This window comes from Paraburkholderia strydomiana (assembly GCF_046030495.1).
GTDB classification, from domain to species: Bacteria; Pseudomonadota; Gammaproteobacteria; order Burkholderiales; family Burkholderiaceae; genus Paraburkholderia; species Paraburkholderia strydomiana_A.
In genome coordinates this window covers 115344-230195 of record NZ_JAQQCJ010000011.1, presented here as the reverse complement: position 1 = coordinate 230195, position 114852 = coordinate 115344, and the positions used below count along the sequence as shown (strand labels likewise).

Here is a 114852-nt window from a genome sequence, read left to right as displayed (position 1 = left end):
CTTCGACCGCTTCGGCAATGCCGACGCCGCTCTTGGATGCCTCGCCGCTGACGTTGACCTGCAGGCACACGTTCAGCGGCGGCAGATGGTCAGGGCGCTGCTCGGACAGACGCTGCGCGATCTTCAGGCGATCGACCGAATGTACCCAGTCGAAATGTTCGGCGACCGGCCGCGTCTTGTTCGATTGCAAGGGGCCGATGAAATGCCATTCGAGCGACGCGCGCAGATCGGCGAGCGACTCGATCTTGGCGAGCGCCTCCTGCACGTAGTTCTCGCCGAACTCGCGCTGGCCGGCAGCATGAACCGCGCGCACGTCTTCGGCGGGGAAGGTCTTCGAGACCGCGAGCAGCGTCACCGAACGCGCATCGCGTCCGGCCGAGTGTGCGGCCGCGGCGATGCGCTGCCGCACCGCTTCGAGGTTGTGAATCAGATCGGGCATGGAACGTAACCGGTGGTTCAGCGAAAAGCGATGACCCGATTATACGGACAGCATGTGCTCGACCAATTCAATCCAATGCGCGACCGGCGTCGATGTGCCGCTTTGCAGATGCGCGATGCAGCCGACGTTCGCCGATACGATCACCTGCGGCTCCTGCGCCTGCAGCCGTTCGAGCTTCTGATCGCGCAGTGCGTACGACAGCTTCGGCTGCGTCAGCGAGTAGGTGCCGGCCGAGCCGCAGCAAAGATGACTATCGACGGGCAGGCGCACTTCGACGCCGAGCGCGGTGAGCAGATGCTCGACCTTGCCGCGCACCTGCTGGCCATGCTGCAGCGTGCAGGGCGGATGGAACGCCACCGTATGCACCGAGCGGCGGCGCGTGACGGCGGTGAGCGCTTCCTCGAACTCGGGCAGGATCTCCGAAATGTCGCGCGTCAATTCGACGATGCGGCGCGCCTTCTCCGCATAGGCCGGATCGTGGCGCAGCAGGTGCGCGTATTCCTTGACCGTCGCGCCGCAGCCGGACGCGTTCATCACGATCGCCTCCGCACCCTGTTCGACGTACGGCCACCATGCGTCGATATTGGCGCGCAGGTCGTCGAGCGCTTCGTCGTTGTAGCCCAGATGCAGACGGATCGCGCCGCAGCAGCCGGCGTCGGGCGCGATCACCGTTTCGACGCCGAGCGCATCGAGCACGCGCGCCGTGGCGATGTTCACGTTCGGCATCATCGACGGTTGCACGCAACCCGCGAGCATCAGCATCTTGCGCTCATGTTTCGCGGTGGGCCATTCGAGCGGTCGCTGGCGTGCGGGCACCTTGTCGCGCAGTTTCTTCGGCAGCACGCGGCGAAAGTGCTGGCCCAGGCGCATGGTCGGCGTGAAGACCGCGCTGTTCGGGACGACGCTCGCCAGCAGCCGCCGCACCAGGCGCTGACCGAGCGGGCGCGTGACTTTTTCTTCGGTGAGCTTGCGGCCGATTTCCACCAGCCGGCCGTATTGCACGCCGGACGGGCAGGTCGTTTCGCAATTGCGGCAGGTCAGGCACCGGTCGAGGTGAAGCTGGGTACTGCGCGTGACCGGCGCGCCTTCGACCATCTGCTTGATCAGGTAGATGCGCCCGCGCGGGCCATCGAGTTCGTCGCCGAGCAACTGGTAGGTCGGGCAGGTGGCCGTGCAGAAACCGCAATGCACGCAATTGCGCAGGATGGCGTCGGCTTCGTCGCCATCGGGCGTATTGCGAATGAAGTCCGCGAGGTTGGTTTGCATCGCGTCGCTCAGAAGTCGGGGTAGAGACGGCCGCGATTGAAGATGCGGGCCGGGTCGAAAGCGCTTTTCAGGCCGCGATGGATTTTCATCAGCGGCGCGGGCAGCGGTGTGAACACGCCGGCGCTGCGGTCGTAACCGTGGCCGGTGCGGAAGATCGTGGCATGACCGCCGGCCTGTTTCGCGCTGATGCGCACGGTTTGTGCGTCGGTGTCGGTGATCCACCAGCGCTGGCCGCCGCCCCATTCCATCAGTTGCGCGCCGGGCAGTTGCAAAGGTTCGGTGATCGACGGCAGCGCAAGACGCCAGAGCGCGGCCTTCGGCGGAATGGCCGCGAAGAACGAGTCGGTCTGCTCGCGCAGGCCGGCCCAGAAACGCTCCGCTTCGACCGCATCGACGACTTCGCCGCCGAGCGACGTGCGCGCCGACTTGACCGCCGCTTCGGCGCCCGCGAGGCGCACGGCGAGCGTGCCGTGACGCCACGCGCTCGCGGTGATCGGCAGCGGACGGCCGCCCCATTCGTTCAGCTTACGGACCGCGTCAGTGCCGTTCATGTCGAACTTGAGCGTGGCTTCGGCCTGCGGCAGCGGCAGCACCTTGATCGACAATTCGAGGATCAGGCCGAGCGTGCCGAGCGAGCCGGCCATCAGACGCGAGACGTCGTAACCGGCGACGTTCTTCACCACCTGGCCGCCGAAATGCAGTTTCTGGCCCTGACCGTTCATGATGACCGCGCCGAGCACGAAGTCACGCGCCGCGCCTGCGGCAGGGCGGCGCGGCCCGGCGATGCCGGCCGCGATGCAGCCGCCGAAGGTGGCCTGCGGGCCGAAGTGCGGCGGCTCGAAGGCAAGCATCTGATCGTGTTCGGCGAGCGCGGCTTCGATCTCCAGCAGGGGCGTGCCCGCGCGCGCGGTGATGACCAGCTCCGCCGGATCGTACGCGATGATGCCGCGATAAGCGCGCGTGTCGAGGATGTCACCTTCCAGCGTCTGACCATACCAGTCTTTGGTGCCGCCGCCACGGATGCGCAACGCGCGTCCCTCGGCGCTGGCCGAACGCACGCGTTCCGACCATACGGCGACGATGTCGTCCTCTTCCATGGTGTCCTGCTTCGTTGTGTTTCGTTTGATTGTACCGGGCGGGGGCTCGCTGGCAACCAGGAGCGGACCCGCATCGGGTAATCTGGGTCGGGGACCGGGAAGCGCCGCCGCAGCGGCGTGGCCATGCGCTTTGCTTACCGCTAGAAGCGCGGTAGCTCGGGGTGAGGCAGCAAGCCGCCGCGCACGTGCATCTTGCCGTATTCGGCGCAGCGCGCTCGCGTGGGAATGCCCTTGTCCGGATTGAGCAGGCCGGGCGCGTCGAAGGCGCGCTTGACCGCGTGGAACGTGTCGCGCTCTTCGGGCGAAAACTGCACGCACATCGAGTTGATCTTCTCGATGCCGACGCCATGCTCGCCCGTCACCGTGCCGCCCAGTTCGACGCACGCTTCGAGGATATCGGACCCGAACGCCTCGGCGCGGTGCCACTCGTCCTGGTCGTTGCCGTTAAAGAGGATCAGCGGATGCATGTTGCCGTCGCCCGCATGGAAGACGTTGATGCAGCGCAGGCGGTAGGTCTGCTCCATCGCTTCGATGCGCGCGAGCAGCGGTCCGATACTGCGGCGCGGCACGGTGCCGTCCATGCAGTAGTAGTCCGGGGAGATGCGGCCGGCGGCCGGAAACGCGTTCTTGCGGCCGGACCAGAAGCGCAGCCGCTCCGCCTCTGACCGCGAAATCTGGATGCGCGTCGCGCCCTGTTCGCGCAGGACCGCGGTCATGCGCACGATTTCGTCGGCGACCTCCTCGGGCGTGCCGTCCGACTCGCACAGCAGGATCGCCGCCGCGTCGAGATCGTAGCCCGCTTTGACGAATTCCTCGACGGCGCGCGTGGCCGGTTTGTCCATCATCTCGAGGCCCGCCGGAATGATGCCCGCCGCGATGATGCAGGCGACCGCTTCGCCGCCTTTCACGACGTCGTCGAAACTGGCCATGATGACCTGTGCCATTTGCGGCTTCGGGATCAGTTTGACGGTGACTTCGGTGACGATCGCAAACATGCCCTCGCTGCCGATCAGTACCGCGAGCAGATCGAGACCAGGCGCGTCCGGTGCGAGCGAGCCGAATTCGACGATCTCGCCTTCCATCGTCACCGCGCGCACGCGCAGCACGTTGTGCACGGTGAGGCCGTACTTGAGGCAATGCACGCCGCCGGAATTTTCCGAAACGTTGCCGCCGATCGTGCAGGCGATCTGCGACGACGGGTCCGGCGCGTAGTACAGGCCGTACGGCGCCGCGGCTTCGGAGATCGACAGATTGCGCACGCCCGGTTGCACGGTGGCGGTTCGCGCGTACGAATCGACTTCGACGATTTTTCTGAAGCGCGCAAGCGACACCACGACGCCGTGACGGATCGGCATTGCGCCGCCGGACAGGCCGGTGCCCGCGCCGCGCGGCACGATCGGCACGTCGAGCCGGTGGCAGATCTGCACGATGCGCTGCACCTGCGATTCCGTCTCCGGCAACGCGACCGCGAGCGGTAGACGCCGGTATGCGGCGAGGCCGTCGCATTCGTAGGCGACGGTGTCTTCCTCGCGATACAGCAGACAGTGGGTCGGCAACACGGCCATCAGCGCCTGCACGACTTCGCGCTGGCGCTGGGCGAGTACTTCAGCCGTCAGTTCAGCGGGTGCGTTCATGTGACTTGTCTCCTCGTGCCTTTCGCCAAACTTGCTCTTGCTTCGAGCTGCTTTGCTTCGACGCCGGCGCAGCGGCTCATGCAATGCGGCCGCGCCCGACAATGCCTAGGCCGTGCCTAGGCTGCCCAGGAGAAGATCTTGCCCGGGTTCATCAGGTTGTGCGGATCGAGTGCGTGCTTGATCGAGCGCATCGTATCGACGGCGACGTCGCCGTGTTCTTCGAGCAGAAAGCCCATCTTGTGCAGGCCGACGCCGTGCTCGCCGGTACAGGTGCCGTCCATGCGCAGCGCGCGTTGCACGATGCGATGGTTCAGACGCTCGGCTTCCGCAAGTTCTTCGGGCTTGTTCGGATCGATCAGGATCGCGACGTGGAAGTTGCCGTCGCCGACATGGCCGACGATCGGGCAGGGCAGCGGCGACGCTTTCAGGTCCTGCTCCGTTTCCATCACGCATTCGGCGAGACGCGAGATCGGCACGCAGACGTCGGTCGTGACGGCACGGCAGCCGGGCTTCAGTTGCAGCATCGCGAAATAGGCGTTGTGACGCGCGTTCCACAGGCGGCTGCGGTCTTCCGGGCGTGTCGCCCATTCGAAACCTTCACCGGCATTCTGCGCGGCGATCTCCTGGACCAGTTCGGCCTGCTCCTTCACGCTGGCCTCGGTGCCGTGAAATTCGAAGAACAGCGTGGGCGCTTCGCGCAGCGTCAGATTCGAATGGCGGTTGATCGAGCGGATCGCGAGCGCGTCGACGAATTCGACGCGCGCGATCGGCACGCCGATCTGGATCGTTTCGATGACCGCGCGCACTGCATCGCCCATCGACGCAAAGGCGCACACCGCGGCCGAGACCGCTTCCGGCTGTGGATACAGGCGCACGCTGATTTCGGTGATCACGCCGAGCGTGCCTTCCGAGCCGACGAACAGACGCGTCAGGTCGTAACCCGCCGACGACTTGCGCGCCCGCGTGCCGGTCTTGATCACGCGGCCATCGGCCAGTACGACGGTCAGGCCGAGCACGTTCTCGCGCATCGTGCCGTAGCGCACGGCGTTGGTGCCTGACGCGCGCGTGGCCGACATGCCGCCGATGCTCGCGTCCGCACCCGGGTCGATCGGAAAGAAGAGGCCGGTGTCGCGCAGCGCTTCGTTCAACTGCTTGCGCGAAATGCCGGGCTCGACGGTGACGGTGAGGTCTTCGGCGTTGATCGACAGCACGCGGTTCATTTCCGACAGATCGATCGACACGCCGCCTTGTACGGCGAGCAGATGTCCTTCGAGCGATGAACCGTTGCCGTATGGAATGATCGGCACGTTGTACTGGCCGCACAGTTTGACGGCGGCTTGCACGTCTTCGGTCGTGCGCGCGAAGACGACGGCGTCAGGCAGTTGGGGGTCGAACGGCGATTCGTCGCGGCCGTGGTGGGCACGCACGGCTTCGGCGACCGACACGCGCTCGCCGAAGGTCGCCTTGAGCGCATCGAGCAGCTCGGCGGGAAAAGGCCGGCGCAGCGGTGCCGGCGGTACGGGATGATTCACGCATGTCTCCTGTGTCGACCGGACTTAGCGCTTTAGCGCTTAGTCCGGTCCCATGCAATGCGGTCGACCGGACTTAGCGCTTTAGCGCTTAGTCCGGTCCCATGCAAAGCGGTCGACCGGACTTAGCGCTTTAGCGCTTAGTCCGGTCCCATGCAAAGCGGTCGACCGGAGCTAGCGCTTTAGCGCTTACCCCAGTCCCATGCAAAGCGGTCGACCGGCGTCGCGCAAAGCACCAACTCCGCTCCCATGAAAAACGACTGCCGATATTTCGGGCACAGCCTGTTTGCAGCAAGTACTTCATTTTACGCCGATCGTCCGCGGGGCGGCGTCAGGACCCCCACCGCTCCTATAATGGCGGCGACTTCACGATGCGCGCAATATGGATAAACGCGATGGCCAGCCGGCCGTTTTGCGTTGAGCCGTGCCATTTGCATGGACGCATCGCCACTGAAAGGATGGGAGACATCATGGGCAACCGCTTGAGCAAGATCGCGACCCGCACGGGCGATGACGGCACCACCGGACTGGGCGACGGCCGCCGCGTACGTAAGGACAGCGCGCGCATTGCCGCGATTGGCGACCTCGACGAACTCAATTCGAACCTCGGCGTGCTGTTGTGCGAAACGCTGCCTGACAGGGTGCGTGCGGCGCTGGTCGCGATCCAGCATGATCTGTTCGATCTCGGCGGCGAACTCTGCATTCCCGGTCACACGATAATCACCGACCGGCATCTCGCCCAACTCGACGACTGGCTCGCCGACTACAACGCGGCATTGCCGCCGCTGAAGGAGTTCATTCTGCCGGGCGGCTCGCGCTCGGCGGCGCTTGCGCATGTGTGCCGTACCGTTTGCCGCCGTGCCGAGCGGGCGATCGTGGCATTGGGAGAACACGAGCCGATCAACGCGGCGCCGCGTCAATACGTGAACCGGCTATCGGACCTGCTGTTCGTGCTCGCGCGCGTGCTCAATCGCGCTGACGGTGGCACGGACGTGCTGTGGCAGCACGATCGCAACGCGAGCTAGCGTGCGGACAGGTGCTTGCCTGGACGCCGCAACGGCTATGCCCGGCGGACAAGCGGCGCGCGTTAGCCGACGGCCAGCGTAACCGGCTTGCCGATACGGCTCATCATTTCGACTAGCGTGTCGATGGTGAACTTGGCGGTTTTCTTGTTGACCACGTCGGAGACGCGCGGACGCGACACCATGAGAATCTCGGCGGCCTCGGCCTGCTTCAGATGGTGTTGTTCGATCCAGCTGGAGAGCTCGGTCATCAATTGCTCTTTCAGCAACCGTGTGTCGTTGATCTGTTTTTGCGATGCGGCATGCAGGCGCTTCGCCTCGTCGGCGGAAAAGCCCAGTTCGAGGAACAGATTCGCACCGGGCCGGGTCACGTGACGAATTTTCGTGTCGATCGTCATTTGCTAAGTTTTCCTATTGTTGATGATGGCGCGGTAACGCGTTTCGGCAATCTTCCTGTCATGCGGCTCCAGCTTCTGCGTTTTCTTCTGGAAGCAGTGCAGCACATACAGCGCTTCGACGTACTTGGTCACATACATCACGCGAAAAATGTCGTCTGGATCCCTGATGCGGATTTCGCGAGTTCCGGCGCCGATCGAGTCGAACGGCTTCCAGTCGTCAGGGTCGAGCCCCGCCTGGATCTTGCCGAGCTGAAATCCCGCGCGACGACGTGGTTCTTCGGGAAAGGCGAGTAAATCGCGATAGCTGGACCCTAACCAGCGAATTTCTTTTTCCTGCTCCATAGTCGCCTTTCATGTACAAAATTTTATACTCAATGCTCCACCCGGTCAAGTCGTCCGCGACCCGGCGATGAGCTGTTACGGTACAGAGGCGGCATATGAAGCACCATTCGGCCGTTCGGCCAAAAAAAAGCCCGGCTCGACGAGCCGGGCTTTCTACGAATCTGCCTGAAGCAGCGTGGCAGCGCTTTAGTTGCCGCTGCCGCGCGCGACGCGCCGTTGCTTGACCGCCTCGGCGAGACCTTCGAGTACAGTGACGCTTTCGTCCCAGCCGATGCACGCATCGGTGATGCTCTGGCCGTACGTCAGCGCGCAGCCTTCCTGCAAATCCTGGCGGCCTGCCACCAGGTGCGACTCCACCATCACGCCGACAATCCGTTCGTCGCCCGAAGCAATCTGGCGGCCGATATCCGCGCACACCGGAATCTGGTTCTCGTGCTTCTTCGAGCTATTCGCGTGGCTCGCATCGATCATCAGGCGCGCCGCGAGACCGGCCTTGCCGATGTCCGCGCAAGCGGCGTTGACGCTGTCCGCGTCGTAATTCGGCGTCTTGCCGCCGCGCAGGATGATGTGGCAGTCCTCATTGCCGGCCGTCGACACGATCGCCGAGTGACCGCCCTTGGTGACCGACAGGAAATGGTGCGGCTGCGACGCGGCCTTGATCGCGTCGACCGCGATCTTGACGTTGCCGTCCGTGCCGTTCTTGAAGCCGACCGGGCACGACAGTCCCGACGCCAGTTCGCGATGCACCTGCGACTCGGTGGTGCGTGCGCCGATCGCCCCCCACGAAATCAGATCGGCGATGTATTGCGGGCTGATCATGTCGAGGTATTCGGTGCCGGCCGGCAGGCCCAGTTCGTTGATGCGCAACAGCAGTTCGCGCGCGGCGCGCAGGCCGTCGTTGATCTTGAAGCTGTTGTCCATGTGCGGGTCGTTGATGAGACCCTTCCAGCCGACCGTCGTGCGCGGCTTTTCGAAGTACACGCGCATCACGATTTCGAGTTCGCCGGCGAAGCGCTTGCGCTGCTCGATCAGGCGCCCGGCGTATTCCATCGCCGCCTTCGGATCGTGAATCGAACACGGCCCGATGATCACGATCAGCCGGTCTTCCATGCCATGCAGAATCCGGTGCATCGCGTTGCGCGAGTTGTAGATCACGTCGGACACCGTTTCGTCGCAGGCGAATTCGCGGATCAGGTGAGCGGGCGGCGTGAGTTCTTTCAATTCGCGAATGCGGACATCGTCGGTGTTGTGCGGGGGCATGTTGTTCTCCTGAATCGGTTCGTAGCGTGTTCGCGCGGGCAACGAAGGCTGTGATGAGGCAGCGTTGCCAGAGCGGACGACAATCAAAAAATGTTCAACGACAAAGTTCTAGATGCGGTTTGAACTGCGGTTGCAGATCTGTGAGGCGAAAAAAAACCGCCAGACTTAGCTGGCGGTTTTTCGGGAATTCTCGGTGTCCTGCGTGCACTAACACCCCTCTCGATCCGCCAGCGGTCTGAGATACCAAAAAAAGTAAAAGTAAAACTTGGCGGACATGGCGAAATGAGGTCGCTGGTCAAAAAGGGTGAGTGACTTTATAACCCGCTCAAGCTCGGATGACAAGCATAAGGGTATAAAAATGCGGAAAACCCGCATACTTCGCGCGTTGCATGCACGAAGTATGCGTTTGCTGGGGAGTCAGGCCGTGCCGCCCACCGTCATCCGGTCGATGCGCAGCGTCGGCTGGCCGACGCCCACCGGCACGCTCTGGCCTTCCTTGCCGCACACGCCGACGCCCGAATCGAGCTTCATGTCGTTGCCGATCATGCTCACGTACTTCAGCGATTCCGGACCGCTGCCGATCAGCGTCGCGCCCTTGACCGGGTACGTGATCTTGCCGTTTTCGATCATGTACGCCTCGGAGGCCGAGAACACGAACTTGCCGTTCGTGATGTCGACCTGCCCGCCGCCGAAGTTCACCGCATACAAGCCGTTCTTCACCGACGCGAGAATTTCCTGCGGGTCCTTGTCGCCGTTGAGCATGTACGTGTTGGTCATGCGCGGCATCGGCAGCGCCGCGTACGACTCGCGGCGCGCGTTGCCGGTGACCGGCATCTTCATCAGACGCGCGTTCAGCGTGTCCTGGATGTAGCCCTTCAGGATACCGTCCTCGATCAGCGTCGTGCACTGGGTCGGGTTGCCTTCGTCGTCGATATTGAGCGAGCCGCGGCGGTTCGGCAGCGTGCCGTCGTCGACCACGGTCACGCCCTTGGCGGCAACCTGTTCGCCGATACGTCCTGCAAATGCCGACGAACCCTTGCGGTTGAAGTCGCCTTCGAGGCCGTGGCCGATCGCTTCGTGCAGCAGCACGCCGGGCCAGCCCGGTCCGAGCACGACGGTCATCGCGCCAGCCGGCGCCGGACGCGCGTCGAGGTTGACCAGCGCCGCATGCACCGCGTCGTCGACATAGCGCGACAGCACTTCGTCGGTGAAATAGCCGTAATCGAAACGGCCGCCGCCGCCGCCGCTGCCGATTTCGCGGCGGCCGTTCTGCTCGGCGATCACCGTGACCGACACGCGCACGAGCGGGCGAATGTCAGCCGCGAAGCCGCCGTCGCTGCGCGCGACCAGCACCACGTCGTATTCGCCGGCGAGGCCCGCCATCACCTGCTGGATGCGCGGATCGCGGCCACGCGCCATCTGTTCGATGCGCTCGAGCAGCTTGACCTTGGCGGTCGCGTCGAGCGAATGGAGCGGGTCGGACGGCAGGTACAGATCGCGCCCGGCGATGCCGGTGAGCGACGTGGCTGCCTTGATCTTCTGCTTGCCGCCGCCCGCCTTGGCAATCGAACGGGTGGCGAGCGCCGCCTGACGAATCGCTTCGGGCGACAGATCGTCCGAATAGGCGAAAGCGGTGCGGTCGCCCGACACGGCGCGCACGCCGACGCCCTGGTCGATGCTGAAGCTGCCCGATTTCACGATGCCTTCTTCGAGACTCCACGCTTCGCTGCGCGTGTACTGGAAGTACAGGTCCGCGTAGTCGATCTTGTGCGTGAAGATTTCGGCGAGCGTGCGGGTGAGCAGGGATTCGTCGAGACCGTAGGGCGTCAGGAGGATGTCCTTGGCGGTGGCGAGATTACGGATACCGGGTTCGATGATGTTCATGCGAAGTATGTTCTGCTCGATAGGAGTCGGTTAGCGCCGGAGCCACTATATGCGTGACCGGCGCCGCAGTTTCAATGTCGTTTCAGCTGAGCACGCGATGACGCCAGGCGGGCAAACTCTGTCGCACTTCGTCGATGCGAGCACGCTCGAGATTGCCGGCGACCACGCCGGCCCCTTCGTCGCGCACTGCGACGATGTCGCCCCATGGGTCGATCAGCATGCTGTGGCCCCAGGTACGGCGGCCGTTCTCATGTTTACCGCCTTGCGCCGCGGCCAGCACGTAACACTGGTTTTCGACTGCCCGGGCGCGCAGCAGCGTTTCCCAATGCGCGCGGCCGGTGGTGTAGGTGAAGGCGGACGGCACCACGATCAGCGCGCAATCGCCCATGCGCCGGTACAGCTCCGGAAAGCGCAGATCGTAGCAGACCGACAGGCCCACGCGGCCGAACGGCGCCTCGAAGCTGCGGACCTCGCCGCCGGGGCAGATGGTGCGCGCCTCGTCGAACGATTCTTCGCCCTTCTCGAAGTTGAACAGATGAATCTTGTCGTAGCGCGCGGCTTCGTTGCCTTGCGGGTCGAACACCAGCGTGGTGTTCAGTACGCGCGATGCTTCCGGCGCGGTAATCGGCAGCGTACCGCCGATCAGCCAGATCTGGTGGCGGCAGGCGGCATCGGCGAGAAAACGCTGGATCGGGCCGTCCTTGTAGGGCTCGCGCACGGCCAGTTTGTCCGTGTCCTTGAAGCCCATGAAGCAGAAGTATTCGGGCAGCAGCACGAGTTGCGCGCCGTCGGCGGCGGCTTCGGCGATCAGGCGCTGCGCTTCGGCCAGATTGCGTTCGCGATCCGGCGTGCTCACCATCTGCAGCGCGGAGATCCGGAAGGTGCTTGGCGGGGAACCGCTGGACGCCGCGGTGGACGAGGGGGGAAAGACGTGTGTTTCGCTCATGAGCGTTTCGAAAAACTCCCGGCAAGGCGGCGGCGCGAACTGCTGCGCCGCTTACGTCGTTCAGGGCTGGCTGGGGCCGCCGCCGCGGCACTGGGCGCTCGGCCGGCCATAAAAGCAACCGGAGGCCGGATAAAACTCAGTGCGCTTCAACGGTCGAAGCCGGAACGTCCATATTACCGCGATCGCCCGTCACCCGCTCGACGTGCGGTTTCGACCACGAACCGGTGATCGCGTACTCGCGCGCGAACACGTGCGAGACCGAGTGGGTAAGCGCCAGATCGGCCACTAGCGCGCCCAGCCCGAAAAACGGATTAATGACCGCCGCGGCGATCACCCCGGCGCCCATGCTCACGGTCGGCGTGACGTGGAGATGCATGTCCTGGGACTTCTGCGCGAGATCGACTGTGCCCGTCATGTCGACGCGCGCCGGCGCGGTCACCATCCTGAAGTTGTCCGTTCGGCCGATGCCGTTGTGAATCTGCGCGGTAGCGGTGACGCTGGAAAACGGCAGCCCTTCGCCGATCACGTCGCGGAAATCCAGCGTCGCGATACGCGCGAGGCTTTGCAGGCTGAGCACGCCCAGCAGCGTGGCGACGCCAGGGTCGATCTTGAGGATCTGGCCGTGGTGCAGGTCCGCCGCCAGATTGCCGTTGAGCGTCGGAAAGTCGATCACGGCCGGGGCGCCGAGCCATGCCAGCTTGCCCGACAGCGAGCCCGTGCCGCCCTTGATGGTGCGCGGCAGGCCGAAGCGCTCGATCAGCGCACCGGCGTCCTTGATGTCGAGCTTGAAATCGAACACGGTGCGGCGCGGCGTGGTTTCGTCGGCGGCGGCGCCCAGTTCCGTCGAAGTGCGCCAATTCGCGGTGGCGGTCAGCGTGGCGGCGGGATTCGTGATGTCGAGCTTGTCGAGCTGCCAGACCGGCACGCCGTCTTCCTCGAAGTTGTGCGCGTCGACTTCGAGCCGGCCGACGTTGCGCTCGCGCACGATCAGCTCGTTGACCACCAGATCGATCGACGGCATGTTCTGCGCGGGCGCCGACATCGCCGGGCCGAGCAGGTCCTTGTCCTCGACCGACGGAATCACGACGCGCGCAAAGCGCGCCTGCAGGGCGCCCGGCGATCCGCGAGTGGCGCCCGGCAGCCACGACACGTGGCCGGAGACCTGGTTCGACGCGATGTTCGCCTGCCATTTGCCGTCCGCATGCGACGCGCCGACGATCACGTCGTCCCAGTGGCGCTTGAGCAGCGTCAGGGTATCGATGTGCAGCGCGAAGCGGTTCGGCAGGAATTGCGTGACGGCCGGATTCGGCGCAGCCGGCGGTGTGGCCGCCACAGGGGCGGGCGCAGTGGGCGCAATGGGCGGGTTCCCCGGCGGGGAGTTCGAAGCGGTGCCCTGGGTGCGCATCTGCGTGACGAGCGCGCGCCACGCGTCGGCGTCGAACGCCGGCAGGTCGACGGCGGCAACCACGCCTTCGGACGGCAGATCGGCGGGCTTGTTCACGCCGATCGCGCCGCGCACGACCGTCGGCATCGCTTTCGGTTGATAGCGCAGCAGATACGCGGCGGCGATCGGGCCGAAGGTCAGGTCGGCGCGTTCCAGACCGGCTTCGCCCGGCGCCGCGGACGGGTTGACGGCGAAGTGCAGCGGCATCGGCGCGCCGGCCGGCTTGTCGAACGGCGCCGGGAAGTCGAGCGCGAGCCCGGTCAGATCGGAGTTCGCGGTCACTTCCGGCAAGCTGCCCTTGGCGCCGCGCACGTTCAGCGCGTAGGGTGCCGTGCCGCTCAGGCGCGTCAGCACCTGCGCGGCCGGACCATGCAGATCGAGGCCGCGCGCCGCGTCGACGGCGATATGGCCGTCGAGCGCCAGCGCGTACGTGCCGTTCTGCCGCAGCCCGCCGTTGGCATGCACATCGCCGCCGAGGAACTGTGCGGAGAGCCGGTCGACCTGGGCCGTCCGCTCGGTGAAACGCACCCGGCCGTTCAGTTGCGACAACGGCGGTACGTGCGGCACGCTCAGCCGGTTGTTCAGGAAGCCGACCGCGCCTTCCACGCCGATATGCGGTTTCGGCGTGCGCGGCACCGTCAGCTTGAGTGCGAGCGACGCGGGCCCTTCGGCGCGAATCTTTTCGGTCTGGTGCCGCGCCATGATGCCGAGCGAGCTGCCGTTCACGTAGTCGAGCATGTCGGCGAGCGGCCCGCGCCCATTACCCTGGATGACGAGATTCGAGCCACGGTTGCCGAGGTCGTCGATCTTGCCGTTGACGCCGGTCAGCGCAACGCGCCTGTACCGCCCGCGGGCGATGTCGAAGCGCATCACGTTCTGCTTGAGTTCGAACACGCCGTCGATGCCGTCGAGCGGCGGCCACACGTTCGGCGTGCCGTTGCGCATATTGCGCGGCGGGTAGGGCGAAGGATCGAACTTGCCGCCCTTGAAAGGCGCGACGATATGGAAGATGCCGGCGTCGGGATCGCGCGAGTACGGGAACTTGGTCAGGTCGCCGTGCACTTCGATCGTCGCGCCCTGCGAGATGCCCGCCTGCAGCCCGTGGCCCAGATAGATGCGCAGCTTTTCGCTGATGCTGGTCGGCAGATAGCGGGTGATGCGCGTCACCTGGGCGCGCTGGAAGTCGGCCTTCAGATCGAGCGAGCCGCGGCCGTGACCGGGGTTGCTGTAGCTGGCGCTCGCGGTGGCCGCGACGTCTGCGTTCGAGACAGCGAAATCGGCCACCTTCACTGCGAATCCCGGGCGGTTCTCGCCGGGCGCCTTCGGCGTGATGGTCCAGTCGGCGCGGCCATGCAGACGGTCGAGCTTCAGGCGCGGATCGTCGAACACGCCCGGCAGCGTGATGGCCACGTTGGACGTGTCGAGACGCGCGGTGCCGTGGTTTTCGTCGGCGTCGACGCTGCCCCACAGATTTTCGATGCCGGGTATGCCCGCGCGCGGGTGATTGCGCGCGGTGAGTCCCGGCGGCGGTTCCTGGGCGGCCACGCTGATGCCCTGCAGATCGCCCTTGAAGCGATAACGCTCGATCGGCTCCGCACCGGTCGCGTGCCGATCGCCGCCCACTTCGCCCGTCTCCGGCTTGCCGCGCTCGACTTCGATCACGTAGTTGGCCATGAGGCCGCGCGGATTGAAGCGCACCAGGTTGTTCAGCAGACGCTGCGGCAGCGGCAGCGCGCGGCTGAATTCCGCGAGGATGCCCAGGTCGACGCGGTCGCCGGCGACGCTCACGAGTTGCCCGTGCTGCTGCGACGCCGTCCGGTAGCGGCCGTCGAGCGCCGCGAACTGGAGCGTGCGGGTGAGCGGCGTGCCGTCGTCGAGCGGCGGCTGACCGAGCTCGGCGCGCAGGTCGGTGAGTTGCAGCCGGTAGTCGCCCTGCTGGGCGACGTCGAGGCGCCACGAGAAATGAGCGACCGGCAGCAGCAGCTTGGGCTGCGTCGGACGCACCCGCAGCGCGACGTCGGCGCCGGTCAGCTTGCCGCTCGCCGTCTTCATGCGGCCCTCGGAGAAGTCGGCCCAGATCGCGTTGTCGATGCGGCCGGCGAACGTCTCGATCGGGAAATCGATGTAGCGCGCGAGCGTCGGCAGATCGACCGGGCCCGTCGACATGTACACCTGCCCGGTCCAGTTGATCGGCTTGCCCATCGCGCTGAGCGGCGCGTGCCTGAAATGCGTGCGGAAGTCGATCGGGCCGTGCAGCACCTGGCCGTCCGCGGGCGCCTGCAGCGCGAGCCGATGGTCGTAGCCGTCGTTCAGAATCGCGATGCGGATGTCGCGCAGCGCGAGTTCCGGCGCGGTGTGTTGCGCATCGCGCCAGCGCAGCACGCCGCCGCGCAGCACGATCGCCTGCTGGCGCAGCAGCCAGGTGGAGAGCGTGTCGTTGCCGCTATGACGGGTCGGCACCGGCACGCCCGCGACCGACAGCACGCCGTCGGCATTGCGCGAGACCAGCACGTCGGGTTGATCGACGATCAGGCTGGAGAGCGCCGGATGAAACTGCCAGAGCGATCGCCACGACAGCGTGGCGGTGGCGTGCGGAATCGTCAGCGCGGGTTTGCCTTCGTGATCGCGGATCACGAGACTGGTCACGTCGACGCCCGGCTGAAAACCGCTCCAATGCGGCGCCAGCTTGCCGATGGTGAACTGCGTGCGCAGCTTCTCGGAAACGACCGCTTCGATGCGCGGGCGGAACGAGTCGATACGCGGCAGCACGACGTAGCGCAAGCCGAGAAACAGGGCCGTGGCGATGAAGTAGAGGACCAGCGCGATGACGAGGACGACGCGCAAAGTCCGACGCAGCACGATGTGGTCGTGTCCGCTCACAGGTCCGACCTGCCCGGGTTCGTGCTGCTCGGCGGATTCGTTTCGCTCGGACATGCTGCGGCGGGTGGGCGATATGGTAGTTTTGCGAATTAACGACGAAATGTAACACACGGCAAAGGGTCAGCGGACTTCCGGCAAACCCTGTCTGCGCGCCGCCTCAAGGCCTGCATCGGCGCGCCGGGCCGAGGTGTTACAGCGGATTGAACCACGCTATCCAAGCAACGAGCGAGCCAGACCTTTGATGACTGACGCCACACTCCTGAGTTCCAGCTATTCACACTATGCCGCGCGTGCCGCGGCGGCCCGTCCGGCACTCGTCGCGCACGTGGCGGCGCTGGCGAGCGCGCGGCTGACCCGCGAGCGCATCGACGCGCGTCTCGACGCGTTGTGCGCCGAAGCGGCCGGCGCCGCTGGCGCGCCGCTGAACGAGGATGCACTCAAACGGGCCTTGCGCCAACTGCGTACCGAGGTGTTTTGCGCGGTGATGGAGCGCGATCTGACGGGTGAGGCGGACATCGCCGAAGTCACCGGGGCGATGACGGATCTGGCGGAAACGACGATCCAGCGCGCGCTTGCGGTGCTGTCCGCCGAGCTGGAAACGCTCTATGGCGAACCGCGCGGCCCGCAGGGCGAGCGGCTCGCGCTCGGCGTGGTGGGCATGGGCAAGCTGGGGGGACGCGAGTTGAACGTGTCGTCGGACATCGACCTGATCTTCGTCTATGAAGAGGACGGTGAGACGGCGGGCGGCCAGCGTTCGCCGATCGCGACGCAGGACTTCTTCACGCGCCTCGGCAAGCGTCTGATTGGCGCGCTCGCCGAAGTCACCGCCGACGGCTACGTGTTCCGGGTCGACATGCGCCTGCGGCCGAACGGCGACTCCGGGCCGCTCGTGTGCAGCATCGGCATGCTCGAAGAGTATTTCTACGTGCAGGGCCGCGAGTGGGAGCGCTATGCGTGGATCAAGGGCCGGCTCGTATCGGAAGGCGCGAGCGACGCGGCGCAGCGGCTGCAGAAGCAGCTCGACGCGATCGTCACGCCGTTCGTCTACCGCCGCTATCTCGACTTCGGCGTGATCAGCGCGATTCGCGCGCTGCATCTGCAGATTCGCCAGGAGGCGCAGCGCCGCGCGTCGATGCGGCCCGACAAGGCCGACGACATCAAGCTCGGGCGCGGCGGCATCCGCGAAATCGAATTCAGCGCGCAGGTGTTCCAGCTGATTCGCGGCGGCCAGGACGCGGGCTTTCGCGTGCGGCCGACGCTCGCCGTGTTGCGGCACGCGGCCGCGCATGGGCTGCTGGATACGTCGGTGTGCGAGAAGCTGTCAGTCGCTTACCGGTTCCTGCGCGAACTCGAGCACCGTCTGCAATACCGCAACGATGCGCAAACCCACGCGATGCCGGTCGACCCGGAAGAGCGCGCGGCGCTCGCGCGCACGATGGGTTGCGACGACTACGCGGCACTCATGGCGAAGCTCGATGCGCATCGCGAATTCGTCGAACAGCAGTTCGACCAGATTTTCGCCGACAAGGTGAGCGGCCGCGACGGCTGCGGCGCGCCTGAAGACGGCGCTGCCGCATGGGTGTGGAGCAGCGCGCTCGCCGACGACAGCGCCGACGAAGCATTGCGCGCGCGTCTCATCGAACTCGGTGTGGCCGAGCCGGGCGAGCTGCTCGCGCGCTTGCGCGCGGTGTGGCAGTCGTCGCGTTACGCGGGGCTCGCCGAGCGCAGCCGGCAACGTTTCGACATCGTCGCGCAGCGAGCGCTGGAAGCCGCGCGTACGCTCGAGCCACCCGAGCGGCGCGGCGACACGGTCGCGCGCCTGTTCGATCTGCTCGAAGCGGTGAGCCGGCGCGGCGCCTACCTCGCGCTGCTGACCGAGTATCCGCAGGCGCTGCACCAGGTGCTGTCGGTGCTGGGCGGCTCGCGCTGGGCAGCCGGTTATCTGATCCGCCATCCGCAACTGCTCGACGAACTGCTCGACGACGAAGCGATCAACAGTCCGTTCGACTGGCCCGAATTCAAGCGCACGCTGCGCTTGCGGCTGGCCGCCGCCGACGGCGTCGAGCAGCAGATGGATCTGCTGCGCCACGCGCACCAGGCCGAGGTATTCCGCATTCTGCTGATCGATCTCGCCGGCAAGCTGAGCGTCGAGCACGTGAGCGACCGGTTGTCCGAACTCGCCGACGCCGTGCTCGACGTCACGCTCGAAGCGGTCTGGAAACAGTTGTCGAAGCGCCACCGCGAGGTGCCGCGTTTCGCGGTGATTGCCTACGGCAAGCTGGGCGGCAAGGAGTTGGGCTACGCGTCCGACCTCGACGTGATCTTCCTGTACGACGATCCCGACGACGCCGCGGCCGACGTCTACGCCACCTACACCCGCCGCCTGATCACCTGGCTGACCACCGCGACCGGCGCCGGCACGTTGTTCGATGTCGACCTGCGCTTGCGGCCGAACGGCGAGTCGGGCCTGCTCGTCACGGACCTCGACGCGTTCCGCCGCTACCAGTTGCGCGAAGGCGACGCGGCCAACACCGCGTGGGTCTGGGAGCATCAAGCGCTGAGCCGGGCGCGTTACTGCGCGGGCGATGCCGGGATCGGCGCGAAGTTCGAGGCGATCCGCGAGCAGGTGTTGACCACGCCGCGCGACGCGGTGCCGCTCGCGAAGGAGATCGTCGAGATGCGCGAGCGCGTTGGGGCGGGGCATCCGAACCACACGCCGGCGCTGTTCGATCTGAAGCACGACCGTGGCGGGATGGTCGATATCGAATTCACCGTGCAGTACTGGGTGCTGCTGCACGCGGCCCGCGATCCCGAACTGATCCGCAATACCGGCAACATCGCGTTGCTGCGCGAAGTGTCGCGCTTCGGCCTGATGAGCGAGGAAGAGGCCGAGACGGTCGGCGCGGCGTATCGCACGTATCGCAAGTTGCAGCACAAGCTGCGGCTCGACGGGATGGAGAAGGCGCGCGTCGATCCGGCGCTGGTCGGCACCGAGCGCGCAGCGGTGCTGGCGTTGTGGAAGCGGGTGTTCGGGTGAGAGGGTGTGCTGCGTGACGTGAGAGTGGGGCGGCGGGCGTAATCGATGCCCGCCTTGCTCACGAGGCGTCGAAGTACTGGTCGGCGGCCGAGGTGAGCGCCTCCCGGCCGCGCGGTTTCAGGCGGCCAGCATTTCCTTCGCGTGCTTGCGCGTGGTCGCGGTGATTTCCAGCCCGCCGAGCATCCGCGCGACTTCCTCGACGCGGTTCGCCTTGTCGAGCGAGATGACGCTGCTCACCGTGCCGCCCTTGCCGTTGCCGGCTTTCGCCACCTGGAAATGGTGGTCGCCGCGCGCGGCGACTTGCGGCAAGTGGGTCACGCACAGCACCTGGCGTGCTTGCCCGAGCTGATGCAACAGCCGCCCCACCACTTCGGCGACGCCGCCGCCGATGCCGGTATCCACTTCGTCGAAGATCAGCGTGGGTGTCGGGCTGGCGGCGCTGGCGATGACCGCCAGCGCGAGGCTGATACGCGCCAGTTCGCCGCCCGAGGCGACCTTGGCGAGCGGTCGCAACGGCACGCCGGCGTGACCCGCGACGCGGAACTCGACCTGCTCCAAACCATGCGCGCCGCCCTCGGGCAGCGGCACTAGCGCGACTTCGAAGCTGCCGCCTTTCATCGACAGTTCCTGCATGCCGGTGGTGACCGCCGCGCCCAACGCGGTGCCGGCTTTCGCACGCGCCTTTGAGAGTTTCTTCGCCTCGGCCAGGTACGCTTCCCTGGCCTTCGCCTCTGCGGCGTGCAGGCTGTCGAGATCCGCGGCGGCGTCGAGCGCGTCCAGTTGCGCGCGCCGCGCCTGATGTTCGTCGGGGAGCGTCTGTGGCTGCAGGCGGAACTTGCGCGCGGCCGAGTGCAGCGCATCGAGGCGCTTTTCGACTTGCGCGAGGCGGTCCGGATCGAGTTCGAGCTTTTGCGCGTAATGACTCAGCGAGTACGCCGCTTCCTGCAACTGGATTTCGGCGGGTTCGAGCGCGGCGAGGACGTCGTTCAGCGCAGGATCGATCTCGGCCAGGTTGCGCACCTTCGACACGATCGACGCGAGGTGGGTGATCATCGCCTCGTCCGACTCGGACAGGGCGCCGAGCGCGCCTTGCACGCCGTCGATCAGATTGGCCGAATGGGACAAACGATGGTGCTCGGCGTTGACCTCTTCCCATTCGCCCGGTTGCGGCGCGAGCTTGTCCAGTTCGGTGAGCTGCCAGGCGAGCCGCTCGCGCTCCAGCTGCAACTCGCGGTCGCGGGTCTGTGCGTGTTCGATCGCCTGAACCTTCTCGCGCCACGTGCGCCACGCGCGTGTGACGGTGGCGGCGGTGTCGGACAGACCCGCGTGGGTATCGAACAGTTCGCGTTGCGCGTCGGGGCGCATCAGCAACTGGTGCGCGTGCTGGCCGTGAATGTCCACCAGCATCTCGCCCACCTCGCGCAACTGTGCGAGTGTGGCGGCCGTGCCGTTGATGAACGCGCGCGAGCGGCCGTTGGCGTCCACTACCCGCCGCAGCATCACGGTACCGCCATGCTCGTCGCTGTCGGCGGTGGCGCCGAGCGCCTGCTCGTCGAGCCATTGCTCGACCTGCGCATGGGTCTCGAACTCCGCGGTGATGTCGGCACGGCTCTCGCCGGTGCGTACGACGCTCGCGTCGGCGCGCGCGCCGAGCGCGAGTGCCAGCGCGTCGATCAGGATCGACTTGCCGGCGCCGGTTTCGCCCGAGAAAACAGTAAAGCCGCTGTCGAATTCGAGGTCGAGCGCGGCGACGATGACGAAGTCGCGTATCGAGAGGTGGCGAAGCATGGAGGTCGTCTGATGAGCTTGAAATTCAGGTTTCGGCAGCGGCGGTAGCTTGGGCCTTGGCGTTCCGGCGTGACTGCGCCGCTCAGGGCTTGGGATCTTCTTCGTGCGACGGGTATTCGTTCCAGTGCAGCTTCTTGCGCAGCGTGGCGTAGTGGCTGTAGCCGACCGGATGCAGCATCGGCACCGTATGACGCGAGCGGCGCACCTCGATCGTGTCGCTCAACTCCAGCGAGGTGAACGACTGCATGTCGAAATTGACGTTCACTTCGCGCCCGGAGACGATCTGGATGCTCACCTTCGAGTCGTCCGGCAGCACGATCGGCCGGTTCGACAGCGCGTGCGGCGCGATCGGCACGAGCACGATGCCCTGCAATTGCGGATGCAGAATGGGGCCCTGCGACGACAGCGCGTAAGCGGTCGAGCCGGTCGGCGTGGCGACGATCAGGCCGTCCGATCGCTGGTTGTACATGAAGCGCCCGTCGACCGAGACGTGCAGTTCCGCCATCCCCGAAAAGCCGCTGCGGTTGACCACCACGTCGTTGAAGGCCAGCGCGTGATAGATCGGATTGCCGTCGCGCATGATGCGCGCTTCGAGCAGCAGGCGTTCTTCGCGCTCGAAATTGCCGGACAGCATTTGCGGCACGATCTCGCGCATGTCGGAGATCGGGATGTCCGTGATGAAACCGAGCCGCCCATGATTGATGCCGATGAGCGGCGTGCGGTACGGCGCAAGCTGACGGCCGATGCCGAGCATCGTGCCGTCGCCGCCCAGCACCACGGCGACGTCGGCGCGCGCGCCGATCTCGGCGGGACGCAGCGCCGGATAGTCGGTGATGCCGATTTCCGCGGCGGTGTCGGCCTCGAACACGACTTCGAAGCCGCGTTTCGCGATGCACGAGGCGAGCGCGGTCAGCGGCTCGCCGATACCTGGCGTATTGTTGCGCCCGACGAGCGCGACGGTCTTGAACTGGCTGGTCACTTGCATGCCGGCATTACACCATAGGTGGGGCCTGAAAAGAACCGCAGACAGACCCGGTGGCGGGCCGGCATGGCGGGGCGCCGGCGCATGCCGCGATTATCGTTAGAATGGTGAAGCCTTGATGACATGCGCGCCGATTAAAGTGTGAGGGCGGGCTGCCGATCAACTTGCGCCGACGCTGGCCGCAAGGAGCTTGCGAATGTCGGCGCAAGAGGGGATCGGAGCGATGTGCAGCGTCGCGCCAGAGCGCCGGCCGGACGGCGCCCCGGCAAGCAGTGGCGTATTCGTCGCGGGCAGGCGCCGTTAGCGCTCGCGGTAGTCCCGGCATTAAGCTAAAATTTTTCCTCATGCTAGATCCTCGCGCACAAACCCTCCTCAAAACGCTGATCGAGCGCTACATCGCCGAAGGTCAGCCGGTCGGCTCGCGCACGCTGTCTCGTTACTCGGGCCTCGAACTGAGCCCGGCAACGATCCGCAACGTGATGTCCGATCTCGAGGACCTGGGGCTCGTGATCAGTCCGCATACTTCCGCGGGCCGCATCCCTACGCCGCGCGGCTACCGTCTGTTCGTCGATACGATGCTGACGGTGGAGTCCGCCGCGGACGAAGAGGCGGTGATGCGCACCGTCAAGACTACGCTGCAGGCGGGCGAGCCGCAAAAGATCGTCGCGGCGGCGGCCAGCGTGCTGTCCAACCTGTCGCAGTTCGCCGGGGTGGTACTCACGCCGCGGCGCAGCCACGTGTTCAAGCAGATCGAGTTCATGCGTTTGTCGGACAAACGCATCCTGCTGATCATCGTGACGCCCGAAGGCGACGTGCAGAACCGCATCATGGCGACCCAGCGCGACTTCTCGCCGTCGCAGCTGGTTGAAGCCTCCAATTACATCAACGCCCACTTCGCGGGCCTTTCGTTCGACGACGTGCGCCGCCGCCTGCGCGAAGAAATCGACGAGCTGCGTGGCGACATGACCACGCTGATGCATGCGGCCGTCACGGCGAGCACAGACGAATCCGACACCGGCGAGACGGTGCTTATTTCCGGCGAGCGCAATCTGCTCGAAGTTGCCGACCTCTCGTCGGACATGGCGCGTCTGCGCAGGCTGTTCGATGTTTTCGACCAAAAGACCAGTCTCCTTCAATTGCTCGACGTGTCGAGTCATGCGGCGGGGGTGCAGATTTTCATCGGCGGCGAGTCGAATCTGGTGCCGATCGAAGAGATGAGCGTCGTCACCGCGCCGTACGAGGTGAACGGCAAGATCGTCGGCACGCTCGGCGTGATCGGGCCGACCCGCATGGCTTACAACCGCGTGATTCCGATTGTCGACATCACCGCGCGTCTGCTTTCGCTCACTCTGAGCCAGCAGTAACGGCTTGCTATTCCCGCTGCGGCGAGCCGTGCTGAGAATGATGCGTGAGCGCAGGCGACTTGCCTATCGGCCGAATGGCCAGGGGCGTCCGGCGAACCAGGCCACGGACCGCGCCGCTATAATGAATCTCCATTGAATCGACTCTCCGCGTAAAGCGGTGACTTCCGCTGCCTATGCGCTTCGACCTCGAGCGGCCTTCACAGAACGCCACCTCACATCGTGTCGCCGTGCTGCTGATCAATCTCGGCACGCCCGACGCGCCGACGCCGCACGCGGTGCGCCGTTATCTCGCGCAATTCCTGTCCGATCCACGGGTGGTCGAAATTCCGGCGCTGCTGTGGCAGATCATTTTGCGTTTGCTGATTTTGCCGTTTCGCGGGCGCAGCTCCGCCAGGAAGTATGCGGCGGTATGGATGCCCGAAGGCTCGCCGTTGCGCGTCTACACGGAAAAGCAGGTGGAAGGTCTGCGCCATCTGCTGCAACTGAACGACTACACGGTGCTGGTCGACTACGCGATGCGCTACGGCACACCGGGCATTCCGGCCATGCTGAACCAGTTGAAGCTGGCCGGCGCCGAGCGGGTGCTGCTCGTGCCCATGTATCCGCAATACTCGTCGTCGACCACGGCCACGGCGTTCGACGACGCGTTTTCGGCCCTCAAGCGTATGCGCAATCAGCCGGAAATCCGCACGGTGCGCCAATATGCGGATCATCCCGCGTATATTGCCGCGCTGGCCGCCCAGGTGCATCACTATTGGCATCAGCACGGCCGGCCGGACTTCACGGCGGGCGACAAGCTGGTGCTGAGCTTTCACGGTGTGCCCAAGCGCACGCTGGACCTGGGCGATCCGTACCACGAGCAATGCCAGCAAACCGGCGCGCTGTTGACGCAGGCGCTCGGGCTGACGCCCGTGGAATGCCGCATTACCTTCCAGTCGCGCTTCGGCAAGGCCGAATGGCTGCAACCGTACACGGCGCCTACGCTGAAGGAACTGGGCGCGGCGGGTGTGCGGCGCGCCGACGTGTTCTGCCCGGGCTTTACGGCCGACTGCCTTGAAACGATTGAGGAAATCGGCATGGAAGTGCGTGACGAGTTCCTGCATGCGGGCGGCAAGGAGTTTCACCGGATCGCCTGCGTGAACGCGTCGCAACCGTGGATTGCGGCGCTAGGGGAGATCGTCGCGCAGAATCTCCAGGGCTGGCCGGTGCAGGCGGTGCCGGTGCCGCACGCCACAGAGGCAGGTTCATGAACTACAGGATTTCCACCGAAGCGGGCGCGAAGCTGCGTATCGACAAGTGGCTGTGGGCCGCACGCTTTTTCAAGACGCGTTCGCTCGCGGCCGGCGCGGTCGACAAAGGGCATGTGCGCATCGGCGGGGCCAGCGTCAAGCCGGCCAAGGACGTGCGGGTCGGCGACCTGGTCGAGATCGAGATCGAGCGGATCGTGTGGCAGGTGGAAGTGCTGGGCGTCTGCGACGTGCGTGGACCCGCGAGCGTCGCCCAGACGCTCTACGCCGAGACCGCGCAGAGCAAGGTGAAGCGGCAGGTCGAGCAGGAGCGGCGCAAGACGTACCGCGAACCCGCCGCCGAAATGCACGGCCGGCCGACCAAGCGCGATCGGCGCATTATCGACAAATTTTCAGGTGGGAATTGAACAGTTGGTGCACGCCGCCATATTCGGTCGTGTGGTCGTTGACCGCTCCGGACATGCAGATGGTCGTGGTGCCCGCAACCAGTACCAGTGCGACCACCCCGATTGCCAAGGTCAGTTTCACGGTACTCCCCAAGAACGATTCGGTTACTAGAACGGCGAATCAGGTTGAAATTGCAAATTCGGTAAGGCTACCGTCAGATTAGGGTTAACGTGTCTTTTCCGATCGTTTATTGGAGCATAGGCCACTTGTTGGCCGCACTCAATCTCAATCTGATTGCGTCGCATTAATGGTTGTTACGGTGCGTTTCCACCACTCGCCGGTGGTGCGAAAAGAACGCGCAAATCCGCTTGAAAGGGAGCCTTCCGGCCCCATCTGGCCTTTTGATATGCGGTGGTGAGACGAGCCGCCTGTCGCGATTTTGCAACGCACAAATCGCGATATTTTTACGCGCACGCGCTACCGTTGGTTTTTACTTTTTAACGACTTTCAGCGACATGGAAAACACGCAAGAGAACCCGACGAGCCAGAACCCCACGCCCGCCGACGAAACCGCGCGCCAGGCCGCCGAGGCCGCAGCGTCCCAGGATCCGGCTGTGAACGCCGCAGCGGATGCGCCGGCAAGCGCCGAGCAGGCTGCGCTGGCCGAAGCACAGGCGAAAATCACCGAGTTGCAGGAGAGTTTCCTGCGTGCGAAGGCCGAAACCGAGAACGTGCGCCGTCGTGCGCAGGAAGACGTCGCCAAGGCGCATAAGTTTGCGATCGAAAGTTTCGCGGAGCATCTGCTGCCGGTGGTCGACAGCCTCGAAGCGGCCGTCGCTCACTCGTCCGATGACCTGCAGAAGGTGCGCGAGGGCGTCGAACTGACGCTGCGCCAGTTGACCGGTGCGCTGGAGAAGGGCCGCGTCGTCGCCTTGAATCCGGTTGGCGAGAAGTTCGACCCGCATCGCCATCAGGCCATTTCGATGGTGCCGGCCGATCAGGAGCCGAACACCGTCGTCGCCGTGCTGCAAAAAGGCTTCGTAATCGCCGATCGCGTGCTGCGTCCCGCACTTGTGACGGTTGCGGCGCCGAAGTAAAGCGGCGCGAGGCATCGCAAGCCGTTCTATCTGGCATCGGCCGCGATGACCGGCATTCCCGTCGGCGCGACCGCCGAGGCCGGGGTGACTGGCCGTGGTGTTTTTCTGGAGTCTCGACGGTTTCAATTGCGAGATCGCCAGGAAAGCGATGCTGGCGCAGCCGGGCGCGATCCGCGCGCTCGGCCTCAAATGGTTTTGCAGCAAGGTCCACGAGCATCGCGAGCTGGGCAGGCGCTTCATGCTTCATGGCGTGTCCACGTGGTTCTTCTTTTACCGCGGTGAGCTGCCAGGCCGGGCAACCGGTCGGCACACGCCAGGCAATTCGAGGCAGCGGTCGCGGCGGCCCGGGAAACGATCCGGGCCGCCGTTCCCGCAGGCAGCGGGCAAGTTGATGGAACGAATTCGGGCAAAAGTTCGACCGATTGAAAAAAAATAAAGACCGCATCGTAGAAGAGGTCTTGAAAACGATGTGGACGCACTTATGTTGAGTGCAGGTATGAATTGAGAGCGGATCGCCCGACCGCCAGATGGGCAAACAGGGCGATTCCCGCAGCGATCAAAGTTAGGAGATTAGAAAAAATGGGCAAAATCATCGGCATCGACCTCGGCACGACCAACTCGTGCGTGGCGATCATGGAAGGCAATTCGGTCAAGGTGATCGAGAACTCGGAAGGTGCGCGCACCACGCCGTCGATCATCGCTTACATGGAAGACGGCGAGATTCTGGTCGGCGCGCCTGCGAAGCGTCAGTCGGTCACGAACCCGAAGAACACGCTGTACGCGGTCAAGCGCCTGATCGGCCGCCGCTTCGAAGAAAAAGAAGTGCAGAAAGACATCGGCCTGATGCCGTACAAGATCATGAAGGCCGACAACGGCGATGCGTGGGTCGAAGTGCGCGATCAGAAGCTGGCGCCGCCGCAAATCTCCGCGGAAGTGCTGCGCAAGATGAAGAAGACCGCTGAAGACTACCTCGGCGAGCCGGTCACCGAAGCCGTGATTACGGTTCCCGCGTACTTCAACGACAGCCAGCGTCAGGCAACCAAGGACGCAGGCCGCATCGCCGGTCTGGAAGTGAAGCGGATCATCAACGAACCGACCGCAGCCGCGCTGGCATTCGGTCTGGACAAGGCCGAAAAGGGCGACCGCAAGATCGCGGTGTATGACCTGGGCGGCGGTACGTTCGACGTGTCGATCATCGAAATCGCTGACGTCGACGGTGAAATGCAGTTCGAAGTGCTGTCCACGAATGGCGATACGTTCCTCGGCGGCGAAGACTTCGACCAGCGCATCATCGATTACATCATCGGCGAGTTCAAGAAAGAGCAAGGCGTCGATCTGTCGAAAGACGTGCTCGCGCTGCAACGCCTGAAGGAATCGGCTGAGAAGGCGAAGATCGAACTGTCGTCGAGCCAGCAGACCGAAATCAACCTGCCGTACATCACCGCCGACGCATCGGGTCCGAAGCACTTGAACCTGAAAATTACGCGTGCGAAGCTGGAAGCGCTGGTTGAAGAGCTGATCGAACGCACGATCGAACCGTGCCGCGTGGCCATCAAGGACGCAGGCGTGAAGGTCGGCGAAATCGACGACGTGATTCTGGTCGGCGGTATGACCCGTATGCCGAAGGTGCAGGAAAAGGTCAAGGAGTTCTTCGGCAAGGATCCGCGCCGTGACGTGAACCCGGACGAAGCCGTGGCCGTGGGCGCCGCGATTCAAGGCCAGGTTCTGTCGGGCGACCGCAAGGACGTTCTGCTGCTCGACGTGACCCCGCTGTCGCTCGGCATTGAAACGCTCGGCGGCGTGATGACGAAGATGATCAACAAGAACACCACGATTCCGACCAAGCACGCTCAGGTCTACTCGACGGCTGATGACAATCAGAGCGCCGTGACGATCAAGGTGTTCCAGGGCGAACGCGAAATGGCAGCGGGCAACAAGCTGCTCGGCGAGTTCAACCTCGAAGGCATTCCGCCGTCACCGCGCGGCACGCCGCAGATCGAAGTGAGCTTCGACATCGACGCGAACGGCATTCTGCACGTCGGCGCGAAGGACAAGGCGACCGGCAAGGAAAACCGCATCACGATCAAGGCGAACTCGGGTCTGTCCGAAGCCGAAATCGAGAAGATGGTGAAGGACGCCGAAGCGAACGCGGAAGAAGATCACAAGCTGCGTGAGCTGGCCGATGCCCGCAACCAGGGCGACGCGCTGGTCCACAGCACGAAGAAGGCGCTCACCGAATACGGCGACAAGCTGGAAGCGGGCGAGAAGGAAAAGATCGAAGCCGCACTGAAGGACCTCGAAGAAGCGCTCAAGAGCAGTTCGAGCGACAAGGCCGCGATCGAAGCCAAGATCGAAGTGGTGGCAACCGCCTCGCAGAAAATGGGCGAAAAGATGTACGCCGACATGCAGGCTGCGCAAGGTGCGGAAGCCGCGGCAGCAGGCGCGGCGGGTGCGGGTGCATCGGCTGGTGGCGCGAGCCAGCAGCAGGACGATGTGGTCGACGCCGAGTTCAAGGAAGTGAAGAAGGACTAAAGCCAGGTCGCATTTCGACCGTAAAGCCGCGCACAGCAATGTGCGCGGCCCGGCTGCACAAGGCTGCGTCCACCCGGACGACCGACGTGCAAGAGCGGTTATCACGCCTGGCGAGCCTTTTGGGGCTCTCCGGGCACATTTGTTTTATGGAGGGCGTTGTTTTGTGCCGTGTCGAAGCGGGTGAAAACAGCGGCCGGACGAGTCGTGAGACTCCAGCATTCAAGAGGAGCCACCGCGTTGCATTGCGCGAGTGGCGTTGAACCGATATGGCGAAACGGGATTACTACGAGGTTCTGGGCGTCGCAAAGAACGCGAGCGACGACGAAATCAAGAAGGCTTATCGCAAGCTCGCGATGAAGCATCACCCCGACCGCAATCCGGGCAACAAGGATGCGGAAGAGCATTTCAAAGAGGTGAAGGAAGCCTATGAAATGCTGTCGGACTCGCAAAAGCGTGCCGCATACGATCAGTACGGCCACGCGGGCGTCGATCCGAACATGGGCGCAGGCGGTGCGCAAGGCTTCGGCGGCTTCGCCGATGCGTTCGGCGATATTTTCGGCGACATCTTCGGTCAGGCGGCCGGTGGCGCCGCGCGTGGGGGCGGCCGGGCCGGCCCGCAGGTGTATCGCGGCGCCGATCTGCGCTACAGCATGGAAATCACGCTGGAGCAGGCTGCTCACGGCTACGACACGCAGATTCGCGTGCCGAGCTGGGTCTCGTGCGAAATCTGTCACGGCTCGGGCGCGAAGCCCGGCACCAAGCCGGAAACCTGCCCGACCTGTAGCGGTTCGGGTTCGGTGCGGATGTCGCAAGGCTTTTTCAGCATTCAGCAAACCTGCCCGAAGTGCCATGGCACCGGCACCTATATCCCCGACCCGTGCGGCCACTGCCACGGCGCGGGCAAGGTGAAGGAAACCAAGACGCTGGAAGTGAAGATCCCGGCGGGTATCGACGACGGCATGCGCATCCGCTCGGCCGGCAACGGCGAGCCGGGCATCAACGGCGGTCCGTCGGGCGATCTTTACGTCGAGATCCACATCAAGCAGCACTCGGTGTTCGAGCGCGATGGCGACGATCTTCATTGCCAGATGCCGATTCCGTTCACCACGGCGGCGCTCGGTGGCGAAATCGAAGTGCCGACACTCGCAGGCCGCGCCAGCTTCACCGTGCCGGAAGGCACGCAATCGGGCAAGACGTTCCGTCTGCGTGGCAAGGGCATCAAGGGGTTGCGTTCGAGCATTGCGGGCGATCTGTACGTACACGTGCAAGTCGAAACACCGGTCAAGCTCAACGAAACACAGCGCGATCTGCTGCAACAGTTCGAAAAGGCGCTGGTGGAAGGCGGCTCGCGACATAGCCCGCAAAGCAAGAGCTGGTTCGATCGGGTGAAGAGCTTCTTCGATTAATGGCAGTTTGAAGTTGGCGGTAAGCATGACGGCAGATGAACGCGGCGCAGTGTTCGCACTGCTCGATGATTGCGACGCGACGGCGGCGCGCCGTTCGAGTCGTCTGTACACGGGTTTCGTGCGTGAACGGGTTTGCTCGGACGTCGCGCAGCTCGAAGCCGTGTGCGAGAGCGTCGTTGCCGATACGCGGGATGGTTTGCATGCCGTCGTGCTCGCCGACTATGAGTTCGGCCGGACGCTTCTTCTTGGCGAAGAAGCGGACAGGTCTCTGAAAACGCAGCGTGGCGATGCGACGCTGCGTTTTTTATTGTTCGAACGCTGCAACAAGCGTTCGCGCGAAGAGGTCGACGCGTGGCTCATGGCTCGCGATGGCGGTGCGGCGCAGCCGTCGGTGGCGGGCACGGCCCATGTGCACGCGAGCGTCGATCCCGCGCAATTCGACGTGGCGATCGATGCGATCCACGCCGCCTTGCGCGCAGGTGATTCGTATCAGGTCAATTACACGTACCGGCTCGGCTTCGACGTGTTCGGATCGCCCACTGCGCTCTATCGGCGCTTGAGGGCCCGACAGCCGGTTCCGTTTGGCGCGTTCATCGCGTTGCCGGGCGGCAACTGGGTGTTGTCATGCTCGCCGGAACTCTTCATCGAGAAGCAGGGCGCCAGGTTGCGCGCGCGGCCGATGAAAGGCACCGCGCCGCGCTCGGACGATCCGGCTGCCGATCGGCGCACAGCCGAGTTTCTTGGCAACGATCCGAAAAATCGCGCCGAAAACGTGATGATCGTCGATCTGTTGCGCAACGATCTGTCGCGGGTCGCGCAGACGGGCTCGGTGAAGGTGCCGGCGCTATTTTCGGTCGAGCCTTATGCGTCGGTCTGGCAGATGACCTCGACGGTGGAGGCCGCTTTGCGGCCCGGCACGTCGTTCGCCGGCATCCTGCGCGCGCTGTTTCCGTGCGGCTCGATCACCGGCGCACCGAAGCATCGCACGATGCAGTTGATCGACGAGCTCGAGAATACGCCTCGCGGTCTTTATACCGGGGCGATCGGGTGGCTCGATGCGCCATCGGAAGCCTCAACGAATGCCTCGACGAATGCCTCGACGAATGCCTCGACGAATGCCTCCGGCGAGCACACTGTTGCTGCCGCCAGACCCGAATCCGTCTGTGGCGACTTCTGCCTGTCCGTCGCCATCCGGACACTGACTTTGAATCGCTCCGCGCAAACCGACGCCTTGCAAGGCACGATGGGTATCGGCGCGGGCATCGTCCTCGACAGCGTGGCCGCCGACGAATACGCGGAGTGTCAATTGAAAGCCAGATTCCTGACCGGCGCCGATCCGGGCTTCGAACTCTTCGAAACGATGTATGCGACGCGGGAAGAGGGCGTGCGGCATCTCGCGCGTCATCTCCAACGGCTTTCGTCGAGCGCCGCGGCGCTCGGCTTCAGGCTCGGCGACATCGACGCAGTTCGCGCGCAAATCGCCACGGAATGCACTTCGCTGCCGGCGCGGATTCCGCACCGCATGCGGCTCGCGCTGCATAAGGACGGCACGGTGCAAATCACCGCTGCAGTCCTGACCCCGCTGAAGGAATCAAGCGTCGGCGTGCTGCTCGGTCCCGACCACGCGTTTTTCGCAACTGATGCCGGCGACCCGCTGCTGCACCACAAAACCACCCGCCGCGCCGATTACGACCGTGGCTGGCGTGAAGCCGAGGCGAAGGGCGCGTTCGATACGCTGTTCTTCAATGATCGAGGCGAGTTGACCGAAGGTGGCCGGTCGAACGTGTTCGTGAAGCTGGCAGGGCGCTGGTGGACGCCGCCGCTCGCGTCGGGTGTGCTGCCCGGTGTGATGCGAAGCGTATTGCTCGACGAGGCATCGGGCTTGCAAGCGGCTGAAAAGGTCCTCACGCAGGCGGATGTGCTGAACGCAGAAGCGCTCCTGATCTGCAATGCGTTGCGCGGCGCGCTGGAGGCGCGCTTAGTCCGCTAGAACACGCACCAAGCCGCGGTGTGCATGAGCACCGCCCGCGCGCAAACAACATTCAAAAACAATCGAACAGCAGCGCCGCGGCCCAACGCCTAAGCGCCGCCACCCATCAGAACGTATGCTCGGGCCCGGGGAAAGAACCGTCTTTCACCGCACGCACATACGCTTCCACAGCAGCCAGAATGCTCGGCTGTCCCTGCATGAAGTCCTTCACGAAGCGCGGGCGCTTGCCGGGGAAAATCCCGAGCATGTCGTGCAGCACCAGCACCTGACCCGAACAGTCGAGCCCCGCGCCGATGCCGATCGTCGGAATGCGCAACTGCTTCGTGACTTCACTGGCGAGCTGCGTCGGAATCGCCTCCATCACGATCAATTGTGCGCCGGCCGCCTGCATTTCGAGCGAGTCGCGCAGCAACTGGCTCGCACCCGCTTCGGTCTTGCCTTGCACCTTGAAGCCGCCGAACGCGTGCACGGACTGCGGCGTGAGACCAACGTGCGCACACACCGGAATCGAGCGCTCGACCAGAAAGCGCACTGTGTCCGCAAGCCATACTCCACCTTCGAGCTTCACCATCTGCGCGCCGGCGCGCATCAACTCCACCGAGCTGCGGAACGCGTCTTCCGGCGTGCCGTAGGTGCCGAACGGCAGATCGGCGACCACGAGTGCCGCGGGTCGCGCGCGCGCCACGCTGGCCGTGTGATACGCGATGTCGGTGAGCGACACCGGCAGCGTGGTCGTCTGACCTTGCAGCACGTTGCCGAGCGAATCGCCGATCAACAGCACGTCGACGCCCGCGCGATCCAGCAGCGCGGCGAAGCTCGCGTCGTAACAGGTGAGCATCGCGATTCTTTCACCGGCGTCGCGCATCGTCTGCAGTTTCGGCACGGTGATCGCGTTCCGGCTCGCTTCCTGCAAATAGGTCATGGGTCAATCCATTGAAAAAAAGAGGTGGCCGCGCCGCTTAGAGCGACGTGCCTTTGACGAAGAATTCCTTGCGGCCGCGCATGCTTTCGATGCGTTCGGCGAGCAGCGCAAGGTCCGCATCGGAATCGAGCGGATTCAGGTGTTCGGCGTTGACCGTCAGCACGGGCGTGCGATCGTAGTGATAGAAGAATTCGTTGTACGCGTCGCACAGGGCGCGCAGGTACGCGTCGGAAATCTGCAACTCCATCGGCACCGCGCGCTTCTGGATGCGCGCGAACAGCACTTCGGGGCTGGCCTGCAGATAGACCACGAAATCGGGCGCCGGCGCACTGACGTCGAGCCGCGCGGCGAGCGCGCGGTACAACTGCCACTCGTCGTCCTGCAAGGTCAGACGCGCGAAGATGTCGTTCTTCTGCGTCATGAAATCGGCGATGAGCGGGGTGCCCGAGCCGTGCGCCGCGCTCACTTCCTGTGCCTGCTGCGCGCGCTGCAGCGCGAAGTGCAGTTGCGTGGGCAACGCAAAACGCGCGGTGTCGCGATAAAAGCGTTCGAGAAAAGGATTGTCCTGCGGCCGTTCGAACAACTCCTGCATCGACCAGCGCTGCGCGAGCCGTCGCGCGAGCGAAGTCTTGCCGACGCCGATCGGCCCTTCGATCGCGAGATACCCGAACGGCGGGCGCAGTTGCGGCGCGGTGACCGTGAGCGGCGGTGAGCTCATTCGCAGCGGCCTTTGTCGGCGGTGGTGGCGCCTGTCAATGCATTGAGCATCGGACACTGACACGGGCCCTTCACCCTCTCGATGCGTTGATCGCTGACGGCGGCGAGCAGCGCATCAGCGCGGCCGTGTTGCGGAATGACCAGCGCCGCTTCGATTTCGACGAGCGGCACCAGCGCGAACGCTCGCTCGGTCAAGCGGGGATGCGGCACGACCAGATCGGCTTCGTCGATCGATTGATCGCCGTAGAGCAGGATGTCCAGATCGAGCGTGCGCGGTGCGTTGCGAAACGGCCGCTCGCGGCCGAATTGATGCTCGATCTTGTGACACAGCGCGAGCAGATGCCGCACGGGGAGCGTCGTGTCCACCTTCACGACGCAGTTGAAATAGTCGTCACCGCCCGCGTCGATCGGGGCAGTGCGATACAGGCTCGACTTGGCGAGCACGGAGATGGTGTGCTGTTGTGCGAGGCACACCACTGCGTCTTTCAGGGTCTGGCGCGCGTCCCCGAGATTCGCGCCGAGGCCGAGATAAGCAACCGTCATGGCATAACTTCCTGCAACTATCGTTCGACGGCAATAGCCAACGCTCGGTCAGTCGTCGTGCGAGCCGTCGTGGCTCGCGTCGTTGTCTGTGCGTTCGGCTGGCGTGCCGCCCTCCATTCCGTCGCCCGGTTTGCGGTTTTTCGCGCCACTGCTGCGCCGCCGTCGTTTTCTGGGGCTTCGGTCCTTCCCGCCTTGCGTGAGCAATGCCTCGCGCGCGGCGATGTCTCCTTCGATGAACTCCGTCCACCACGCACCGACCGACTCATCGAGTTCGCCCGATTCGCAGCGCAACAGGAGGAAATCATACCCCGCTCTAAATCTTTGGTGTTCCAGCAGCTTCAGCGCGCTTCTTCCCGAGCGTTTTTCGAGGCGCAACTGCAGGCCCCAGATCTCGCGCATATCGGCCGAGAAGCGCTTGTGGATCGCGAGCTTCTCGGTTTGCATGTCGAGAACTTCGTCCATCGCGCGATGCAACGCCGGCACCGGATATTCGCCATCCGCTTCGAATTTCTGCCAGCGCTGCTGCACGTCGTGCCACAGCAGCGTGGCGAACAGGAAGCCCGGCGACACCGGCTTGCCGGCGCGCACGCGTGCATCGGTATTGGAGAGCGCCAGCGTGATGAATTTTTCGCCGATGGGCTGTTCGAGCACCACGTCGAGGAGCGGCAACAGACCGTGATGCAGCCCTTCCTGGCGCAGGCGCTTCAGGCAGGCGAGCGCGTAACCGGACAGCATCAGCTTGAGCATTTCGTCAAAAAGACGCGCGGCGGGCACGTTGTTGATCAGATCGGCCATCTTGACGATCGGCGCACGCGTGCTGTCTTCGATCTCAAACTCGAGCTTCGCGGCGAAACGCACCACGCGCAGCATGCGCACCGGATCTTCGCGATAGCGCGTGGCCGGGTCGCCGATCATGCGCAACAGACGCGCGCGCATGTCGGCCATGCCGTTGTGGTAGTCCAGCACGGTTTGCGTGGCCGGGTCGTAATACATCGCGTTGATCGTGAAGTCGCGGCGCGTGGCGTCTTCGTGCTGCTCGCCCCACACGTTGTCGCGCAGCACGCGGCCGCTCGCGTCCACCGCGTGGGTGCGGCGGTCGAGCTCGTCGCGCTTGAGGCGCCGCGGCGGCGCAGCGTCCGCCGCGGGCGGATCGACCAGCGCACGGAACGTCGAGGTTTCGATGATTTCCTGGCCGAACTGCACATGCACGATCTGAAACCGGCGGCCGATGATGCGCGCGCGGCGGAACAGCTTCTGCACCTGTTCGGGCGTGGCGTCGGTGGCGACGTCGAAGTCTTTCGGTTTGATGCCGAGCAGCAGATCGCGCACCGCACCGCCGACGATAAACGCGCGATGGCCCGCCTGCTGCAGACCTTCGGTCACGCGAATCGCGTTCCTCGAGATCAGCGCGGGATCGATGCCGTGCACGTCGTGCGGAATGATGACCGGTACGTCCGGATCGCGCACCGCCTTGACGGCCGCGCCAGGCGCGCGGATCGTTTTGCGGCGCGGCTTGGCCGCGCCTTCGGTGGCGGACTTCGTGCGCGCGGGAGCGCGGCCGGTTACGTCTGCTTCGGCTTCGGCGGGCAGGGTGTCGTCAGCGGGCGCCGCGTCCTGGCCGAATAGCTTGCGAATGAGTTTTTTGATCACGAGGGTTGAAAGAGTTCGAGGATGCGCCAGCCTTTGGCTTGCGCATGGGCGCGCAATGTGTCGTCCGGATTGGTCGCGATGGGGTCGGTGACTTTTTCGAGCAGCGGGATGTCGTTGTGCGAATCGCTATAGAAATAGCTGTGCTCGAAGTCGCTCCAGGTTTTGCCGAGCGAGGCGAGCCACGCTTCGGTACGGACGATCTTGCCTTCCTTGTAGCTTGGCGTGCCGGTGGGGCGGCCGGTGTACGGCGAATGCGGCTGGCCGTCGACGGTTTCCACTTCGCAGGCGATCAGCGTGTCGACGCCGAAGGCTTGCGCGATCGGGCGCGTGATGAATTCGTTGGTGGCCGTGACCACGCAGCAGAGGTCGCCGGCTTCACGGTGCTGCTTCACCAGTTCCAGTGCGACCGGAAAAATGGCCGGCGTGATGACTTCGTGCATGTACTGCGCGTGAATGTCGGCGAGTTGCGCGCGCGTGTACTTCGCGAGCGGCGTGAGCATGGCGATCAGATAGGCGTGAATGTCGAGCTTGCCGGCTTTGTAGTCGGCGAAAAAGCGGTCGTTTTCACGGGCGAAATTTTCGGCGTCGACCATGCCTTGTTTCACCATGAAGCGGCCCCATTCGTGGTCGCTGTCGGTGGGGATGAGCGTGTGGTCGAGATCGAAGAGTGCGAGGTTAGCCATGGGGGCCTATTTTACTTGAAGCGGATGAAGCGGCGTGCGAACCCGCCGGCGAGCCGGGCGCGGCGCGCCGTTCGTCGGCATCGGGCGACGCCAGCATGGTGCGCAGAAGCGGCAGCGTGACCGCGCGTTTCTGTTCGAGCGAGAAGCGGTCGAGCGCGTCGAGCAGCGCCATCAGGCTCGGCATGTCGCGGCGAAAATGCGTGAGCAGATAGGCGGGCACGTCGTCGGCGAGCATGATGCCGCGCTCGCGCGCCGCGAGCTTGAGCACCGCCGCCTTGCCTTCGTCCGGCAGCGGCGCGAGATGGAAGACGAGGCCCCAGCCGAGGCGGGTGCGCAAATCCTCGCGCACGGTCATGCCGATCGGCGGCGCGTTGCCCGCGGCGACCAGCGCGCTGGTGGGATGCGCGCGCACTTCGTTGAACAGGTTGAACACGGCGATCTGTTGCGCGGCCGACAGCGCGTCGCAATCGTCGATCGCGTAGAGCGCCACGCGCGGGTCGAAGCCGAACGCGGCGAGGCTGCTCTGCGGCCCGGCGAAGCGCGCATGCCCCGGCGGCGCTTCGTGCACGAGCGCCTGCAACAGGTGCGTGCGGCCGCTGCCGGACTCGCCCCAGACGTAGAAGGTGCGATCGGCGACCGGCCCGGCGGCGAGCGCGTTGTCGAGCTCACGCAGGCGCGTGACCAGCTCCGAGTTCGCGCCGGCGAAGAAATTGTCGAATGTCGATGGCGGCGGGGTGCCGAGATCGAGCGTCAGTTGACGAAGCACAGTAGGTGACTGCCGAAAATGAGGCTAAGGCCGTAGCGGCCCGGACCTCGGGCCCTGAAACGTCAGTAAGCGGTTAGTTGTTGTAAAGCGCGCTGGCGAGGTAGCTTTGCCGCAATTCCCGGATCGCCACCGACAGAATCGCGCTGACCGGCAACGCAAGCAGCACGCCGAAAAAGCCGAACAGCTGACCGAACGCGAGCAGCGCGAAGATGACCGCGAGCGGGTGCAGCCCGATCCGTTCGCCCACGAGCCGCGGCGTCAGATAAAAACTTTCGGCGATCTGCGCGAAGCCGTAAATCAGCGCGACCGCGCCGAAGCCGTACCAGTCGCCGAATTGCAGCAGCGCCGCGAGCAGCGCGAGCACGAGGCCCGTCGCAAAACCGAGGTACGGGATGAACACCGCAAGCCCGGTAAAAATGCCGACCGGCAGCGCGATCTCGAAGCCGGCGAGACTCAGCGCGACCGAGTAGTACACCGCCAGCACAGCCATCACCAGCAACTGGCCGCGCAGGTATTGCGACAGCATCTGGTCCATGTCGCGCGCGAGTTGCAACGTTTTGTCGAGCCAGCGGCGCGGCACCATCATTTGCAGGCGCGCGAGCATGCGGTTCCAGTCGAACAGCAGATAGAACAGCACGAGCGGCACCAGCATGAGGTTGCCGACCAGCGCCATCATCAGATTGCCGCTCGTGCGGATCGAGGTCCACGCATATTGCGCGACGGTCTTCGCGCTGCCTTCGAGCTGCCCCATCACGAGGTCGCGGATGCTGGCGAAATCGAGCGAGTCGGCCAGACCCAGCATGGCCAGCTTGGGTTGCAGCCACGCGTTCACATGCGCGAAGAACACTGGCACCTGCTGCCGCAATTGCGGCCCTTCCTTCTGGATCACCGCGAGCACCAGCAGAAAGAGCATGGTCATCAGCAGTGTGAAGAACAGGATCATCAGCAGCGCCGCGAGGGCGCGCGGCACGCGCCGGCGCACCATCCACGCGACACCCGGATGCAAAATGTACGCGAGAATCGCGCTCAGCAGAAACGGGGTGAGGACTGGACTCAACAGCCAGAGCAGCATGCCGACGCATAGCGCGATCACCAGCCAGATGAGGGCGCGGCGCTGAACGGGCGTCAGAATCGAGGAATTTCGTTGCAAAGCGGGTTTTCCCAGGTGTAGTCGGAACCGGATGATCAAATTCCAGCCAGTCGGCCAGCATCGGGTAAAATCGCATTTTACCGACCTTCGAGCTCTTCCCCATGAATCACCCGAAATCCGCCCAGCCTTCAACTGATTCGGCCCAAGGTTTGTCGTATCGCGACGCCGGCGTGGACATCGACGCGGGCGACGCCCTTGTCGACGCGATCAAGCCCTTTGCCAAAAAGACGATGCGCGACGGCGTGCTGGGTGGCATCGGCGGGTTCGGCGCGCTGTTCGAAGTGCCGAAGAAATACAAGGAACCGGTGCTCGTGTCCGGCACCGACGGTGTCGGCACCAAGCTGCGCCTCGCGTTTCAACTGAACAAGCATGACACCGTCGGCCAGGATCTGGTCGCCATGAGCGTGAACGACATTCTCGTGCAAGGCGCCGAGCCGCTGTTCTTCCTCGACTACTTCGCGTGCGGCAAGCTGGACGTCGGCACGGCGGCCACGGTCGTCAAGGGTATCGCGCATGGCTGCGAACTGTCGGGTTGCGCGCTGATCGGCGGCGAAACGGCGGAAATGCCGGGCATGTATCCGGACGGCGAGTACGACCTGGCCGGTTTTGCGGTCGGCGCGGTGGAAAAGAGCAAGATCATCGACGGCAGCACGATCGCTCCGGGCGACGTGGTGCTGGGCCTCGCATCGAGCGGCATTCATTCGAACGGTTTTTCGCTGGTGCGCAAGATCATCGAGCGCGCGCAGCCGGATCTGAATGCGGACTTCGACGGCCGTTCCTTGGCCGACGCGCTGATGGCGCCGACGCACATTTACGTGAAGCCGTTGCTGTCGCTGATGCAGCAGATCGCCGTCAAGGGCATGGCGCACATCACGGGCGGCGGGCTGGTCGAAAATATTCCGCGCGTGCTGCGTGAAGGCCTCACGGCCGAGCTGGATCACCGCGCGTGGCCGCTGCCGCCGCTGTTCTCGTGGCTGCAGAAGCACGGCGGCGTCGCCGATGCGGAAATGCACCGCGTGTTCAACTGCGGCATCGGCATGGCAGTGGTGGTGTCCGCCGCCGACGCCGAAGCGGCGATCGGTTTGCTGTCGGCAGCCGGTGAGCAGGTGTGGAAAATCGGCACGATTCGCGAAAGCGCAGCCGGTGAAGCGCAGACGGTCGTGATCTAACGGATGGTATTGCCCGCGCGGCGCGCATGCGGATTGCATGCGCGCCGCGCAGGTTCGATACTTCAACGCTTCAAATCAACGCCTCGACCTGATCGAGCACCCGCGCGGTAGCCTGCGGATCGCAGCAGTCCACCACCACCCGTTCTGTCATGCTTCGCAGCCACGTGAGTTGCCGCTTGCACAACTGCCGGGTCGCAAAGATTCCCTTGTCGCGCATCGTCGGATAATCGACCGCGCCGTCCAGATATTCCCAGACCTGTCGATAGCCGACGCAGCGCATCGATGGCATCTCGGGCCGCAGATCACCGCGTTCGCGCAGCTTCACCACTTCATCGACGAAACCACCGGCCAGCATCGCATCGAAGCGCTGTTCGATGCGCGCGTGCAAGACGCTGCGATCGGACGGCTCCAGTGCGATCGGCACGAAGCGCCATGCCGCCGCGGCGTCATCTTGCCGCGCGGGGGCGGCCAGCCATGCCGACATCGCCTGGCCGGTCAGCATGAACACTTCGAGCGCGCGCTGAATCCGCTGCGAATCGTTCGGTGCGAGGCGCGCGGCTGTCACGGGGTCGAGTGTCGCAAGCCGTTCGTGCAGGGCCGGCCAGCCTTCGCGCGCGGCGTCGGCATCAAGCGTGGCGCGCACGTCGGGGTCGGCGGCGGGCAGGTCGTTGAGTCCCTGCGTGAGCGCCTTGTAGTACAGCATGGTGCCGCCGACCAGCAACGGCAGCCGCCCGCGCGCGTGGATTTCGCCGGTCAGCCGCAACGTGTCGGCGCGAAATTGCGCAGCCGAATAGGCGTCGGTCGGATCGACGATGTCGATCAGATGATGCGGCGCCACCCCGCGTTCTTCGGCAGTCGGCTTGGCTGTGCCGATATCCATCTCGCGATAGACCAGCGCCGAATCGACACTGATGATCTCCACCGGCCGCCGTGCGGCGAGCGCCAGCGCGGCGGCGGTTTTGCCGGAGGCAGTCGGGCCGAGCAGGCAAGGGATCGGTGTGGGAAGGTTGCGTGACGTCATGAGCAAGCCCGCACGGGTCGAAGCAAAATCAGCGAGCGCACCGTCACTGCCCGCGCATGAACAGCCGATCGAGGTCGGACAGCGTCAGTTGATACCACGTCGGACGCCCGTGGTTGCATTGATCGGCGCGCTCGGTCGCCTCCATCTGGCGCAGCAGCGCGTTCATTTCGTCGAGCGTCAGACGCCGGTTCGCACGCACCGCGTGATGGCAGGCGAGCGTGCCGAGCAGTTCGTGCTGACGCTCGGTCAGCACGCGCGAGCCGCCGAACTCATGCAGATCGGCGAGCACCGCGCGCGCCAGCGCCTGCAGATCGGCGTCCTTGAGCAGCGCGGGCACGGCGCGGATCGCCAGCGTGGTCGGCGACAGCACGGCAAGGTCGAAGCCGAGCGCGTCGAGTGTGTCGCGCTCTTCTTCCACTGTGCCGATTTCGATCGGATCGGCCTGCATCGTCTGCGGGATCAGCAGCGGCTGCACGGCGATCGCGCGATCGGCCAGCGCGTTCTTGAACTGCTCGTACAGGATGCGCTCGTGCGCGGCGTGCATGTCCACGATCACCAGCCCGTGCGCGTTCTGCGCGAGCACGTAAATGCCGTGAATCTGGCCGAGCGCGAAGCCGAGCGGTTGTTCGTCGGTGCCGTTGAGGGCGGGCGACGGGTAGGGCGCCGACGCGTTATACGGCGACGGCGTTTCGGCGGCCGAGTCGCGCGCCTCCAGCAGGGTCGCGCCTTCCGCGGTGCCGGGATGGCTGTCCTTGCGGCCGAACAGCGCGTCGTAAAACGCCAGCGGTTGCGCGACCGGCAGCGTGCCTTGCGTCATGCGCGCCTGGCGCATCCAGGTGTTGCCGGGCTGTGACGACGGGCCGAAGCCGCTGCCTGACCCGCCACGCGCCAGTCCGCCTGGCGAGCCGGCGAAGCCAGCCCCGGCGCCGAAGCTGCCGCCGCCCATGCCCGCCGCGCCGCCGAGCGGCGTCGCGCCGAACGAAGCCGGGCCGCCCGCCATCGGCTCCAGATGCGCAGCGTGCCCACCCGCCGTCGTTTCCGGCGATGCGCCCGCATGCCGCGCCAGCGCGCGCTGCACCGCATGGAACACGAACTGGTGAATCGAGCGCGAATCGCGAAACCGCACTTCGATTTTCGACGGATGCACGTTCACATCGACGCCCTCAGGCGGCAGATCGAGGAACAGCACATAAGACGGATAACGGTCGCCATGCAGCACGTCTTCATACGCGGCGCGCACCGCATGCGTGAGCAGCTTGTCGCGCACGAAGCGGCCGTTGACGAAGAAGTATTGCTGATCGGCACGCCCGCGGCTCGCAGTCGGTAAGCCCGCGCAGCCGTAGACGGCCAGCGGTCCGGCGGATTCGTCGAGCGGCAGGTGCGCCGTCGCGAAAGTCTCGCCGAGAATCTTCGCGACCCGCGCAGGCGGCTCGCTCGCGTTCCAGTGTTCGACCGCCTTGCCGTTATGCAGCACCGAAATCGCGACGTCGGGCCGCGCCAGAGCCGCGCGGCGAATCTGTTCGAGGCAATGGCCGAGTTCGGTCTGTTCGCTTTTGAGGAATTTGCGGCGCGCGGGCGTGTTGTAGTACAGCTCGCGTACTTCGATCGTCGTGCCCTGGGTGCCGGCCGCGGGGCTCAGCACACCGGTTTGCGCGTCGACGCGCACGGCATGCGGCGCCTCGACGGTGCGGCTCGTGATGGTCATCTGTGCGACCGACGCGATCGACGCCAGCGCCTCGCCACGGAAGCCGAGCGTGGCGACCGCTTCCAGTTCGGCGAGCGAGCGGATCTTGCTGGTCGCATGGCGCATCAGCGCGAGCGCCAGTTCGCTCTCGGGAATGCCGCAGCCGTCGTCGGTGATCGAAATGCGCTTGACGCCGCCTTCGTCGAGCAGGATGCGCAGCGTCTGCGCGCCCGCGTCGAGCGCGTTTTCCAGCAACTCCTTGACCACCGACGCGGGCCGTTCCACCACTTCGCCGGCGGCGATCTGGCTGATCAACTGATCGGGAAGGGGCTGGATCGCGCGCAACGGGCGCGGCGCAGGCGCGGCGGCGGGCACTGCGGCCGCGGCGGAATCGGCAGGCGTTTCGGAGAATTCTGGCATGGCGAAATTATAGCGACTCGGCACACGAGCCGACTGGCAACGGATTTTTAATCGCGGCCGGGCACTTTCGGTATCATGACGCGGTCAATTTCCGGCGGCGAGCATGCGCTTGCCGTCTTCCTCGCGGGCCTGCCGGCAAGGCTGTATTCACCACGTTCACATTCCCTTAACAGAGGACGCTCCTTGGACACGCTGCTACATTTCGTCAACCTTGTGTTGCACATCGACAAGTTCCTCGGAGACTTCATCCATGTGTATGGCGCCTGGGTCTACGCGGTGCTGTTCCTGATCGTATTCAGCGAAACCGGCCTCGTCATTCTGCCGTTCTTGCCGGGCGATTCGTTGTTGTTCATCGGCGGCGCATTCTGTGCGACGGGCCAGTTGAACCTTGGTCTGCTGATCGTGCTGCTGCTGGTGGCGGCGATCGCCGGCAATACCGTCAACTACATGATCGGGAGGGCCATCGGGCCGCGGGTGTTCGATTCGCACATTCCTTTTCTCGAACGCTTCCTCGACCGCAGCGCGCTGCAGAAGACGCACAACTTCTATGAAAAGCATGGCGGCAAGACCATCGTGCTCGCGCGTTTCATTCCGGTTGTGCGGACCTTCGCGCCGTTCGTGGCCGGTGCTTCGTCGATGACCGTGAGCCGGTTCCAGTTGTTCAACGTTATCGGCGCGCTGCTGTGGGTGTTGCTGCTCGTGCTGCTCGGTTATTTCTTCGGCAATATTCCGTTCATTCGTCAGTATCTGAACGTGATCGTGCTGGTGGGTATTGGCGCGGCCGTCGTGCCGGTTCTGCTCGGCGCACTGTGGAAGATGATGCGCAAGGGTGGGGTCAAGGCCGATAGCCGCTGACGCGTCATTGCAGAGGCGCGCGTAGGCACATGAACAAAAGGCGTCGCGAATCTCGCGACGCCTTTTTCATTTTGCGGAGTTTCGAATCGCCGACGACGCGGCGCACGGTTCTCTCAACCGGCCGCGGTTCCCGTCGCTCCTGGGCCGACCGCACGCGGCGCAAGCGGCGTTTCCGGTGTCGGGTAGCCGGCCTCCTTGAAGGTCTGGACGATCGCGCGATTCGTGTCGAAATAGACCTGCCAATAGTGATCGTTAGCCGTGTAAGGGCGCACGCATAGCAAGGGTCCTTCCGGCGTGAAGCTCAGCACTTCGATGTCGGGCGCGGGGCTCTCGGCGACATTCGGAATCTGCACGATGGCCGCCCTCAACCGGTTCATCGCGTCGGTCGGATCGACGCCGTTGGCGATCTTCGCGGTCAGCTCGACACGCCGTACCGGCAACACGCTGAAGTTCGAGATCGTGTCGGAGAAGACCTTGTTGTTGCCGACGATGGTGGTCACGTTGTCCGGCGTCACGATGGTGGTGCCGAACAGGCCCAGCTCCGAGACCGTACCGGTGACGCCCCCCGCGGTGACGAAGTCGCCGACCTTGAACGGCCGCAGCACCTGCATGAAGACGCCGGCCGCGAAGTGCGCGAGCAGGCCGCCCCAGGCGGTGCCGATCGCGAGGCCGAGACCGGCGAGCAACGCGGCGAACGAAGTCGTCTGGACTCCGAATATCTGCAGGATCGCGAGGATCAACAGCAGGTTCAGCAAGCCGCCGAGAATCGAGCCGAGATAGTGAGCGAGAGTGGGGTCGACCCGGCCATTGCGCGCGAGCACCTTGCGCAGCAAGCCGATGATCAGACCGATGATCCAGCGGCCGACGATCCACAAAACGATCGCGCCGAGAACCTTGGTGCCGAGGTCGATGCCTCGGGTCATGATGAACACGCGTATGGTATCGAGATCCAAGATGTCCCTCGTTGGATAAGTTGCCTTCGACTGATTGAACAACGGTGGCGCAATACAGCGGCAATGCTCGACGGCGGACGCAAACGGCAACGCGCGGTCTTCGGGAGTTATAGGCGACGGCGCGCGCATGTGCAAGGACCGTTCCCGTCTCCGAACGGGGAAGCCTGGCGGGAAAGAGCCGGTGATCAGACGGTCGTCTTTGAAAGGCGACGGCTTGCTGCACGCGAGCGCGTGAATGCGTTTGTGCGATGCTTTTGGCGCAGGTTCGGTGACGTCGATCAGCGCCCAGGACGAGTCGTGCCGAGGCGCGATCGCCTGGAGTGGGCTTACATGGGCAGATGCGATTGCGAGTACGCCGAGGTGTGGATGACGAGCGCTTTGTCGGCGGCGGTTTTCGCGGCACGCTTGCGGCGCGTCACGTGATGCCAGGCGAAAGCGGTGACGATCGCGATCACATAAGCGGCAGCGCGGACGGAAAACGCGGCCGGCGTGCTGAACTGGCCGTAGCGGTTCTGCGCGTCGGCGAACACGAGAAAGGTCAGCGCCGCATCGAGCAGCAGCGCAGCCAGTACCAGCGCGGCGAACACGTGCGTGCCATTGATTGCCGGACCAGGTGTGAACCGGTTGTACACAGCACATGCGATCATGACGACCGCGAGTAAAGCGAGGTTCGAAACGAGATCGAACAGAAAATTGGCCATATCGATGCAATGAAAAACGCGGGGTCTCGCGGCATTGCCGACGCGTCTGTGGACGCATGGCTCCAGTGTGTCTTGCCGGACCGGCGGCGATCATTGCATATCTTTTCATCTCGATAAATAACCGGGATTCGATGTTGTTGGTGGGAGGCGAAAGATCTAGGAAGACGCTGATTTTTGGTGGCAACGTTGGTTTGAATCGTAGAAATGTGTCAATCCAATGGTGAGGAATGCGATAGAACCGAATGGAGTGCGTCGAGCATCGCTGGTCCTTTGACCAGCGAGAAAGGAGGGTGTGTTTCAGCACACAGCTTTTGAAAGCAGATGGCTGCGGTTGAATCGTTTGTATGCGATTGTGATGTAAACGTTGTCATCGCCGATCGAGCTATGTCTGCTTCCCTGAGCTGGCCAATCAGAAGCGGTACGAAACGCCGATCTGCAACGTGGGATACCAGCGAAAGGGCGATGCTTTCTCTTGCAGTTGTTGCAGCCCCGTCGCGATGATCTGCTGGCTCAACTCGGGGCCGGCAGCCTGGGCGAGGGCAGGCGATAGCGTGTATGACGAGCGCGGGATGCCGTAAGCGACGCCCAGATCGACCACGAGGCCAAACCCTTTTCCGGTGGCGTGCAGGCCGTAGCCAATGCCCAGATATGGCATCACGGGCGGGTGCCTGGCAGTGGCCGTCGCGTACTCGCCTGGAAAGGCGGGCAAGGTTTGACCTTTGAACGTGTAGGTGCCGTTCGTGGGAACGGAATCGCCGCTGACTTCATTGTCCGTAAAGCGAACGCCGGCCGTGATGCGAAAGCCGCTGTTCGCCCAGGGGAAGAAGTCCCCGTAGATCCCGCCCTGGCGCAGACGCACGTCGTCCTTATAGCGATTCCCGCCCACGGTGAAGTCATGTGAGAACTTGAATGCATTGAAGTCCGCATGCACGCCGAACCATGACGTGAGACTCAGTGCCGCGCCGGCACCGATGCCAAGCGTGCCTCCCTGCACGAATATTTCCTGTGCGTGCGAGGTCTCGATCGAGAGTGCCAAACCGACTACCCAGATTACTTTTATCGTTTTCACTGGCATCCCCTAGGCGGTCGGGCAGCGGGGGTCATTGCCCCTTGGCGGCCCGGTCTCATGGTCTTTTCCGGCCGCTCTACAGGCGGCGTCAAGCGATCATGCTTGCGCGGACCTTGAGAGGTCTGTGGGGTGTCGAACGATTTTGGGGAATGAACGAGGAGGGCGCTAAAGCGGCTAACTAAAGCGCTGCCAACTAAAGCGTGAGGCAAAAAGAAAAGGGCTTACATGCATTCGCATGTAAGCCCTCGAATCTTTTGGTAGGCCGTACGGGATTCGAACCTGTGACCAACGGATTAAAAGTCCGCTGCTCTACCAGCTGAGCTAACGACCCAAAAGAGAAGCGAAATTATATCGATAGCCCTGGCAGGCTGTCAACCCATTGTGGCTAATCAAGCTATCGACACTTCAGTTAGTGGAAGGCCGGGTATCGCTACCCGGGCCTTCGAGCGAGAGGCGCGCGTGGCTATGACATCGGACACTGCGCGTGACTGCGAACTACTCGACAGCAACTACGGCTACTTGATCTGCGACAGCTTGCTCTGAGCCGACTGCGCAACGTCCGAACCCGCATATTGCGCGACGATCTGCTCCAGCGTCTTCTTGGCCGCGGCCTTCTGACCTTGCTCGATCTGATTGTTCGCAATCGCCAGCAACGCTTCCGGTGCACGCGGATGCTGCGGATACTTGGCCACCACACCTTGCCAAACGGCCGTCGAACCCTTGTAGTCGCGCAGTGCATACAGCGCGTTGCCGAGCCAGTACTGCGCGGTCGGCTGATAAGGGCTGTTCGGATACTTGGAGATGAAGCTGCGGAACGACGCCGCGGCATTCTTGAAATCGCCGCTGCGGAACTGCTGCGAAGCCGCATTGAACGACTCGGTTTCGCCCGGCTGCACCTCACCCTGGACGCCGTCCACCGTCTGTTGCTGCGGCTCGAATTTCTTCAGGCGCGTGTCCAGATCGGTGTAGTAGTCCTTCTGCTGCTTTTGCAGCGTGGTGAGCTGATTCGCCATGTCCTCGTTCTGCCCGCGCAGCGTCGCGACCTGCTGGTTCAGCTGGTCGAGACGGTTGGACTGATCGAGGATCGTGCGTTGTGCGGCCGACAGCTGGCTCGACAAACTATCGGTCTTCGAGCGCAGATCGAGGATGGCCTGGCGGGCCTGATCGTCGTCGAAGATGCCCGCATGCGCAGGTACGGCCGCGAAGGCCGTGCCTGCGACGCAGGCCGCTGCGGCAAACCGCAGCCAGGAGAAACGATGCGTCATTCGGCTCATCACCCGTTGACTTACTGTTGATACACGAGGTCGGCGCGGCGGTTCTGTGCCCACGACGCTTCGTCATGACCCGTAGCTTGCGGCTTTTCCTTGCCGAGGCTCACGGCTTCCATTTGCGAGTCCGTCACGCCCATCAGCGACAGCGAACGACGCACCGCTTCAGCACGCTTCTGGCCGAGCGCCAGGTTGTATTCGCTGGTGCCGCGTTCATCGGTGTTGCCCTGGATCAGGACGTGGCGTTGCGGATGGCTCTTCAGGTATTGCGCGTGTTGTTGCAGCAGCGACTGGTAGTCGTCCTTGACCGAGTAGCTGTCGAAGTCGAAGTAGATGCTGCGCTTGGCGAGCGGGCTGTTCGGATCGTTCAGCGGGTCGACGTTGACCTGTGCGACATCGTTCGGGTTCGGCTGGGTCGACACTGCACCGCCCTTGCCGGCGTTTTCGTCGAGCTTGACGCCCGAGTGACATGCGGCCAGCGCGCCGACCATGAGAACAGCAAATACATAGCGAAGTTTGGACATCATTTTGGTTACTCTCCTTGTGTTATTGCATCAAACGTTATTGCATAAACGGGCCCCAGGACGGCTCGCGTACGCTGCCCCCCTGAACGGACAGGACCTGCCGAGTGCGACCGTCGGTCGATACTGCGGCCAACACGCCACGGCCGTTCACCTGTGTGGCGTAAAGGATGTACTGACCGTTCGCCGCGAAGCTCGGCGATTCGTCATGTGTCGTGTCCGTCAGGCCCGTGGCTGTTCCGCCTTGCAGGTCCTGGATATAAAGCTTGAACCCGCCGCCGACGCGCGAGATGTAAGCGAGCTGCTTGCCGTCCGGGCTCACGCGCGGGCTGGTGTTGTAGCTGCCCGTGAACGTGACGCGCTGCGCGGAGCCGGCGTTTTCGCCTTGCGCCGACATCTTGTAGATTTGCGGTGCGCCGCCACGGTCGCTGGTGAAATAGATCGACTGGCCATCAGGAGAGAAGGCAGGCTCGGTGTCGATCGAGCTGCCTTGCGTGAGACGACGCAGGCCGCTGCCGTCCGCGTTGACGGCGAAAATCTGCGTGTTGCCGGTGCGCGAGAGCGCGACGGCGAGCGTGCGTCCGTCCGGCGACCACGCCGGCGCACTGTTGTTGCCCTTCTGATCCGACACGACCACGCGACGCCCCGTGGGCAGGTCGTGGATGTAGACGATCGGCTTCTTCTTTTCGAACGAGACGTAGGCGACCTTGGTGCCGTCAGGCGACCACGCCGGCGAGATGATCGGCTCGGGGCTCGACAGTGCAATGTGCGCGTCCTGGCCGTCCGAATCGGAGATCTGCAACTGGTAACGGCCACCCGTCTTGATCACGTACGACAGGCGCGTGGCGAACACGCCGCGGCCGCCCATCAGCTTCGCGTAGATATAGTCCGCGACCTTGTGCGCGCTCATGCGCAAGCCGCTTTCCGGGCTCACCAGCACGAGGCCCCCGAGGCTCTCGCCCTTGACCGTGTCGTACAGCTTGAAGCGCACTTCGTACTGGCCGTTCGGCAGGCGGTTCACGCTGCCCGCCACGAACGCGTTGGCGCCCTTGGCTTTCCACGCGCCGAGGTCGACGGAATCCGACTCCGACACCGGCGTGGAGCCCGCGTCGATGTTGGTGAATTTGCCGCTGCGTTGCAGATCCTGACGCACGATCGTGCTGACCTGCTGCGGCGAGTTCGCTTCATTGGCGAAATTCGCCGTGGCGATCGGAAACTGGGTGGACCCGACGCCCGTCACGAGGACGTTCAGTTGTGCGTTGGCGGCGCCGCCAACGGCGATCAGGCACGATGCTACGAGTGTCCGCAGGCCTAGCTTGGTCATCAAACTCATGCTGTATGGATTCCCCAAAAACGGTTTTACTACACTTCACGACAGCAGACAGACCGGAAAAAGACTAATTCGTTCCCGAGCGCGCCCCGTGGGGCGGGCGCCGCGTCCGCTGTCAACTGACTGTCAAATTGCTGCCATCAGCTAGCCGGACGCAGCGTAATCAAAAAGCTTTCCGGCGTCTTGCCATTGGTGTCGAGCGGCATCGGATCGGTGCGATGGACTGCCCGTAATGCGGCGGCGTCCCACGCGGCGTTGCCGCTGCTACGAGAGATCGTTGCGCTCAGCAAGGTGCCGGTCGGCGAACAACGCACCGAGATCACAGTTTCCAGGCCTTCCGTTTCACCGCCCCACGAGACGTTCGGCAGCACCGCGCGACGCACCTTGTCCGCGTAACCCGGCGATGCCGCCGTGCCACCCGAGCCACTGCCCGTGCCGCTCTTGCCCAGCCCATTGCTGGAGGAGCTTGTGCCGCCAACCGCGCCCTGCATCTGCGCAAGGCGCGCACGACGTTCCGCATCGAGCTTCTTCGCTTGCGCCGCAGCGTCGGCTTGGGCCTTGGCCTTCGCCGCTTTCTGAGCGTCGGCCTTCTTTTGCGCTTCAGCTTCGGCCTGTTTCTGCTGTTGCTCTTGCTGCTGTTCTTTCAACTGCTGCTGCTTCTGCTGCTCGGCCAGTTGCTGCTGCTTCTGCTTCTCGACCTGCTGTTGTTGCTGTTGCTGCTGCTGTTTCAGTTTGGCTGCGGCGGCCTTCTGCGCGGCCTGGTCGGCCGCCAGTTGCTGCTGCCGCTTCTCCTGGGCTTCCTGCTGCGCCTGCAGCTTCTGCTGACGCTGCTGCTCGGCCAGTTGCGCCTCGCGCGCCGCTTCCTGCTGCTGGCGCTTCTTTTCCTGTAGCGCGATGTCGGCCTGCTCGTCGCGCACCGGCGGGGCAGGGGCGACCGGCACGGGCGGCGGCGGGACGGGACGGGGGATTGCCGTGTCCGGCACCTCGGTCCACAACTCGGCTTCCGCGCCCTCGGGCGTACTGTTTTGCCACTGGATGCCGTGATACAGGAAGAACCCGAGCAGCGCATGCATCACCAGCGCGAACGCAAAGGCTCGCCCGGTGCCGCGTTCACGCGGTGGCTGGAGCGGGTATTCGGAGTTCTTGCGGATCATTGCGATTTGACGAGCAATCCAACACGCTTGACGCCGCGGGCTTTCAGCTCGGACATCACGTTCATCACGACTTCGTACTTCACGGTTTTGTCGGCGGCGATCACAACGGGCTGGTCAGGATGCGATTGCGCCCGGTCGGCGATAAAGCCATTCAGGTCGGCCTTCGACATGTTTTCCTGCTGCTGCGCGCCGGAATCGTCCTTGTACTTGACGCTCATGTTGCCGTCCGCGCGAATGTTGACGATCACGGGCGGGGTTTGCTGCTGCGGCGCGGCGCCCCCGACGGTCGGCAGATTGACGATCGACGGAGCGACGAGCGGCGCGGTCACCATGAAGATCACGAGCAGCACGAGCATCACGTCGATGTAGGGCACGACGTTGATGTCGGCCATCGCACGGCGCGAACGGGAGCCGCGCATGCTGGAGGAGCGGGAGCCTGCCATCGTGGCCTCCTTACTGTGCCTGGCGCTGCAGGATGTTCGAGAACTCTTCGATGAAGGTCTCGAAGCGGATCGCCAGACGGTCGATGTCGTGCGCGTAGCGGTTGTACGCGACCACCGCCGGAATGGCGGCGAACAGGCCGATCGCGGTGGCGGTCAACGCTTCGGCAATGCCCGGCGCGACGTTGGCAAGCGTAGCCTGCTGGACGTTAGCGAGGCCGCGGAACGCGTTCATGATCCCCCACACCGTGCCGAACAGACCGATATACGGGCTGACCGAGCCGACCGACGCGAGAAACGCAAGATTGGCTTCGAGCACGTCCATTTCACGCTGGAACGCGGCCCGCATTGCACGCCGTGCGCCATCGAGAATCGCGCCCGGATCGTTCAGGCGCTTTTCCTTGCCCTTCAGGAATTCGCGCATGCCGGACTCGAAAATCCGTTCGAGCGCGCCGATCGTATGGCGGTTGTTCGCGGCGCTCTGGTACAGCGCCTGCAGGTCGCCGCCCGACCAGAAATCGCGTTCGAAGCGTTCAGTTTGCGCGCGGGCACGGCGGATCGCAAACCACTTGCGGAAAATGAAAGTCCAGGACAGCAGCGACAGCAACAGTAGCAGGGCCATCACGGCCTGAGCCAGCAGACTCGCGTTGAGTACTAGAGAAACGATCGACAGATCTTGTGTAGTGTTCATAAAGGTTCGTTTTAACGTCCCGGAAAGGGGGCGTCCGGCTGCAAGGCCGCTCGAAGCTTGCCGTGGGCAAAACGGAAGCTTCGGCGTTATTGCAAGCCGAACCATGCTTGGTGCTGCTTGATCGGTATGAGTTCACTGGCCCCGAATCAACGGGATTCAGGCGTTGTCCGTTGACAGGCCGCCATCGCCCATGCCGGGTCCGCGCCGCAAAGCGGCCAGAACCGGTGGAGGAATCGCGGCCGGCCGCAGCGCAACGCGGTCGACGCAGCCGACCCGGATCGAACCGGTAGCAAGCAGCGTGCCTTCGCGCCACGCTTCCTGGGCGAAGTCTACCGAAGCCCTGCCGAGTCGCTCGATCCGGCTGACGATTTTGACGACGTCGTCAAGCCGGGCCGGCGCCCGATAGTCCAACGCGGTGCTGCGCACGATAAAAATCGCGCCTGTTTCATCCGCGAGCCGGCTCTGGTCGACGCCGCACGCGCGCAGCCATTCGGTGCGCGCCCGTTCAAAAAATTTCAGGTAGTTGGCGTAAAACACGATGCCGCCGGCATCGGTATCTTCGTAGTACACGCGGATGGACCACGTGTAGCCGATTTCCGCGCCAGGCTGGCTGGTCGACATATTCATGCGGCGCATTTTACCGGAACGCACACCGCGTGGTCTGTTTCAAAGTGTGCGCCCCGTCTGGCGGGCTTCAGCCGCGATGAATGGACAAGCCGGCGAACGATTGCGCCACCGGCATCAGCTCGATTGTGTTGATGTTGACGTGGGGCGGACGGGTGGCGATCCAGTAGATCGAATCCGCGATGTCCTCGGCCGTCAGGGGCTGGACGTTTTCGTACACCTTGTCGGCTTTTTCATCGTCGCCGCGATACCGGACGTTCGAGAATTCGGTGCCGCCGCACAGGCCCGGCTCGATGTCGGTGACACGCAGCGCAGTGCCGGCCAGATCGGCGCGCAGGTTCAGGCTGAACTGGCGCACGAACGCCTTGGTCGCGCCGTACACGTTGCCGCCCGCGTAGGGCCAGCGGCCCGCCACTGAGCCCAGATTGAAGATGTGTCCGCGATTGCGTTCGATCATGCCGGGCAGCAGCGCATGCGTGACCTGCACGAGGCCCGTGCAGTTGGTCTCGATCATGGTGTTCCATTCGTCGAGACTGGCCTTTTGCGCCGGTTCGACGCCGAGCGCGAGGCCGGCGTTGTTGACCAGCACGTCGATCGCGGCGAACTCGGCCGGCAGCGCGGCGGGCGCCGCTTCGACGGCGGCGCGGTCGCGCACGTCGAGCTCGTACGGCAGCAGCGCGTCGCCGAGTTCGTCGGCGAGCGCCTGCAGACGGTCTTTGCGGCGCGCGGTGGCGACGACGCGATGGCCGCCTTTGACGAAGGCGCGGGCGATGGCGGCGCCGAATCCCGCGGACGCTCCGGTGACGAACACGATCATTGCAGTTCCCTGGTCGGTAAAAGAGAAAGGCCCCAAGCCTACTTCCAATGCGGCGCTGCGGCAAGGATGAACGAGCCGTATGAGGGGCTGTGACAGGGGGGCGCAGCGGATTCCCGGCGTGCTTGCGGATGCCGTTTGCGCATTGCGGGAGGCGCCGCGGCGACCCGTCCCGCCGGCCTGCGCCGCTGCGCCCGGAAGCCGGTTGCCTATTCGATCCTCTTCCAATAAACTAACGCGCTCGACCCTGCGTGACTGGCGATAGAACCGATTCAACCAATCGGGTTCAAGGTGGAACAACCCACCGTGAAGCGCAGGGTGCCGTTTTGCCGTTCGCCTGGGCAGCCGTGATCCGCGCGCGTTTATCTGCGCTGACGGTGGCTGTCCTGCCTCGCGTGTGCGGCGACTCTCCATTCGCCACGTCAGGGCTGGCCCAGCCGCCAGCAGCGCTGCGTACCCTCTACGCAAGATTCGGCGCATGATCCGGTCAACCTGAACACACTCAACGGAATCCGTATGTTTGACAGAGCCCAAAGCACCATCGCCAACGTCGATCCTGAACTCTGGAAGGTCATCGAGCAGGAAAACCGCCGTCAGGAAGAGCACATCGAACTGATCGCGTCGGAAAACTACACGAGCCCGGCTGTGATGGCTGCGCAAGGCTCGCAACTCACCAACAAGTACGCCGAAGGGTATCCGGGCAAGCGCTACTACGGCGGCTGCGAATACGTCGACATCGCTGAGCAGCTCGCGATCGACCGCGTGAAGGAGCTGTTCGGCGCCGAAGCCGCCAACGTGCAGCCGAACTCCGGCTCGCAGGCGAACCAGGGCGTGTTCTTCGCGATGCTCAAGCCGGGCGACACGATCATGGGCATGAGCCTCGCGCACGGCGGCCACCTGACCCACGGCTCGCCGGTCAACATGTCCGGCAAGTGGTTCAACGTGGTGAGCTATGGCCTGAACGAAGCCGAAGACATCGACTACGACGCCGCGGAAAAGCTCGCGCAGGAACACAAGCCGAAGCTGATCATCGCGGGCGCGTCGGCTTTCGCGCTGCGTATCGATTTCGAACGTCTGTCGAAGATCGCCAAGTCGGTCGGCGCGTACTTCATGGTCGACATGGCGCACTATGCCGGTTTGATCGCCGCGGGCGTCTACCCGAACCCGGTGCCGCACGCGGACTTCGTCACCACCACCACGCACAAGAGCCTGCGCGGCCCGCGCGGCGGCGTGATCCTGATGAAGGCCGAGTTCGAAAAGCAGATCAACTCGGCCATCTTCCCGGGCATCCAGGGCGGTCCGCTGATGCACGTGATCGCCGGCAAGGCCGTCGCGTTCAAGGAAGCGCTGTCGCCGGAATTCAAGGTGTACCAGCAACAGGTCGTCGAAAACGCGCGCGTTCTGGCTGAAACGCTGGTCAAGCGTGGTCTGCGCATCGTGTCGGGCCGCACCGAAAGCCACGTGATGCTGGTCGACCTGCGCGCGAAGAAGATCACCGGAAAGGCAGCGGAAGCGGCCCTCGGCGCGGCGCACATCACCGTCAACAAGAACGCGATTCCGAACGATCCGGAAAAGCCGTTCGTGACGAGCGGCGTGCGTCTCGGCTCGCCGGCCATGACCACGCGTGGCTTTGGCGTCAAGGAAGCCGAGCTGGTGGGTAACCTGATTGCCGACGTGCTGGACAATCCGGAAGACACCGCCACGATCGACCGCGTGCGCGGCCAGGTCGCCGAGCTGACGCAGCGTTTCCCGGTCTACAAGTAAGCCGTCATGCATTGTCCCTTCTGCCGGCACGCCGATACGCAGGTCGTCGACTCGCGCGTATCCGAAGACGGCGCGACGATTCGCCGGCGCCGCCGCTGCCCGGCCTGCGACAAACGTTTCACGACGTATGAGCGGGTCGAGCTGGCGTTGCCGTCGGTCGTCAAGAAGGATGGCAGCCGCACGGAATTCGACCGCCGCAAGATCGTCGCGAGCATGCAACTGGCGCTGCGCAAGCGCCCGGTGGCGGCGGACGCGATCGACGCGGCGGTCGCCCGCATCGAGTATCAATTGCTCGGCAGCGGCGAGCGCGAGGTGCGCAGCGAGCGCCTCGGCGAACTCGTCATGAACGAGTTGCGTGCTCTCGACACCATTGCCTACGTTCGTTTCGCCTCCGTTTACCGGCGCTTCGAAGACGTCTCCGAATTCGAAGACGTGATCGAAGAATTTCGCCGCGCCTCTTCTCCGCCCAAGCCTGCGCGTAAGCGCTGACTGTCGTCGCGCTGCGCATTGTGCCTGCGCAGCCGTGGTCCCACGCGTTAATTCGCGCATCAGTCTCTCCCGCTCCTTGATGGTTCGTCGCGTGCATTTTTGCGCGGGATAGCGTCCGAATACCATCTGGCCATCCGGCCGATTGTCGAACCGTTCGCGAGTCGCTAGATTGGCTGCATTCTCCCAACGATCAGGAATGCAGATGAAATACGATGCGCTTTGCTGGCCGTCGCGCGGCGGCTTCACGCTTGTCGAAACGCTGGCGGTGGTCGCGCTGCTGGCGGTGATCGCGGTCATGGCCACGCCGTCGTTCGTCGCGTGGCACGTGCGCGATCAGGTCGACGCACGTGCGAAGGCGTTTGTGTCGACACTCGCCTACGCGCGCAGCGAATCGTTTCGCCGCGGCGCACGCGTCACCGTGTGCCGGATCGATGCGGCGCGAGCTTGCCTTGCCGCCGGACAGTCTTGTGGCGACGGCATCACCGACTGGTCATGCGGCTGGGCCGTACTGGCTGAGCGCGGCGGCACGCTCTCGCTGCTGCGAGCACAACCGCTGCTTGCTGCGGTGAGTATTACCGGCGTGCAGACGAATCTCACGTTCACGCCCCCGGCGGGCCAATTGATCGGCGCTTTCCGCAGTTTCGATATTGCGCCGCGAACGCCCACCAAAGCGACGCAAGGCGACAAGTGGCGGCGCTGTATCCGTATTGCGGCGGGCGGTCGCGCGCGACTCGCCGAGGGCGCCTGCGGAGCGGCGTCATGATGCGCGATTCACCGACCTACGGCTCGCGCCGCTGCGCAGCGACGTGCCGGGGCAGTTCGTTGATTGAGGTCATGCTGGCCGTCGCGTTGATCGCCGTAACGGCGCTAGGCCTGATCGCCGGTCAACTATGGACCGCACGGGAAGCGCGCGCGATGTCGATGCGCGAACACGCGGCGTGGATCGCTGATTCCGTTGCCGAGGCGGCCTATGCACCTTCGACAATGGATGCTGCAACCCGGCAATGGAGCGCACGGGCAAACATGCTCCTGCCACACGGCGAGGCGTCGGTAGGCGAGAGCGCGGGCGTGTCGGCGGCGCTTGTGACATGGGCAGCCGTGCACGATATGCCGCGTACCGATGAGGTAATCGACAAACCGGAGTCTTGTGGCGGCGCGGATGTTCCCGCCGGCTCGTCGTGCGTCGCATTGGCGTTTGCGAAATGATGCGGCGTTGGCATACAGCTTCCGGTCATACGTTGCTCGAGTTTGTGATCGCCATGGCGTTGGGGCTCGTAGTGACGGCGGGCGCAGTGTCGCTCTATACGACGCAGCGAAGCGCGTTCGAACACGCGAGCAACGCGATGCGAATGCGCGAGGCTGGCTTGACCGCGCTGACGTTGATCGGCCAGCAACTGCAAATGACCAGCTTCGTCCCTGCGGACGTTCTGCATTACGACGGTCCTCCGGCGTTGTTCGGATGTTCAGGTGGCCGCCCGACGGGTGCGGACGACAGCATTGTTTGCACGAAACTGTCGGGCGGCTCGGACGGCGTCGTCGTCCGCTATGTAGGAGATAGTGTGTCCGCGTGGCCATCGACAAGCGGGCAAGCAACCGATTGTCTCGGACAAGCCGTAACAGCCGGCACCGCGATGCTCGCCGGCCAAGGCGCGCTGGTGGTCAACCGGTACTTTGCCAATATCAGCACGTCGAGCGGCGAGCCGGAGCTTTACTGCGAAGGCAATGGCAACTCGGGGTCCGCGCAGCCGCTGGTCGAGGGTGTCGAGCGAGTACGGATCAAATACTGGCTGGCTGGCGCTCCTGACGCGATGGATGCTTCAGCGGTTCAGGCTGACCAATGGCCGGCTATCGTTGCCGTCGACCTTTGCGTGCTGGTACGCGGCGCGCCAGAGGGGCAGCGTTCACGCTACGTCGATTGCGACGGCGTCAGCACGCTCGGGGCCGACCAGCGGCCGCGACAAGCTTTCTCGCGGCGCGTGGCGCTACGCAATCAGGCGGAGGTTTCACTGTGATCGAGCGACAGGCAACAGCGGTGCTGCGCCGCATGCATGGGAAGCGCGAGCGGCGTAAGAATGAGCCGCAGCCCGTACGCTTACTTCGCCTTAGCCTCAGTGGTCATGCTGCACTTATGCGTCACAGCGGCGTCGTTCTGCCGATTGTGCTGCTGATCTCAGCCATGATGCTGGCGACCTCGGCAGCCTGGTTCGAAACATCGCTCGCGGCTGCTCGCGCAACCACCGACGTGCGCGACTATTTGCAGGCTTTCCACGCTGCGGACTCGGCGCTGAACCTGTGCGCCCGGAGCGTTATTGCTGCTGGTGCCGACGCTCCCGCAGCGCCGCAAGCCGCGTATGGCGAGCCGGCGCAATGGAAACTCGAAAGCGCGTTCGAAGCCGGCGCCGTCACGCCTGTCGCGCAATGGTCCGGCTCGTCGCGCGCGCCGCAGTGTCTGATCGAGGCGTGGCGTCTATCCACCCGCGCTGAAGCTCGCGCGTATTTACTGACGGCGCGTGGTTTCGGCCGGACCGGTGAGTCCCAGGCATGGCTTCAGATGGAACTGGTGATCGACGGCGAGACGATCGAGCGTCATTGGCGACGGGTCGCTGCACGGCCATTTTGACGGGAGGTGCATGATGAGAACGTACACATCCGCATTCACGTTGCTCGAACTGATGATCGCGCTGGCAGTAGCCGCGACGCTGGCCGCGTTTGCCGTGCCTTCGTATCGCAGTCACGTGGCGCGAACCCATCGTATCGACGCGGCGTCCGCGTTGTATCGGGCAGCGCAATTCGTCGAGGGCGCGGCGAGCGATGGCATGTCGACGCTGCCGCCCGGTTTGGACCAGGCGCCGCAGTTCGGTACGCCGATTTATCGTTTGCACGTGTTGCCGGCGGACGACACAAACGGCGGCTACGCCATCGAGGCGGCGCCGGAACAATCCGGCCCGATGGGCGACGACCCGTGCGGTACGTTTGCGCTTGATGCGACGGGCCAGCGGGGCAATAGAAGCGTTGCTGGCGGGGTAGCCCCGGCAAGCAGCGAATGCTGGAGTACGACCTAGCGGATTAACGACTCAGCGGAGACGTCGAAACTGAGCAACTGAGCAACCCGGCCGCCAGCCCCCAGCCCCCAGCCACCAGCCACCAGCCACCAGCCACCAGCCACCAGCCACCAGCCACCAGCCACCAGCCATCAGCCATCAGCCATCCGCCATCAGCCCACTCCGCCGCATCCACTTAATACCCGCTATCCGTCGACTCGGCCTTCACGCCGGCAGACGACCCGGAATCGCGTTTCATCTGCTGCCAGATCCGATACGCTTCCCAGGCCGCGAGGCCTAGGCTGCCCCATTTGAGCGCGGGTTTTGCACCAGCGACGACGGTCGCGCGCAGTGGCTTGGCGATTAGCATCGAAATGACCGAGCTGACGAACGGATACTGCTTGAGCAACGCCCCAATGGTTCCTGCATTGACGAAGTGTGCCTTCGAGCCGCTGCCGGTCCGCATGCCGCCAAAGCCCGGCAGGATGAATTTCAGCCAGCTGAAGTGCGTGACCGCCTGCCGCAAATCGAGGGTCGCCTGAGCGAGTTCCATGCGCTCGACATCCGCACGCACCATCAGCAATTCCTTGCGCAGCGCGCGCAAGTGCGGCGCGCTCAACTCTTTGGCGTGGTGGCGCTTGCTACGGAATGCGGTATCGGAATGGCTCATGGCGTGTCGGCGGCAGTGTGGGTGGGACAGTCAACGACGCAACTAGGCGACGAGGCTAACGACGAGACTAAACGGTGCTACATGTTGCTTGCGAATCTCAATTAAGGCGCGAAACGTTGAAGCTCGCCCGTCGCGCCTTGCGTGTCACGGCTTGCGGAACACTTCGCGGTCTTTCTCGAACTCTGCGATGGTCGCTTCGAAAACCAGCGGCGCGTTGCGCAAGCCGCTGCGCGCTTTCAGCGCACAGGCGAGGCCGGCAATCGCATAGACCGCCGTGATGCCGGCGAGCGCCTGCCATCGGTAGGTGTCCCAGAATGCGATGGCGATCAGCGCAGTCAGGGCGATCAGCGCCATGGTGGCCAGCATCATCGCCGCGAGGCCGAGGAACAGCACGCCGAGCAGGCGGTCTTTTTCTTCGGCGATTTCGATGCCGACCAGTTCAAGCCGCGTCTGCAGAATCGCAAACACGGAACCGATAATGCGGCGCAGCGGACTATGTTCTCCGCGCTGCGATTGGGTGTCGATCGTCATGGCTGTGGGCGTTGCGCGTGAGGGCGCGTGAGAAGCGTGCGCGCCAAGAGAAGCGGACCGGCCAGGCGTGCGCCGGTCAACTCGAATACTGATGCGCCGGACCAGCTTCGTCCGACAGCCGCACCAGCGTTACTTGCGGTTGATCAACAGCCCCAGCAGCACGCCAGCGCCCGCGGCAATTCCGATGGACGCCCACGGATGCTCATGCACATAATCGTCGGTGGCGCGGGCAGCCTTCTTACCTTTTTCGACTACCACGACCTGCACGTCAGCCGCCTTTTCCTTAGCCTGCTTCAGGCGCGTGAGCGCCGTTTCACGCAATTCCGACGCGCGCTCGCCCGTGGCGCTCGCGGCTTGTTTCAGCAGATCCTCGGCGTCCGCGAGGACGGTTTTGATATCCGACATCAATCTCTCCTTGTTGATTTCCGACATTGACAGCTCCCCTTTATCTCACGCCACGCGTGAATCGTAACCAAAGAAACGGCCGCTGGCGAGCGCAGTGCCCGGTCGAGTCGAATCGATGCACGAACCATTCCCGGTTACGCAAAGTACGAAAAACTCACCCTGAAGGGTAGCCCCAACCAAAGTTTGCTTAAGATGGAGTTGATCTGTCCCGCAAAGTTTCAACCAAATCGGCGAAAATTACAAAAACGCATAAAGTAGTGACGCGATGTTCCTTCGTCATGTAGTGTGCCTGCCGTATGCTTTATGTTCCGCGAGACGTTGCGGGCAAACGCTCGCGCCGAATCCGATATCTGAACTGGTACCCACAGGAGGATCCACCATGAGTCTACGTCTTGGCGATATTGCGCCGGATTTTGAGCAGGAATCGAGTGTCGGCCGCATCAAGTTTCATGAATGGCTCGGCGATAGTTGGGGTGTGCTGTTCTCGCACCCCGCCGACTTCACGCCGGTCTGCACAACCGAACTCGGCCTGACCGCGAAACTCGCCGACGAATTCGAAAAACGCGGTGTGAAGACGATTGCGTTGTCGGTCGACAGCGCTGAGTCGCACAAGGAGTGGATCAAGGACATTAACGAGACTCAAGCCGCCAGCGTCGGCTTTCCGATTCTCGCCGATGGCGATCGCAAGGTCTCCGAGCTGTACGACATGATCCACCCGAACGCGAGCGAAACCTTCACGGTCCGCTCGCTGTTCGTGATCGATCCGAAGAAGAAGGTGCGTCTCACCATTACGTATCCCGCCAGCACCGGCCGTAACTTCGACGAAGTGCTGCGCGTGATCGACTCGCTGCAACTGACGGACAACCACTCGGTTGCGACGCCGGGCAACTGGAAGCAGGGCGATGACGTGGTGATCGTTCCGTCGCTGAAGGACGAGGAAGTCATCAAGCAGAAATTCCCGAAGGGCTACAAGGCGCTGCGTCCGTACCTGCGCATGACGCCGCAGCCGAACAAGTGAGCGTCTGATGCACTGCGGAACGCACGACTGGCGATAACGCGATCACGCGGAGTCGCAATGACAAAAGGCCGGTTCAACATGAACCGGCCTTTTGTCATTGAGCGGCGTGATCGCGCCGTGCTCGACGCGACAACACAATCAACGCCTCAGCAACGCCATCAGAAAAACGCCTGAATGCCCGTTTGCGCGCGACCGAGAATCAGCGCGTGAATATCGTGCGTGCCTTCGTAGGTGTTCACCACTTCGAGGTTCACGAGATGGCGGGCGACACCGAACTCGTCCGAAATGCCGTTGCCGCCGAGCATGTCGCGCGCGAGCCGCGCAATGTCCAGCGCCTTGCCGCATGAGTTGCGCTTCATGATCGACGTGATCTCGACGGCGGCGGTGCCTTCGTCCTTCATGCGGCCGAGGCGCAGCACGCCTTGCAGGCCGAGCGTGATTTCGGTCTGCATGTCGGCGAGCTTCTTCTGGATCAACTGGTTCGCGGCGAGCGGCCGGCCGAACTGCTTGCGATCGAGCACGTACTGGCGCGCGGTGTGCCAGCAGGCTTCGGCGGCGCCGAGCGCGCCCCAGGCGATGCCGTAGCGCGCCGAGTTCAGACACGTGAACGGGCCGCGCAGGCCACCCACATTCGGCAGACGGTTTTCTTCCGGCACGAACACTTCGTCCATCACGATTTCGCCGGTGATCGACGCGCGCAGGCCCACCTTGCTATGGATGGTCGGCGCGGACAGTCCCTTCCACCCCTTCTCCAGGATGAAGCCGCGAATCGTGTCCTTGCCGTCTTCCTCGAGCTTCGCCCACACGACGAACACGTCGGCGATCGGCGAATTGGTGATCCACATCTTCGAGCCCGACAGCGAATAGCCGCCGTCGACCTTCTTCGCCCGCGTGACCATGCTGCCCGGATCGGAACCGTGGTTCGGCTCGGTCAGGCCGAAGCAGCCGATCCATTCGCCGGAGGCGAGCTTCGGCAGGTACTTCTGCTTCTGCGCGTCGGAGCCGAATTCGTTGATCGGCACCATCACCAGCGACGATTGCACCGACATCATCGAGCGATAGCCGGAATCGACGCGCTCCACTTCACGCGCGATCAGCCCGTACGCGACGTAGTTCAGGCCGGGGCCGCCGTATTGCTCGGGAATCGTCGGGCCGAGCAGGCCGAGCTCGCCCATCTCGCGAAAGATCTCGATGTCGGTCTTCTCATGACGGAACGCTTCGAGCACGCGCGGCTGCAGCTTGTCCTGCGCATAGGCCGCGGCGGCGTCGCGCACCATGCGTTCGTCTTCGGTGAGCTGCTGATCCAGCAGCAGCGGGTCTTCCCAATGAAACTGCGCGGCTTCGGCCATGACGTATCTCCTGATCTCTTGCGCGATCCAAGCTTGACTTAAGTTCCGCCAAGCGAAACAATGTTTTGCAAACGACGACCGAGTGTACCACCCGATGACGCACACATCCACTTTCTCCGAACCCATCGACGAGCGCAAATTCGTCGTCGCCCTGGCACGCGGGCTGGATCTGCTGCGTGCGTTCAAGCCTGGCGAAACGATGCTCGGCAACCGCGATTTCGTCGCGCGCACGGGCTTGCCGAAGGCGACCGTCAACCGTCTCGCCTACACGCTGACGGTGCTCGGCTATCTGCGGCTCGATGAATCCCACGGCAAATATGCGCTCGATGCCGGCGTGCTGTCGCTCGGTTTCGCGCTGCTATCGGGCACCGACACGCTCGAACTCGCTCGCCCGCATATGCGCGCGTTTGCGCGCGAAGTGGGCGCGGCGGTGTCGCTCGGGTGCCGCGACGGGCTCGACATGATCTATCTCGACACGATCCGCAGCGAAACCGCGCTGACGCTCGGCCTCGCATCCGGCTCGAAACTGTCGATGCTGACGAGTTCGATGGGTCGCGCGTACCTGGCGGTCCAGCCGGCCGACACGCGCGCGGCGTTATTGGCCGAACTCCGCAAGAACGCGGGGAAGGTCGGCGCGACGCTGGTGGCCGATGCCGAAAAGGAAATCGAGGCATTCGCCACGGAGCGCTGCTGCTATTCGTTTCGTGCGTGGCACGACGATGTGAACGCGGTCGCGGTGCCGTTTCGCGAACCGCGCGACGGGCGCTGGCTGGTGCTCAGTTGCAGCGGGCCGGCGTCGTCGATGGGCGAGGAGGTGTTTCGCGAAAATGTCGCGCCGCGTTTGAAGGCGCTCGCGCGACGTCTGGGCGAACCGGGCTGAAGCCGTCAAGCCGGCTGTGGCAAGCAGAAGCGGGACGCACGCATCGTGCATCGCGGACATTGCCCACCTCACGCTCTCGCGCTATCAGGCCGCCCGGTCGTGATAGTGCGCCGTGAATAACGGCCCTTGCACGAAGCGAACGTCGTACTGCTGCAATGCGAGGAACTGCGCTTCATCCATCACGCGATTGAAAATCAGTGGAATCCGCAGCCTGCCCGCATAGCCGACGAGCGGCTTCACCGTCGCGTCGCGCAACGCGGTGCCGGCATCCATCTTGATGAAGTCGAGCCGCGCCGTTTCCGATACCGACAGAATCTGCCCCGCGTTGGACAGGTTGCCCGCCACCTTGAAGCCGTAGTGCTGGTAGCTCCTCGTCAAATAGCCGAGAAAAGTCTTATGCGCGACCGCCGCCGCCGGCAATTCGATCACCACCCGCGACGGGTTCAATCCGAACGACATCAGCACGGTCGAGAAATGCCGTCCGTGATCGTACTTCACGCTCTTGAGCAAACGCTCGTGCACGCGCAGAAACAGCAGCCCATGCCGCTGCGCGCCGAAGAAATTGATCGCGTGCAGCGCGCGTGACATCCGGTCGAGCGCGACCAGTTCCTGATCGTTGCCGACGCGGTCGAACGGATCGAACACGTCGAACGGCGCCGCGCCGAGTTGATGGGTGACGGCCTGGAAGCCGAGTTCGTCGCCGAAACGGTCCACTCCCTCGGCCCCCGACGACAGCGACTGCGCCAACGCATGCACGCTGATATCGAAGATCGGCTCGTAGGCGCTCGCGAGCTGGATGTCCTCGAACCGTGCGAGCGCGATGTCGCTATGCTCGCCTTGCCCCATCACCAGATGTTCGCCGAGAAAAGGGTGAGCGGCGGCGCGGGTAACGAGATCGGTGATGGTCGGCGGAATCATGAAGGCGAATGAATGGCGATGGTGAATGCGCACACGGCGCTCGGCAACGCGACTCGATTGCCGCATGCGTTGATGGTAGCAGTCCGCAATCCGCGCACATGAACAAAATGCTCATAACGTTATCCGCCGCTCATGCGTACGTACGAACGGTAACGCCTGCCGCCGTGGTACTTCAGGGTATACGTTAATTTCACCATTCATAATTCGTTTTACTATTCGTAAATTGCAGGCTGAGTGCTGATTTCGCCGGCCGCTTATCCGAGCCGCAGTCGAGGCGACACGAAACGATTCGAGCATCAACGGAGAACCCTGGTATGGACACCCCCACACGTACGCCGCTTCGTAGTCCGCCTGCCGCCAGTTCGCGGCTCGACATCGAGCCGGGCTATCAATCGGGTTTCGCGAACGAATTCGCGACCGAGGCGTTGCCCGGCGCCCTGCCGGAAGGCCGCAACTCGCCGCAGCGCGCGGCCTATGGCCTGTATGCCGAACAGTTGTCCGGCACCGCGTTCACCGCGCCGCGCGGTCATAACCGCCGATCGTGGCTGTACCGGATTCGTCCGGCGGCCATGCACAAGCCGTTCACGCCGCTACCGTCGGAGCGGCTCGTCGCCAATTTCGCCGACGTGCCGCCGACGCCGCCGAACCAGTTGCGCTGGGACCCGTTGCCGATGCCGGCCGAGCCGACCGATTTCATCGACGGCTGGGTGACGATGGCCGGCAATGGCGCCGCAGAAGCGATGAATGGCTGCGCGATTCATCTGTACGCGGCGAACCGCTCGATGCACGAGCGCTTCTTCTATAACGCCGACGGCGAATTGCTGATCGTGCCGCAGGAAGGCGGCCTCGAGATCGCGACCGAAATGGGCCGCATCGAACTCGCGCCCTTCGAGATCGCGGTGATCCCGCGTGGCGTGCGCTTCGCGGTGAACCTGCCGGACGGCGCGGCGCGCGGCTATATCTGCGAGAACTTCGGCGCGCTGCTGCGCTTGCCGGACCTCGGCCCGATCGGCTCGAACGGTCTCGCCAATCCGCGCGACTTCCTCACGCCGCATGCCGCTTACGAAGACCGCGAAGGCGACTTCGAACTCGTCGCGAAGCTGAACGGCCAGTTGTGGCGCGCGGACATCGGCCATTCGCCGCTCGACGTGGTCGCGTGGCACGGCAACTACGCGCCGTACAAATACGACCTGCGGCGCTTCAACACGATTGGCTCGATCAGCTTCGATCACCCGGACCCATCGATCTTTCTGGTGCTGCAATCGCAAAGCGACACGCCGGGCGTCGATACGATCGACTTTGTGATCTTCCCGCCGCGCTGGCTCGCCGCAGAAGATACGTTCCGCCCGCCGTGGTTTCATCGCAACGTCGCGAGCGAGTTCATGGGGCTCGTGCATGGCGTGTACGACGCAAAGGCCGAGGGCTTTGTGCCGGGCGGGGCGAGTCTGCACAACTGCATGTCGGGTCACGGGCCGGACGCCGACACGTTCGAAAAAGCCTCGAACGGCGATACGTCGACGCCGAAGAAAGTCGGCGACACGATGGCTTTCATGTTCGAAACGCGCACGCTGATCAAACCCACCCGTTTCGCGCTCGAAACTGCCCAATTGCAGGCGCATTACTACGAATGCTGGCAAGGTCTCAAGAAACACTTCAATCCGGAGCAACGATGAACGCATCGAGCGATCTCCAGGCGACGCTCGATTCGTCGCGCAAAAGCTGGGTCGAGTCGGCCAACGATCCGGTCAACGATTTTTCGATCCAGAACCTGCCGTTCGGCATCTTTAGCGACCGGCACAACGACGCGCGCCGCGTGGGCGTGGCGATCGGCGACCAGATCGTCGACCTCGCCGCGTTGCAGAAGGCGGGGTTGTTGAACGGGTCTGCGCAAGGCGATGGGTTTGCCCGCGCCGTCGCCAGCGACACGCTGAACGACTTCATCGCGCTCGGCCGCGACGCATGGCGCAGCGTGCGCATCCAGTTGAGCATGCTGCTGGCACGCGACACCGCGACGTTGCGCGACGACACCGCGTTGCGCGCGAAGGCACTCGTACGCCAGGCCGACGCGCAACTGCATCTGCCGGTGCGGATTCCGGGCTACACCGATTTCTACTCGTCGAAAGAACACGCGACGAATGTCGGCTCGATGTTTCGTGATCCGAAGAATGCGCTGCTGCCGAACTGGTCGGAGATGCCGATCGGGTACAACGGACGGGCGTCGTCGGTGGTGGTGAGCGGCACGCCAGTGCGCCGCCCCAACGGCCAGTTGAAGCTGCCGGATCAGGAGCGTCCGGTGTTCGGCGCGTGCCGTAAGCTCGATATCGAACTGGAAACGGGCTTCGTGATCGGCGCGGGCAATGCGTTGGGCGAGCCGGTCGCGTGCGCCGACGCCGAAGCGCATATTTTCGGCATGGTGCTGCTCAACGACTGGAGCGCGCGCGACATCCAGCAATGGGAATACGTGCCGCTCGGCCCGTTCAACGCGAAGACGTTTGCGACCACGATCTCGCCGTGGATCGTCACGCTCGACGCGCTCGAACCGTTCCGCGTCGCGCAGCCGGTGCAGGCGCCGCAACCGCTCGCGTACCTGCGCCACGACGGCGAGCATGCGTTCGACATCCATCTCGAAGTGATGCTGCGCCCGCAACAGGCGAAGCAGGCAAGCACGATCGCGCGAACCAACTTCAGGCACATGTACTGGACGATGGCGCAGCAACTCGCGCATCACACGGTCTCGGGCTGCAATACGCGGGTGGGCGACCTGATGGGTTCCGGCACGATCAGCGGCCCGACCGACGATTCGTACGGCAGCCTGCTCGAACTGACATGGAACGGCAAGAAGCCGCTGGCGTTGAACGAAGGCGGAACACGCACGTTCATCGAGGACGGGGACGAGTTGACGCTGGCCGGCTGGTGCCAGGGTGATGGGTATCGCGTGGGATTTGGCGCGTGTGTGGGGGAGATTCTTCCGGCGCGGCCTTAGGGGCGCAAGGAGAGGGCAGGCTGGCGCATGTCGCGTCACGCCCGCCTCGCCCAGACCCCCTCACCCCTTCAGCAAGCCAAATACCGCGACGCCGTTCGTCGTCCCGACATACACCTTGCCGTTGGCGATCATCGGCGTGATGAACTTGTTGCCCGCGCCGAACTGATCGCGGGTGCCCATCTGATTGCTGTTATAGAGCTCGACGGCGAGATTGGCCGGATCGAACGCATGCAGCGCCGCCGTGGTGCCGTTTTCCGCAGCCCACACGATGCCGTTCGCTGAGCCATTGGCGGAGATGCTCGGCGTGGTGCCGGGATAGGCGAACGTCATCGAGGTCTGCGTGCTCGGCGCCGTTGAGAGCCGCGCATGGGTCACCGTGAACGCCTTGAGATTGTCGCCGACGGAGCCGAAATAGATGCGGCCGTTGAAGTACGCAGGCATGCCGAACTCGCCGCCGTTCAACACCCCCTGAATCTCCTGGTAGATGCTGTTGCCCGCGGCATTGAATTTGCCCATCGAATCGCGGTTCAGCACATAGATGATGCCGTCCTTGCCCGTGCCGAGCGTGAGGTGCTGGACCACGCCGTTTGCATCGGTGAGATCGGGCAGCGCGATCGCTCCGCCGGAGCCGAGGTCCTGGTCGGCATTGGACTGCTGAACGGTATTGGACATCGCGAAGTAATCCGCGACCGCAAGACCGCCTGCCGTGCCGAGCTTCAGATACGCATTGCCGAAGTTGTGTTGCGCGGGAAAGCCGCTGGCGTTCATCGTGGTGTCGAACGTGCCGTTGCCGCCGAGCAGGTAGATGGACGCGCCATCCGACGCCGGGCCGGCGCCGCTCATCCAGATCGCGCCGCCCGATCCGTTCGGCGTGAGGTTGAGCACGGAAGTCTGTTGCAGGGTGTCGGCGCTATAGCCCATGATCCAGCCGGTGTAGGCGCCCGCGTCGCAATGTGAGGTCCACGCCGTGTAGACCACGCCGCCGAGAAGCAGCAGACCCGCGCGCTCGGCATACGACGACGGCGCGAACAGCACGTTGCCGTTGAAACTGTTCGCGCCGCTGCCGGGGTAGCTGGCGCTCACCTCCGTTGGGCCGTTCAGCAGTTCCGCGCCGGTCGCGAGATCGAGCGCGTGCATGCGATGATGATAGGCGCCGCTCGTGTCCTTCGACATCGCGACCACGTAGATCGTGCCGTGCGCGCCGCGCGAGCGGTCGATGACCGGTGTCGACGTGATGCCGATTTCCTTCGTGATCTGACTGCAACCGAGGTCGTCGCTCGGCGTTTCGTTGGTGCCGAGCGTGCTGACCCGCCATAGCTGCGCGCCGCTGTCGGCGTCGAGCGCGTACACGCTGTCGTGCTCGGTCACGACGTACAGCACGTTGTGCGTGCCGCCCGCGATGGCCAGTGATTCGACAAAGAGGGGTTGCGCGTCGACCTTGCCGTCGGCGGCGAAAAAGCCGACCTTGCCGAACGTCGCCGCGTTGACGTTGGCGGGGGAAAGGAGAGTCTCGCTGAGATTCTGGCCCGTGCGGCCGATGTCGTTGTGATAGGTCAGCACGTCGTGCGTCGCGGCCATGGACATGCCGCCGCCCGACGAGGTGCCGGAGCCGCCAGTGCCAGCGCCGGTACCGCCGGTACCACTGGTGCTGCCGCCGCTGCCCGTACCGCTCGCCGAACCGCTGCCGCCGGTCGTCGCCCCGGCCCCCGACGCGCCGCCGCTGCTCGCTGCGCCGCTCGTTTCCCCGCTTCCGCCACCGCCGCCGCAATCGGCGAACAGCAGGGCGCTCAATACGATGAGTGCGCTCAACAGGTAAAAACGGCGCGGGGTGTGCAGGGTTTGCATGGCGAACTCCCCATTGCATACGGCGGCGCCATGAAGCATGGGCCGTTCGGCGGAGGACCGTGCAATGTGGTTCAAGACTAGCATCAAGCGTGCTGACCGCAAGATTGCATCGAGCGCGCGGCCGCCAGGCGTTGCGCGCGAGCCGGGGCGTGCAACTGCCGCTCGTCGCCTGTCGGCCGATGGCGTGCCGTCGTCACCCGTCAGCGCGATAGCGCGCGGCCGTCAATCCTTGCCCGTCAGCCGGCGGCTCGCAGCGGCGCGCGGCGCTTTTCCCACCACGCGGCGGCGAGAAACGCGAGCGCCGCGAACAGCAGCACGCCGACCATCGCGTCGTTGCCGACACCCTTCATCAGGGCGCCGGCGACCAGCGGGCCGCCGAAACTGGCCGCGCTCCACGACGCGCCCACCAGCGAACTCGCCGACACCAGCGCGACGCCGCGAAAGCGCTCGCCGCAGGCAACCAGCGAAAGCGTATAGATCGCGCCCGCGGCCGCGCCGAGCACGTACAGCAGCGGCCAGCACAGCCACGGCGACCTGATCGCCCAAGGCAGCAACGGCAGCAGCGCCACGACGACCACCCCACAGCCGATATGCACGCGTTCGCGGCCGAGCCGGTCAGCGAGCCAGCCGATCGGAAACTGCATCGTCGTATCGCCGAGCAGCAGCGCCGACGCGAACAGCACCGCCACCTCGCTCGCGATGCCGTGCGACATCGCGAAGAGCGGCAGCAGCGACAGCGCGATCGTGTCGAACAGCGCAAAGAAGCCGGTACCGATGACGAGGGCCGGCATCTGCGGCAGCACGTGGCGCCAGCTGCCGTGGGCGGCGTGCTCGTCGTCGGAAGCTCGCGGCGTCGTGCGGATCGCGGCGAGCATCGGCAGCGCGAGCAGGAAAATCGCGCCGCAGATCAGAAAGCGCGAATGCGTGAAGCCCGCGATCTGGCTCACGAGCACCGGGCCCGACATCTGGAACAGCGTGAAGTTGGTTGCATAGATCGCGATCACGCGGCCGCGCGACGCGTCGTCGGCCAACTGGTTGACCCAGGCCTCGCCGATCGTGAACAGCAGCATCAGCGCCGCGCCGCACAGCACGCGCAACAGCGCCCACAGCCACAGGTTCGACGTGAGCTGCATGAGCGCGGTGGCGAGCGCAACCACCAGCACCGCGCCGACGATCACCTCGCGGCCGCCGACGCGCGCCGCGATCCAGCCGGCCACCGGCACGACGACGAGGCCGCCGCCCGCTTGCGCGGCGGTCAGCAGGCCGACGACATCGGTGCCGAAGCCGGCTTGCGTCAGCGCGAGGGCGGTGAGGGGCAGCGTGGCGCCGCTGCCGAGTCCGACGACGGCGACGCTGAGGATCAGGGCGAGGAAATCGCGAGTGAAGATGACTTTCATCGGCCGGGATGCTACTACGGCTGACGGGCGTTGGCACGAGTGCGGGGCCTGCGGGACGCGCCAACGGGCGCTGCGCAAAGGGGCAAGACGGAACGCTCGCAACGGGCGCCTCGCGCAGGCGCAAGGCTGATAGTGCGCAATGTGCGCGGCCTTAACCCGCCACCGCCATCTTCTGCGCGCGCCGGTCGATCGACACCGACCACAGCGTCAGCAGCAGCGCGCCGATCGAGGTCGCCACACCGACCCACGGCAGCGTCGTGAGCGGCGCGCCCGCGCCGATCGCCATCCCGCCGAGCCAGGCACCCGTTGCGTTGCCGAGGTTGAAGGCGCCCTGGTTCAAGGTCGACGCGAGATTCGGCGCACTGCTCGCGCGATCGACGATCAGCATCTGCAGCGGCGGCACGATCGCGAAAGCGAGGATGCCCCACACGAAAATCGTGATCATCGCCGGGATCTGCGCGTGCATCGTGCCCGCGAAGACGGTCAGGATCACGACGATCGCCAGCAGGAATGCGACCAGCGACGGCATCAGCCGCCAGTCGGCGAGCTTGCCGCCGAGCGTGCTGCCGACCGTCAGCCCGAGCCCGAACAGCAGCAGCACCAGCGTGACCGCGTGCGGCGTGAAGCCGGCCACGTCCTCGAGAATCGGCGTGATGTAGGTGAAGGTGGAAAAGAGGCTCGCCGACGCGAGCACGCTGATGCCGAGCACCATCAGCACCTGCGGGTTTTTCAGCACGCTGAATTCGTGGACGAGACTCGCCTTCTGCATCTCGATCTTCGCCGGCAGGCACACGGCGAGCGCGGCCGCCGCGACGAGACCGATGCCCGTCACCGCCCAGAAGGTCGCGCGCCAGCCCACGGCCTGGCCGAGCGCCGTGCCGAGCGGCACGCCGAGCACGTTGGCGAGCGTGAGGCCGGTGAACATCAGCGCGATGGCTTGCGCGCGGCGGTTCGGCGCGACGAGCCCCGCGGCCACCACCGAGCCGATGCCGAAGAACGCCCCATGGCAGAACGCCGTGACGATGCGCGCGGCCATCAGCACCGCGTAGCTCGGCGCAACCGCGCACAGCAGATTGCCGACGATGAACACGCCGATCAAACTCATCAGCGCCTTCTTGCGCGGCATGTTGGCGACCGCGATCGCGACGATCGGCGCGCCGATCGTGACGCCGAGCGCATAGGCTGACACCAGCATGCCGGCGGCCGGAATCGACACGGACAGATCGCGCGCGACGTCGGGCAGCAGCCCCATGATCACGAATTCGGTGGTACCGATTCCAAACGCGGCAACGGCAAGGGCAAGCAGGGGCAAAGGCATGGTGACGGAGCGTGAATCGGCGCGACGGGGAGCATCGCGCGGCAGGCGCGCGTTTTCGGGACGAGAACGCCGGCGCTGTACGGGGAAGCAGTAGGGGATTCTACCTAAGTCAAAACCGCGATGCTGACCGTCGAGGGGGACGTTGTTTTTTTGAAAAGGGGAGGCGGAGCAGGCAGATCGCGCAACTCAACCCATCGCGCCTAACGCACCTCACTTTGCACCGTTGATGAACCGCGCCGCCCCGGCGACCCCTTCCTCGAACACCGCCCGATATCCGCCGGCGCCTTCGCGCCGAAGCGCCTCGGCGAGATCGTCGAGCGGGCTGTTTTCCAGTGCCGAGCGGCGGTCGGCGAGCAGCGCCGCCTGAGGAAACGCGGCTAGCTCCGCAGCCAGCCGCTCGGCCGCCGCGCGCGCCGCGCCCTTCGCTACGACGCGATTCGCCAGTCCCATGGCGAGCGCTTCCTCGGCGCTCACCGCGCGCCCGGTCAGGATCAGATCCAGTGCCCGCGACAACCCGATCAAACGCGGCAGGCGGATCGTGCCGCCGTCGATCAGCGGAATGCCGACGCGCCGGCAGAACACGCCGAGCACCGCATCGTCCTCGACGACCCGCAGATCGCACAGCGCCGCCAGCTCCAGCCCGCCCGCCACCGCGTAACCGGCAATCGCCGCGATCACCGGCTTGCTGAAGCTCATTCGCGTCGGACCCATCGGACCAGGGCCGATGCCGTCGGCATGCAGTTCGTTGCGGCGGGTGTCGTCGGCGAGCGCGCTCAGGTCCGCGCCCGCGCAAAACGTGCCGCCCGCGCCGAACAGCACCGCCGCCCGCCAGGCCGGCTCCCCTTCGAAGCGGCTGAACGCAGCGCTCAATGCTTCGGCAACCGGACGGTCGACCGCGTTGCGCCGCGCGGGCCGCTCCAGAACGATGGTGGCGACGCCGCTGTCCTCGTCGGCTTCGATGCGCACGGACTCATTAAAATTTTGAGTGGTTATCATCGTCGTTTATCTGAGGGTCAAGGTCCGCCCGTGCGTGTCGGGCGTTTTGTGCAGCGTGCTCATGCAGAGCAATTAATTCCGTGGCCTGTCATGCTTCTTTCACAGTCGACTCGTAGCGTGGGCGCTTTATTCACGCGCTGGCGCTGGTTTGCCAGCTTATCGAGCCTGCCTTTGCCCTTGTCCAATTCATCGCCAGCCGCCACGCCGGCGTGTCCCCCCGATGGACTTCCTTCGGGGCGTGCCGAAACGGTCTGGATCGTGCCGTTGCAGGAACATCCATGGTACGACCATGTGCGCCTGAAGCGCGTCTTCGTCACCGACGGCACACGGCATCAGGTCGTGCTGGTCGATACGCGCAAGCTGCTCGTCTGCGCGGATCGCGACAACACGGATTACGTCCTCAAGCCGGTCGCCGAATGGCATTCAGGCAAGGTGCGCGGCATTCGTGAGTTTCTCGACCCCGAGAGCGAGCGCATTCCGCAGATGCCTTACGTGACGATCTCGATGCGCCGCGCGCCGGGGTTGCTCGGCTGGCTGGGTCTGGAGCGCGAAGGGGTGGTGGCGTTTCGCAACGGCCAGCATCGCGCGCGCTATCTGGCCGATGCGGGTGCGCGCTGGTGTCCGGTGGAAGTGCATGAGCGCGAAGCGGCGTTGCTGCGCGAAGTCTGCGGCGCGGCGGACGATGCCCGCACCGCGATTCGCTCGATCCCGCCGGCCGGTGACAAAGGCGTGTAGTTCGGCGTGTGTGATGGTGTCGATCATGCGTGGGGGGCGGGGGATGGCATGAGGTGCACGACGCGTGGTAAGGCGCAAGCCGCCACGGCGTCAGCGTACGACGTACCGCGTCAGCCCTGGCCGTGCAGTACGGGCATGACGCACGGTATAAGTCGCACGACGCACGACGCGCGGCCTGGCCCTCACATACAAACGTCCCGCCCCCAGCCTACCCCGCAGCATGCACCGCGTTGCGCGGCGTGCCGGCCTGCCATGCCGCGACGTTCCCAAGCGTGGTCTGCGCGATCTCGCTCATCGCCTCGCGCGTGAAGAACGCCTGGTGGGCGGTGACAATCACGTTCGGGAACATCAACAGCCGCGCGAGCACGTCGTCCTGCAACGGCAGATTCGAGTGATCCTCGAAGAAGATGCCGCTTTCCTCCTCGTACACATCGAGCCCGAGATGGCCGAGCTGGCCGTCCTTCAACGCGCCGACCAGCGCATTGGCCTCGACGAGTCCGCCGCGGCCGGTGTTGACCAGCATCGCGCCGCGTTTCATCTTCGCGAGCGCGGGTCCGTCGATCAGATGATAAGTGGCGGGCACGAGCGGGCAGTGCAGACTGACGACGTCGGATTCGGCGAGCAGCGTGTCGAGCGGCACATAGCGCGCGCCGAGCGCGAGCAGGTCGTCGGCGGGCGTGCCGGGATCATGCGCGAGCACGCGCATGCCGAAGCCTGCCATGATGCGTCCGAACACCCGGCCGATCATGCCGGTGCCGACCACGCCCACGGTCTTGCCGTGCAGATCGAAACCGAGCAGCCCATGCAGCGAGAAGTCGCCCTCGCGGGTGCGCGCCGCGGCGCGCGGCAGACGCCGGTTCAGCGCGAGGATCAGCCCGACCGCATGTTCGGCGACCGCGTGCGGCGAGTAGGCCGGCACCCGCGTGACCGTCATGCCGAGCCGTTCGGCCGCCGCGAGGTCGACGTGATTGAAGCCTGCGGAGCGCAGCGCGATCAGACGCGTGCCGCCCGCATGGAGCCGCTCGAGCACGGCGGCGTCGACGTTGTCGTTGACGAACGGGCACACCGCCTCGAAGCCCTGTGCGAGGACCGCCGTTTCGCTGTCGAGATGAGACTCCTGGAAATGCAGCTCATAGCCGTGGGCCGCATTGGCTTCGGTGAACGTGTCGCTGTCGTACTGGCGGCTGCTGAACAGGATCATGCGCATGTCGGGACTCCGAAGAAGATGGTTCGGCTTTGACGAGGCGGACTGCCGGGCACGGCGGCTTGCAGGCCAGTATAAATTACCCATCCGAATAATCGCCTTCGGGCGTAGTGCCCGCTACCCTATTCGTTTGCCTTTAACCAGGATCGTATTTCGTGAACTCGACGCGTCGAGATGAAAATAATATTGACAGGGTTGCCGAACTACAATATTTATTAAAAGGCAGTCCATAAGCATGCCAAAACATGCTGTAAGAAATAGGCCGTCAGCAAATAATGTTTTTTCACAGCGTTAGGCAACTTCGCGAGGAAAGCGTGACTGTCGAGCTAGCGGAAAACTTTCTTGTCCCTTTGCTGCGCCGCGGCGTTCTTGCCGCAATGCCTGCTGCATCATTCCCTTGCCATAACCCACGTTTCGTCCGGCTCCCCGCCGGCGGCCGTTGATTGCCTGATCCACCCCGGTCAGCGGGGGTTTATTCGAGTTCCGGGTGAGTGTCTTCGGTGCGCTGCTAACAAAACCCGTTAATCGGGGAGACAACATGATCGGTGAATTGCTGAAAACGCAACCGGAGATCGCGCTGTTCGCAAGCCTTGCAATCGGATATTTTATTGGCTCGTTTCGGGTGGGACCGATTCAGCTCGGTGGCGTATGCGGCACCTTGATCGTCGCATTGATATTGGGTCAGACGGGCGCGCGGCTCGCGCCCGACCTGAAAAACATCGCGTTCGCGCTATTCATTTTCGCGCTCGGCTTTACCGGCGGCCCGCAGTTTTTCGCCAACATCGGCCGGGGCTGGCGCTATGGCTTGCTGTCGATCGTCGAAATCGTGTCGGTGCTCGTGCTGATCATGATCGCGGTGAGCGTGCTGCGGCTCGACATCGGCACAGCGGCGGGCTTGCTCGCGGGCGCCGCGACGGAGTCGGCGGTGATCGGCACGGCGTCCGAGGCGATCGGCAAGCTCGGTCTCGGCGACGCGGAAACGCTGCGTCTGCAGGCCAACATCGTGACCGCTTACAGCGTGAGCTACCTGTTCGGCCTGATCACGATCGTGCTGTTCACCAGCCAGTTCGCGCCGCTGTTGCTGCGCATCAATCTGCGTGACGAAGCGGAGCGCGTGTGGCGCAAGCTCGGCGGCGAGGGCGCGTTCAGCGAGGGGCAGCGGGAGGCGGCGCCGGCGCTCGTGGGCCGCGCGTTCCGGGTGGGCGCGGGTGCCGCCGCCACGATCCGCGAGTTCGAACAGCAGCACGGCTTCAACCTCACCATCGAACAGCTTCAGCGCAACGGCGCGAACGTGCCGGTCGAACCGTCATTGCGCCTCGCGGCGGACGATCTCATCCTCGTGGCGGGGCGGCGCGAAGCGGTGGTCGCGGCGGCGGCCGGTCTCGGCGAAGAAGTGGATGGCGCGGCCTTCGGCCAGGTCTTCGCCGAGAAGCTCGACGTCGTGTTGACGCGGGGCGACCTGCATGGCCGCACGATTGCGCAGGTGCGTGACCAGGCGAAGCCGGAGGATGGACGCGGCGTCTACATCGCAGCCGTTACGCGGCTCGAAACCACGGTGCCCGCGCTGCCCGGCACCGAGCTCAATCGCGGCGACGTGCTGACGCTGGTCGGCGCGAAGGCCAATGTCGAGCGCGGCGCGAAGCGGCTCGGCTACGTCCTCCCCGCGACGCAGAAAACCGACTTCGTCTATCTCGGCCTCGGCGTGCTGGTCGGCATGGCGATAGGCCGTCTTGGCGGACAGATCGGCGGCGTGTCGATCGCGCTCGGCACGGGCGGCGGCTGTTTGCTGTCCGGCCTGCTGTTCGGCTGGATCCGTTCGCGCCATCCGCTGATCGGCTCGCTGCCGTCGGCGGCCGCGCAAATCCTCAAGGACTTCGGCCTCGCCACTTTCATCGCCGCGGTGGGTTTGTCGGCGGGGCCGGACGCGATCAAGCTGGTGCGCGAGTACGGCCTCGCGCTGCCCGTCGCCGGTGTTTTGATGGTGCTGGTGCCGGGTCTGCTGTCGCTGTGGATCGGCCACATGTTCCTGAAGCTCGAAGCGCCGATGCTGCTCGGCGCGATCGCCGGCCAGCAATGCAGCACGCCGGCGATCAGCGCACTGGTGGGCGTGACCGGCAACTCGACGCCGGTGATCGGCTACACGATCACCTACGCACTCTCGAACATCCTGTTGCCGCTGATGGGGCCCGTGGTCGTGGGCCTCGCGGGCAAAGTCGGCTAGGCATAGGCAGGTCAACCCGGCGAGGCCGGGGGACGAGCAGATGCGCCGCGCGCGGCGGACCAGGTCTTGCGCGGCCGATGCGGCATCGGGCATGTGGCATGAAGCACGCGAGCAGCGGCGCACGACATGACCGCGCAGCGCATGCGCAGGCAGCAACCAGTACTCAGTATCGCCAACTAATCAGCGAGGGCACGATGGACTGGCTACACCATATCTTTCAGAAATCCCCCGAGATTGCGCTGTTTCTGTCGCTTGCGGTCGGCTACTTCATCGGGCAGATCAACTTCGGCAAGTTCCAGCTCGGCGGCGTCGGCGGGTCGTTGCTGGCGGCGGTGGTGATCAGCCAGGCGGGCGTGACGATCGACAATGGCGTGAAGTCGGTGATGTTCGCCGTGTTCATCTACGCGGTCGGCTACGACTCCGGGCCTGGCTTCTTCAATTCGCTGAACCGCAAGACGCTGCGTGAGATCGCGATGGCGGTGTTCCTCGCCGTCAGCGCGCTCGTCACTGTGGTGGTATGCGCGAAGCTGTTCCACCTGAACAAGGGACTCGCGGCCGGACTCGCCGGCGGCGCGCTGACGCAATCGGCGATTATCGGTACGGCGGGCGATGCGATCGCGCGCCTCGGGCTGCCGGCCGATCAGGTCAAGTCGCTGCAATCGGACGTGGCGATTGCGTACGCGGTGACCTACGTGTTCGGCTCGCTCGGCGCGATCATCGTCTGCGTGAACATCCTGCCGAAGTTCATGGGGCAAGGTCTGCGGGAGGCCTCGATCGAGGCGGAACGCGAGCTGGCCTCGGGCGCGCCGGCACGCGGGCCGGGGCAGCTTGCCGCGCTGCCCGAGCTGGTGGGACGGGCGTACAAGATCGACGTCAGCGCGGGCAAGACGGTGAAGGCCGTCGAGACGCTGCATGAGGATTACCTGACGATCGAGCGCATCAAGCGCGACGGCAAGACGCTCGAACCGACGCCCGATCTGATGCTGAAGCACGACGACGTGGTGCTGGTGGTGGGCCGCCGCGAGGCGGTGGTCGCCTTCGGCGCGAACGGCAACGAAGTCGCCGACACCGGCGACGTCGGCGTCGTCATGCAGACACGCGAAGGCGTCTTCACCAGGAAGGGCATGAACCACACGACGCTCGCTGCCGCGCGCGAACTCGTGGATCGCAACATGCGCCACGGTGTCTACATCCAGAGCATCACGCGCGCTGGCCAGCCGCTGCCGATCCTGCCGGAAACGAAAGTCGAGCACGGCGACGTCATCACCTTCTACGGATCGCCCAAAGACACCAAGCGCGCAGTCGACGCCGCCGGCTACGAATTGCCGTACAGCAACAAGACCGACTTCATCTACATGGGCGTCGGCCTCGTGCTGGGTTTGCTGATTGGGCTGATCGTCCTCAACGTCGGCGGCATTCCGCTCACGCTCGGCTCGGGCGGCGGCTGTCTGCTGGCCGGCCTGCTGTTCGGCTGGATGCGCGGCAAGCATCCGATGTACGGCGCGATGCCGTCGGCCGCATCGCAATTGCTCAAGGACTTCGGGCTCGCCGCGTTCGTCGCGGTGGTGGGCCTGAACTCCGGCTTGCAGGCGGTAGTGACGGTCAAGCAGAGCGGCCTGACGATCTTCCTGCTCGGCGTGTTCGTCACCTTGTTCCCGCTGCTGCTGACCATGCTGTTCGGCCGCTACGTGCTCAAGTACAACAACGCGGCGATTCTGGCCGGCGCGCTGTCGGGCTCGCGCAGCGCCAACCCGGCCTTTGGCGGCGTGCTCGACAAGGCGGAAAGCGCGGTGCCGACCGTGCCGTTCGCGATCACGTATGCGATCGCGAACGTCGCGCTGACCCTGCTTGGGCCGCTCGTGGTCGGGCTCGTGTAGGGCGCGTGCGGCTCACGCGTGCGGCGCAGATGTAGCGCACGCATCCATCGATCTCTGTTACGCCGGCCGCAACCGGGCAATGGTTCGATTTGCCGGCGTCTTTCACCTGGCTCATTGGAGAACGCATCATGGCAAAAGAGAAGAGCGACAAGAAACAAGGGGACATGGCGCAACCCGGACTGTCCGCGCTCAGCCCGTTCGAACTGAAGGACGAACTGATCAAGGCCGCCGGCGGCGGCGCCGTGGAGCGGCCCGCCAACGCGTCGATGCTCAACGCCGGGCGCGGCAATCCGAACTTTCTCGCGACCATTCCGCGCCACGGCTTCTGGCAACTCGGCCTCTTTGCGATGCGCGAATCGGAGCGTTCGTTTGCGTATATGCCGGAAGGCATCGGCGGGTTTCCGAAGCGCGAAGGCCTGACGGAACGCTTCGATCTGTTTCTGCGCGAGAACAAGGGCGTCGCGGGTATCGACTTCCTGCGCGGTGCGGTGTCGTATGTGCGCGATCAGTTGGGGTACTCGGCCGGCGACTTCCTGTATGAAATGTGCGAGGGGATCCTCGCGTCGAACTATCCGGTGCCGGACCGCATGCTCAAGCTGTCCGAACTGATCGTCGGGCAGTATCTGCGCCGCGAGATGATCGGCGATCATCCGTTCGTCGGCGAGTTCGACATTTTCGCGGTGGAAGGCGGCACGGCCGCGATGACGTACATCTTCAACACGATGCGCGAGAATCACCTGATCAAACCGGGCGACACGATCGCGCTCGGCATGCCGATCTTCACGCCGTACATCGAGATTCCGCGTCTGAACGACTACCAGCTGAACGTGGTGAATCTCGAAGCCGATGTCGCCAACGGCTGGCAGTACTCGAAGAAGGAACTCGACAAGCTGCGCGATCCCAAAGTGAAGGCGTTCTTTCTCGTGAACCCGAGCAATCCGCCGTCGGTGAGGATCGACGACGAAAGCCTTCAGTACATTGCCGACATCGTCCAGGAACGGCCCGACCTGATCCTGCTCACCGACGACGTGTACGGCACGTTCGCCGACAACTTCGTGTCGCTGTTCGCGCTCGCGCCGAAGAACACCATCCTCGTGTACTCGTATTCGAAGTACTTCGGCGCAACCGGCTGGCGTCTGGGGACGATCGCGACGCATCGCGACAACGTGCTCGACAAGCTGATCGCCGAGTTGCCGAAAGACGCGAAGAAGCAGTTGCACGAGCGTTACGAGTCGATCACGACCGAGCCGGACAAGCTCAAGTTCATCGACCGCCTGGTGGCCGACAGCCGTACTGTCGCGCTGAACCATACAGCGGGTTTGTCGACGCCGCAGCAGGTGCAGATGGTGCTGTTTTCGCTGTTCTCGCTGATGGACACGCCGGACGCCTACAAGAACGCATTGAAGCGCCTGATCCGCAGCCGCAAGCGCGCGCTGTACGAAGAGGTGGGCATCTCATTCGAGGACGACGATCCGAACCAGGTCGACTACTACACGATTCTCGACGTCGAATTTCTTGGCGAGCGGGCGTATGGCCGCGAGTTCGTCGAGTGGCTTTATAAGAACACGGAGCCTTCCGAGTTGCTGTTCCGTCTTGCGCGCGAAGCACGGGTCGTGCTGCTGCCGGGTCGAGGCTTCGGGACCCAGCATCCGTCGGGGCGCGTGTCGCTCGCCAATCTCAACGAGGCCGACTACCGGAAAATCGGCCGTGCGCTGCGCAAGCTGATGGAGGAGTATGTCGAACGGTTCAACGCGGCAACCGGCAAGAAACTCGACAAGACCAAGGTGAAATGACGCATGGGACGCGTGAGGCAGCGGCGCCGTTGCCTCATCAGGCATAGTCAAAAAACTTGCGCAATCGCGCGGATCAGTGAATGATCGGACGAGTGGCCTCACCGGCGTCATGGCCGGTGAGGCCACGCTTTCCTCTGCGTCCTGACATTCACGTACCGATCATGCCGACTTCATCACCTTCTACCGTTGCTTCCGTAGTGCCCTGTCCGGTTGTCGAATCACTCGACGCCATCCTTCCCGAAGAGCCGCTTCTGATGATGGGCGCCGGCCCCGTGCCGATTCCCGCCGCCGTGGCGAAGGCCAATACCATCGTGATCAATCACCTGGGCGGCGCGATGGTGAAGGTGATCACTCAGGTGAAGACGATGGCGCGCTACGTGTTCCAGACGCAATCGAAGTGGGTGCTCGGCGTGGCGGGACCGGGCTCGGCCGCGATGGAGATGGCGATCTCCAACCTCGCGTGGGAAGGCACGCGCGTGCTGTGCATCAAGAACGGCTTTTTCAGCGACCGCATGGGCGAAATGGGCCGGCGAGTGGGCGCGAAGGTGAGCACGCTCGAAGTCGCGGACAGGTCGGTGGCGAGCCTCGAACAGATCGCCGAGGCGATTCGCCGCGAACGTCCCGAAGTGGTCACGGTGGTGCAGGGCGAGACGTCGAACACGGTGTGGAATTACCACCTGAAGGATATTGCCGCGCTTGCGAAAGCGGCGGGCGCGCTGGTGATCGTCGACGCGGTGTGCACGTTGAGCACGATGCCGCTGGAGATGGACACGTGGGGCATCGACGCGGTCATCACGGGCGGACAGAAGGGGTTGTCGTCGATTCCGGGCGTGTCGCTGATCGCGTTTTCCGATGCGGCCTGGGCGCGCGTCAAAGGACGCACCGCGCCGAATGCGCATTGGTGCCTGGATGCGTCGCTCGCGGAGAACTTCTGGCATAACGCCGGCTATCACTACACCGCGCCGGTCTCGGGCGTGCTCGCGTTGCACGAGGCGTTGCGCCTCGTGTGCGCGGAGACGCTCGAAAAGCGCTTCGCACGGCATCTGAAATGTTCGCTGGCGTTGCAGGAGGGTGTGACGGCGCTCGGCTTGCAGCTGTATGCCCCCGAAGCGTGCCGCTTGAATTCGGTGGTCGGCATCGAAGTGCCCGACGGTTTGACTCCCGCGGATGTCTGCTCGCATATTTCGCGGCAGCATCAGGTGGAGATCTCGGGCTCGTTTGGTTTGCCGATCGTCCGGATCGGGCAGATGGGCGAGCAATGCCGCGAACACAATCTTTTCCGCACCGTGCATGCGCTCGGCAGGACGATGGTGGATCTCGGCGTGAAGGTCGATCTGCCGGCCGGCGTGGCGGCGCTCGAACGCGGGTTGTCGGAAGGAAAGTAGTTGTTTGCCTGCGCTTAGCGCAGGCAAACAACAATCCTGTCACAGCGCTGCGGGCTGGCCGGTCACCTTGGCGTTGCGCAGATAGAGCACGGTCGACAGCACGACCGCCGCCGCAGCAGCAACCGCGGCGAACAGGAACACCGACCCATAGCCGAACTCCCCCGCGATATAGCCGGCCAGCGGCCCGGTAATCCCGAGCGACAGATCGAGAAACACGGAGTACGCGGACAACGCCGCACCACGGCTCGCAGGCGGCACGAGCCCGACCGCTTCGACGCCGAGCGCCGGGAACACCAGCGCGAAGCCGAAGCCGGTCAACGCGGCGCCGGCCAGGGCGATATGCGGCTCGGGCGCGAGCCACAACATCAGCAGGCCGACGCATTCGAACGAGAACGAGGCAATCGCGACGCGAAAGCCGCCGTAGGTCTTGATCGTGTTGGCGAACAGCAGGCGCGCGCCGATGAACAGCGTGCCGAACACCGTCAGCGACAAAGCCGCATTCGGCCAGTTCTTCGCCGCATAAAACAGCGTGATGAACGTCGCGATCGAGCCGAACCCGGCCGAGCCGAGCGCGAGGCCGATGCCGTGCGGCAGCACCCGCGTGAACACGCTGCGATACGACATCCGCTCGCCGTGGACGAGCGGCACCGGCGCGATCTGGCGAGCCAGATAGAAACCGAGCGCGGCCAGCGCAATCACCAGAATGCCGAGCGCGGCAAAGCCGATCGCGTGCGCGATCGCGACGCCGAGCGGTGCACCGATCGCCAGTGCGCCATAGGTCGCGATGCCGTTCCACGAAATCACCCGGGCGTTGTTGTTCGTGCCGACCCGGCCGATGCCCCACAGAATCGCGCCGGTGCCGCACAGGCTTTCGCCGAAGCCGAGCACGAGCCGGCTGAACACCAGCAGCGTGAGGCTCAGCACCGGCCAATGCCCGGACAACACGGCGAGCAGCAGCAAGACGCCGCTCGCGCCGCAACCCAGCAGACCGATCGACACCGTGCGCTTCGGCCCCAGCGTATCGGCGGAGCGGCCCGCGAGCGGCCGCGAGGCCAGCGTCGCCAGGTATTGCACGCTGATGGCCGCGCCGGCCAGCACCGCGCTGTACCCGAGGTCGCCGTGGACGTAGCCGGGCAGCACCGCCAGCGGAATGCCGATCGTCAGATAACAAAGAAACGTGAAAAAGACGACCGGAATAATCTGCAGGGTCGTCGCGAATTCGCTGCGAGGTGGCGCGGAGTCAGTGGACATGGGGAAAACGAGACTTGAAATCGGCGGGAAGACGTGATTTTCCCATGGAACCGATTCCCTTGCTGCATTTACATAATTCGCCGACCGTCGGATCGGCGTCGCGAACCCACATAGTGGCCCGAGTTCGCGTGTTCAGCGTCCGTATTTTTGTCTGGCGAGCGAGGCATGCCATGATTGGTGGTGACCAAAATTCTGCAAAAAGAACAAATACACGGCAAAAAGCTCATTCCAACATAAGCCAACCCGCTCTCAAACCGCCCTCTATATCGCCTGGCGAATATGTCCCCCATGCGAGCCGCGCTATGGGTTGCCTTTATTGACGGTGATAGCTTTCAAACCATCGCTGCAGCACGTCCCCACGGACACAGAACATTCGAGATTAATTCGAGAGTAACGAGACATGACTGAGCCGATTCGCTTCTACCACCGCAACGCGATCCGCGAGATCAAGGATGCGCCCGTCACCCGCACGGTCCTGCAGTATCTGCGCGAGGACGCGCATTGCACCGGCACCAAGGAAGGCTGCGCCGAAGGCGACTGCGGCGCGTGCACGGTCGTGCTCGGCGAGCGCAACGAAGCGGGCGGCGTCGACTTCAAGGCGGTCAATGCCTGCATCCAGTTCGTGCCGACGCTCGACGGCAAAGCGCTCTACACCGTCGAAGATCTGCGTCAACCCGACGGCTCGCTGCATCCGGTGCAGGAGGCGATGGTCGAATGCCACGGCTCGCAATGCGGCTTCTGCACGCCGGGTTTCATCATGTCGATGTGGTCGCTGTACGAGAAGCACGGTCACGAGCAGCGCTGCGCGAACCGCACGGTGCCGTCGCGCGAAGCCATCAGCAATGCGCTGACCGGCAACCTGTGCCGCTGCACCGGCTATCGGCCGATCGTCGATGCGGCCGTGCGCATGTTCGACGCGCCCGCGCCGAAAGCGCCCGTGAACGTCGCGGCGCTCGCCGCCACGCTCGCCACGCTGGCGCGCGAGAACACCTTCCACTACGAGCACGCTGGCCAGCAGTTCGACGCGCCGCGCAGCGTCGCCGAACTCGCGAAGATCAAGGAAGCCCAGCCTGCCGCGCGCATTCTCGCCGGCAGCACTGACATCGGCCTGTGGGTCACGAAGCAGATGCGCGAGCTGGGCGACCTCGTCTACGTCGGCCAGATCGCCGAATTGCGGAAGCTCGAAACCAACGGCGAGTGGATCGAGATCGGCGCGGGCGTGAGCGTCGAAAAGGCTTATGCGGAGATCGCGAAGCAGTACCCCGAATTGACCGAGATGTGGCAGCGCTTCGCTTCGCTGCCGATCCGCAATGCCGGCACGCTCGGCGGCAATATCGCCAACGGCTCGCCGATCGGCGATTCGATGCCGGGTCTGATCGCGCTCGGCGCACGCGTGATCGTGCGCGGCGGCGAGATCGAGCGCGAGATGCCCCTCGAAGACCTGTACCTCGCGTATCAGAAGAAGGACATTGCCGAGCACGAGTTCGTCGTCGGGCTGAAGGTGCCGACGCGCAGCGGCGCGCGCGCGAATCTGCAATTTCGCACCTACAAGCTCTCGAAGCGTTTCGATTCGGATATCTCGGCCGTGTGCGCCGCGTTCTCGTTCATCGCCGACGGCAAGCTGATTCGCGAGCCGCGCGTCGCGTTCGGGGGGATGGCCGCGACGCCCAAACGCGCGACGCATGTCGAAGCCGTGCTGGGCGACGCCGAATGGCACGAGGCCACCGCGCAGGCCGCGATGCTCGCGCTCGGCAACGACTATGCGCCGCTGTCCGACATGCGCGCGACCAGCGACTACCGGCTCGAAGCCGCGAAGAACACGCTGTACCGCTTCTGGCTCGAAACGCGTCCGCATAATCCGCTGCCGAAGAGCGCGCTCGACGTGCGCGCGGTCGCCGCCGCGTGCGCGCCTGCCGCCGCGAGCGCCTGATCCGCGCTCAGCCTACGAAGGATACGGAGAACATCACGATGAATCAGCAAGCCGAGCCGTTCCTGAAAGACCTGCAGGATCTCGACGACTTCACCCAGGTCCACGTGTCGCGTCCGCACGAGTCCGCGCATCTGCACGTGAGCGGCCGCGCCACCTATACCGACGACATCCCGACGCTCGCCGGCACGTTGCACGCCGCGCTCGGGCTGTCGTCGAAAGCCCATGCGAAGATCGTGTCGATCTCGGTGGACAAAGTGCGCGCCACACCCGGCGTGGTCGCCATCTTCACCGCCGACGACATCCCCGGCACCAACGACGTGGGCCCGATCATCCACGGCGACGATCCGATTCTCGCCGACGGCCTCGTGCAATACATCGGCCAGCCGATCTTCATCGTGGTCGCGACCTCGCACGAAACGGCGCGGCTCGCCGCGCGTCGCGCCGAAATCGTCTACGAGGAACTGCCGGCCATTCTGACCGCGCAGCAGGCGCGCGCTGCGAACCAGCACGTGTTGCCGCCGATGAAGCTCGCGCGCGGCGAAGCCGCGACGAAGATCGCACGCGCCGCGCATCGCGAGGCCGGCGAGATGCTGTTGGGCGGGCAGGAGCAGTTCTATCTGGAAGGCCAGATTTCGTACGCGGTGCCCAAGGACGATGACGGCATGCACGTCTACTGTTCGACGCAGCACCCGACCGAAATGCAGCATATGGTCGCTCACGCGCTGGGCGTCGCGTCGCACAACGTGCTGATCGAATGCCGGCGCATGGGCGGCGGCTTCGGCGGCAAGGAATCGCAATCGGGCCTGTTCGCGTGCTGCGCGGCGCTCGCCGCGTGGAAGCTGCTGTGCCCGGTGAAACTGCGTCCCGACCGCGACGACGACATGATGGTCACCGGCAAGCGCCACGATTTCCACTACACGTATGAAGTGGGTTACGACGACCAGGGTGTGATCGACGGCGTGACGGTGGACATGACCTCGCGCTGCGGTTTTTCCGCCGACCTGTCCGGCCCGGTGATGACGCGTGCGCTGTGCCACTTCGACAACGCGTACTGGCTTTCGGACGTGACGATCGACGGCTTCTGCGGCAAGACCAACACGCAGTCGAATACCGCGTTCCGCGGCTTCGGCGGCCCGCAAGGCGCATTCGCGATCGAATACATCATGGACAACGTCGCGCGTTCGGTGGGCGTCGATGCGCTCGACGTGCGCCGCCGCAATCTGTACGGCAAGACCGAGCGCAACCAGACGCCGTATGGCCAGATCGTCGAAGACAACGTGATTCACGAACTGATCGACGAACTCGAAGCGACCAGCGAATACCGTGCGCGCCGCGCGGCGATCGACGAATTCAACGCGAACAACGAAGTGCTGAAGAAGGGCCTCGCGCTGACGCCGGTCAAGTTCGGCATCGCGTTCAACGTGACGCACTTCAACCAGGCCGGCGCGCTCGTGCATATCTACACCGACGGTTCGGTGCTGGTGAATCACGGCGGCACCGAAATGGGCCAGGGCTTGAACACCAAGGTCGCGCAAGTGGTCGCGCATGAACTGGGCGTCGGCTTCAACCGCATTCGCGTGACGGCCACCGACACCAGCAAGATCGCCAATACGTCGGCCACCGCTGCATCGACCGGGTCCGATCTGAACGGCAAGGCCGCGCAGGATGCCGCGCGCCAGTTGCGCGAACGCCTCTCGGCATTCGCCGCCGAACGTTTCGGCGCGGGACAGGTGAACGCCGCCGACGTGCGCTTCGCGCACGACCGCGTGGTGGTCGGCGACGTGGTTGTACCGTTCGAAGAGGTGATCGCGAAGGCCTACATCGCGCGGATCCAGCTCTGGTCGGACGGTTTCTACGCGACGCCGAAGCTCTACTGGGATCAGTCGAAACTGCAGGGCCGGCCGTTCTATTACTACTCGTACGGCGCGGCGGTGTCGGAAGTGGTGATCGACACGCTGACCGGCGAAATGCGCGTGCTGCGCGCGGACGCGTTGCATGACGTGGGCGCGTCGCTGAACCCGGCGCTCGACGTCGGCCAGGTGGAAGGCGCGTTCATCCAGGGAATGGGCTGGCTCACGACCGAGGAGTTGTGGTGGAACGCGGGTGGCAAGCTGATGACGCATGCGCCCTCGACCTACAAGATTCCGACGGTGAACGATACACCGCCGGTCTTTAATGTGCGCCTCTTCAGGAACCGCAATGCCGAGGACAGCATCCATCGTTCGAAAGCGACCGGCGAGCCGCCGTTGCTGCTGCCGTTCTCGGTGTTCTTTGCGGTGCGCGACGCGGTGTCGGCGGTCGGCGATCACAAGGTCAATCCGCCGCTGAACGCGCCCGCGACCAGCGAGGAAATTCTCAAGGCGGTCGGCGCGGTGCGAGCCGCCGCTGCGGCGGCGCGGCAATGAGCGCGGTGCGACGCGTGGCTGAACGCGCCGTTGCAGGCGCGGCAGCGAGCATCGCAGAACACGCGAGCGGTGGAGTGCGACGCGCATGAACAATCTACACACAGGGATGATCGCCATGAACGATTTCTCGTCCGTTCAGATCGGCCGGCGCAGCGCCACGCAGATGCCGCGTCCGGCGCCGATGCATATCGTGCTGTTCGGCGCGGGGCATGTCGGGCATGCGCTCATCAGGCTGCTCGGCAGCTTGCCGTGCCTCGTCCAGTGGGTCGACGAGCGCGACGAACTGTTCCCCGACGAGACGCCCGCCAACGTGCAGATCGAGGCGACCGACACGCCGGATGCGATCGTCGATGCGGCGCCGCCCGGCGCCTACTTTCTCGTGATGACGCATAACCACGCCCTCGATTTTTCGCTCGCCGCGCGCATCATGCGGCGGCGCGATTTCACCTACTTCGGCATGATCGGTTCGCAGACCAAGCGGGTGAAATTCGAGCGGCGGTTGCTCGAACGCGGTGTGGAAGCGGATCGGCTGGTGGAGATGACGTGTCCGATCGGGGTGGATGGCATCGTCGACAAGGCGCCGTCGGCGATCGCGATTGCGGTGTGCGCGGAGCTTCTGCAGATCAGGACGCGCCAGGTGTCGGCGCAGGTCGCGACGCAAAAGATTTGCGCGACGGTTTGACGAGGCGGCGCATTGCCGCGGGCATTCACGAGAGCGCGGCACATGCGGACGTTCAAAGCCAAACGGTAGTGCCGCAAAAAACCTTCACGTCTGCTTGCCCGGTTCTTCTTTTTGCCGAGGCCGCGTCGCGCGCCTGACCTTCTGCGCGACCAACCCATCCGACACTTCGGACATCAATGCCCGCAGCCAGCCGACATCGCTCGGCCGGTCCGGCTGCGGATGCCATAACTGATAGCACTTGATGCGCGGAAACGCGATCGGCACCTCGACTACCGCGAGCGGCAGCATGTCCGCGTAGTGCATCGCGAAGCGGCGCGTCGTCGTGAAGATCAGATCCGACTGCAGCAGCGTCTGCGGTACCAGCCCGAAGTAGGGCAGCGTCGCGACGATCCGCCGTTCGGCGTGCGCGCGCGCGAAACCTGTGTCGATCGCGCCGCCGCGCGCGCCGCTGTACGGCGTCGGCGCGAGATGGGGCGCCGCGAGATACGCGTCGCGCGTCAGCGGCGCGCGGGTCAGCGGATGATCGGCGCGCATCAGGCACACGACCGTATCGGAGAACAGATCGCTGCGCTCGAATCGCGCATCGGGCTTCGGCCAGTTGCCGATCACCAGATCGAGTTCGCCGGCGTCGAGTGCGGCAGAGTGATCGAGCAGCGGACCCAGCGATTCGATTTCGAGCCGCGCATGCGGCGCCGCCTCGCGAAATTGCGCGATCACCGTCGGCATGAAGAAGTCGTTCAGATAATCCGGCGCGGCCACGCGAAAGGTGCGGCGTGAGCGGGCGGGATCGAAGTCGCCATGCGGCGTCGCGACGAAGTCGACTTCGCGCAGCACGCGTTGCGCGCTCGCCAGCAGCGATTCGCCATATTCGGTCGGCACCATGCCGGACTTGCCGCGCACGAGGATCGGGTCGTTCAGCGTCTCGCGCAGTTTGCGCAGCGCGGTGCTGATGGCCGGCTGGGTCTGATTCAGACGCAGCGCGGTCTGCGTCACGCTGCGCTCGACCAGCAGCGTGCGCAGCACGCGCACGAGCCAGATATCGAGTGAGGCGGCGGTGTCGTCGTCATCCATGGTTTGAGCGGGGCGGTGCGGGCGGAGCGGGCCCGGATGAAGCGCGGCACGAAGCCGGTTCGCCACACGGCCCGCGCGAGGGGCGCAAAGGTTATAACCTTAGGCCCGTTTGCGATGTGGCGGCATAGCAGGCGCGGTATGGCCGGCATCAGCGGGGGCTGTTTCGGTACGATTCTGTTGAAGCCGAAGCCGAAGCCGAAGCCGAAGCCGAAGCCGAAGCCGAAGCCGAAGCCGAAGCCGGGCAAACCACGACACAGGAACCTGGAACGGCAAACCACGCCGCCCGCCACCTGAAGCCCACGCCCCTCGCTACGCCAGCTAGTCCACCAGCCCCGACGGCAGCGAACTGATCCGCTTCACTTCCTGCGATTCGAGCCAGTTCGGCGTGCGCGCGCAGTACAGCACCATCGGCAGCGCGTCTTCGCCCCAGAACAGCTGATCGTTCAGACGAAAGGTCGGCACGCCATACACCCCGAGCCCGATCGCGTCGGCCGTATTGCGCTGCAATTGCGCTTTCACTTCCTCGCTTTTGATGCGCTCCGGCCCGTCCGGCATACCGACGCGTTCGCACAGTTCGGCGAAGTCCGCATCGCTTGACGGATCGCGGCCCTCGCGCCAGATGAAGCGGAAAATCTCGCGCACGAAGCTGATGTCGCCGTTCGCGGCGGTGGCCAGCAGCAGCGCCTTCATCGAATCGAACGGATGCGCCGGCGGCATCTTGTACGGGATGCCGAGCTGTTCCGCGCGAAACAGCGCGTGCCGGTACATGAAGGTGCGCTTCGCGGGCACGCTGTAAGCGGGCCGCTGTCCCCAGTGAGCGTACAGGTCGTTCAGCACCACCGGCGTGAATGCGAAGTCGAAGCCGGGCCATTTGTCGTGTTGCTCGAGCAACAGGTACGTGAACGGCGAGACAAAGTCGTAAAACCACAGCGGTTGCCTGGCGTCGATGCCAACGGTCATAAATGTCTCCCGAATTGCCTGTCTGACGATGCGTTCGCTACAACGTCAAAATTGTAGTGATCTTACGCGGTGCAGCCACGGCTTGCACCGTTCAATATGGTTTGGCGGCGCTGCCGCCAGGGTTGGCCGGGTCGGCAGCGGGGCCGGGCGTCGCGCCGGGTTCCGCCGCTTCATGTGTCTGATGCACGGCATTGGCCTCACCTCGGGCCGAGGGCGGCTCGACTTCTCCGCCGCCGGCCGCAGCCGGGACGCGCGCGTCTTGCTCGCGTGATTCTTCATCCGGCCGGCTGTCATCCGCATCCTCCGCATCCTCCGCTTCGTCACGCTGGGCGTCGCGGCTTTGCGTCAGCCGTCGGCGCACGAAGCCGATATGCTCGCGCAGCACATAAAACTGATCCGCATATGCGAGCGGCATCTTCAATCCGTTGACCGACTCCTCGATCGCGTCGAGCCGTTCGATCAGCGACGCGCGCTCGGCGGCCGAGTATTCGCTGAGCGCGCTGCGCTCGATCGCGATCAGCGAGCCGTACCAGCGATAAATCCGCGATTTCACCCGCCACGCATAGAGCCCCGGCACGACGCGCAATGCCGGCACCAGCAGCACGACCAGCGGCACCACGATCACCAGCAGCCGGTCGGCGAGACTCGCGACCCAGAACGGCAGGGTCCGGTAGAGGAAGCTCTTGCCCGACTTGTAGTAGCGCGCGGCGTCGTCGCTGATCGGGAAGTCGTGCGCGATCGGCGCGGGGAATTCGCCGGCGCGCTGCATGATGCTCGCGCCGCCGTGCACCTCGCGCGCGGCTTCGATCAGCAGATCCGACAACGCGGGATGCAGCGAGTCGCGCGCCACCAGCTCGGCGGTCGGCGCGACGATGCTGATCGACGCCGAAGGCAGATTCTTGCCGAGGTCGAACGACCCCATCGGCATTTTCAGCTGGGTCAGAAACGGAAAGCGGCGCGTGTAGGCCTCGGCCTGCGTGAAATCGTAGAAACGTACGTTCGGCGTGCGATACAGCTTGCCCATGACCGCCGGCTGCGCGGAATCGCCGGCGAGGAAGGCCGCGTCGACCTTGCCGGAGATGAGCGCGTCGGCGGCGGCGTCGCCCGATAGCGGCAGCAGTTTGGTCGCGGCGCCCGGCACGATGCCGTTGGCCTTGAGCAGCGCGAGCGCCAGCTCGCGCGTGCCGCTGCCCTCGGCGCCGACCGCCAGCCGCTGGCCCTTGAACTCGGACAGCCACATGACGGGCGGGCCGTGATAGAAGATCGCCAGCGGCACATACGCGACGCTGCCGAGCGACATCAGGTTCTTGTTCACCGCCCCGGGCGCGACGCCGCCCTGCACGAAGCCGACATCGACGTTCGCCTGCGGGTCCGACAGCCGCTTGAGATTCTCTAGCGACCCTTCCGAGGCCAGCACATTCACCGTGATGCGATTGCGCGCGAGAATCGTCTTGTACTTCTGCGCGGCGTTCCAGAAGGTGCTGCCCTCGGGGCCGGTGGTGATCGTCAGCGTGCTGGGCGGGGCGGGCTGGATGAGCCGCACGGCGGCCCAGATCGCGACGACGGCGAGCAGCACGAGCGGTCCGAACGAGACCGCCAGATCGCGCCAGGAGATTGCGACAAAACGGGCGACGAGACGGGGAGGGCCTTTGCGGCCGGTGGCGGGCTTCATCGGATGAGGTGAGGGCTACGGTCGAAAGTGGACAGGGGCGGCGCTCGGCGGCGCACGAATGGAGCGAGGCGCTCGAAGCGCGCGAGCCAGGCCAGGCGGGCCGGCCGTGGCGTATATCGTGCAAGCCGCGCGGTCGCGCGCGTCGCGCCGATGGTACCTGAGATTCATAGGACGGCGAAACGCGCGGCGGCGCCGGACGCCGACAAACCCGTAACAAATGGTGAGCGCGGTTTGACCTCGGTATGAACTTGAGGTGCTGGCGGTGCGCATGCCGGGGGAATCCCGCGCTCGGACGGCACGGCTGTCACACGCCTGGAGTGCGCGCGGCACATGAGTGGACATGAGTGGCAAGTGCGTGGCACATGGCCCACACCCGGCGCCGCCGCATGCTGCGCGGATGACTAAACCCTTTGCGCTTCCGGCGCGCCTGGATTAAATTGAGCATCGCTGCCGCGAACCAGGGTTTGCGCGGCGTGACCCGGCACCACACCAGAACCGGGCACGCTCTCGAACGTCGCGGCTTGCCGGTTCCGTACCGCAGACATGCCCGACATCGCATGCGGCAAACGGCAGCCGGTTTCTCCCGCCTCTCGCATACGTGTTGCAGCCAAAGCCAGCCGGCGTCGGGACGCACCTCGCTGTGTGTTCCTTCTTGCACGGCCGCCGGAAGTCGTAACGAAGCCGCTTCTGCACGCGGTCCAATGTGAAACCAAGGAGAAGAGAAACCATGAAATCGGTCGGTTATCTGAAAACGCTGGGTTCGGTCGTGGCAATGGTGTTGGCGTGCAACGTCTACGCCCAGTCGAACGATGCGCCGTCGTCGTCGGCGGCAACGGTCAAGGCCGGCAAGCGGGCGAACAACGAACTGGGCCGCAAGGTCCGGGGCGCCCTCACCAAGACGCAAGGCCTCGACGTGTCGAACATTTCCGTGCGTGCTCGCTCTGGCGCGGTGACGCTGTCGGGCACGGTGCCCGACCAAGGCCAGATCGATGCCGCCGGCGCAGCCGCGAAGGGCGTTGCGGGCGTGACGTCGGTGTCGAACAAGCTGACCGTGATGCAACAGTAATCAGTTTGTCATGAGCGCGCGGCACGAATCGGGCTGCGCCCGGCGGACTTGACCGGCGCCGCGGCGCCACGCGGGTGCAAGCGGGTGGAGGCGGCTCGACACCGCGTGCGCGATCGTGAAGCAGATGTGTAGCAAGGCTCCGGCACAACGCCGGAGCTTTTTTTTGTCTTGATTTTTTGTTGCGATGCCTTTTCGCAATTGCTCCGATGATTTCCCCGTTGCGCGTTGGTTGCCGGCGCTGTTGCGATGACTGCTCCGTGCGCTGCAACACAGAGTTGACGTCTCGCGAAGCGTACTGTGACGCATGGGTATCGGAGTCAATGCCATGGGAACCACGTTTTTTCGCTATACGGATCTGCCGATCGGCGATCGGGCGGCTTTCGAGCTGGTGTGCGCGCGGCACGGCTTCGCACCGGTGCACTTCGACATCAGTGCTAGCGCGAAGGCCGGCGAGCCCGCGCACGAACGTCTCGTCACCGTGCGGCGCGCGGGCTGGACGCAGTCGTATCGCGACAGTCATGGCCAATGGATCAGGCAGTTCGAAGCCGATCTGACCTGCCGGTTTTTCAAGTAGCGGCGAGGGAGCGGCGCCTGGTCGATGTCAGCGCACAGCTCGACCCTCGCATCAGCGCCTGCGCCGATGCATCACGCCATCACGAGCCGCACGCCAACCAGCGTTAGCGTGGCGGCGAGCAGATTGCGCAGCAGCGCATCGGGCGCGCGCGACGACAGGTAGCTGCCGATCGCGATACCCGGCAGCGACCCGACCAGCAGCGACGCCAGCATCGACCAGTCGACCGAACCCAGCAGCCAGTGACCCGCGCCCGCCAGCAGCGTGAGCGGCACCGCATGCGCGATGTCCGAGCCGACGATGCGCGTGGTCGGCAGCAACGGATACAACAGCAGCAACACGGTCACGCCGATCGCGCCCGCGCCCACCGACGTCAGCGACACCAGCACGCCGAGTATCGCGCCGGTCAGCATGGTCAGCGCGAGCGTGCGCGCCTGCTTCGGCGCGCGTTGCCCGCGCGCGCCGAGCGCCGCGAGCTGCGGCCGGAACACCAGCGCCACCGCCGTCACCAGCAGCGCTGCACCGAGCACGATCTGGATCAGCCGGCTCGCGCCCGGCGTGTCCATCCCGTAGCGATGCAGCAGGATCAGCGTGATCGTCGCGGCCGGCACGCTGCCGGCGGCGAGGCGCAGGGTGATCTGCCAGTCGACCGAGCCCTTCAGGCCGTGCACGAGGGTGCCGGTCGCCTTGGTGGCGGCCGCGTACAGCAAGTCGGTGCCGACCGCGGTGGCCGGATGCACGTTGAATAGCAGAACCAGGATCGGCGTCATCAGCGAGCCGCCGCCGACGCCCGTCAGTCCGACCAGCAAGCCGACGAACAGGCCGGAGACGGAGTACAGCAGATCGATGTGGGGAAGTGCCATTGAGCAGACCGCTGACGGTCGGATGGGTGGAAGGGTCGGGCGGCGGGGCCGTCGCGTGTGAGCCGCCACGCGCCGCAAGCAGCGGCGCGCAATGCGGGCCGGCACAGGCGCACCGGAGGCGCGCCACGGGCCGCCGCGGCGCGGCGAAAGCCGCTATTGTCGCAAAACTGCCGCGCTTGCGTACGGAACACGGTCAGGCGCGAGCGCGCCGCGCGTCCCGTGACGCGTCCCGTTCAAAGCGCGCGGCGAATCTCGACGACCCCGAACGCCGCCAGCGTGAAGCCGACCACGCGGTCGATCGCGACGCGCAGCCGGCTGCCGATCGCGTGACGCGCGAGCGACACCACGCTCACGAGCACGCACCACCACGCGATCGAGCCGGCGAACACGCCGCCCACCGTGGTCAACGCGATGGCCGGGGAGAAGGCGCCGCGCGGCGCGAGCGTCGTGAACAGCGCGGCGAACATGATGACGGTTTGCGGATTGGTCAGCGTGAGCAGCAAGGCGCTCGCATACGCGCGCAAGGCGCCCGCGCGGCCCACCTGCGCGAGCTTGCCGTCGCCGTTGCCGTTCGAGGTGTCGGCGGCGGGCTTCTGCAGCAGCGTGCGCACGCCGAGATAGAGCAGGAACAGACCCGCGAGCAGATGCAGAGGGCGGTCGTAGGCGAGCATGAACTGCGAAATACCGACGAGACCCAGCGCCGCGATCAGACCGTAGAGCGCATCGCCGGTCGCAATGCCGAAGCCGATCGCCAGTCCCGCGCGCGGGCCGCCCGTCAACGTGCGGCGGATGCACAGCATGCCCATCGGGCCGACCGGCGCGGCAATCGCGAGGCCGACGCCCGCGGCGGTGAAGAAAAGACTGGTGGTCGACATGGGAAGCCTTTGAGCAGTGGTTCGTGACGCGGGGTGGTTCGTTTCGTTGCGGCAGCTTGTGGTTCGTGGTTCGCGGTTCGCGGCGCGTCGCAGTGGTTCGTCGCGGCTCGTGCCGTCCGTGCCGTTCTTGCCGCTCCTACGCAGAGGCGCCCGCTCGCGCGGCGCTGCTTTTGCGAAGGCGGCAATTCGGCGAGTCCGTCAGCATAGCCAGAGCGACAGGCGCGGGCAAGGCCGCGCGAGATCGCCGGCAGCCGCTTTCGCGCCCGATGGATGTCCGCAAGCCTGCGCTCCGGCGGGCCGCCGCTACCCGGCTCGCATATCGGCCGTGGATACCCTGGGATCGGTTCGGCGCGCGCCTTCCTCGGGCATAATTTTGCCACTTCAAATTTCGGGAGCGCGCCCGCTCATGTGGCAGATCGATCAGGTGACGCTGCGCTTGTTCATCGCCGTATGCGAGGAAGGGACGATCGCACGGGCGGCCGAACGCGAGTTCATCGCGCCGTCGGCGGTCAGCAAGCGGCTCGCCGATCTCGAGGCGCTGGTCGATGTCGCGCTGCTCTCGCGCAGCCAGCGCGGCGTGCGCGCGACCGCCGCCGGCGAGGCGTTGCTGCGTCATGCGCGGCTCATCATGCGCGGCCACGAACGGCTGCAGGCCGAACTCAGCGAGTACGCGGCCGGCGCGCGCGGACATGTGCGGGTGCTGGCGAACGTGTCGTCGATGGTGGAGTTCTTGCCCGAGGCCTTGTCGGTGTTCCTGAAGGCCAATCCGGGAATTCGCGTCGATGTCGAGGAGCGCGTGAGCGGCGAAATCGTCCGTGGTCTGGAAGAGGGCGTCGCCGATCTCGGCATCTGCCGCGACGTCGTGCCGATGGGCAGTCTCGACGTCCTGCCGTATCGCGCCGATCATCTCGCGCTGATCGTGCCGCGCGCGCATCCGCTTGCCGGTGAGACCGCCGTCGGCTTCGAGCAGACGCTCGCTTTCGATCACCTGGGACTCGCCTCGAATGCGTCGGTGAATGCGCTGATGCAGCGCATCGCAGTGGAGAAGGGCGGCGAGCTGAACTATCGAACCTACGTGTCGACGTTCGACGCCGCCTATCGCTTCATCCAGGCCGGGCTCGCGGTGGCGATCCTGCCGCGCGAGGCATTGCCCCGCCATGCCGCCGATGAATACGGCATTGTCGCCGTGCCGTTGCGCGAGGCGTGGGCCGAGCGCCGGTTCGTGATCTGCATGCGGGATCGGAATGCGCTGACGCTGGCGGCGTCACATCTGTTGACGCATTTGCTCGGCGCGGTCTGACCCGTGGAGCGCGCATTCACCGCATTCACCGCATTCACCAGTCAGGCGCGCGCTTCGTGGGCATGCGTACCCTGGTGATGATCGTCCATGCCGCCCGCTGCGGCTCAGCAAGGCCACCTGAACCCCGCCACAGAACTCTTCTGAAAACCCCTTAAGGGTTTTCCCTCCCGGCGCGCGAACGCCCGCCCAGCTTGCCGAAGCCGCCATCGCGAGCCGCGATGGACTGCGTCGTCAACGCAGACTTCCCGCCGCGCCCGTGCGCGGGCACGCTGTCGTCCAGTTGCTTCATTCCTCGCCTCCCCAGCGGAATCCGACACCGGGATCAAAGACCATGAGTGAAACCCAGGAGCGCGTCGTCGTGACCGAAGTCGGCATGCGCGACGGCCTGCAAAGCATCGCCCGCACGATGCCCACCGCGTTCAAACGGCGCTGGATCGACGCCGCTTATGCAGCCGGCGTGCGGCATATGGAAGTCGCGTCGTTCGTGCCCGCGAAACTGCTGCCGCAAATGGCCGACGCCGATGAAGTCATCGCCCACGCGCTCACCTACGACGATCTGATCGTGACGGCCCTGGCGCCGAATCTGAAGGGCGCGCAACGCGCGCTCCACACCGGCGTACACCGGATCGTCGCGCCGATTTCGGTGAGCGCCGCACATAGCCTCGCCAACGTACGCAAGACGCCCGCTGACATGATCGACGCGTTCGCCACGATGCGCGAGGCGATCGACGCCGCATCGACCGGCGGGACGCGGCGCGTCGAACTGATCGCCGGCTTGTCGACGGTGTTCGGCTGCACGCTGCAAGGCGCGGTGCCGTACGCGGATATCGCCGCGATCGCGCGCGCCGCGCTGCAAGCGGGCGCCGACGTGATCGCGCTTGGCGACACCACCGGCGAGGCGACGCCGCGCCAGGTCGGCGAGATCATCGAACTGGTGCGCGACGTCGCGGGCGAGCGGCTGCGCTCGCTGCATTTCCACGACACGCGCGGCCTCGGCCTCGCCAACACGCTGGTCGCGCTGAAACACGGCATCCGCGAATTCGACGCGTCGCTGGCCGGTCTCGGCGGTTGTCCGCATGCGCCGGGCGCGACCGGCAACGTCAATACCGAAGACCTCGTGTTCATGCTCGACAGCATGGGCTACGACACCGGCATCGATCTCACGAGGCTGCTCGCGTCGCGCGCCGTGCTCGCCGACGCATTGCCCGGCGAGCCACTGTACGGCTACCTGGCGCGCGCCGGCCTGCCGAAGCAACTCGCCGCCGGCCGGCAGGCATTCGAATCTTTCCAACCCGCTACCGAACCGCAGGTGCTGCAATGAATCCGCTTTCGTCCACTTCCGATTCCGCCTCGTCCGCGCCGCAGCAGGGCGCGTTGCCGCTCGCGGGTATTCGCGTGATCGAGTTGTCGCATATGGTGATGGGCCCGACCTGCGGGATGATTCTCGGCGACCTCGGCGCCGAAGTGATCAAGGTCGAGCCGCCGCGCGGCGACGGCACGCGCCGTCTGCTCGGCACCGGCGCGGGTTTTTTCCGCACCTTCAATCGCAACAAGAAGAGTGTCGCGCTCGATCTCGACAGCGAAGCAGGACTCGCCGCGCTGCACAAGCTCGTCGATACCGCCGACGTTTTCGTCGAAAACTTCAAGCCGGGCCGCATGGCGAGTCTCGGCCTCGATTACGCGACGCTGCGCGAGCGCAATCCGAAGCTGATCTACGTGTCGCACAAGGGCTTTCTGAACGGCCCTTACGAACACCGCCTCGCGCTCGACGAAGTCGTGCAGATGATGGCGGGCCTCGCGTACATGACGGGTCCGGTCGGCCGGCCGCTGCGCGCCGGCAGTTCGGTCAACGACATCATGGGCGGCATGTTCGGCGCGATCGGCGTGCTCGCCGCGCTGCACGAGCGACACGCGAGCGGACGCGGCAAGGAAGTGCAAAGCGCGCTGTTCGAGAACTGTGTGCTGCTGTCCGCGCAGCACATGCAGCAGTTCGCGGCGACCGGCGTGCCCGCCGCGCCGATGCCGGAGCGCATCAGCGCGTGGGCCGTGTACGACGTGTTCACGCTCGCCAACGACGAGCAGATGTTCATCGCCGCGACCGGCGACGGTCAGTGGCGCGCGCTGTGCGCGATTCTCGGCCGCGCCGACCTGGTCGCCGATCCGCGTCTCGCGACCAACAACGATCGCGTGCTGGCGCGTGAGTGGCTGCTGAAATCGCTCGGTGAAACCTTGCGTCAATTCGAAGGCGCGGCGCTCGTGCCGCTGTTCGAGCGCGACCATATTCCGTTCGCGTCGATCACGAAGCCCGAAGCATTGTTCGACGATCCGCACCTGCTCGAAAGCGGCGGGCTTGCGTGCCTGACGCTCGACGACGGTAGCGAGACTGCCATGCCCTTGCTGCCGATTTCGATGGACGGCGCGCGTTTGCAGCCGCGTCAGCCGATCGCGAAGATCGGCGAGCACACCGCCGACGTGCTGCGCGGTCTCGGTTATGACGACGCGCAGATCGCGGCGCTGGGCGGTGGTGGTGCGGCGTCTCAAGTGCCGCGCGAAGCGGCGTGACGCACGCGGTACTGGCTAGAGCAAACGCGGCGCGACGGTTGAGGCGCGGCGTGGAGTCCGGTGCCGCCAATGTAGTCCCCTCAAATTTCATCCGGCGATAGACCGGACTTCCGCAATCATTTGCGTTGGATTGGAGACAGGCGATGAAATCGTCGAATCAGGCGGTGTATGCGACGGCACTCGGCGATGCTGCCGCACTGGGCGGCTTGCCCGCGAACACGGACACGGACACCGGCGCAGGCGCAGGCGAATCGGCGGCCGACCACGCCGGGCGGATCGCGCTGGAAGGCGCGCGCATTTCCGCGCGGCTCGACCGCTTGCCCGCCACCCGTTCGATCTGGAAGCTGGTGATGCTGCTGAGCCTCGGCCTCTTCTTCGAGCTGTACGACCTGATGTTCTCCGGCTACATCGCGCCGGGACTCGTGCGCAGCGGCATTCTCACCGCGACCACCCATGGTCTGTTCGGCACCAGCGGCGTTGCGAGCTTCATCGCCGCGTTGTTCGCGGGCCTGTTCATCGGCACGGCGGCGTGCGGTTTTCTCGCCGACCGTTTCGGACGCCGCGCGATCTTCACGTGGTCGCTGCTGTGGTACACCGCGGCCAACATCGTCATGGCCTTTCAGGACACCGCGTTCGGGCTCAACCTGTGGCGCTTCATCGCGGGCATCGGCATTGGCGTGGAGATCGTCACGATCGGCACGTACATCTCCGAACTGGTGCCGAAGCATATTCGCGGCCGCGCGTCGGCGTGCTCGCAGGCGGTCGGCTTCTGCGCGGTGCCGATCGTCGCGTTCCTGTCCTATCTGCTGGTGCCGCATCGTTACTTCGGACTCGACGGCTGGCGCCTCGTCGTGCTGACCGGCGTGGTCGGCGCGATCGTGGTGTGGTGGATCCGTCTGCGTTTGCCGGAAAGCCCGCGCTGGCTCGCGCAAAAAGGCCGTATCGACGAAGCCGACGCGGTGATGAAGCGGCTCGAAGCGCGCGTCGAACGCGAATACGGCCAGCCGCTGCCGCAGCCGGCGTCGCCCGAGCCGGTGCGCGCACGTGCGGCGTTCCGTGATCTGCTCGCGCCGCCGTATCGCCGGCGCACGCTGATGCTGATCATCTTCCACGTGTTCCAGACAATGGGCTACTACGGCTTCGCGAACTGGATTCCGACGTTGCTGATCAAGCAGGGCATCACGGTCACGACGAGCCTGATGTACGCGAGCATCATCGCGCTCGCCGCGCCGCTCGGGCCGCTGCTGGGCTTGCTGATTGCCGACCGCTTCGAGCGCAAGACGGTGATCATCTTCATGGCGGGGGTGAACGTGGTGTGTGGGCTGGCCTTCAGCCAGGCGCGCGAGACCGTGTTGCTGGTGAGCCTCGGCGTGTGCCTCGTACTGGCGGGCAACATCATTTCGTACAGCTATCACGCGTATCAGGCGGAGTTGTTTCCGACCAGCATCCGCGCGCGGGCGGTGGGATTCGTTTATTCGTGGAGCCGGATTTCGGCGGTGTTCTCGGCGTTCGTGATCGCCGGGTGTTTGAGCCGCTTCGGCGTGAACGGGGTGTTCGTGTTCATTTCCGGCGCGATGGCGGTGGTCATGATCGCCATCGGCACGCTGGGACCGAAAACGCGCGATGTCGCGCTGGAGGATATTTCCAGGTAGCCGCAGGCGGGAGGTGAAGCAACGCGGAAGTCAAGCTGAAGTAAAGCGGCCCGCCTTGTGAAGGCGGGCCGGCTCGCGTTTAGTGCTTCTTCTGGGTCGCCGAAACGCTCGGTGCTACGCGAATCGGCGTGCCGCCCGATGGCGACGTGGCAGGTTGCGGCTTCTTCTCCTGCTTCGGTTTCTTGACTTCGCGGTTACTGCGCATCTGACCTTTTGCCATGATGGACTCCCAATTGGCGTTTTTCGCTCCTCACAGGAGCAATGAGGTAGTGTGCGCTGATTTTGCCGATGCTGTTGGGATTTCTGTCTTTTCACATTCAGAACCGCCGAGGGCGACGCGTGAATCTGACACGCCGCCTTCGGCAAGCTGACAGGGCGGCGTATCTAACCGGCACCGTCGCATTGGTCTTCGCCTTCGACGCAGTGTTCGGCACCTCATACACCGGCGACTCGGTCAGATTCGGCGGCAGCATGCGCGCTCCCGCAAGCCCGACGCCGGTCGATACAAGCGATCCTCAGGCGAGTGCCGCGACGCTCGTCGGCGCGTCAATAGTCCCGATGATTCTCGTCGGTGCGGGCGAGCCGATCCGACACGTTGCCGAGCAGCAGCGCAATCAGTAATGCGCCGATCGTCGTAAAGAGGAGCGCGCCGATCATCGCAGCGAGGACCAGCGTGATCCAGATAAGGGCATTCATAGGATAGAAGCGGTTCCAGCGTGTTGTCAGGCATGCTAACCCGTCGTCCGCACGTGCTCTGTTCTCCTGCCGGCCTCGAAGCTGTCACGAAGCGCCGAATTATCGGCACATTGCGCCGCTTGCGCACCACGTTGCCTTCGGGTGTGGTGGTGCGTCGTGATAACGGTGCACGCACATGCCCTCCGTGTAGCAGCCGATGCCGAGCGGACTGGGACGGTATTCGACTCTACGCGACCACATTTTTGACGACATGCAGTGCAACGTTGCCATACAACATGTCGCGTGTGCCGTGGAAACCGCAGGTGCACTATTCGCCTGCACACGGCCTCCGCGGTCTGCTCGCAATGCCTGATCGAATTGCTATCCATCAGATCAGAACGGCGTTTACTTGCCTGGCAAGGCAAGCCGTTGCGCAAGGCGGATAGTGCATTTGCGCAATTCACTGGCGGAATCGACCCGGTCCGCCCTCGGCGCAATCGGCCATTGGCTCGCCTATCGCGCGAGGGTCTCAAGTTGTCTTTGGTTCATGTCTGAAACGTTAATCGCCAGCCTTATATTCCCGATTGCCAATAACAATAAATTAAATAATCTGGTCGACCTTCGAGTGCCTATATTGGATGTCTGTTTTTGAAAAGTAGTGCGAAGTTTTATGGTCGGGGCAAATTTACGTGGGGTCCGGCACAGACAGCAATGGCGAAGGCGGTTACTCTCATTGCGCAGAAAACCCCGAAAAAAGTCTCTTCAAATCTTCGTAATTTCGGGAGAATTGAATTGTAAGTGCGCCGTTTTCGAGTGGTCGCGTAGTGTGCGCTGGCGTACGCAGTCGCCGTTTCATTTGCATTAAGATTCGCAAAATGCCTATTCATTCATATGTGGAATCGGCAATTAAATTGGCGAGAAGCGCGGCGGCTGGGGAGGTGTTGCCGAATTTCACTGGCCGGCGGCCTCGCGGGCACGCCAACATGTCTGCGCTTTCGGTCATGGCGGCTAAATGCTGGAGGGGCCGTCGCATGATGCACGGCACAGAGCGGGGTTCTCTGTGTCGTGACGGCAAAGAGTAGATCCGTTTTCCGTAGAGAGGATGACCATGACCTGCGCGAGTCTCGAGTCTGCAATGCTGCGGTGGGTGCACGCGCCGACCAAGGGGATGCGCCGCATCGCGATACTGATGTTCAACGACTGCTCGCTGCAGGGCGCCGGCGTGGTGGCCGAGGTTTTCCAGGCAGCCAATGAACTGGCCGCATCGAACGCCGGTGGCTGGCTGTACGACGTGTCATTCCTCTCGGCCGATGGCGGCATGGTCACTTCATCGTCCGCGCTGCGGGTGTGGACCGATGGACTCGACGCGCGGCACTCCGGCGGCTTCGATGCGTTGTACGTGGCCGGCGGCAAGGGCGCATGCGCCGCCGCCAGCGACGAGCGGCTGATTGCGTGGCTGCGCCGCGTGCGCCGCAACACCGGCATGATCCGGCCGATCGCGGAGGGGCGCGTGCTGCTCGATGCGGCTTACGTGCCGGAGGGTAAGGACAGCGCCGAGCCTGGTCAGCAGACGAACGGCGCGCGGCACCCTGAGGCGGCCGCCGAAGCGGGCGATCGGCTCGAGTCGATGAGAAGCGCGCTCGCGATGATCAAGCGCGACCTCGGCGGCGCCACCGCGCGCTCGGTGGCCGAACGCCTGCTCGCCGATTCGTGTTCGAACCTCGCGCCGCTGCTGGGCGAAGACGGCGGCCTGAGCCCCGGCGACAAGGTGCGCGCGGCGGCTCGCTGGCTTCAGGAGAATTGCCAGCAGTCGATTTCGATCGCCGACGCGGCGCAATTCGCGGCGATGAGCGAGCGCAACTTTCTGCGCCGCTTCAAGATGGAAATGGGCATCACGCCATCGAGCTTTCTGCTGCACGAACGCCTCGCGGTGACGTGCAGCCTGTTGACCGAATCGGAATTGCCGGTCGACAAGATTGCCCGGCGCACCGGCATGGGTAACGGCGACCGCCTTGCAAAAGTGTTCCGCAAGCGGATGAGAATTTCTCCCACCGAATTCAGGATTCAAAGCCGCCGCATGGTCGGCGAATAGCGCGGTCGGGGCCGCGTTGACGGGCGCGTAAGTAACACGGCGTCAGGAATTATTTCATTAGACTTTTGAGAATTATAAGGAATCCGAATATGTTGACTCAGGGAGCGGGAAGCGCTGCGTCGTCCGGATCGAATGACGTCGCTGCCGGAGCCTGCGGCGCGCGTTGCGCGCGCATCGTCCCGGTGATTCTTGCAGGGGGCTCGGGCACGCGGCTGTGGCCCGTGTCGCGCGAAAACTTTCCGAAGCAACTGATCGACGTGGTCGGCTCGGACTCGCTGCTGCAGGCAACTGCGCGACGCATGGACGGTTTTCCGGCCGGCTGGAATGTGGACGTCGCACCGATCATCGTGTGCGGCGAGGAGCATCGCTTCGTGATTGCCGAACAGCTGCACGAAAACGGCGTCGACGCGCGTCTTATCGTGGAACCGGCGCGCCGCGATACGGCGCCGGCGTTGACGCTGGCGGCATCGCTCGCGTGTGCGGACGGCGGCGACGCGATTCTCGTCGTGATGCCGGCCGACCATTCGATTGGCGATGTGCGGGCATTGCAAGGCGCGCTGGAACGCGCCGCGCGCTACGCGGAGCGCGGCGCGATCGCGACGCTGGGCGTGCCGCCCACGCGTCCCGACACCGGCTTCGGCTATATCCGGATCGGCGCCGAACTCGGCGACGGCGGACATGCGATCGACGGCTTCGTCGAGAAACCCGCGGAAGAAATCGCCGCGCAGTATGTGGCGGCCGGTACGTACTGGTGGAATAGCGGAATCTTCATCGTGCGGGCGAGCGTGTGGCTCGACACGCTCAAGCGCTTGCAGCCCGACATGCATGCGGCGTGCGAGCGCGCGTTCGTCGGCGGCAAGACCGCTGAGGCCGTGTTCCGTCCGCTGCTGGACGCATTCCTCGGCGTGCCCGCGGATTCGATCGACTACGCGGTGATGGAGCGCCTGATCGACACCGCTGATGCGGGAGCGCACGGCGGCGCGCAACGCAGCCCGCCTGGCGGCAAAGCACTGGCGATGCCCGCCGGCGTGGTTGTCAGACTGGATGCGGGCTGGTCCGACCTCGGTTCATGGGATGCCGTGTGGGCCGCGATGGACAAGGACGCCAACGGCAACGCGGGGCGCGGGCGCGTCGCGTTCGAAGGCGCTGTGTCGAGCTACGCGCATTCGGAAGGGCGGCTGGTCGCGTGCGTCGGCACCACCAACGTCGTGGTGGTCGAAACCGCCGACGCCGTACTGGTGGTCGACCGCTCGCACGTGCAGGACGTGAAGGGGCTGGTGTCGCGTATCAAGGCGCAGCACGCGCCGGAGGCCGACGCACATCGGAAGGTGCGCCGTCCGTGGGGGTTCTACGACTCGCTCGACCACGGCGAGCGCTTCCAGGTCAAGCGCATCGTCGTCACGCCGGGGGCGCAACTGTCGCTGCAACTGCACCACCACCGCGCCGAACACTGGGTGGTCGTGCGCGGCACGGCACTCGTCACGCGCGGTGAAGAGCAGTTTCTGCTGAGCGAAAACGAATCGACCTTCATTCCGCTTGGCACGCGCCACCGGCTCGAAAACCCGGGGAAAGTGCCGCTCGAAATCATCGAAATCCAGTCAGGCGCCTATCTGGGCGAAGACGACATTGTGAGGTTCAACGACAACTACGGCCGCTGCTCGTAAGCAGCCCGCCGGATTCATCTGCAAACAGGAACGGCAAGTAACGGCATAGGCACAGAGGCAAACAAAATGCGCAAGTTTCAGGATTTGCTCGCGCGAGTTTTCGATGTCGCGTTGGTGTTGGCGGGGGCGGCGCTGGCGTCGCAGATCCGCTTCGATTACCTCGCTCAATCCGGGTTCTATTGGGCGCTCGTGATGTTTTCCGCCGCGTTCGCGCTGGCCATCTTCCCGGCGTTCGGCGTCTACGAATCGTGGCGCGGCCGCTCCAAGCTCGCGCTCGCCGGTCAGGTCTCGCTCGCGTGGCTGATCGTACAGGGCTGCGCGCTCGTGCTGATGTATTCGCTGCATCGCAGCGATCTCGTGTCGCGGCTGTGGTTTTCGTACTGGACCGCGATGACGGGCGGCCTGCTGATCTCGTACCGGCTGATCACGCACGCGGTGCTGGCGCGCGCTCGCGGCGCCGGCATGAATCTGCACCAGGTCGCGATCGTCGGCAGCGGCTCGCAATGCGAAGCCATCCTGCGCCGCATCGAAGCCGCACCGACCGCCGGTTTTCGCGCGACCGCCGTCTACAACACGCGCCCGGACGAGACGTCGGTGACGAACTCGCGTGTGCCGGTGTTCGACAGCGTCGACGCGCTTGCCGACTACATCCGCACGAACGACGTGCACGAACTGTGGCTGATGCTCTCGCTGAGCGAGGAGCCGCTGATCTGCGCGTTGATCGGCAGATTCCGCGACGATCTCGTGAACATCCGTTTCATGCCCGACGTGCGCAGTCACTCGCTGTTCGAAGGCAGCGGCGTGGTCGAGCTGCTCGGCATGCCGGCGATCAATCTGGTCGCGTCGCCGCTCTCGGCGAGTTCGATGCTGAAGAAGGAAATCTTCGACCGCCTGTTCGCGACCGCGGCGTTGATCGCACTCGCGCCGCTGCTGCTGGCCATCGCGATCGCGGTGAAGCTCTCGTCACGCGGGCCGGTGCTGTTCAAACAGAAGCGCAAGGGCGCGGACGGCCGGGTCTTCACGATCTACAAGTTCCGCTCGATGCGTCTGCATACCGAAGCCAAGGGCACGCTCAGCCAGGCGACGCGCGACGACAGGCGCGTGACGAAAGTCGGCGCGTTCCTGCGCCGCACGAGCCTCGACGAGCTGCCGCAATTTTTCAACGTGTTGCTTGGCGACATGTCGGTCGTTGGACCGCGTCCCCATGCACTCGAGCATGACGACCTCTATCAGAAAGTGGTCGCCGGCTACATCAATCGCTACCGGATCAAACCGGGAATCACGGGCTGGGCGCAGATAAACGGCTTCCGTGGCGAGACTGACCGCATCGAAAAGATGGAGCGTCGGGTTGAACATGACCTGTATTACCTGGGTCATTGGTCGTTCGCGCTCGACATGCGGATTATCGGCGCGACGATTGTCGCTGGACTGGTGCATCGAAACGCTTACTAAGCAATTAAAAACACGCCGGCGCTACCGCTTTTGGAACGGTTGCCGCGCGCACGGAGGAAATATCATGAGCTCACTTGGTCTACGCACGGGAAGTCTCCTGGTTTTCGCTACGGCAACGCTGCTTTCCGGATGCGGGATCGCACCCGGTCAACGGATGGTCACGCCGGCTGCGATTCAGGACACAGGGGGTGAATTCAGCACGGAAGCGGCGCAGCAAAAGCAGATACCGATTACCGATATCAACCTGGCGCTGCTGCACAAGATAAATGCGGATCAAACGTCAGCGGCGCTGCCGTCGCAGACGCTTGGCCTGTTCGGCAAGCCGCCCGTCTACAGGGTCGGCCCCGGCGACGTGCTGCAGATCGTCGTGTGGGATCACCCGGAACTGGCCGCCGCGCTCGGACAACCGAACCAGAGCACGCGCACTGCGGATGCGATTCCGGGCTTCCTGATCGACGAAAGCGGCGACATTCAGTTCCCGTACGCGGGCACCATGCATGTAACCGGCAAGGACGTCTCGACAATCCAGAGAGAGCTGCACTCCCGTCTGAGCAAGGTCTACCAGAAGCCCGAAGTGACGGTGCGCGTGGCGTCGTTCCGCAATTCGCAGGTTTATCTGGACGGTGAAGTGCGCACGCCTGGCGCGCAATCGCTCAACGACATTCCGATGTCGCTGACGATGGCGATCAACCAGGGCGGCGGCTTCAGCGCGAATGCCGACCGCAGCCGCGTCGAGCTGGTCCGCAACGGCGTCATCTATCCGATCAACGTCGACGACCTGATCAAGCGCGGCCACAATCCGTCGCAGATCTATCTGCAACCGGGCGACCTGGTCCGGGTGGCGGCGCGTGAAGACAGCGGCGTGTACGTGATGGGCGAGGTCAACAAGCCGGCCACCGTCCTGCCGTTGCGCAACGGTTCGCTGACACTGTCGCAAGCGATCTCGGATGGCGGCAGCTTCGATTCGAACACGGCCGCGGCGCAGCAGGTGTTCGTGATCCGCAATTCGACGAGCGAGTCGCCGCAGATCTATCACCTCGATGCGACCTCGCCGGTTTCGATGGTGCTTGCCAATCAGTTCGAGCTTCAGCCGAAAGACATCGTGTACGTCGGCCAAGGCGGACTGGTTCGCTTCAATCGCGTGTTGAACCTGCTGCTGCCGGCCATCAATGCGGCTGTGACGGGCGTGGTGTTGACGAAATGACACGACGCGCGAGCTGAAACCTGAACCGCCGGGCTTTGCTGGGTGAAGAACATGGCAATCAACTTCGAAAACCGCTACACCGACGTGTCCGGATCGGACGAGCTTCGCCTGTCGGACTATCTCCGCACGATCTTGCGCGGTTGGCGCACCATTCTCACGGTGACGCTGATCGCGCTCGCGCTGGGGTGCGCGTACGCGTTTCTCGCGCCACCCACGTATCGTGCGGACGTGCTGTTTCACGTCGAGGACAGGTCGGCCAATGCCAACGCGAACGGCAGGAGTTCCTCGCCGCCGCTCCCCGGCATGTTCGACGGGAGGCCATCGACGGCGGCGCAGATCGAGTTGCTGAAGTCGCGGCAGGTCACGGAGGAGGCCGTCAGAAGTCTGCACCTCGATATCACGGCGACGCCGCGCTATCTGCCGGTCATCGGCCGGATGATCGCGGGGCTGGTGAACGGCCAATGGGGTTTCAGGCTGCCGTCGTTCATCAATCTGTCGGGCTTCGCGTGGGGCGGCGAGAGCATTGCGGTGTCGCGCTTCGATACGTCGAAGGAGATGTACGACACGACCTTCACGCTGATCGCGGGCGCCGACGGCACTTATATGCTGCGCGACCGCAACGGTATTGCGATCCTGTCGGGCCGGGTCGGCGAGACCATCGAAACCGATACCGCCGACGGTCCGATCGCGCTGCACGTCGACAAGCTGGTCGGCGCGCCCGGCTCGCGATTCGAATTGTCGCGCGCGTCGACGCTGAGCACGGTGAACCGCTTGCAGAAAGCGGTGGTGGTGCAGGAGGCCACGCAGCAGTCCGGCGTGATCCGCACGAGTCTCGAAGGCGGCGACGCCGCATTGACCGCGGCGATCGTGAACAACATGGCGCGCGAGTTCCTGCGTCAGGACCTCGAGAACCGTTCGGGCGAAAGCGATCACATGCTGGCGTACCTCGAGCAGCAACTGTCAGGCGCGCGCAAGGCACTCGAGGAAGCCGAGCAACGCTACAACAAGTTCCGTAATGCGCACGGCACGGTCGACCTGGGCGAGGAAAGCCGCCTGCTGCTGCAGCAGATCGTCGACAACAAGAGCAGGCTGCTCGATCTGCAACAGCAACGCGCGGAGATGTCGCAGCGCTTCACGGCGAGTCATCCGATGGTAGCCGCACTCGACGCGCAGATCGCCGCGTTGCAGGGCGCGCAGGTGAACATGAACCGCAGCGTTGCGGTGATGCCCGACACCGAACAGACCGCAATGCAACTGTTGCGCGACGTGCGCGTCAATACGGAGCTCTATACGAATCTGTTGAACAGCGCGCAGCAACTGCGCATGGCGAAGGCGGGGCAGACGGGCAGCGTACGTGTGGTGGATTTCGCCGAAACGCCCGACGAACCGGTGCGCCCGAAGCGCATGCAGGCGATTCTGATCGCACTCGGCGGCGGCCTCGCGCTCGGCATTCTGCTGACCTTCATCAAACGCGCGATGTACGGCGGCGTCGAGCGTCCGGATGAACTCGAAGCGATGCTCGGCGTGCCCGTGTTCGCGGTCGTGCCGCGCAGCCAGACGCAGCTGCGGCTGCAGGAGAAAGTGAGTCTGCGCCGTCGCGGGCTGCACGTACTCGCGCAGCAGGCGCCCGAAGACATGGCGGTCGAAGGCGTGCGCAATCTGCGCACCTCGTTGCAGCTCTCGCTCGATTACGCAGAGAACAACGTCGTGATGATTACCGGCTCGCGGCCCGATGCGGGTAAGTCGTTCCTGTCGGTGAATCTGTCGGCGCTGGTGGCATCGGCGAAAAAGCGCGTGCTGATCATCGACGGCGACATGCGGCGCGGCGAAGTCCATTCGCACTTCGGCATCGCGCATCAGCCTGGGCTGTCCGACGTGTTGAGCGGCGGCGATCTGCGCGCGATGATCCAGCGCGACGTGCTGCCCGGTCTCGACGTGCTCGCCAAGGGCTCGCTGCCGTCGCACCCGGCCGAACTGCTGATGAGCAAACGCTTCGAAACGATGCTCGAGGAACTGAAGCCGTACTACGACCTCGTGATCGTCGACACCCCGCCGGTGCTCGCGGTCACGGATCCGACGCTGATCGGCAGATACGCGGGCACGACGCTGCTGGTGGTACGTCACGGCCGCCATCCGGCCAACGAGATCGCCGAGGCGGCCAAGCGCTTGCGCAACAGCGGCGTCGCGATGCGCGGCGTGCTGCTGACCGACGTGCCGCAGGAAGGCGCGTTCCTGGGGTCGGGTTATCAAGGCGGCTATTACGGTTACGACAGTGTCGCCGGTTGAGGGCGCGACCTGCTTCGGCAGGCCGCTCGATCGCGCTACCGCTTCGGCATAAACAAGGGTGTCGCGTGACGCTGCACGTGGTGAAGCAAGGTGTATCGCGGCAACCCCGGAATACAAACAGTCGCGCCGACAGCGAAGGAAGGTCGACATGCCTCTTCGCTCACCTCAAGCGGCGCCGGGTCGAGTGCCGGCACCGTCCGTCGTGCCGAACGGCACGATCCGTTCATTGGCGCGATACAGCCAGAACGATTGACGCACGCGTGCGTTCTTCCCCGGTCGTGAAGATGACCGTGCGCGCATCGTGCGGCACGTCGTATTCGGCCCACGGCCAGTACAGCTACTTCTTCAGATGCCTGGGCGGATAGGCTTGCTTGAACCAAGGGTCGAGCATGCCGTGCACGTTCACGTAGTACGGCACGTCGCCCATGTGTAGCGCTTTCCATGCGGCTAAGCCGTGGCATTGCCACAGCCTACGGACGGTGAGCGCGTCGAAGCGCTTCGCGCTGGCGGCGATTTACGCCGCGAGCCGTCCACAATAGCCGTAGCGGCCGCGAGTCGGGTCGCAGGCGCGAGCCGGAAACGGCAAGGCCGGGACGCAGCCGTCGCCGGGCGCGTCGCAGCGCGCGACTTCGATCTCGTGTTCCGCTTCGCGCATGGCTACGCCGCTGCGACGCACGCCTTCGACGGGACCGCCTTCGCGCGGATCGACGCTGGGAAGCGGGTGGGGAAGTTCATTCGCCGATGCGCGGCCGGTTGGCGCGTGGCGCGCGCGAGCCGTGCGGCACGAGTGCGCCGAACTGGCTTTCGTTGGGCGCGCCGCCGGCCGCGCGCGATGTACCGAGTGCCGATGCGAGATCGGCGCGGCCCATGCCGGGGTGGATGCGGCCCGGCAAGTCGGGCATCGCGACCGGACCTCGCTGCGGCGGCCCTGGCGCGCGGGTCGTGCGCATGGTGCTCGCCAGCAGCGCGCGTGGCAGGCGCGCGTACGTGGCGATCATCAGCCCGAGCGCGACGCCGAAGATCAGACCCGAGAAGTGCGGCCCGAGCGGATTGCCGCCGATGGTAGTGGCCGGCAGCGCGGCGAACAGCATGATCGCGCGCCCGAGCACGGGCAGCAGCGGCGCGTTGGGCAGCACTGTGCGCCAGTAGCGGTATGAGAAGACACAGATCGCAAGGGCGGCCAGCATCGCCAGCGGCATGGCGATACCGAACACCAGCCCGCCCGCGAAGAACTGATAGACCCAGAAGTTGTGACCCGCGGCCCATTCGTTGATCGCGTAGAAGTCCTGCTCGCTGAACTGGTCCGCGAGGTACGGCAGATAGACGGGCGAGTAGCGATAGTAGTGCCCGTAGCCCTTGCCGAACAGCAGCGTGTCCGCCGAGGCGGTGACCTGGTCGTACTGATCGCGCATTTCGGCGGCTCGCGTGATCGTAGCCGGGTCCGTGCCGGAGACGCTCTCCTGGGACGCGAAGATCCCCAGGGTCCACGGCTCCGTCACGGTCGGAAAACTCCAGACCACGAGCGCCGCCATGCCGGCCAGCACCGCGCCCGCCACGAGGCTGCGGGCGAGCGCGCGCCACGCGTGGCGGATGGTCGGCGCGCGCAGCGCCATCGCGAGCAGGAACAGCAGCACCGTGCCGACCAGCACGCTGCGCGTCTCGCTCAGCCATTCGACGACGATGGTGGCCGCGAACACCGCGATGTTAAAGACCGAGAAGCGCCGTGCCACGACGAATTCGTGCAGCAGCACGCCTTGCAAGCCGAGCAGCGTCACGGAGATGATCCGATTGCGCACGTCGTCGAGACCGCCGCCCGTCGCCATGCCGTAGAAGAACGTGAACACGAGGCTGATCAGGTTGGCGACGAACAGCGCCCTTTCGAATTGCGCGAGCCGGTAGTCGCTCCACGGCCGGCACGCGACGAGATAGCCGAGCAGGAACAGCACGAAGGGCAGCAGGGTGCGCAGATAGTTGCCGGTGTCGTTGTCCTGAACCAGCTGGGCGACGATGCTGCCGAATACGCACAGCAGCATGCTGAATGTGATGGCCGAACGCAGCCGGGAACGCTCGTGAAAGCGGGGGGCGATAAGCAGCAGCGCGACGCCCGCAGCCGCCGCGGGCAGGACGAGGCCGAATTGCGCGAAGTGGCCCGTGCTCGCGTCGGTTGGCTTATAGTCCAGCGCAAGCGGTAACAGAAAAAGCCATATCCATGGCGTTGCATACTGATGGCGCATCGCTGATCCTCCCCCTCGCGGTCATGACGCCGTCGGTCTATAGCAGGCGGTCTCGTACGGGCTCATTGTGCGGGAATCTCCCCGATTGTCAGTTACCCCGACCGCATTCGTCGCTGATTGCCCCAGTTCTGGCGAGGGGGCAAGGGCGGGCCACTGCAAGACCCGCGCAAATTCGAGCTTGTTGTCGGTCGAGGCATTGAAGTGGGCGCGCACGCCAATGTGCCGCCGCTGGCGGTGATGCCGCTGTCGAGGGCAATGTGATCGATGACCCTCAATGATGCGTGATCAAGTCGCGCGGCGGGGGCGGCGGTTCGGGCGGCGCTTCGGCGGGCGGTGGGATCTGGAGCCCGGATCGCTGCGTCGCCAGCGTCAGAAGACGCCGCGCCTCCTTGCTACTCGAATCGATTTCCAGCGCATTACCGGCGTTGTGCGACGCGCACGTCCAATGCCCCACGTATCCGCAGCCTCGCGCCAGGCTGAGGAACGCGTCGCGCTGCTCTTCGCGGGTCCTCACGGCAGAGCGCATGCGCTGCGCGTCGCGGTTGCCTGGCTGCGCCGCGACGGCCGCGGCGAGGCGTGTCTTCGTCGCGGACAGATTGTTCGCCTGCAGACTGGCCCGCGCGGCTTTCAGATTCCGCGACGCGTCCGCGCGTAATTTGTCCGCCGGGCTGATCGGCTGATTGCCGGGGCTGTGTTGGGCATCTGACGCTGATGCGACGGTGGCCCTCGCGTTGGACACGGGCGTAACGGTAGACCTGGCGTCGGGCAATGACGCAATGGCTCGCTTCGTATCGGATGCCGACGCGATGATGGGCTTTGTATCGGGCACTGAGGCGACGGTGCGTCTCGCATTGGCCGCAGGCGCAATGGCGGCCTTCGCGTCGGGTACTGATGCGACGGTGCGCGTCGTATCGGATGCCGACGTAATGGTGGGCTTCGTATTGGGCATCGATGCAACGGCGCGCTTCGTATCGGACGCAGGCGCGACGGTGGACTTCGCGTTGGGCACTGATGCGACGGTGGGCTTAGTATCGGATGCCGACGCCACGGTGGGCTTCGTATCGGGCATCGATGCAACGGTGCGCTTCGTATCGGACGCAGGCGCAACGGTAGGCTTCGTATCGGGCACTGATGCAACGGTGCGCTTCGTATCGGATGCCGACGCAATGGTGGACTTGGCATTGAGCGCCGATGCGACGGCGAGCCTCGTATCGGACGCAGGCGCGACGGTGGACTTCGCGTCGGGCACTGATGCAATGGTGCGCTTCGCATCGGATGCCGACGCAATGGTGGGCTTCGTATCGGGCATCGATGCAACGGTGCGCTTCGTATCGGACGCAGGCGCAACGGTAGGCTTCGTATCGGGCACTGATGCAACCGTGCGTTTCGTATCGGATGCCGACGCAATGGTGGGCTTGGCATTGAGCGCCGATGCGACGGCGAGCCTCGTATCGGACGCAGGCGCGACGGTGGACTTCGCGTCGGGCACTGATGCAATGGTGCGCTTCGCATCGGATGCCGACGCAATGGTGGGCTTCGTATCGGGCATCGATGCAACGGTGCGCTTCGTATCGGACGCAGGCGCAACGGTAGGCTTCGTATCGGGCACTGATGCAACCGTGCGTTTCGTATCGGATGCCGACGCAATGGTGGGCTTGGCATTGAGCGCCGATGCGACGGCGAGCCTCGTATCGGACGCAGGCGCGACGGTGGACTTCGCGTCGGGCACTGATGCAATGGTGCGCTTCGCATCGGATGCCGACGCAATGGTGGGCTTCGTATCGGGCATCGATGCAACGGTGCGCTTCGTATCGGACGCCGACGCAACGGCGGGCTTCATATCAGGCACTGCCACGACTGCCCGGCGCGGCTCCAATGGCGGCGCAGCGACCGCCGGCGCGACCGGCATGGCCCGCGCAGACGCGGCCTGCTGCGCACCGATACTCCCCGGCGGCTGCGCGAGCGCCACGCCAGCCTTGCCGGACTTGCCACCAACAGCGCCGGATGGCTTGCCGTTCTGCGCCAGCACCTTGCCGGATGTCTCGATCGGCGCGCCGACGCGCGTCTCATCGCCATGGATGAAGCCGAGGTACACCGCGGCTGTCGCCACCATCACCGAGACCACAGCCGCGGCCGGTCGGCGCAACCGCTGATAGACGCTGGTCGGCCCAACGGGTTCTTCGATCGCATCGTAGCGCTTGACCATTGCGCGCGACGACGGGCTCCAGATCCTGCGGACCGGCACGCTGGGAACGAGCGCCGGCTGACGCTGATTCAGCGCAACGGGCAGACCCGGCGCTCGCGCGGAGCGTGCGCCCAACGTATCGGCGGGGTGCGCGCGGCACGAAGGACAAGGCAATAAGCGGCCGGCCAGCGGCGCACCGCAGTGGTTACATCGTTGGGAGTCCTGCTGATCGAAGATCGTGTCGCTAAGCATGGTCTGGTCGCTC

At 64.7% G+C, this 114852-nt stretch carries 98 protein-coding genes, 1 tRNA gene, 1 pseudogene and 1 riboswitch (1 of these 101 cut by a window edge); of the genes and pseudogenes, 44 read left to right on the top strand and 56 right to left on the bottom strand.

All coding sequences use genetic code 11. The features are described 5' to 3' along the window. From PQQ53_RS17090 to PQQ53_RS17070, 5 genes are all read right to left on the bottom strand, one after another. Positions 1-439 carry the 5' portion of a YggS family pyridoxal phosphate-dependent enzyme gene (locus tag PQQ53_RS17090; RefSeq protein ID WP_408325007.1) on the bottom strand. It extends 260 nt beyond the left edge of the window, so only the first 439 of its 699 coding nucleotides appear in the window; it begins with the start codon at positions 437-439; the stop codon falls past the left edge of the window. Between the two features lie 39 nt (positions 440-478). Next, entirely contained in the window at positions 479-1705 is a 1227-nt protein-coding gene (glcF, locus tag PQQ53_RS17085; RefSeq protein ID WP_408325006.1) for a glycolate oxidase subunit GlcF, read from the bottom strand. Between the two features lie 8 nt (positions 1706-1713). Continuing rightward, complete coding sequence (gene glcE, locus PQQ53_RS17080) at positions 1714-2802, bottom strand: glycolate oxidase subunit GlcE (protein WP_408143547.1); 1089 nt, start codon at positions 2800-2802, stop codon at positions 1714-1716. 140 nt (positions 2803-2942) lie between these two features. Continuing rightward, positions 2943-4436: an FAD-linked oxidase C-terminal domain-containing protein gene (locus PQQ53_RS17075; RefSeq protein WP_408325005.1), complete on the bottom strand. Its 1494-nt coding sequence runs from the start codon at positions 4434-4436 to the stop codon at positions 2943-2945. A 116-nt stretch (positions 4437-4552) separates the two neighbouring features. Next, the gene (locus tag PQQ53_RS17070) at positions 4553-5968 is read right to left on the bottom strand and encodes an FAD-linked oxidase C-terminal domain-containing protein (RefSeq protein WP_408325003.1); all 1416 of its coding nucleotides are present in this window, start codon (positions 5966-5968) and stop codon (positions 4553-4555) included. 467 nt (positions 5969-6435) lie between these two features. Between PQQ53_RS17070 and PQQ53_RS17065 the strand changes: the two genes are divergently transcribed. Continuing rightward, complete coding sequence (locus PQQ53_RS17065; protein WP_408143553.1) at positions 6436-6990, top strand: cob(I)yrinic acid a,c-diamide adenosyltransferase; 555 nt, start codon at positions 6436-6438, stop codon at positions 6988-6990. A gap of 62 nt (positions 6991-7052) precedes the next feature. Here the strand turns inward: PQQ53_RS17065 and PQQ53_RS17060 are convergent, their stop codons facing one another. The 6 genes from PQQ53_RS17060 to PQQ53_RS17035 all read right to left on the bottom strand — a co-directional run bounded on the left by PQQ53_RS17060 (position 7053) and on the right by PQQ53_RS17035 (position 16195). Beyond that, entirely contained in the window at positions 7053-7385 is a 333-nt protein-coding gene (locus PQQ53_RS17060) for a helix-turn-helix domain-containing protein (protein ID WP_408154724.1), read from the bottom strand. 3 nt (positions 7386-7388) lie between these two features. Beyond that, on the bottom strand, positions 7389-7727 hold the full coding sequence (locus PQQ53_RS17055) for a type II toxin-antitoxin system RelE/ParE family toxin (protein WP_408154726.1): 339 nt from the start codon (positions 7725-7727) through the stop codon (positions 7389-7391). A gap of 186 nt (positions 7728-7913) precedes the next feature. Then, positions 7914-8987 (bottom strand): 3-deoxy-7-phosphoheptulonate synthase AroG, encoded by a 1074-nt coding sequence (aroG, locus tag PQQ53_RS17050; protein ID WP_408143559.1) that lies wholly within the window; start codon positions 8985-8987, stop codon positions 7914-7916. Between the two features lie 417 nt (positions 8988-9404). After that, entirely contained in the window at positions 9405-10871 is a 1467-nt protein-coding gene (gene tldD / locus PQQ53_RS17045) for a metalloprotease TldD (protein WP_408143561.1), read from the bottom strand. Positions 10872-10953: 82 nt separating this feature from the next. After that, positions 10954-11817 carry a carbon-nitrogen hydrolase family protein gene (locus tag PQQ53_RS17040; protein ID WP_408325001.1) on the bottom strand — a complete coding sequence of 288 codons (864 nt, stop codon included), beginning with the start codon at positions 11815-11817 and terminating at the stop codon, positions 10954-10956. Positions 11818-11953: 136 nt separating this feature from the next. Continuing rightward, on the bottom strand, positions 11954-16195 hold the full coding sequence (locus PQQ53_RS17035; RefSeq protein WP_408324999.1) for a YhdP family protein: 4242 nt from the start codon (positions 16193-16195) through the stop codon (positions 11954-11956). A gap of 133 nt (positions 16196-16328) precedes the next feature. On the opposite strand from PQQ53_RS17035, the gene glnE reads away from it, so the two are divergent. Beyond that, positions 16329-19178 (top strand): bifunctional [glutamate--ammonia ligase]-adenylyl-L-tyrosine phosphorylase/[glutamate--ammonia-ligase] adenylyltransferase, encoded by a 2850-nt coding sequence (glnE, locus tag PQQ53_RS17030; RefSeq protein WP_408154732.1) that lies wholly within the window; start codon positions 16329-16331, stop codon positions 19176-19178. Between the two features lie 117 nt (positions 19179-19295). Here glnE and recN read toward each other — a convergent pair whose 3' ends face one another. Beyond that, the gene (recN, locus tag PQQ53_RS17025) at positions 19296-20966 is read right to left on the bottom strand and encodes a DNA repair protein RecN (RefSeq protein WP_408324997.1); all 1671 of its coding nucleotides are present in this window, start codon (positions 20964-20966) and stop codon (positions 19296-19298) included. 82 nt (positions 20967-21048) lie between these two features. Further along, on the bottom strand, positions 21049-21951 hold the full coding sequence (locus PQQ53_RS17020; RefSeq protein ID WP_175158798.1) for an NAD kinase: 903 nt from the start codon (positions 21949-21951) through the stop codon (positions 21049-21051). A gap of 341 nt (positions 21952-22292) precedes the next feature. On the opposite strand from PQQ53_RS17020, the gene hrcA reads away from it, so the two are divergent. The 8 genes and pseudogenes from hrcA to PQQ53_RS16980 all read left to right on the top strand — a co-directional run bounded on the left by hrcA (position 22293) and on the right by PQQ53_RS16980 (position 31971). Then, positions 22293-23312 carry a heat-inducible transcriptional repressor HrcA gene (hrcA, locus tag PQQ53_RS17015; RefSeq protein WP_408143571.1) on the top strand — a complete coding sequence of 340 codons (1020 nt, stop codon included), beginning with the start codon at positions 22293-22295 and terminating at the stop codon, positions 23310-23312. Positions 23313-23485: 173 nt separating this feature from the next. Beyond that, positions 23486-24562 (top strand): ferrochelatase, encoded by a 1077-nt coding sequence (gene hemH / locus PQQ53_RS17010; protein ID WP_408143573.1) that lies wholly within the window; start codon positions 23486-23488, stop codon positions 24560-24562. Then, positions 24559-24966, top strand: a complete 408-nt coding sequence (gene hslR / locus PQQ53_RS17005; protein WP_408143575.1) for an Hsp15 family ribosome-associated heat shock protein — start codon at positions 24559-24561, stop codon at positions 24964-24966. The genes hemH and hslR overlap by 4 nt, the downstream gene beginning before the upstream one ends. 495 nt (positions 24967-25461) lie before the next feature. After that, positions 25462-26043 (top strand): nucleotide exchange factor GrpE, encoded by a 582-nt coding sequence (gene grpE / locus PQQ53_RS17000; protein WP_408324995.1) that lies wholly within the window; start codon positions 25462-25464, stop codon positions 26041-26043. Between the two features lie 88 nt (positions 26044-26131). Beyond that, positions 26132-26469: pseudogene (locus tag PQQ53_RS16995) on the top strand (thioredoxin family protein); the annotation flags it as partial. 153 nt (positions 26470-26622) lie between these two features. After that, on the top strand, positions 26623-28575 hold the full coding sequence (gene dnaK, locus PQQ53_RS16990) for a molecular chaperone DnaK (protein WP_408324994.1): 1953 nt from the start codon (positions 26623-26625) through the stop codon (positions 28573-28575). A 266-nt stretch (positions 28576-28841) separates the two neighbouring features. Beyond that, complete coding sequence (gene dnaJ, locus PQQ53_RS16985) at positions 28842-29981, top strand: molecular chaperone DnaJ (protein WP_408143581.1); 1140 nt, start codon at positions 28842-28844, stop codon at positions 29979-29981. A gap of 25 nt (positions 29982-30006) precedes the next feature. Continuing rightward, positions 30007-31971, top strand: a complete 1965-nt coding sequence (locus PQQ53_RS16980) for a chorismate-binding protein (RefSeq protein ID WP_408324992.1) — start codon at positions 30007-30009, stop codon at positions 31969-31971. Between the two features lie 106 nt (positions 31972-32077). On the opposite strand, the gene panB is transcribed toward PQQ53_RS16980, so the two are convergent. From panB to PQQ53_RS16945, 7 genes are all read right to left on the bottom strand, one after another. After that, positions 32078-32893 (bottom strand): 3-methyl-2-oxobutanoate hydroxymethyltransferase, encoded by an 816-nt coding sequence (gene panB, locus PQQ53_RS16975; RefSeq protein ID WP_408324991.1) that lies wholly within the window; start codon positions 32891-32893, stop codon positions 32078-32080. Between the two features lie 37 nt (positions 32894-32930). Next, positions 32931-33611, bottom strand: coding sequence for a deoxynucleoside kinase (locus tag PQQ53_RS16970; protein ID WP_408143587.1), 681 nt, complete (start codon positions 33609-33611; stop codon positions 32931-32933). Further along, positions 33608-34153, bottom strand: a complete 546-nt coding sequence (folK, locus tag PQQ53_RS16965; RefSeq protein WP_408143589.1) for a 2-amino-4-hydroxy-6-hydroxymethyldihydropteridine diphosphokinase — start codon at positions 34151-34153, stop codon at positions 33608-33610. The genes PQQ53_RS16970 and folK overlap by 4 nt, the downstream gene beginning before the upstream one ends. A gap of 48 nt (positions 34154-34201) precedes the next feature. Then, positions 34202-35803 carry a polynucleotide adenylyltransferase PcnB gene (pcnB, locus tag PQQ53_RS16960; RefSeq protein ID WP_408154742.1) on the bottom strand — a complete coding sequence of 534 codons (1602 nt, stop codon included), beginning with the start codon at positions 35801-35803 and terminating at the stop codon, positions 34202-34204. Next, a complete protein-coding gene (locus tag PQQ53_RS16955; protein ID WP_408143593.1) occupies positions 35800-36486 on the bottom strand; it encodes a histidinol-phosphatase in 687 nt (228 codons plus the stop codon). The genes pcnB and PQQ53_RS16955 overlap by 4 nt, the downstream gene beginning before the upstream one ends. After that, complete coding sequence (hda, locus tag PQQ53_RS16950; protein ID WP_408143596.1) at positions 36479-37252, bottom strand: DnaA regulatory inactivator Hda; 774 nt, start codon at positions 37250-37252, stop codon at positions 36479-36481. The genes PQQ53_RS16955 and hda overlap by 8 nt, the downstream gene beginning before the upstream one ends. Before the next feature lie 73 nt (positions 37253-37325). After that, a complete protein-coding gene (locus PQQ53_RS16945; RefSeq protein WP_408154746.1) occupies positions 37326-38402 on the bottom strand; it encodes an AI-2E family transporter in 1077 nt (358 codons plus the stop codon). Positions 38403-38503: 101 nt separating this feature from the next. Between PQQ53_RS16945 and purM the strand changes: the two genes are divergently transcribed. Then, a complete protein-coding gene (gene purM, locus PQQ53_RS16940; RefSeq protein ID WP_408143600.1) occupies positions 38504-39571 on the top strand; it encodes a phosphoribosylformylglycinamidine cyclo-ligase in 1068 nt (355 codons plus the stop codon). 70 nt (positions 39572-39641) lie between these two features. On the opposite strand, the gene miaA is transcribed toward purM, so the two are convergent. After that, positions 39642-40592, bottom strand: a complete 951-nt coding sequence (gene miaA / locus PQQ53_RS16935) for a tRNA (adenosine(37)-N6)-dimethylallyltransferase MiaA (RefSeq protein WP_408324989.1) — start codon at positions 40590-40592, stop codon at positions 39642-39644. A gap of 43 nt (positions 40593-40635) precedes the next feature. Next, on the bottom strand, positions 40636-42696 hold the full coding sequence (gene mutL / locus PQQ53_RS16930) for a DNA mismatch repair endonuclease MutL (RefSeq protein WP_408324987.1): 2061 nt from the start codon (positions 42694-42696) through the stop codon (positions 40636-40638). A 183-nt stretch (positions 42697-42879) separates the two neighbouring features. Here mutL and PQQ53_RS16925 point away from each other — a divergent pair, with 183 nt between their 5' ends. After that, complete coding sequence (locus PQQ53_RS16925; RefSeq protein ID WP_408144216.1) at positions 42880-43551, top strand: VTT domain-containing protein; 672 nt, start codon at positions 42880-42882, stop codon at positions 43549-43551. Positions 43552-43664: 113 nt separating this feature from the next. Here the strand turns inward: PQQ53_RS16925 and PQQ53_RS16920 are convergent, their stop codons facing one another. From PQQ53_RS16920 to ydfG, 12 genes are all read right to left on the bottom strand, one after another. Continuing rightward, positions 43665-44504, bottom strand: a complete 840-nt coding sequence (locus PQQ53_RS16920; RefSeq protein ID WP_408144218.1) for a mechanosensitive ion channel family protein — start codon at positions 44502-44504, stop codon at positions 43665-43667. Positions 44505-44830: 326 nt separating this feature from the next. Further along, complete coding sequence (locus PQQ53_RS16915; RefSeq protein WP_408144220.1) at positions 44831-45205, bottom strand: hypothetical protein; 375 nt, start codon at positions 45203-45205, stop codon at positions 44831-44833. 409 nt (positions 45206-45614) lie between these two features. Continuing rightward, a complete protein-coding gene (locus PQQ53_RS16910) occupies positions 45615-46280 on the bottom strand; it encodes a hypothetical protein (RefSeq protein ID WP_408324985.1) in 666 nt (221 codons plus the stop codon). Positions 46281-46529: 249 nt separating this feature from the next. After that, positions 46530-46605 (bottom strand) — tRNA-Lys (locus tag PQQ53_RS16905). A gap of 184 nt (positions 46606-46789) precedes the next feature. Beyond that, a complete protein-coding gene (gene ybgF / locus PQQ53_RS16900) occupies positions 46790-47539 on the bottom strand; it encodes a tol-pal system protein YbgF (RefSeq protein ID WP_121316602.1) in 750 nt (249 codons plus the stop codon). A 20-nt stretch (positions 47540-47559) separates the two neighbouring features. After that, positions 47560-48069: a peptidoglycan-associated lipoprotein Pal gene (gene pal / locus PQQ53_RS16895; RefSeq protein WP_168662948.1), complete on the bottom strand. Its 510-nt coding sequence runs from the start codon at positions 48067-48069 to the stop codon at positions 47560-47562. A gap of 34 nt (positions 48070-48103) precedes the next feature. Beyond that, entirely contained in the window at positions 48104-49396 is a 1293-nt protein-coding gene (tolB, locus tag PQQ53_RS16890; RefSeq protein ID WP_408144225.1) for a Tol-Pal system beta propeller repeat protein TolB, read from the bottom strand. A gap of 137 nt (positions 49397-49533) precedes the next feature. After that, positions 49534-50547 (bottom strand): cell envelope integrity protein TolA, encoded by a 1014-nt coding sequence (tolA, locus tag PQQ53_RS16885; protein WP_408144227.1) that lies wholly within the window; start codon positions 50545-50547, stop codon positions 49534-49536. Continuing rightward, positions 50544-50990, bottom strand: coding sequence for a protein TolR (tolR, locus tag PQQ53_RS16880; RefSeq protein WP_168663430.1), 447 nt, complete (start codon positions 50988-50990; stop codon positions 50544-50546). Before tolR ends, tolA begins: the two co-directional genes overlap by 4 nt. A gap of 10 nt (positions 50991-51000) precedes the next feature. After that, positions 51001-51678 carry a protein TolQ gene (tolQ, locus tag PQQ53_RS16875; RefSeq protein ID WP_007179119.1) on the bottom strand — a complete coding sequence of 226 codons (678 nt, stop codon included), beginning with the start codon at positions 51676-51678 and terminating at the stop codon, positions 51001-51003. Positions 51679-51834: 156 nt separating this feature from the next. Beyond that, complete coding sequence (gene ybgC / locus PQQ53_RS16870) at positions 51835-52314, bottom strand: tol-pal system-associated acyl-CoA thioesterase (protein WP_408144230.1); 480 nt, start codon at positions 52312-52314, stop codon at positions 51835-51837. A 58-nt stretch (positions 52315-52372) separates the two neighbouring features. Beyond that, positions 52373-53119: a bifunctional NADP-dependent 3-hydroxy acid dehydrogenase/3-hydroxypropionate dehydrogenase YdfG gene (ydfG, locus tag PQQ53_RS16865; protein ID WP_408324983.1), complete on the bottom strand. Its 747-nt coding sequence runs from the start codon at positions 53117-53119 to the stop codon at positions 52373-52375. 238 nt (positions 53120-53357) lie between these two features. Beyond that, positions 53358-53466, top strand: a riboswitch (ZMP/ZTP riboswitch). 166 nt (positions 53467-53632) lie between these two features. On the opposite strand from ydfG, the gene glyA reads away from it, so the two are divergent. From glyA to PQQ53_RS16830, 7 genes are all read left to right on the top strand, one after another. Then, the gene (gene glyA / locus PQQ53_RS16860) at positions 53633-54880 is read left to right on the top strand and encodes a serine hydroxymethyltransferase (RefSeq protein ID WP_408144234.1); all 1248 of its coding nucleotides are present in this window, start codon (positions 53633-53635) and stop codon (positions 54878-54880) included. A 6-nt stretch (positions 54881-54886) separates the two neighbouring features. Further along, entirely contained in the window at positions 54887-55369 is a 483-nt protein-coding gene (gene nrdR, locus PQQ53_RS16855) for a transcriptional regulator NrdR (protein WP_042328342.1), read from the top strand. Between the two features lie 196 nt (positions 55370-55565). Next, a complete protein-coding gene (locus PQQ53_RS16850; RefSeq protein WP_408324981.1) occupies positions 55566-56132 on the top strand; it encodes a GspH/FimT family pseudopilin in 567 nt (188 codons plus the stop codon). Beyond that, entirely contained in the window at positions 56129-56575 is a 447-nt protein-coding gene (locus PQQ53_RS16845; RefSeq protein ID WP_408144238.1) for a type IV pilus modification PilV family protein, read from the top strand. Before PQQ53_RS16850 ends, PQQ53_RS16845 begins: the two co-directional genes overlap by 4 nt. Further along, complete coding sequence (locus PQQ53_RS16840; protein WP_408324979.1) at positions 56572-57381, top strand: PilW family protein; 810 nt, start codon at positions 56572-56574, stop codon at positions 57379-57381. The genes PQQ53_RS16845 and PQQ53_RS16840 overlap by 4 nt, the downstream gene beginning before the upstream one ends. Before the next feature lie 116 nt (positions 57382-57497). Then, positions 57498-57989: a pilus assembly PilX family protein gene (locus tag PQQ53_RS16835; RefSeq protein WP_408325018.1), complete on the top strand. Its 492-nt coding sequence runs from the start codon at positions 57498-57500 to the stop codon at positions 57987-57989. A gap of 10 nt (positions 57990-57999) precedes the next feature. Beyond that, on the top strand, positions 58000-58431 hold the full coding sequence (locus PQQ53_RS16830) for a type IV pilin protein (protein WP_408154759.1): 432 nt from the start codon (positions 58000-58002) through the stop codon (positions 58429-58431). 175 nt (positions 58432-58606) lie between these two features. Here PQQ53_RS16830 and PQQ53_RS16825 read toward each other — a convergent pair whose 3' ends face one another. The 3 genes from PQQ53_RS16825 to PQQ53_RS16815 all read right to left on the bottom strand — a co-directional run bounded on the left by PQQ53_RS16825 (position 58607) and on the right by PQQ53_RS16815 (position 60043). Next, positions 58607-59080: a DUF3318 domain-containing protein gene (locus PQQ53_RS16825; RefSeq protein WP_408144243.1), complete on the bottom strand. Its 474-nt coding sequence runs from the start codon at positions 59078-59080 to the stop codon at positions 58607-58609. 144 nt (positions 59081-59224) lie between these two features. Further along, complete coding sequence (locus tag PQQ53_RS16820) at positions 59225-59611, bottom strand: phage holin family protein (RefSeq protein ID WP_408144245.1); 387 nt, start codon at positions 59609-59611, stop codon at positions 59225-59227. Positions 59612-59740: 129 nt separating this feature from the next. Continuing rightward, a complete protein-coding gene (locus PQQ53_RS16815; protein WP_007179108.1) occupies positions 59741-60043 on the bottom strand; it encodes an ElaB/YgaM/YqjD family protein in 303 nt (100 codons plus the stop codon). A gap of 352 nt (positions 60044-60395) precedes the next feature. Here PQQ53_RS16815 and PQQ53_RS16810 point away from each other — a divergent pair, with 352 nt between their 5' ends. After that, positions 60396-61034, top strand: a complete 639-nt coding sequence (locus PQQ53_RS16810; RefSeq protein WP_408154763.1) for a peroxiredoxin — start codon at positions 60396-60398, stop codon at positions 61032-61034. A gap of 158 nt (positions 61035-61192) precedes the next feature. On the opposite strand, the gene PQQ53_RS16805 is transcribed toward PQQ53_RS16810, so the two are convergent. Next, positions 61193-62383, bottom strand: coding sequence for an acyl-CoA dehydrogenase (locus tag PQQ53_RS16805; RefSeq protein ID WP_408144249.1), 1191 nt, complete (start codon positions 62381-62383; stop codon positions 61193-61195). A 94-nt stretch (positions 62384-62477) separates the two neighbouring features. Between PQQ53_RS16805 and PQQ53_RS16800 the strand changes: the two genes are divergently transcribed. Then, the gene (locus tag PQQ53_RS16800) at positions 62478-63263 is read left to right on the top strand and encodes an IclR family transcriptional regulator (protein ID WP_408144251.1); all 786 of its coding nucleotides are present in this window, start codon (positions 62478-62480) and stop codon (positions 63261-63263) included. A gap of 84 nt (positions 63264-63347) precedes the next feature. Here PQQ53_RS16800 and PQQ53_RS16795 read toward each other — a convergent pair whose 3' ends face one another. Further along, a complete protein-coding gene (locus tag PQQ53_RS16795; protein ID WP_408144483.1) occupies positions 63348-64181 on the bottom strand; it encodes a diguanylate phosphodiesterase in 834 nt (277 codons plus the stop codon). Positions 64182-64495: 314 nt separating this feature from the next. Between PQQ53_RS16795 and hmgA the strand changes: the two genes are divergently transcribed. Together hmgA and fahA are read left to right on the top strand one after the other, a co-directional pair. Then, a complete protein-coding gene (gene hmgA / locus PQQ53_RS16790) occupies positions 64496-65854 on the top strand; it encodes a homogentisate 1,2-dioxygenase (RefSeq protein ID WP_408324977.1) in 1359 nt (452 codons plus the stop codon). After that, positions 65851-67164: a fumarylacetoacetase gene (gene fahA / locus PQQ53_RS16785; RefSeq protein WP_408324975.1), complete on the top strand. Its 1314-nt coding sequence runs from the start codon at positions 65851-65853 to the stop codon at positions 67162-67164. The genes hmgA and fahA overlap by 4 nt, the downstream gene beginning before the upstream one ends. A 60-nt stretch (positions 67165-67224) precedes the next feature. Here the strand turns inward: fahA and PQQ53_RS16780 are convergent, their stop codons facing one another. The 4 genes from PQQ53_RS16780 to PQQ53_RS16765 all read right to left on the bottom strand — a co-directional run bounded on the left by PQQ53_RS16780 (position 67225) and on the right by PQQ53_RS16765 (position 72720). After that, on the bottom strand, positions 67225-69009 hold the full coding sequence (locus tag PQQ53_RS16780; RefSeq protein WP_408324973.1) for a pyrrolo-quinoline quinone: 1785 nt from the start codon (positions 69007-69009) through the stop codon (positions 67225-67227). Positions 69010-69245: 236 nt separating this feature from the next. Next, positions 69246-70406, bottom strand: a complete 1161-nt coding sequence (locus PQQ53_RS16775) for an MFS transporter (RefSeq protein WP_408154773.1) — start codon at positions 70404-70406, stop codon at positions 69246-69248. A 151-nt stretch (positions 70407-70557) separates the two neighbouring features. Beyond that, positions 70558-71724, bottom strand: a complete 1167-nt coding sequence (locus tag PQQ53_RS16770) for an MFS transporter (protein ID WP_408144260.1) — start codon at positions 71722-71724, stop codon at positions 70558-70560. A gap of 210 nt (positions 71725-71934) precedes the next feature. Beyond that, positions 71935-72720, bottom strand: a complete 786-nt coding sequence (locus tag PQQ53_RS16765) for a crotonase/enoyl-CoA hydratase family protein (protein WP_408324971.1) — start codon at positions 72718-72720, stop codon at positions 71935-71937. Positions 72721-72810: 90 nt separating this feature from the next. On the opposite strand from PQQ53_RS16765, the gene PQQ53_RS16760 reads away from it, so the two are divergent. Then, a complete protein-coding gene (locus tag PQQ53_RS16760; protein WP_408144264.1) occupies positions 72811-73455 on the top strand; it encodes a plasmid fertility inhibition factor family protein in 645 nt (214 codons plus the stop codon). Positions 73456-73663: 208 nt separating this feature from the next. Here PQQ53_RS16760 and PQQ53_RS16755 read toward each other — a convergent pair whose 3' ends face one another. Next, positions 73664-74662: a 2-hydroxyacid dehydrogenase gene (locus tag PQQ53_RS16755; RefSeq protein ID WP_408144266.1), complete on the bottom strand. Its 999-nt coding sequence runs from the start codon at positions 74660-74662 to the stop codon at positions 73664-73666. Positions 74663-75197: 535 nt separating this feature from the next. Between PQQ53_RS16755 and aspT (PQQ53_RS16750) the strand changes: the two genes are divergently transcribed. The 4 genes from aspT (PQQ53_RS16750) to PQQ53_RS16735 all read left to right on the top strand — a co-directional run bounded on the left by aspT (PQQ53_RS16750) (position 75198) and on the right by PQQ53_RS16735 (position 81935). Further along, entirely contained in the window at positions 75198-76880 is a 1683-nt protein-coding gene (gene aspT / locus PQQ53_RS16750; RefSeq protein ID WP_408324969.1) for an aspartate-alanine antiporter, read from the top strand. Positions 76881-77074: 194 nt separating this feature from the next. After that, positions 77075-78757 carry an aspartate-alanine antiporter gene (gene aspT / locus PQQ53_RS16745; RefSeq protein ID WP_408144271.1) on the top strand — a complete coding sequence of 561 codons (1683 nt, stop codon included), beginning with the start codon at positions 77075-77077 and terminating at the stop codon, positions 78755-78757. Between the two features lie 128 nt (positions 78758-78885). Further along, complete coding sequence (locus PQQ53_RS16740; RefSeq protein WP_408154779.1) at positions 78886-80550, top strand: bifunctional aspartate transaminase/aspartate 4-decarboxylase; 1665 nt, start codon at positions 78886-78888, stop codon at positions 80548-80550. Positions 80551-80711: 161 nt separating this feature from the next. Next, complete coding sequence (locus PQQ53_RS16735; protein ID WP_408144274.1) at positions 80712-81935, top strand: pyridoxal-phosphate-dependent aminotransferase family protein; 1224 nt, start codon at positions 80712-80714, stop codon at positions 81933-81935. A gap of 39 nt (positions 81936-81974) precedes the next feature. On the opposite strand, the gene PQQ53_RS16730 is transcribed toward PQQ53_RS16735, so the two are convergent. Continuing rightward, positions 81975-83186 (bottom strand): MFS transporter, encoded by a 1212-nt coding sequence (locus PQQ53_RS16730; RefSeq protein WP_408144276.1) that lies wholly within the window; start codon positions 83184-83186, stop codon positions 81975-81977. A gap of 400 nt (positions 83187-83586) precedes the next feature. On the opposite strand from PQQ53_RS16730, the gene xdhA reads away from it, so the two are divergent. The 3 genes from xdhA (at position 83587) to xdhC (ending at position 88203) form a co-directional block, all read left to right on the top strand. Further along, positions 83587-85116, top strand: coding sequence for a xanthine dehydrogenase small subunit (gene xdhA / locus PQQ53_RS16725; RefSeq protein ID WP_408324967.1), 1530 nt, complete (start codon positions 83587-83589; stop codon positions 85114-85116). Between the two features lie 38 nt (positions 85117-85154). Then, positions 85155-87521, top strand: coding sequence for a xanthine dehydrogenase molybdopterin binding subunit (gene xdhB / locus PQQ53_RS16720; protein ID WP_408324965.1), 2367 nt, complete (start codon positions 85155-85157; stop codon positions 87519-87521). A gap of 85 nt (positions 87522-87606) precedes the next feature. Then, a complete protein-coding gene (xdhC, locus tag PQQ53_RS16715) occupies positions 87607-88203 on the top strand; it encodes a xanthine dehydrogenase accessory protein XdhC (protein ID WP_408144282.1) in 597 nt (198 codons plus the stop codon). 84 nt (positions 88204-88287) lie between these two features. On the opposite strand, the gene PQQ53_RS16710 is transcribed toward xdhC, so the two are convergent. Beyond that, positions 88288-89274, bottom strand: a complete 987-nt coding sequence (locus tag PQQ53_RS16710; RefSeq protein WP_408324963.1) for a LysR substrate-binding domain-containing protein — start codon at positions 89272-89274, stop codon at positions 88288-88290. A 138-nt stretch (positions 89275-89412) separates the two neighbouring features. On the opposite strand from PQQ53_RS16710, the gene PQQ53_RS16705 reads away from it, so the two are divergent. Continuing rightward, positions 89413-89568 (top strand): hypothetical protein, encoded by a 156-nt coding sequence (locus tag PQQ53_RS16705; RefSeq protein ID WP_408324961.1) that lies wholly within the window; start codon positions 89413-89415, stop codon positions 89566-89568. Positions 89569-89592: 24 nt separating this feature from the next. Here the strand turns inward: PQQ53_RS16705 and PQQ53_RS16700 are convergent, their stop codons facing one another. Next, a complete protein-coding gene (locus tag PQQ53_RS16700) occupies positions 89593-90234 on the bottom strand; it encodes a 2-hydroxychromene-2-carboxylate isomerase (RefSeq protein ID WP_408144288.1) in 642 nt (213 codons plus the stop codon). Positions 90235-90325: 91 nt separating this feature from the next. Then, positions 90326-91906 (bottom strand): TAXI family TRAP transporter solute-binding subunit, encoded by a 1581-nt coding sequence (locus tag PQQ53_RS16695; protein WP_408324959.1) that lies wholly within the window; start codon positions 91904-91906, stop codon positions 90326-90328. A gap of 727 nt (positions 91907-92633) precedes the next feature. Here PQQ53_RS16695 and PQQ53_RS16690 point away from each other — a divergent pair. Further along, complete coding sequence (locus tag PQQ53_RS16690; RefSeq protein WP_408152972.1) at positions 92634-92972, top strand: BON domain-containing protein; 339 nt, start codon at positions 92634-92636, stop codon at positions 92970-92972. A 325-nt stretch (positions 92973-93297) separates the two neighbouring features. Then, positions 93298-93546: a hypothetical protein gene (locus tag PQQ53_RS16685; protein WP_408144294.1), complete on the top strand. Its 249-nt coding sequence runs from the start codon at positions 93298-93300 to the stop codon at positions 93544-93546. Between the two features lie 71 nt (positions 93547-93617). On the opposite strand, the gene PQQ53_RS16680 is transcribed toward PQQ53_RS16685, so the two are convergent. Together PQQ53_RS16680 and PQQ53_RS16675 are read right to left on the bottom strand one after the other, a co-directional pair. Then, positions 93618-94406, bottom strand: a complete 789-nt coding sequence (locus tag PQQ53_RS16680; RefSeq protein ID WP_408144296.1) for a sulfite exporter TauE/SafE family protein — start codon at positions 94404-94406, stop codon at positions 93618-93620. Positions 94407-94639: 233 nt separating this feature from the next. Next, positions 94640-95281 (bottom strand): LysE family translocator, encoded by a 642-nt coding sequence (locus PQQ53_RS16675; RefSeq protein ID WP_408144298.1) that lies wholly within the window; start codon positions 95279-95281, stop codon positions 94640-94642. A 406-nt stretch (positions 95282-95687) separates the two neighbouring features. Here PQQ53_RS16675 and PQQ53_RS16670 point away from each other — a divergent pair, with 406 nt between their 5' ends. After that, the gene (locus tag PQQ53_RS16670; RefSeq protein ID WP_408144300.1) at positions 95688-96581 is read left to right on the top strand and encodes a LysR family transcriptional regulator; all 894 of its coding nucleotides are present in this window, start codon (positions 95688-95690) and stop codon (positions 96579-96581) included. Between the two features lie 151 nt (positions 96582-96732). Here PQQ53_RS16670 and PQQ53_RS16665 read toward each other — a convergent pair whose 3' ends face one another. After that, positions 96733-96870, bottom strand: coding sequence for a hypothetical protein (locus PQQ53_RS16665; RefSeq protein WP_408324957.1), 138 nt, complete (start codon positions 96868-96870; stop codon positions 96733-96735). A 42-nt stretch (positions 96871-96912) separates the two neighbouring features. On the opposite strand from PQQ53_RS16665, the gene PQQ53_RS16660 reads away from it, so the two are divergent. The 3 genes from PQQ53_RS16660 (at position 96913) to PQQ53_RS16650 (ending at position 100795) form a co-directional block, all read left to right on the top strand. Further along, positions 96913-97902 (top strand): hydroxymethylglutaryl-CoA lyase, encoded by a 990-nt coding sequence (locus PQQ53_RS16660; RefSeq protein WP_408324955.1) that lies wholly within the window; start codon positions 96913-96915, stop codon positions 97900-97902. Further along, positions 97899-99143, top strand: a complete 1245-nt coding sequence (locus PQQ53_RS16655) for a CaiB/BaiF CoA transferase family protein (protein WP_408324953.1) — start codon at positions 97899-97901, stop codon at positions 99141-99143. The genes PQQ53_RS16660 and PQQ53_RS16655 overlap by 4 nt, the downstream gene beginning before the upstream one ends. Positions 99144-99286: 143 nt before the next feature. Continuing rightward, on the top strand, positions 99287-100795 hold the full coding sequence (locus PQQ53_RS16650; protein WP_408324951.1) for an MFS transporter: 1509 nt from the start codon (positions 99287-99289) through the stop codon (positions 100793-100795). Positions 100796-100874: 79 nt separating this feature from the next. On the opposite strand, the gene PQQ53_RS16645 is transcribed toward PQQ53_RS16650, so the two are convergent. Then, positions 100875-101015 (bottom strand): hypothetical protein, encoded by a 141-nt coding sequence (locus PQQ53_RS16645; RefSeq protein ID WP_408144310.1) that lies wholly within the window; start codon positions 101013-101015, stop codon positions 100875-100877. Positions 101016-101341: 326 nt separating this feature from the next. Further along, positions 101342-101491, bottom strand: a complete 150-nt coding sequence (locus PQQ53_RS16640; RefSeq protein WP_408144312.1) for a hypothetical protein — start codon at positions 101489-101491, stop codon at positions 101342-101344. Positions 101492-102578: 1087 nt separating this feature from the next. Between PQQ53_RS16640 and PQQ53_RS16635 the strand changes: the two genes are divergently transcribed. From PQQ53_RS16635 to PQQ53_RS16615, 5 genes are all read left to right on the top strand, one after another. Further along, on the top strand, positions 102579-103562 hold the full coding sequence (locus PQQ53_RS16635) for a helix-turn-helix domain-containing protein (protein ID WP_408144485.1): 984 nt from the start codon (positions 102579-102581) through the stop codon (positions 103560-103562). Between the two features lie 89 nt (positions 103563-103651). Continuing rightward, positions 103652-105226, top strand: a complete 1575-nt coding sequence (locus tag PQQ53_RS16630; RefSeq protein WP_408324949.1) for a sugar phosphate nucleotidyltransferase — start codon at positions 103652-103654, stop codon at positions 105224-105226. A gap of 66 nt (positions 105227-105292) precedes the next feature. Further along, entirely contained in the window at positions 105293-106678 is a 1386-nt protein-coding gene (locus PQQ53_RS16625; protein WP_408324947.1) for an undecaprenyl-phosphate glucose phosphotransferase, read from the top strand. 64 nt (positions 106679-106742) lie between these two features. Further along, complete coding sequence (locus PQQ53_RS16620; protein WP_408144318.1) at positions 106743-107882, top strand: polysaccharide biosynthesis/export family protein; 1140 nt, start codon at positions 106743-106745, stop codon at positions 107880-107882. Positions 107883-107933: 51 nt separating this feature from the next. Beyond that, the gene (locus PQQ53_RS16615) at positions 107934-110168 is read left to right on the top strand and encodes a polysaccharide biosynthesis tyrosine autokinase (RefSeq protein WP_408324945.1); all 2235 of its coding nucleotides are present in this window, start codon (positions 107934-107936) and stop codon (positions 110166-110168) included. Between the two features lie 514 nt (positions 110169-110682). Here the strand turns inward: PQQ53_RS16615 and PQQ53_RS16610 are convergent. From PQQ53_RS16610 to PQQ53_RS16600, 3 genes are all read right to left on the bottom strand, one after another. Next, complete coding sequence (locus tag PQQ53_RS16610) at positions 110683-110823, bottom strand: hypothetical protein (RefSeq protein WP_408324943.1); 141 nt, start codon at positions 110821-110823, stop codon at positions 110683-110685. Between the two features lie 76 nt (positions 110824-110899). Continuing rightward, positions 110900-112402, bottom strand: a complete 1503-nt coding sequence (locus PQQ53_RS16605) for an O-antigen ligase family protein (protein WP_408324941.1) — start codon at positions 112400-112402, stop codon at positions 110900-110902. A gap of 271 nt (positions 112403-112673) precedes the next feature. Beyond that, entirely contained in the window at positions 112674-113171 is a 498-nt protein-coding gene (locus tag PQQ53_RS16600) for a hypothetical protein (protein ID WP_408144325.1), read from the bottom strand. Positions 113172-113178: 7 nt separating this feature from the next. On the opposite strand from PQQ53_RS16600, the gene PQQ53_RS16595 reads away from it, so the two are divergent. Next, on the top strand, positions 113179-114555 hold the full coding sequence (locus tag PQQ53_RS16595) for a hypothetical protein (RefSeq protein WP_408324940.1): 1377 nt from the start codon (positions 113179-113181) through the stop codon (positions 114553-114555). The last annotated feature ends 297 nt before the right edge of the window (positions 114556-114852 follow it).

Bases quoted from the DNA above. Each gene is read 5' to 3' on its own strand.
- glcF (WP_408325006.1), bottom strand. From the start codon at position 1,705: ATGCAAACCAACCTCGCGGACTTCATTCGCAATACGCCCGATGGCGAC.
- glcE (WP_408143547.1), bottom strand. From the start codon at position 2,802: ATGGAAGAGGACGACATCGTCGCCGTATGGTCGGAACGCGTGCGTTCG.
- PQQ53_RS17075 (WP_408325005.1), bottom strand. From the start codon at position 4,436: ATGAACGCACCCGCTGAACTGACGGCTGAAGTACTCGCCCAGCGCCAG.
- PQQ53_RS17065 (WP_408143553.1), top strand. From the start codon at position 6,436: ATGGGCAACCGCTTGAGCAAGATCGCGACCCGCACGGGCGATGACGGC.
- PQQ53_RS17060 (WP_408154724.1), bottom strand. From the start codon at position 7,385: ATGACGATCGACACGAAAATTCGTCACGTGACCCGGCCCGGTGCGAAT.
- PQQ53_RS17055 (WP_408154726.1), bottom strand. From the start codon at position 7,727: ATGGAGCAGGAAAAAGAAATTCGCTGGTTAGGGTCCAGCTATCGCGAT.
- aroG (WP_408143559.1), bottom strand. From the start codon at position 8,987: ATGCCCCCGCACAACACCGACGATGTCCGCATTCGCGAATTGAAAGAA.
- tldD (WP_408143561.1), bottom strand. From the start codon at position 10,871: ATGAACATCATCGAACCCGGTATCCGTAATCTCGCCACCGCCAAGGAC.
- PQQ53_RS17040 (WP_408325001.1), bottom strand. From the start codon at position 11,817: ATGAGCGAAACACACGTCTTTCCCCCCTCGTCCACCGCGGCGTCCAGC.
- PQQ53_RS17035 (WP_408324999.1), bottom strand. From the start codon at position 16,195: ATGTCCGAGCGAAACGAATCCGCCGAGCAGCACGAACCCGGGCAGGTC.
- recN (WP_408324997.1), bottom strand. From the start codon at position 20,966: ATGCTTCGCCACCTCTCGATACGCGACTTCGTCATCGTCGCCGCGCTC.
- PQQ53_RS17020 (WP_175158798.1), bottom strand. From the start codon at position 21,951: ATGCAAGTGACCAGCCAGTTCAAGACCGTCGCGCTCGTCGGGCGCAAC.
- hrcA (WP_408143571.1), top strand. From the start codon at position 22,293: ATGCTAGATCCTCGCGCACAAACCCTCCTCAAAACGCTGATCGAGCGC.
- hemH (WP_408143573.1), top strand. From the start codon at position 23,486: ATGCGCTTCGACCTCGAGCGGCCTTCACAGAACGCCACCTCACATCGT.
- hslR (WP_408143575.1), top strand. From the start codon at position 24,559: ATGAACTACAGGATTTCCACCGAAGCGGGCGCGAAGCTGCGTATCGAC.
- grpE (WP_408324995.1), top strand. From the start codon at position 25,462: ATGGAAAACACGCAAGAGAACCCGACGAGCCAGAACCCCACGCCCGCC.
- dnaK (WP_408324994.1), top strand. From the start codon at position 26,623: ATGGGCAAAATCATCGGCATCGACCTCGGCACGACCAACTCGTGCGTG.
- dnaJ (WP_408143581.1), top strand. From the start codon at position 28,842: ATGGCGAAACGGGATTACTACGAGGTTCTGGGCGTCGCAAAGAACGCG.
- PQQ53_RS16980 (WP_408324992.1), top strand. From the start codon at position 30,007: ATGACGGCAGATGAACGCGGCGCAGTGTTCGCACTGCTCGATGATTGC.
- panB (WP_408324991.1), bottom strand. From the start codon at position 32,893: ATGACCTATTTGCAGGAAGCGAGCCGGAACGCGATCACCGTGCCGAAA.
- PQQ53_RS16970 (WP_408143587.1), bottom strand. From the start codon at position 33,611: ATGAGCTCACCGCCGCTCACGGTCACCGCGCCGCAACTGCGCCCGCCG.
- folK (WP_408143589.1), bottom strand. From the start codon at position 34,153: ATGACGGTTGCTTATCTCGGCCTCGGCGCGAATCTCGGGGACGCGCGC.
- PQQ53_RS16955 (WP_408143593.1), bottom strand. From the start codon at position 36,486: ATGGCTAACCTCGCACTCTTCGATCTCGACCACACGCTCATCCCCACC.
- purM (WP_408143600.1), top strand. From the start codon at position 38,504: ATGAATCACCCGAAATCCGCCCAGCCTTCAACTGATTCGGCCCAAGGT.
- miaA (WP_408324989.1), bottom strand. From the start codon at position 40,592: ATGACGTCACGCAACCTTCCCACACCGATCCCTTGCCTGCTCGGCCCG.
- mutL (WP_408324987.1), bottom strand. From the start codon at position 42,696: ATGCCAGAATTCTCCGAAACGCCTGCCGATTCCGCCGCGGCCGCAGTG.
- PQQ53_RS16915 (WP_408144220.1), bottom strand. From the start codon at position 45,205: ATGGCCAATTTTCTGTTCGATCTCGTTTCGAACCTCGCTTTACTCGCG.
- PQQ53_RS16910 (WP_408324985.1), bottom strand. From the start codon at position 46,280: ATGCCAGTGAAAACGATAAAAGTAATCTGGGTAGTCGGTTTGGCACTC.
- ybgF (WP_121316602.1), bottom strand. From the start codon at position 47,539: ATGACGCATCGTTTCTCCTGGCTGCGGTTTGCCGCAGCGGCCTGCGTC.
- pal (WP_168662948.1), bottom strand. From the start codon at position 48,069: ATGATGTCCAAACTTCGCTATGTATTTGCTGTTCTCATGGTCGGCGCG.
- tolB (WP_408144225.1), bottom strand. From the start codon at position 49,396: ATGAGTTTGATGACCAAGCTAGGCCTGCGGACACTCGTAGCATCGTGC.
- tolA (WP_408144227.1), bottom strand. From the start codon at position 50,547: ATGATCCGCAAGAACTCCGAATACCCGCTCCAGCCACCGCGTGAACGC.
- tolR (WP_168663430.1), bottom strand. From the start codon at position 50,990: ATGGCAGGCTCCCGCTCCTCCAGCATGCGCGGCTCCCGTTCGCGCCGT.
- tolQ (WP_007179119.1), bottom strand. From the start codon at position 51,678: ATGAACACTACACAAGATCTGTCGATCGTTTCTCTAGTACTCAACGCG.
- ybgC (WP_408144230.1), bottom strand. From the start codon at position 52,314: ATGCGCCGCATGAATATGTCGACCAGCCAGCCTGGCGCGGAAATCGGC.
- ydfG (WP_408324983.1), bottom strand. From the start codon at position 53,119: ATGATCGTGTTCGTCACCGGAGCGTCCGCGGGATTCGGCGCCGCCATC.
- glyA (WP_408144234.1), top strand. From the start codon at position 53,633: ATGTTTGACAGAGCCCAAAGCACCATCGCCAACGTCGATCCTGAACTC.
- nrdR (WP_042328342.1), top strand. From the start codon at position 54,887: ATGCATTGTCCCTTCTGCCGGCACGCCGATACGCAGGTCGTCGACTCG.
- PQQ53_RS16850 (WP_408324981.1), top strand. From the start codon at position 55,566: ATGCAGATGAAATACGATGCGCTTTGCTGGCCGTCGCGCGGCGGCTTC.
- PQQ53_RS16845 (WP_408144238.1), top strand. From the start codon at position 56,129: ATGATGCGCGATTCACCGACCTACGGCTCGCGCCGCTGCGCAGCGACG.
- PQQ53_RS16840 (WP_408324979.1), top strand. From the start codon at position 56,572: ATGATGCGGCGTTGGCATACAGCTTCCGGTCATACGTTGCTCGAGTTT.
- PQQ53_RS16835 (WP_408325018.1), top strand. From the start codon at position 57,498: ATGCGTCACAGCGGCGTCGTTCTGCCGATTGTGCTGCTGATCTCAGCC.
- PQQ53_RS16830 (WP_408154759.1), top strand. From the start codon at position 58,000: ATGATGAGAACGTACACATCCGCATTCACGTTGCTCGAACTGATGATC.
- PQQ53_RS16825 (WP_408144243.1), bottom strand. From the start codon at position 59,080: ATGAGCCATTCCGATACCGCATTCCGTAGCAAGCGCCACCACGCCAAA.
- PQQ53_RS16820 (WP_408144245.1), bottom strand. From the start codon at position 59,611: ATGACGATCGACACCCAATCGCAGCGCGGAGAACATAGTCCGCTGCGC.
- PQQ53_RS16815 (WP_007179108.1), bottom strand. From the start codon at position 60,043: ATGTCGGAAATCAACAAGGAGAGATTGATGTCGGATATCAAAACCGTC.
- PQQ53_RS16810 (WP_408154763.1), top strand. From the start codon at position 60,396: ATGAGTCTACGTCTTGGCGATATTGCGCCGGATTTTGAGCAGGAATCG.
- PQQ53_RS16805 (WP_408144249.1), bottom strand. From the start codon at position 62,383: ATGGCCGAAGCCGCGCAGTTTCATTGGGAAGACCCGCTGCTGCTGGAT.
- PQQ53_RS16800 (WP_408144251.1), top strand. From the start codon at position 62,478: ATGACGCACACATCCACTTTCTCCGAACCCATCGACGAGCGCAAATTC.
- PQQ53_RS16795 (WP_408144483.1), bottom strand. From the start codon at position 64,181: ATGATTCCGCCGACCATCACCGATCTCGTTACCCGCGCCGCCGCTCAC.
- hmgA (WP_408324977.1), top strand. From the start codon at position 64,496: ATGGACACCCCCACACGTACGCCGCTTCGTAGTCCGCCTGCCGCCAGT.
- fahA (WP_408324975.1), top strand. From the start codon at position 65,851: ATGAACGCATCGAGCGATCTCCAGGCGACGCTCGATTCGTCGCGCAAA.
- PQQ53_RS16780 (WP_408324973.1), bottom strand. From the start codon at position 69,009: ATGCAAACCCTGCACACCCCGCGCCGTTTTTACCTGTTGAGCGCACTC.
- PQQ53_RS16775 (WP_408154773.1), bottom strand. From the start codon at position 70,406: ATGAAAGTCATCTTCACTCGCGATTTCCTCGCCCTGATCCTCAGCGTC.
- PQQ53_RS16770 (WP_408144260.1), bottom strand. From the start codon at position 71,724: ATGCCTTTGCCCCTGCTTGCCCTTGCCGTTGCCGCGTTTGGAATCGGT.
- PQQ53_RS16765 (WP_408324971.1), bottom strand. From the start codon at position 72,720: ATGATAACCACTCAAAATTTTAATGAGTCCGTGCGCATCGAAGCCGAC.
- PQQ53_RS16760 (WP_408144264.1), top strand. From the start codon at position 72,811: ATGCTTCTTTCACAGTCGACTCGTAGCGTGGGCGCTTTATTCACGCGC.
- PQQ53_RS16755 (WP_408144266.1), bottom strand. From the start codon at position 74,662: ATGCGCATGATCCTGTTCAGCAGCCGCCAGTACGACAGCGACACGTTC.
- aspT (WP_408324969.1), top strand. From the start codon at position 75,198: ATGATCGGTGAATTGCTGAAAACGCAACCGGAGATCGCGCTGTTCGCA.
- aspT (WP_408144271.1), top strand. From the start codon at position 77,075: ATGGACTGGCTACACCATATCTTTCAGAAATCCCCCGAGATTGCGCTG.
- PQQ53_RS16740 (WP_408154779.1), top strand. From the start codon at position 78,886: ATGGCAAAAGAGAAGAGCGACAAGAAACAAGGGGACATGGCGCAACCC.
- PQQ53_RS16735 (WP_408144274.1), top strand. From the start codon at position 80,712: ATGCCGACTTCATCACCTTCTACCGTTGCTTCCGTAGTGCCCTGTCCG.
- PQQ53_RS16730 (WP_408144276.1), bottom strand. From the start codon at position 83,186: ATGTCCACTGACTCCGCGCCACCTCGCAGCGAATTCGCGACGACCCTG.
- xdhA (WP_408324967.1), top strand. From the start codon at position 83,587: ATGACTGAGCCGATTCGCTTCTACCACCGCAACGCGATCCGCGAGATC.
- xdhB (WP_408324965.1), top strand. From the start codon at position 85,155: ATGAATCAGCAAGCCGAGCCGTTCCTGAAAGACCTGCAGGATCTCGAC.
- xdhC (WP_408144282.1), top strand. From the start codon at position 87,607: ATGAACAATCTACACACAGGGATGATCGCCATGAACGATTTCTCGTCC.
- PQQ53_RS16710 (WP_408324963.1), bottom strand. From the start codon at position 89,274: ATGGATGACGACGACACCGCCGCCTCACTCGATATCTGGCTCGTGCGC.
- PQQ53_RS16705 (WP_408324961.1), top strand. From the start codon at position 89,413: ATGGCCGGCATCAGCGGGGGCTGTTTCGGTACGATTCTGTTGAAGCCG.
- PQQ53_RS16700 (WP_408144288.1), bottom strand. From the start codon at position 90,234: ATGACCGTTGGCATCGACGCCAGGCAACCGCTGTGGTTTTACGACTTT.
- PQQ53_RS16695 (WP_408324959.1), bottom strand. From the start codon at position 91,906: ATGAAGCCCGCCACCGGCCGCAAAGGCCCTCCCCGTCTCGTCGCCCGT.
- PQQ53_RS16690 (WP_408152972.1), top strand. From the start codon at position 92,634: ATGAAATCGGTCGGTTATCTGAAAACGCTGGGTTCGGTCGTGGCAATG.
- PQQ53_RS16685 (WP_408144294.1), top strand. From the start codon at position 93,298: ATGGGAACCACGTTTTTTCGCTATACGGATCTGCCGATCGGCGATCGG.
- PQQ53_RS16680 (WP_408144296.1), bottom strand. From the start codon at position 94,406: ATGGCACTTCCCCACATCGATCTGCTGTACTCCGTCTCCGGCCTGTTC.
- PQQ53_RS16675 (WP_408144298.1), bottom strand. From the start codon at position 95,281: ATGTCGACCACCAGTCTTTTCTTCACCGCCGCGGGCGTCGGCCTCGCG.
- PQQ53_RS16670 (WP_408144300.1), top strand. From the start codon at position 95,688: ATGTGGCAGATCGATCAGGTGACGCTGCGCTTGTTCATCGCCGTATGC.
- PQQ53_RS16665 (WP_408324957.1), bottom strand. From the start codon at position 96,870: ATGAAGCAACTGGACGACAGCGTGCCCGCGCACGGGCGCGGCGGGAAG.
- PQQ53_RS16660 (WP_408324955.1), top strand. From the start codon at position 96,913: ATGAGTGAAACCCAGGAGCGCGTCGTCGTGACCGAAGTCGGCATGCGC.
- PQQ53_RS16655 (WP_408324953.1), top strand. From the start codon at position 97,899: ATGAATCCGCTTTCGTCCACTTCCGATTCCGCCTCGTCCGCGCCGCAG.
- PQQ53_RS16650 (WP_408324951.1), top strand. From the start codon at position 99,287: ATGAAATCGTCGAATCAGGCGGTGTATGCGACGGCACTCGGCGATGCT.
- PQQ53_RS16645 (WP_408144310.1), bottom strand. From the start codon at position 101,015: ATGGCAAAAGGTCAGATGCGCAGTAACCGCGAAGTCAAGAAACCGAAG.
- PQQ53_RS16640 (WP_408144312.1), bottom strand. From the start codon at position 101,491: ATGAATGCCCTTATCTGGATCACGCTGGTCCTCGCTGCGATGATCGGC.
- PQQ53_RS16635 (WP_408144485.1), top strand. From the start codon at position 102,579: ATGACCTGCGCGAGTCTCGAGTCTGCAATGCTGCGGTGGGTGCACGCG.
- PQQ53_RS16630 (WP_408324949.1), top strand. From the start codon at position 103,652: ATGTTGACTCAGGGAGCGGGAAGCGCTGCGTCGTCCGGATCGAATGAC.
- PQQ53_RS16625 (WP_408324947.1), top strand. From the start codon at position 105,293: ATGCGCAAGTTTCAGGATTTGCTCGCGCGAGTTTTCGATGTCGCGTTG.
- PQQ53_RS16620 (WP_408144318.1), top strand. From the start codon at position 106,743: ATGAGCTCACTTGGTCTACGCACGGGAAGTCTCCTGGTTTTCGCTACG.
- PQQ53_RS16615 (WP_408324945.1), top strand. From the start codon at position 107,934: ATGGCAATCAACTTCGAAAACCGCTACACCGACGTGTCCGGATCGGAC.
- PQQ53_RS16610 (WP_408324943.1), bottom strand. From the start codon at position 110,823: ATGCGCGAAGCGGAACACGAGATCGAAGTCGCGCGCTGCGACGCGCCC.
- PQQ53_RS16605 (WP_408324941.1), bottom strand. From the start codon at position 112,402: ATGCGCCATCAGTATGCAACGCCATGGATATGGCTTTTTCTGTTACCG.
- PQQ53_RS16595 (WP_408324940.1), top strand. From the start codon at position 113,179: ATGGCTCGCTTCGTATCGGATGCCGACGCGATGATGGGCTTTGTATCG.